Origin of the sequence: Streptomyces sp. NPDC088923 (assembly GCF_044749745.1) — a bacterium.
Lineage (GTDB): Bacteria > Actinomycetota > Actinomycetes > Streptomycetales > Streptomycetaceae > Streptomyces.
Genome location: NZ_JBIVIO010000005.1, coordinates 226764 through 339452 on the forward strand (window position 1 = coordinate 226764; position 112689 = coordinate 339452).

Genomic DNA, 112689 nt, shown 5'->3' on the forward strand with positions numbered 1-112689 from the left:
TGAAGTCCGCCGCGCCCGTGAAGTGCCCGCGCGTCCCGCTGTGCCGGTCCTCGGCCGCGCGCGTGACGCGCCAGCGCCCCGCGAGGAAGACGAGCAGATCGGGTACGGGGGCCGTGGGGACGGGCGCGGTGGCGGTGGGATCGGGCGTCTGGGGCCGGGCGTCGGGCATGTCTCCTTCCTACTCCAGCCGTACGAGGCGCGGCCACTCGCCGTGCGTTCCGCACCCCTCACGGGGTATCCGCACCCCATGGACACCGAGAACACGCAGGACCACGTCCTGCTCAGCGCGGACACCAACGGCGACGGCAAGCCCGACGTGTGGATGACGGACACCACGGGCGACGGCAAGGCCGACCTCTACCAGTTCGACACCACCGGCGACGGCACGGTGGACGTCACCGTGGCGGAGGAGGACGGCGCGGCGGAGCGTCGGCGCGTCGTGGAGGGCGACGGCGGGCACCCGGTCCCCGGCACCTGAGGCCGGCGGGGGCGCGGTCAGGCGGCGACAGCGGCGGCGATACGGGCCGCGACCCCGGCGGGCGTGAGGGGCGCCGTGTCGATCACGGTCGCGCGGGCGCGCAGCCACTGCGTCGCCCGCGCGTACGCGTCGAGATGCGCGAGCCGCCACGGCCCCGCCGTCGCGCTCTCCGGCGCCTCGTCGCCCGCGATCCGCGTACGCAGCGTCGCCTCGTCGGCGTCCAGCACGAAGTGCCGTAAGGGAATCCCGGCCGCCCGGAAGCCGGCCTCGATCTCCTCCCAGTACTCCTCGTCCAGCACCGTCTGCGGTACGACGAGCGTCCCGCCCGCGTACCCGAGCACCTGCCGCGCGGTCTCGACGACGAGCGCCCGCCACATGGGCCAGTGCTGGAAGTTCCCGGGCCACTCGTCCCGCAGAATCCCCCGCAGCAGCCCCCCGACCTCCTCGGTGTCGAAGACCCGCGCGTCCGGCAGCAGCGCGGCCAACTCCCGTGCGGTCGTGGTCTTCCCGGCCCCGTACGTCCCACCCAGCCAGACGATCATGCGCGGACCCTACCGTCCCCGGGGCGTGGCGCGGCGAACAGTTCCCCCCGGCTGCCGCGCGCCGCTACCCTGCCCCCATGATCGAGATCCAGCTCGCCCGGCCCGTGGACGGAGACGCGCTCGGCGAGGTGCACGCGGCGGGTTGGGAAGCCGCCTACGCGCCCTTCTTCGCGCCGGAGTTCGCCGCCGCCGGGGTACGCGACCGCCGCACCCGCTGGCACGCCAGGATCACCAACGGTGAGGGCGCGATCCTCCTCGCCCGCGTCGAGGGCCGTCCTCTTGCGCTCTCCTGGGCCGGCCCCTCGCCCGAACGCCCGGGCTGGGCAGAGGTGTTCGGCTTCTACGGGCATCCGGACGGCTGGGGGAGCGGCGTGGCCGGGGCGCTCATGACCCGTACCCTCGACCGCCTCCGCGCCGCCGGGCACACCCGCGTCCACCTCTGGACGATGCGCGAGACGCCGCGCTCGCGCCGTTTCTACGAGAAGAGCGGATACGCCCCGACCGGGGCCGAGCGGCCGCACGACTTCGGCGACGGGCGGCCGCTGGTCCAGGTCGAGTACGCGCGCGAGTGCTGACGGGCGCGCTCAGGCCCCTTCCCCGCGCAGGCTCTCCACGAGGTCGCGCGGCAGGCCGTGCGTGTCGTGCAGGTAGTGCAGGTCGTCCTCGGAGAGCGGGCCCCGGAAGCGCGGGGCGGCGAGGACACGGCGGCCCCGGTCGAGCAGCGAGCGGAAGCGGGTCTCCTCGTCGCCGAGGGTCCCGAGCACCCTCCGTACCGTCTCGGGGTCCTCGCCGCCCTGCCCGAAGTGGCCGAGCGTCCCCGTCACCAACTCGCGGGGCAACTCTTCGAAGCCGGAGGAGGGATCGGACCGCCACAGGGTCGTCAGGGCCCGTCGCACGAGGCGCCGCAGTACGTACCCGCGTCCCGTGGCGGCGGGCCGTACGCCGTCGCCGATGACGACGACGGCCGAGCGCACGTGGTCGCTCACGAGCCGCAGCGAGGTCTCGTCGAGCTCCCACAGCGGCGGGAGCAGCCGCCGCCACGGCTCGAAGACGTCACCGTGGAAGACGGAGCGTTCCCCCTGGAGCAGCGAGGCGAGCCGTTCGAGCCCGAGTCCGGTGTCGACGTTGCGCTGGGGGAGCGGGACGAGGGAGCCGTCGGGGAGGCGGCGGTGGCGCATCATGACGTGGTTCCACACCTCGACCCAGCGCTCGTCACCCGTCGGCGTGGACCGGGGCGGCCCGTCCCCGGTCCACAGGAAGATCTCCGAGTCCGGACCGCAGGGGCCGGTCGGCCCGTTCGACCACCAGTTGTCCTCCCCGGTCCGCTCGACGGGCACGCCGAGCCGCTCCCACACCTCCAGCGAGGCGAGGTCGGGGCCCACCCGCTCGTCGCCGCCGAAGACGGTGGTGTGCAGGAGCCGCGGATCGATCCCGAGCCCGTTCGTGAGGAGTTCGTACCCCCACTCCAGGCTGCGCGGCCCCTCGTAGTCGCCGAGCGACCACGTGCCGAGCATCTCGAAGACGGTGAGGTGGGTCGGGTCCCCGACTTCCTCCAGGTCCGTCGTGCGCAGGCACCGCTGCACGTTCACGAGCCGCCGCCCGAGCGGGTGCGGACGGCCTTCGAGGTGCGGGGTGAGCGGGTGCATCCCCGAGGTGGTGAAGAGCACGGAGTCGTCACCGGGCGGTGGCAGCAGCGTCGAGCCGGTGATCCGGGCGTGGCCGCGCTCCTCGTAGAACTCGGTGAAGCGGCGGCTGATCTCTTCGGTGGTGAGCTTCGTCATGGCGATGTCCTTCGCGGTACGGGTGCCGGAACCGCGGACCACCGGAGACACGCGTGTCGCGCGAGCGCGAAGAACCACCGGGGACCGTGTTCCGGTCGCCGGTGGAGAAGAGGGGGAGTACGTCAGGCGGCGGCGACCGGGGAGCGGGGCGCTCGCGCGGTCGCGGTGGTGCATCGGCCGGTGACGTTCATGGGGGCAAGGATAACGCGGGGACGGGCGTAGTGGCGGGTGGTTTTCGCCGGGGCACGGAGCCGGGCGCGCTCGCGGCCGCTCGTCCGGCGTCAGGAAGGTTAGGCTCACCTAAGCTTGTGCGGCCGGAGGGGGGCGGGGTGGCGTCCCCTTGCGTCGCCCATGCGTCCTTTTATTGCATAGTTCTGCGGGCGAATGTATAGTCATGCTCTCAGGTAGGAGGTCCTCATGACGGTACGCGCGGCAGTCGCCGGAGCCAGTGGATACGCGGGCGGAGAGGTGCTGCGGCTGCTTCTCGCCCACCCCGGGGTGGAGATCGGCGCGGTCACGGCGAACTCCAACGCGGGGCAGCGACTCGGCGCGCTCCAGCCGCACCTCGCGCCCCTCGCCGACCGCGTGCTCGAAGCGACGAGCGCCGAGAGCCTCGCCGGGCACGACGTCGTCTTCCTCGGCCTCCCGCACGGCCAGTCCGCCGCCGTCGCGGAGCAACTCGGCGACGACGTCCTCGTCATCGACATGGGCGCCGACTTCCGGCTCAAGGACGCCGCCGACTGGGAGACCTTCTACGGCACCCCCCACGCCGGCACCTGGCCCTACGGCCTCCCCGAGCTGCCCGGCGCCCGCGCCGCGCTCGCGGGCACGCGCCGCATCGCCGTCCCCGGCTGCTACCCGACCGCCGTCTCGCTCGCCCTCGTCCCCGCCTACGCGGCCGGGATCGTCGAGGACGACGCCGTGATCGTCGCCGCCTCGGGCACCTCCGGCGCGGGCAAGGCGGCCAAGCCGCACCTGCTCGGCAGCGAGGTCATGGGCGCGATGTCCCCGTACGGCGTCGGCGGCGGCCACCGGCACACCCCCGAGATGATCCAGAACCTCAGCGCCGCCGCGGGCCACCGCGTCACCGTCTCCTTCACCCCCACCCTCGCCCCCATGCCGCGCGGCATCCTCGCCACGTGCAGCGCCAAGGCGAAGCCGGGCGTCGACGCGGCGCGGCTGCGAGAGACGTACGAGAAGGCGTACGCCGACGAGCCGTACGTGCACCTGCTGCCCGAGGGCCAGTGGCCGAACACCGGCGCCGTACTCGGCTCCAACCACGTACAGCTCCAGGTCGCCCACGACCCCGCCGCCGGGCGCGTCCTCGTCCTCGCGGCAATCGACAACCTCGCCAAGGGCACCGCGGGCGGCGCGATCCAGAGCATGAACCTCGCCCTCGGCCTCCCCGAGACCACGGGCCTGCCCGCCGCCGGGATCGCGCCATGAGCCGGACCCGCCCCGCGCACCGGAACCCGCACGACTCCGGCGCCCCCCTGATCACCCTTCTGACGAACCGGCTGCGCGCCGCCCTCCGCACCGCGGCGCGGAACAAGCCCAAGGAGACCTGAGACACCGTGAGCGTCACCGCACCCCAGGGATTCACGGCGGCGGGCATCGCCGCCGGGATCAAGTCGTCGGGACAGCCCGACCTCGCCCTCGTCGTCAACCAGGGGCCGCGCCTCGCCGCCGCCGGAGTCTTCACGTCCAACCGCGTCAAGGCCGCCCCCGTCCTGTGGTCCGAGCAGGTCCTCAAGGGCGGCCAGGTCTCCGCCGTCGTCCTCAACTCCGGCGGCGCCAACGCCTGTACCGGCCCGCGTGGCTTCCAGGACACCCACGCGACAGCCGAGCGCGCAGCCGCGGCCCTCGGCCACCACGCCGGCGAGATCGCCATCGCCTCGACCGGCCTCATCGGCGAACTGCTGCCCATGGACAAGCTGCTCCCCGGCGTCGACACCGCCGTCGCCGCGCTCAGCGAGCACGGCGGCGAGAAGGCCGCCCTCGCCATCAAGACCACCGACACCGTCCACAAGACGGCCGTCGCCCAGCGGGACGGCTGGAGCGTCGGCGGCATGGCCAAGGGCGCGGGCATGCTCGCCCCCGGCCTCGCCACGATGCTCGTCGTCCTCACCACCGACGCCGACCTCGACAGCCCGGCGCTCGACCGCGCCCTGCGCGCCGCGACCCACGTCACCTTCGACCGCGTCGACTCCGACGGCTGCATGTCCACCAACGACACCGTGCTCCTCCTCGCCTCCGGCGCGAGCGGCACGACGCCCGCCGAGGACGAGTTCACCGCGGCGGTACGGGAGGTCTGCGCCGACCTCGCCCGCCAGCTCATCGGCGACGCCGAGGGCGCGAGCAAGGACATCCGCATCGAGGTCGTGAACGCGGCGAACGAGGACGAGGCCGTCACGGTGGGCCGCGTCATCGCCCGCAACAACCTCCTCAAGTGCGCCGTCCACGGCGAGGACCCCAACTGGGGCCGCGTCCTCTCCGCGATCGGCACCACCGACGCCGCCTTCGAGCCCGACCGCCTCAACGTCGCCATCAACGGCGTGTGGGTCTGCAAGAACGGCTCCGTCGGCGAGGACCGCACCCTCGTCGACATGCGCTACCGCGAGGTCGTCATCACCGCCGACCTCGCCGCCGGGGACGCCTCGGCCGAGATCTGGACCAACGACCTCACCGCCGACTACGTCCACGAGAACAGCGCGTACTCCTCATGAGCAGCGACGAGACCAAGCCCGTCACGAGCGACGAGACCAAGCCCGTCACGAGCGACGAGACCAAGGCGGCCGCCGGGGCGACCCGCAAGCACACCGCCCTCCCCAAGGCCCAGATCCTCATCGAGGCCCTGCCCTGGATCACCCGCCACCAGGGCAAGACCGTCGTCATCAAGTTCGGCGGCAACGCCATGGTCGACGAGGAGCTGAAGGCCGCCTTCGCGCAGGACGTCGTCTTCCTGCGGCACGCCGGGCTCCGCCCCGTCGTCGTGCACGGCGGCGGCCCGCAGATCAACGCCCAGCTCGACAAGGAGGGCCTGGTCAGCGAGTTCCGCGCGGGCCTGCGCGTCACGACGCCCGAGGCGATGGACGTCGTCCGGATGGTGCTCGCCGGACAGGTCCAGCGCGAACTGGTCGGCCTGCTCAACCAGCACGGCCCGCTCGCCATCGGCCTCACCGGCGAGGACGCGCACACCATCACCGCGACCAAGCACCTCCCGCGCATCGAGGGCGAGCTGGTCGACATCGGGCGCGTCGGCGAGATCACCGCGATCGACACGGGCGCCATCGAGACGCTGCTCGACGACGGCCGTATCCCCGTCGTCTCCTCGATCGCCCGCAGCGCCGACGACGACCACGTCTACAACGTCAACGCCGACACCGCCGCCGCCGCGCTCGCCGCGGCGCTCGGTGCCGAGACCCTCATGGTCCTCACCGACGTCGAGGGCCTGTACGAGGACTGGCCGCACAGCGACGAGGTCATCAGCCGCCTCACCGCGAACCAGCTGGAGAAGCTGCTGCCCGAGCTGGCGAGCGGCATGGTCCCGAAGATGGAGGGCTGCCTGCACGCCGTCCGCAACGGCGTCCGCACCGCCCGGGTCATCGACGGGCGCGTCCAGCACTCCATCCTCCTGGAGATCTTCACCGACGAGGGCATCGGCACGATGGTCGTGGACGACGACCCGCGGGCCACCGCCCCGGCCGCCGCCGAGCCCGCCACGGAAAGGCAGACCCCGTGACCGCCACCGAGCAGCCGCACCCCCTGACCGGGCGCTGGCAGCACACCCTGATGAACAACTACGGCACCCCGCGCCTGGAACTCGCGCGCGGCGAGGGCGCCACCGTGTACGACACCGAGGGCCGCGCCTACCTCGACCTCGTCGGCGGCATCGCCGTCAACGCGCTCGGGCACGCCCACCCCGCGATCGTCGAGGCCGTCAGCAAGCAGATCGCCTCGCTCGGCCACATCTCCAACTTCTTCATGGCCGAGCCGACCGTCGCCCTCGCCGAGCGCCTCGTGGGATACGCGGGCCGCCCCGCACGCGTCCTGTTCTGCAACTCCGGCGCCGAGGCCAACGAGGCCGCCTTCAAGATCGGCCGCCTCACCGGGCGCCGCCACATGGTCTCCACCACGGGCGGCTTCCACGGCCGCACCATGGGCGCCCTCTCGCTCACCGGCCAGCCCGGCAAGCAGGACGGCTTCGCGCCGCTCCCCGGCGACGTCACCTTCGTCCCGTACGGAGACGCCGAGGCCCTGCGCGCGGCCGTCACCGAGGAGACCGCCCTCGTCATCATCGAGCCCCTCCAGGGCGAGAACGGCGTCGTCGTCCCGCCCGCCGGCTACCTGCGCGCCGCCCGCGAGATCACCCGCGCCACCGGCACCCTCCTCGTCCTCGACGAGGTGCAGACCGGCATCGGGCGTACGGGCCACTGGTACGCGTACCAGGCCGAGGAAGGCATCGACCCCGACGTCGTCACCCTCGCCAAGGCACTCGGCGGCGGCCTCCCGCTCGGCGCGGTCCTCGCCTTCGGCGAGACGGGCGAGCTCCTCACGCCGGGCCGCCACGGCTCGACCTTCGCGGGCAACCCCGTGGCCTGCGCCGCCGGGCTCGCCGTACTCGACACCATCGAGAACGAGCACCTCCTCGACCGCGCCAAGCGCACCGGGGAGCGGCTGCGCGAGGGAATCGAGCAACTCGGGCATCCCCTCGTCGCCCACGTCCGCGGCGCCGGGCTGCTGCTGGGTATCGTGCTCACCGAGCCGCGCGCCCCCCAGGTGCAGCAGGCCGCCCAGGACGCCGGACTCCTTGTCAACGCCCCGGCCCCCGACGTCGTACGGCTCATGCCGCCGCTGAACCTCGGCGAGGCCGAGGCGGACGCCTTCCTGGCCGCGCTCCCTGGGGTGCTGGACGCGGCGGCGGGAGAAGGGACGCACGCGGGCCGATGAGAGTGGGACGACGACGATGAGTCAGGCGAGTCAGGCGCAGGACAACGAGCAGGCCGGGCCCGCGGTGCCGCAGACGCGCACCGCGCGGCACCGCAGGATCGTGGACATCCTCAACCGGCAACCGGTGCGCTCCCAGAGCATGCTGGCGAAACTGCTCGCCGACGACGGACTCACCGTCACCCAGGCCACCCTCTCCAGGGACCTGGACGAACTCAACGCGGTGAAGATCCGCAACAACGACGGCGACCTCATCTACGCGGTGCCGAGCGAGGGCGGATTCCGCACCCCGCGCGCCCCGCTCGGCGAGTCCGCCAAGGAGGAGCGGATGCGCAGGCTCTCCTCCGAGCTCCTCATCTCCGCCGAAGCCAGCGCCAACCTCGTCGTCCTGCGCACCCCGCCGGGCGCGGCCCAGTTCCTCGCCTCCGCGATCGACCAGGCCGAACTCCACGACATCCTCGGCACGATCGCGGGCGACGACACACTGCTCCTGATCAGCCGCGACCCGGCGGGCGGCCAGCAACTCGCCGACCACCTGCTGCGGCTGGCGGCACGGGTGGGGTGAGCGGGCGCCCGGTTTCCGGCTTCCGGATTTCCGGCCACATGATCATGAAATCCGCCCCGGTGGGCACACGATCGTCACAACGGACGCGTGACGAGGGGCGGGTTTCATGGCATACGGCGGACAGCAGGCGCGGGTACGCACCCGCGCGACCCTCCTGACCCTGGGCCTGGCCGCCGCCCTCCTCGGTGCGGTGGCCCTCCTCTTCCTCCGCCTCGCCCACTGGGCCGGCGGGCACCCCCTGCCCGCCGTCCTCCTCACCGTCCTCTCCCTCCCCCTGCTCTACGCACTGGTACGAGGCATGCCCCGCGCCCGCGAACTGCGCCGCGCGGCCCGCGCCGGCATGGCGGAGGCCGACGCGGAGTCGGCGGCGGCCGAGCCCACGGTGGTCCTCCCCACGACCGCCGCCCCGCAGGACGGCCTCACCCTCCCCATCGACCCGTACGCCTTCGAAGAGGCGGTGGCGGACCTGTGCCGCCGCGACGGCTGCCAGGACGTCGAGGTGGTGGGCGGCGCCGGCGACCTCGGCGCCGACGTCCTGGCCACGGCCCCCGACGGCCGCCGCGTCGTCATCCAGTGCAAGCGCTACGCCCCCACCCACAAGACCGGCTCCCAGGACCTCCAACGCTTCGGCGGCACCTGCTGGACGGTCCACGGCGCTCAACTCGCGGTGCTGGTCACGACAAGCACCTTCACCGACCCGGCGAAGGACTACGCCGACTTCTGCGGCATCCGCCTGGTCGACGGGGCGGAACTGAAGGCGTGGACAGCGGGCGAGTCCCCGGCGCCGTGGGGGCCGACGCGGGTGGGGTGAGCCGAGGCGGCGCTCACCGCGGAGGCGCGAGGAGGGCGAAGTGGAGTTCCGCGAGCGCGGGCGCGGTCCCGGGCAGCACGTCGGGAAGCAGGCGGAGTGCCGTGTCCGCGGGGCCTTCCTCCAGGAGCCCCCGCAGCAGTTGTACCGCGCCCTCCGGATCGGCCACATGCCCCAGCCCGCACACCAGGCCGACCAACCGCCCCGTCTCCTCCGGCCTCTGCTCGGCGTGGCCTCTCTGCGGTGTCACCAGCACCGGCAGCGGCATCGGGGCCCCGACGAGCGCGCGAGCGGCGGCGGCGAGGGCTTCGGCACTCCGCTCCGGCCGAGTACGGCGTCCCCGCCGCTCCTCCAGTACGGCCGCGACGACGGCCGCGACGGGCTTCCCCTCCGCCACCGCGAGCAGAGCGCGCGAGACCGGACCGACACCGAGATCGGCAGCGGGGAGGGCGCGCCCCGCGCCCGGCACGAGGTCCCGGTCCAGGCGCGCGAGCAGCGCCCGTACGGTCGCGCTCCCCGGGTCACGAGCGACCCCCGGCCGCAGCGCGCCCTTAGCCCGCAGGGCCTTCCGCAACTCCGGACCGGGGGAGCGGGGATTGGGCAGCAGGAGAAGCAACTCGGCGAGATCCGGCAGCGGGTGCAGTTGCTTGAGTACGGTCGCCACGTGGTCTTCCACGAACTCGGCCGCGGCTTCGGGCCGCGTGAGCGCGAGTCCTTCGGCGCGCAGGAGAACGCCGCGCTGCCGGATGAGGTACTGCTCGGACGGCTGCTTCCCGGCCTGATCGCAGCCGGCGCTCTCGGCCGCTCGCGCTTCCTCGTCGAGCCCCGCGCAGGCGAGGGCCCGCACCACGTCGAGCGTGGTCGCGGCGTCCGCCGCGCCGCCCGCTTCCGCGGCGCGCCCCGCTGCCTGCCGCGCCAGTGCGGCGGCCGACTCCCGGTCCCCGGCCCGCGCGTGCGCCACCGAAGCGGCGGCGAGCAGCGGCACACGTGACAGGGCCGAGGCCGGGAGTACGGCCAGGCGAGCGGCCAATGCGCCTTGCCCTTCCCGTACGAGTGCCGAGGCCAGCCCGGGCATTCGCTCGTACACGGCGGTCAACCGCTCCGCGCGGAGCGCGTCCGGGGGCAGTGCCTTTTCCAGGAGGGCGCGCGCGTGCTCGACGAGCCCGGCGGAGAGGGCCTCGTGGACGTCGTTGAACGCCCCTGCTACACCGTCGTCTTCGGCGGGTTCGCGTTCACCGAGCGGGCGGGGACGGGGCGTCGGCAGCGGGACGCGCTTTTGCGTCACCCCCGGGGCGTAGTCGCGTCGGGTCTTCCTGTCGCGCTTCTCGGCGGCCAGCCGCCGCGTCGTGATCGCTGCTCCCGCTTCGGTTCGTACCGCCTCCGGAGCACTGATGGCCTCCGGCCCGAGGACGCTCTCGTCGAGGGGGAAGGGGCGAAGGATCTCCTCCGCGTCCGCGAGTGGGCGATCGGGATGGACCGCTTCCAACGCTTCGAAATGACGCGCGATGGTTTCTCCTACCTCCAAGCGCAGGTATCCCTGATCGGCGTCGTTCAAGGAGCCCGGGTCGCGTAGCGCGCTCATCAGCAACTCATTTGCCGTGTCCAGGAATTCGCGCGCTTTCCCCGCCTTCATTCCGGGGCCACCGCTGAGCACCCGCGCCCCGAGGCTCAGCAGGTCGACCGTGGGAAGGGTGTCGGCGAGCCCCGCTGTGCGCAGGTCCAGCTGCTCCCGGCACAGCTCGATGATGTGCCCGCGGAACTCCGGCGCTCGCCGTTGTCTTGCCCCGATGTTGCCTCCGTTCGACTCCGCCTGTGCAAGCGCGGCCCACAGGCCCACTGCCGTGCACCGCTCCTCGTGGTTCCCACAGGCCAAGCGGGCGGCTTGCTGATGGACCGCGTCCACTCCCACGTCCCCGAACGCGTCGGCAGCGGCGTGCTCCCGCGCTTTGGCGCCCACCGCGTCGCTGAAGAGGATCTGGGCGAGCAGCCGGCGGGCGGATGGCGACGGGGCCTCCAGGGCGGAGGCGGCCAGGAACTCCAGTGCCCGTGCGGTCAGGGCCTCGGCCCGCTCGTCACCGCTCGCGTCGAGGGAGCCGTCGCTCAGTGCCTGGGCGGTGCGTGCGCATGCCTCGGCAGCCAGGTCCTCACCGCCGGACTTCCCGCGGCGGGCGAGTTCCGTGGCCACGACGAGGCACAGCGCCGCTCCGTCCACGAGATCTCCGGTCGCCCGCGCCCACTGCGTGGCGCGCTCTGTCTCGCCGACGGCCACGAGCGCGCGCAGCAGCTCCGGTGAGGCGCCGTCACCGAGGCGGCCGCGCAGGAGGGCGTACGAGGCGGTGGCGAGCCCCAGGGTCTCCACGCTCGCCCCGGCCTCGTGCGGCGGAAGGGCGTCGAGATGGGTGAGCGCGGTGGCGGCGCCTCGGCGTACCACGAGTGCTGCCTGGCGCCAGGGGTCGAGCGTGAGCCGGACGGCTTCGGCGGGGGTTTCGGTGAGCCGGGCGGCGGACTCCAGGAGGAAGCCGGGCGTTTCCGCCGGCCAGAGCTGCCTCCGCCAGCGGTCCACCGAGGAGGCGAGAGCCCTGCGCACGAAGGCGGCGCCGGCCCCGCCCGCCGCCTCCCGTACGCGTGTCGGCAGCTGAGGGTGCGCCAGCACGTACCCGTTGCGCCGGTGCTCGTCGAGCATGAGGAAGTGTCCCTCGGGACCGTTCACGACGCGCTCGATCTCCTCGCCGGGCAGGCCCGTCAGTGCGGCGAGTTCGGGAGCGGAAAGGGGCACGTCGACGATGGCGAGGACGTCGGAGACCAGCCGGGCGCTCGAATCGGGGCGAAGGCGCGCCATCGCGGCCAGGGCGGGAGCGGACTCGGCTTCGTAGCCGGGGCGGGGCGGCATGGTCCACCAGCTCGCGGGGTCGCGCAGCGGGTGGGTGGCCGGTACGCCCGCGGGGAGCGGGGTACGGAGTCCGGCGACCACCACGTACAGGCCGGCGGGGAGGCGCCGGGGCAGCAACTCGGCGATGCTGGGGCGGCGGCCGGCGGAGTGCGCCCAGGCGGAGTTCAGGTCGAGGTCGTCGATGACGAGGAGGAGGGCCCGCCCCTGCTTCTTGCTCTCCTTGACCGCTTCGTGCAGCGCAGGAAGGAAGCTGGGGGCGTCGGTCGGACGGAGGCGCGTGTCATCAAGGGGAAGCTGACGCCCCACGATGTTGACGAAGCTGCCCGTGTCCGGCGAACTTCCCGCGTACGACGGGAAGAAGCACACCACGTCCATCCCCCGCGGGACGGCGCGTACGAGAGCGGTGAGCAGGCTCGTCTTCCCGCTGCCGAGACCACCCCGCACGTACGCGTATCCGGAGTTCCGCCCACTGAACAGGGCGAGCAGCCGGTTCCGCAGCGCCCGGTGCCCGGGGGCGTCGGTCAGCGCCTCCGGTACGTCGGCGGTCGAGGGCGCGTGATCAAGGAGGCGCGGCCGGTCGGTGCCCTTTCCGCCCTTGGCCGCGGCCGCCTCCTCGCGCGCCTCGACCAGGGTGGTTCGCAGTTCCTCCTCGGTGGTGATCCCGGTTCCGGCCAACTCCAGCAGAACAGCGAGGACACGACGGGTTTCGGCGTTGTCCTCGGGTACGAAGGTGCCGGCGAACCACCTGTCGAGCCTGGACGCGAGTGACTTCGCCTTGCGGCGGGTGTCGTCGGGGGAGCCGGAGCCGCCATCCTGTTCCGCACGGGAGACCGCCTCCGCCGCGAGGCGGCGTGTGCTGCGTCCCGAGGCCGTCCGCAGCGCCGTCAGCGTGCTCGCCAACTGCTCGCGCTTCTCCCGGTTCTGCTGCGGCAACACGGTCTCCTTCCGGCCCCGAGAGGCGCGCGCCGAAATTTCTCGAATTTCTTTGGGGGCGCCCTGACCTGCGAAGAAATGGTTCCGAGCCGTTTCCGGCAGCTCATGCGGCACGCCTCCGAGCCGCTTGGCTCGTCCCCATCCGGCGACGGTCGCCGGGAAGATCCCAAGGAGGCTCCCCATGTCGGCTCTGCCCGTAATCATGGAAGTCGCTACGAATCCCGCCCTCGCCACCGCCCTGGTGGTCAGTGCCTACGCGCGCGTCATCCTGCCCTGCACGGTTGCGGCCGTCGCCGTCATCGCGGCGACCACGCGGAACGAGGGCTGCCGGCGGGCGGCGCTGCGGGCGCTGACGGTTCTGGTGGGACGGAGGGGGCGGTCTTAGCTTCGAGTGGGGAGCAGATGGGACGGCCCCTGCCAAGTTCGCCGAATTCGGCAGGGGCCGTCCCATCCGTGGCGCCAAGCCAAGGAAGGAGGTAACGGTGCGCGTCGCGGTGATGATGGTCGAATCCATGGCCATCGAAGCGTTGCGCGCGCTCGTGGCGGCAGTTGTCCCTGGCAATTCGTAATGGCCAGGGACAACCCTTGGTGGGCCGCGTCGTCCCCCGCCCTCTGACCAGGGCGGGGGGCGACGTGTTTCTTGAGCCCTCCGGGCCGCAGTGCGGCACGCCCAAGGTATCCAGAGGGCTGACTACATGGCGCCGTGATTGGCGCGATCTGTACGTAGTCGGCAGGCTGGAATCCAGCCCCGCCCGAGCGGGGATGGCCCGTCGACTGGGGCGGTCGCGCCTAGTGGATGATCCCCGCCTCAGCGGGGACAACCCGCCCTTGCCCGGGCGGAGTCGAGAGTGCCGCGCGCTGCCGTTGGTGCGGCAGCGCAGCTTGCTCATCGCTGGGCGTATCGACTTATAGTGTTCCTGCCGCCACACCAAGTAGCGAGAGCGGTAGTGCTGTTGCCCCCACAGCGAACGGGTTCCGTCTTTGTCCGATGAGTTGCCCCTGCCCGCTCGCCCCACGCGTTGGGACCCGCGCGAGCAACCGTGCGTGCAGGTCGTCACTCCAGAGGGCGATCACGAACACCGCTCCCTGTGCGCTCTGTTCGAAGATGCCGAGGACCTGAGCGCCTTGGAAGGGGCCACCCCCGGTGAGACCGTCGCGGTGATCGAGTACCTGCTCGCGATCTGCTTCGCCGCAGCGGTGTTCCCCCGGAACGACACCGAGTGGCGGGAGTGGGTGCGCGGGAAGCGGGATCTCTCCCCGGCCGCCAAGTGGTTGCGCAAGCGGCCCGACGCGGAGTGGAACCTGTTCGACCCGCGAAAGCCTCTCGGCCAGGCGGATTTCTTGCGCAAGGACCTGGACCGCTGCGGAGTGGGGCCGGCCCAGCTCGTCATGGAACACGCTGGCGATTACGCCCAGTTGATGGACCACCGTCATCTGGAGAACGAGGAACCGCTGCCCGCCGCCGAGGCGTTCCGCGCCCTGCTGACGCAGCACCAGTTCGGCCTACCGGGACGCGCCCGCATCTCTGACAACAAGCACGGTCCCGCGCTCACCAACCTCATCGGCGGCCGTCTCCAAAGCCGCGTGCGGGTCGTCGCGCTCGGCGAATCGGTCGCCGAGACCTTACGGCTCAACCTCTACCCCGTACGCGGCTCCGGCGGCAGGCTCAACACCACGTGGGGTCCGAAGACCGGGCGGCGGGAGTTCACGCGGAGACCCGGCGGGCGTACGCCGAACGGGCCCGCCGACGTGCACAGTTACCTCGGCCGCAGCGTACTGCTGCGCCCCGCATGGGGGCCGGACGGCGAGATCGTGGTGGACCGCGTGATCATCGGGTCCGGTGAACTGCTCACCCTCGATCCGGACCTCCACTTCGAGGACGCCGTTCCCTACGTGAAGGCGAACGGCGCGCTCACGTGGCTCGCCGCCTCACCCGCCCGGGCCGTCTGGCGCGACGCGCACGCCCTGTACGGCGCCGTGTGCACCGCTCAATCCGGCTTCTGGTACCGCTTGGGCAAACTCCCGTACGAGCGCCTTGGATTCGAGGTCCCGTACCAGTTGTGGGCGGTCGGTATGGTGGCGAAGAAGTCGCTCCCTCTCGCCTGGTCGGACGGCTGCTACCCCTACGCGCCTGGGATGGAACAGCAGCTCTACGATGCCTCCCGGCGCGGCTCGGACATCGCGGAATATCTCGCCCGCGTGCTCGGACTGGCCGCCTGGGTGGCCTTCGACACCGTCTACCCCAGGCCGAACCCGAACGACAAGGACAGGCTCCTCGCCCGCTTCGACGCGCGCACGGAACTCTGGCAATTCGCCGAGGACCTTTTCAACGACCTGCTTCAGGAGACCGCCGCCTACGGCTCGAATCCTGAGTGCCTTCTCCTCGGTTACGCCGCTGAAATGCGCCAGACCGCCCATGTATTGCTCGACAGGAAATTCGATTCCCTTCCCGCACGGGACCTCGTGACGGAGGCGAAGATCAAGGCATTGGATCTGTTCCTGCGAAGGATGAACCACGAAGATGCCCCGGTAGAGCTTCGAGGAGAAGGGGTGCGTGGAGATGCCGGAGCGTACTGAAGCGCTCGGGGAACAAGAAGCTGCCGGCTACGGGCCCGCCGAACTCCCCCACGACAGCCCCGCCCTCCTCGCCTGGCTCACACAACTCGTACGGAGCCACGAGAACGGGACCCTCGCCGAGTTGCGGCGGGCCGGGGAGCCCTCCAACGCGCAGATCCGGGCCGGGTGGTTCGGAGGCGACAAGCACCGCGAACTCTTCGAGCGGGTCGCGTTCCTCTTCGCCGTGTACCACCAGGGCCGGTCCGTCCCCTCCTACGGATTCGACAGCCTCGGGGGAGCCGCGCGACGGATCGGCGGCGGCAAGGAGTGGGGCCCGGCCAACCCCGGCGCCGTACGGCTCGTATCGCGAGTGGTGTCCAGCCGGCGAGTGCCCTGGCGGCACTTGCAGCACGTGGTGACGCGCCTGCGGTCACTCGACAAGGCCCCGCCACGGTGGGACGAGCTCATCGAGGACCTGGTGAAGTGGGAGGACCGCGGTGCGCGGGTCGCCTACAACTGGTCCGTTGATTTCTACGCGCCCGATCAACGACGCGGAAAGTGACACGTACGTGGACTCTTCTTCTTCACGGAAGTCCGTGCAGCAATTCCTCTCGCTGCACCTGCTGGAAACCCTCGTCGCCGTTCTGCCCGTCCGGGACGAGAACGGAATGCCGAAATCCCTGGTGTACGGGGGTGTCGAAAGGCACATGATCACCAGTCAGGCCAGGCGGCGGGCCGAACGCATCCATGCCCGCAACCGCGCCAATCACGGCCAAGGTGCCCTCGCCGGACAGGCGACCGGGGTGCGGACGCGGGAGTGGGCGCTGCTCGCCGGGCGGCAGCTGGAGCAGGCGCACGGCTGGGACGGTGAGGAAGCAGTACAGCTCACGCGCTCCGTACTCGAAGCCGTCGGGCTCAAGTTCGGGACCCCGGACAAGCCGACCGTGGCCAACCGGACGAAGGTGCTCGTCTTCGCCCACGCGGACACGGGCGAACGGATCGCCGCGCACATCGAGGAGAACGCGGAGGCACTTCGGGAATGGGGCAGGGCCTACGCCGACGCGCAGGCCGCCGCCGCGAAGAAGAAGAGCGCGCGCGGAAAGAAGCCCGCCGAGGACGCCGAGACCCCGGCCGCCGAAAAACTCCCCGCGCTCCCCACGGCCACCAAGAACGCTGTTCTCGCCGCGCTAGCGCCCCGCGACGCGGTCGACATCGCGCTCTACGGGCGCTTCCTCGCCGAGATCGCGGATTCCCCGAACGTAGATGGTGCGGTGCAGAGCGCTCACGCGTTCACCGTCCATGAATCAGAACAAACAGACGATTTCTACGCCGCCGCGGACGACGCGAAACTCGACCGAAAGCGCAACGCCGTCAGTTTCCTCGACTCGGCCGACGACGCCGGAGCCGGGATGACCGGTTATCAGTCACTCATTTCCGGCACCTTCTACCGGCACGCCGTCCTCGACCGCGTCCAATTGCGCCGTAATCTGCGCGGCGCCGGGATGCCCGCCGACCAGGTCGAATCGACCGCGCGCGCGGCCGAACTCGAATTCGTCAACGCCTTCGTCGAGGCGTTCCCCGAGGCCAAGAAGAATTCGACCGCGTCCACGGGCTCTCTGCCCGCCCTCGTCCTCGCCTTCGAGGGCGAACGGCCGTACAACTACGCCGCCGCCTTCCAGAGCGCGATCGACGAGGGACCCGGCGGGGACGGCCCGGCGGGCCCCGCCGCCGTCGAGCGACTGCTGCGGCACCACGTTTTCGTGAGCGAGCGTCGCCCCGACCTCCGTGCCGCTCGTGTCCTCACCTTCGACCCACTCATCGACCAACTGGTCAGGAATACCGCCGTCGAGGGCCTGACGGAGGCGCGGACCATTCCGGAGCTGACCCCCGAGACCGTGGACGAAGCCGTCTCCGCGAGCCTTCCGGGGCCCGCGAAACCGGCCGAGAGCGCCGTCCGGTGACCCACGTCCTCTTCGTACGGCTCGCGGCACCGCTTCAGTCCTGGGGCTCCGGCAGCCGCTTCGGTACGCGCGACACCCACGCCCGGCCGACCAAGTCCGGGGTGCTCGGACTGTGCGCCGCCGCGCTCGGCATCGCGCACGAAGAGCCGCTGGGAGAGCTCGCCGGGGTGCGCTTCGGGGTGCGTGCCGATCACCCGGGGGTGCCGAAGCGCGACTACCACACGGCCGGCGGCGGGAAATTCCCGCTGCGCCCCCGCGACCTGGTCACCGATCACCGCCGGGCGAAGGCCGCCGAGGCCCTGCCCTCCCTGGAGCCGGCGCCCGAGGGACTCTTCGGGCACCACGAGGTCGACCACTGGTACGGGGCGCCCAAGAAGATCGCCGCGGACCCGGTCTCCGGCACCCTGATCTCGGAGGAACAGCGGCGGCACACGCTGCTCACCGAGCGCTGGTACCTCGCCGACGCCACGTTCCTCGCGGGTCTGGAGAGCCCGGACAGGGCACTGCTCGACCGGATCGCCCATGCCCTCGAACACCCGCGGCGACTCCTGTGGCTGGGGCGCAAGTCGTGCCCTCCCTCCGGACAATTGGCGCTGGGCGTCGTGGCGGGCACCCTCGAACACCTCTTCGCGAGCAGCCCCCTCCTCCCTGGTCCCCCTGCCCGTCCCACCGGCGCCGCCGGGGGGAGCCCCGCCCCGTACCGCCTCGCCTGGACCGAGTCGCGCGTCCCCGTCGCCGGTGCCACGCACCTGCGCGACCAGCCCCTGCACTTCAGTGCCGACGGTCCCGATCACGGCCTGCGCTGGGAAGTCCGGCACCGTATCCGTCTCGACCGCCTGCACGGCGAATGGGAGGACCTCATCCCGTGACGACGACATCCGCTCCCGTCGCCCGGTTCGTGGCGACGCACAGCCTGCTCACCCTCGATGCCCGTCATCCCTTCACCGCCAAGTCGCTCGCCGACGCGCAGGACATGCACCGCACGGTGATGGGCGGCTTCCCCGGCTGGGTCGACGACGGCAGCCGGGACGCGCGCGCCCAGATGAACGTCCTCTCCACCTGGAGCCTCAACCTCAAGGAGGCCCGACTCCACCTCGTCGTGCAGTCCGGCGTGCCCGCCGACTGGGACCGCATCCCGCGTGCCGCGCTCGCCGAGCGGCCCGAGGTCCACACGGTCGACGCGCGCTACCGGGCGGGGGACGAACTCGTCTTCCGTACGGTCGTCAACGCCGTACGCAACCGCAAGTCGTCCACCGACGCGCCGACAGCGCGCGGCAGGCGCGTCTCCCACACGACTCCCGAACACGCCCGCGACTGGTTCGCCCGCAGGCTCCAGCCGGCCGGGGAACCGGCCGTCGCGCCCGACGGGGTGGTACGGATCGGCGCGGACGCGGAACCCGGGCGGCTCACGGTACGGCTGCTGCCCAAGGCCACGAGCAACTCCGCGCACCGGGGGCTGAAGCTGGGCAGGACCGAGGTCAAGGGCCGGTTGACCGTCACCGACCCGGTCGCCTTCGTCGCCGCGCTGACCAGGGGGATCGGCCACGGACGGGCGTACAGCTGCGGGTTGTTGCTGGTGCGGTGAGGGGACTCAGGGAGTCGGCTCCGGCGCGGTCGTTCCCGTGCGCGGGCGCTCGGCGCGGCGCGAGCGGTGGGCCATGACGGCCGCGACGAGCGCGCCCGAGATGTTGTGCCACACCGAGAAGACGGCGGCGGGCAGGGCGGCGAGCGGGCTGAAGTGGGCCGTCGCGAGGGAGGCGGCGAGACCGGAGTTCTGCATGCCGACCTCGAAGGCCATGGCGCGGCTCGCGGGCGGGCCGAGGCGGGTGAGCTTGCCCGCTCCGTAACCGAGCGCGAGACCAAGGCCGTTGTGGAGGACGACGGCGAGCAGTACGGCCGCCGCCGCGGACTTGATGCTGTCGGCGCTCGCCGCGACGACGGCCGCGACGATCGCCGCGATCGCGACCGAGGAGAGCCACGGCATGACGCCGAGGACACGCGTCACGAGCCGCCCGGCGACGAACCGTACGAGCAGCCCGCCGAGTACGGGGAGCAGCACCGTCTTCAGGATGTCGCCCACCATGGCCCCCGCGTCCACGGGCAGGTACGTGCCGGCGAGGAGGAGCGTCAGCGGCGGCGTGATGAGCGGAGCGAGCACGGTCGACACGGTCGCGACCGAGACGGAGAGCGCGACGTCGCCGCGCGCGAGGAAGGTCACCACGTTCGAGGCGGTCCCGCTCGGCGCACAGCCGACGAGGATCACTCCGGCCGCCAACTGCGGCGACAGGCCCAGGAGATGGGCCACGAGCCAGCCGAGCCCCGGCATGATCACGTAGTGCGCCACGAGCCCGATGAGCACCGCCCAGGGGCGCCGCGCGACGCCCTTGAAGTCGAGCGGCGTCATCGTCAGGCCCATGCAGAACATGACGACGCCGAGCAGGTACGGCACGTTCGCCGACCACCCGTCGAAGGTGCCCGGCGCGAGCAGCCCGGCCGCGCCCGCGAGCAGGACGAGCGCGGGGAAGACGGTGACGGCGAGCTTGGCGGCGCGGTCGGCGGCGGGGGAGGGGGCCGGGGAGGAGGCCGGGGGGCGTCCGGGTGTCTGGGACTGCGCGGGAACCGGGGTCTTCGAGGACCGCGAGGGCTCCGTGGGCTGTGAAGGCTCCACGGGCTGCGAGGGCTCCGTGGGCTCCGCGGAGGACGGCTGAGCGGGGGACGGCATTTGCCAATGCAACCGCTCCGTCTCACGGACGCGCAAGCGCGTCTCATGATGCGGTCACGACAAACTCGGGTTCCCCCGGTGTTCACTCAGTACCGCGTCACCGCCGTCGCCCCGCCCTCCGTCCCCACCGCGAGCTTCGCCCCCGGCCGTACCCATCGCAGCAGCGTGCGCATCGTCGCCGCCGGGACCGAGACGCAACCCGCTGTCGCGCCCTTGCCGTTGACGTGGAGGAAGATGCCGGCGCCTCGGCCGCGCACGGGGTGGCGGTAGTTGAAGTCGGTGACGAGGGCGTGCGCGTACTGGGCCGGGTAGTCGGCCAGGCGCTCGGACTCCTCGGCGCGGCAGTCGGCCGCGCGGGGTTCGCTCCAGCGGTTGTACGCGTGCGAGGCGTTGTCCTCGCACCACCACGAGTGCGGCGTCACGGGACGGTACGGCAGGTGGGTGCCCTTGGGGGCGGCGTCGTTGCCGAAGGCGAAGGGGAGGCCGAAGAGACCGGTCGGGGTCGTGTTCGTGCCCTGCTCGCGGCGCGTGCCCTCGACGAGCCCTCCCGCGCCGAACCGGGCGGCCGCCCGGCCGCGCGCCCGCCACTCACCATCCGCTCGCCGCTCCCACCACGTCAGCGTGCCGTGCGTGGACCGGGTGCCGGGAGCGGTCGCGATGAGGAGTTGACGCGCGCCGCCCGTGTCGGCGAGGAGGGCGGGGAGCGGGGGTGCCGTGGCACGGGGTGCGGCGGCGGCGGAACCCGCCGATGGGCCGAGGAGCGAGACGGACAGCAGGGCGAGCGCGAGTGCGGTGCGGCGGCGGGGCGTTGATCTCATGCCGCGAACGTAGGTGGCGTGTGCGACCGCGGCAGCGTGGTGGGGGCCGTAAGGGTGGCGCGCTTCCGGGTCCGTACCGTCCCCGGCACCAGCACCTTTCCCTGTCAACAGAGCGCCGCGATTCCTGGAATGAATCTTCGTAAGTTTGTTTGACGCGTTCGTGTGGGCACCCTTACTCTCCCCTTACGTGATCAGCACAAGTGCGGCACGCGTCACGCGTCCGCACCTGTGTCGGGGGTTCCGTTTTTCTCGTCGCGGGCGTGTGCCGTCGCGCGTGTCCACCGTGTGGCCGTGCCGAACCACTCCGCCGCGTCCAACGCTTCTCCGTCATCGCCCGCCGTCCGGCCCGTCCCCGGCCCGGTGGCACCCGGCGACCGCTGACGCGCCCGCTCACCATTCACCGCGCGTGTGTCAGCCACGCGCTCGCACAAGGGGCCCACATACCCCGGGGGGTTTCACCACCATGCACTACTACCTCGACGCCTTCAAGAAGTACGCCCAGTTCAGCGGGCGTGCGCGCCGTGCCGAGTACTGGATGTTCCAGCTGTTCAACATCATCGCGATGCTGATCCTGTTCGTTCTCGCGGTAGCCGTCACCAAGGTCTTCTTCGTTCTGTACGGCCTGTACGCGCTCGCTCTCATCGTCCCGTCGCTCGCGCTCACGTGGCGCCGGCTGCACGACACCGGGCGTTCCGGCGGCTGGTTCTTCATCAGCTTCGTGCCGTTCATCGGCGGCATCTGGCTGTTCGTCCTGACCCTCCTGGAGGGCGACCGCCAGGGCAACATGTACGGCCCCAACCCCAAGGCCCCCGCGGGCGTCCCCCAGTACTGAGCCACGCGCACACGCGCACGCGCACCGGGTCCGGCCTCTCCATGGGGGCCGGGCCCGTTCCCGTATCACGGCGCGGGAGGGGGAGCGGGTGCGGGCGGCAGCGGGAGCGGCAGGCCCGGCAGTCCGTCGATGCTCTTCGCGATGTGGTCCTTCTTCGAGAAATACGCGTCGAGCGAGGCGTCGTCCTCGCGGGCGAAGCGCCGGGCGTGCAGGTCGCGTTCCTCCTCGTACGCCATGAAGGGCACCGCGTAGCCGCACGTGTCCCTGATCAGTTCGGCACGCACGACGATCACGGCGCGCAGGCCGTGCCGGCTCGGGTCCACGGCGTCGAAGCGCTCCACGAGCCCGGAAAAGCGCGGGTCGTCGCGGAAGACCGCCTCGCCCTGCCCGTGCACCCGGACGATGTTCGGCGGGCCCTGGAAGGCGCACCACATGAGGGTGATGCGCCCGTTCTCGCGCAGGTGGGCGATCGTCTCCGCGTTGCTGCCCGCGAAGTCGAGGTACGCGACGGTGTGCGCGTCGAGCACGGCGAACGAGCCGCGCACACCCTTGGGGGAGAGATTGATCGTGCCCTGCTCGGAGAGAGGTGCCGTCGCCGTGAAGAAGACGGGCTGTTCCTCGATGAAGGTACGCAGACGGCCGTCGATGCGTTCGTAGGTCTTTCCCATGGTCCGATTCTTCATCCCGTGCCCGCCCGACGGCAGGGGTTTTCATCGCGCGGGAGGGCGGGAGGTGCTCCAGCATGGTGTGCGGGAGCGAAGGGAGCGCGGCATGGTGCGCAAGACGGCGACCGAGGTGCGGGTACGGCGCGCCTACGACCCTCCGGAGGCGGCGGACGGGCACCGCGTCCTCGTGGACCGGCTGTGGCCGCGCGGGCTCTCCAAGGAGCGCGCGCACTTCGACGAGTGGCTGAAGTCCGTCGCGCCGAGCGCCGAACTGCGCAAGTGGTACGGGCACGACCCCGCCAGGTTCGAGGAGTTCACCGACCGCTACCGGGCCGAGCTCGCCGGGCCTGACCGCGAGGAAGCCCTCGCCCGGCTGCGTACCCTCGCGGCGAAGGGCCCGCTGACGCTCCTGACCGCGACGAAGGACCTCGATCACGCGCACACCCGCGTACTCGCGGGCGAACTCCGGACCGACGGGCACGGGAGCGCGGGCTGATTGACGAATCATGCATGAGTCTGCATACTCATGCAGACGAAGTCCGATCATGCCGCGCGAGGAGCACAGCAGTGAGCAGCAACAACGGTGACGTCCGTCTCTGGGGCGGCCGCTTCGCCGACGGCCCCGCCGAGGCCCTGGCGAAACTCTCCGCCTCCGTGCACTTCGACTGGCGCCTCGCCCCCTACGACATCGCGGGATCGCGCGCCCACGCCCGGGTGCTGCGCGCCGCCGGTCTGCTCACCGAGGACGAGCTGACCCGTATGCACGAGGGGCTGGACAAGCTCGCCGCCGACGTGGCCGACGGCAGCTTCACCGGGACGGTCGCCGACGAGGACGTGCACACCGCGCTCGAGCGCGGCCTGCTGGAGCGCGTCGGCCCCGACCTCGGGGGCAAGCTCCGCGCCGGACGCTCGCGCAACGACCAGATCGCCACGCTCTTCCGCATGTACCTGCGCGATCACGCGCGGATCATCGGCGGCCTGATCGCCGAGTTGCAGGACGCCCTGGTCGCCCTCGCCGAGGCGCACCCGGACGTCGCCATGCCGGGCCGTACCCACCTCCAGCACGCGCAGCCTGTCCTCTTCGCGCACCACGTCCTCGCCCACGTCCAGCCCCTGTCGCGGGACGCGGAGCGGCTGCGGCAGTGGGACGAGCGCACCGCCGTCTCGCCGTACGGCTCCGGCGCGCTCGCGGGCTCCTCGCTGGGCCTCGACCCGGAGGCCGTCGCGGCCGACCTGGGCTTCGAGCGCGGCTCGGTCGCCAACTCGATCGACGGCACCGCCTCCCGGGACTTCGTCGCCGAGTTCGCCTTCGTGACCGCGATGATCGGCGTCAACCTGTCGCGCGTCGCCGAGGAGATCATCCTGTGGAACACGAAGGAGTTCTCCTTCGTGACCCTCCACGACGCCTTCTCGACCGGCTCGTCGATCATGCCGCAGAAGAAGAACCCGGACATCGCGGAGCTGGCGCGCGGCAAGTCGGGGCGCCTCATCGGCAACCTCACGGGCCTCCTCGCCACGCTCAAGGCCCTCCCGCTCGCGTACAACCGCGACCTCCAGGAGGACAAGGAGCCGGTCTTCGACTCCTGCGACCAGCTGGAGGTCCTCCTCCCCGCCTTCACCGGCATGATCGCGACGCTCACGGTGCACCGCGAGCGCCTGGAGGAGCTGGCCCCGGCCGGTTTCTCGCTCGCGACCGACATCGCCGAGTGGCTCGTCAAGCGCGGGGTGCCCTTCCGCGTCGCGCACGAGGTCGCGGGCGCGTGCGTCAAGGAATGCGAGGCGCACGGCATCGAGCTGGACCAGCTCAGCGACGAGCAGTTCGCGAAGATCTCCCCGCACCTGACCCCCGAGGTCCGCGAGGTCCTCAACGTCCCCGGCGCCCTCGCGGCCCGCGACGGACGCGGCGGCACGGCCCCCTCCGCTGTCGCGATCCAGCTCGCCGAGGTCAAGGAAGACCTGGCCGCGCAGCACGCCTGGGCACAGGCCAAGCAGCCGCTGGTCTGAGGCGGGGCGGCCATGCCCTGAGACCGGGCGGCCGTGCTCGGAGGCCGGATAGCCGTGCTCTGTGGCCGGGCAGCCGTGCTCGGAGGCCGCCGGGCCCTGGGGGGCGACCGCGCCCGTACGCACCGGACCGGCCGGGTCGGTGCGCGACGGGCCCTCGCGCGGCGTTACGTTGACGGGGGCGCCCCCCCGGGCACACCGCCCGGAGCGGCGCCCCGTCGCCGTACCCCCGCGAAGGAGCCCCCCATGCCGTTCGCCCGCCTCGCCGCCGCACCCACCCCCGTGTCCCGGATCGGACTCGGCCTCGCCGCTGTCGGCCGGCCCGGCTATCTCAACCTCGGCCGGGACCGCGACCTGCCGCCGGGCCGGAGCGTCGAGGACCTGCGCGCCCGCGCGCACGACCTGCTCGACGCCGCGTACGAGCAGGGCGTGCGGTACGTGGACACCGCCCGTTCCTACGGGCGCGCCGAGGAGTTCCTCGCGGGGTGGCTCGCCGCGCATCCCCAGGCCACCGACCTCGTCGTCGGCAGCAAGTGGGGCTACACGTACACGGCGGGCTGGCGCGCCCGCGCCGCCTCGCACGAGGTCAAGGACCACGGGCCGGCGACGTACGAGCGGCAGGTCGCGGAGACCAGGGACCTGCTCGGCGACCGTCTCGACCTCTACCAGATCCACTCCCTCACCCCCGAGAGCCCCGCGCTCACCGACCGCGCCCTGCACGAGCGTCTCGCCGCCCTCGGCGCGGAAGGCGTCACGATCGGCTGCTCGGTGAGCGGTCCGGAGCAGAGCACGGCGATTCACGAGGCACTCGCCGTCGAGGTCGCCGGGCAGCCCCTCTTCGGCACGATCCAGGCCACCTACAACGTCTACGAGCACAGCGCCGGGCCGGCGCTGGAGGCCGCGCACCGTGCCGGGCGTTCCGTGCTGGTCAAGGAGGCGCTCGCCAACGGGCGGCTGGCGGGCGAGGCGGCCCCGCCCGCCGTGCGCGGTATCGCCGAGGAACTGTCCACGACCCCGGACGCCGTCGCCCTCGCCTTCGTCCTGCGCGCCCCCTGGGTCGAGGTCGCGCTCTCCGGCGCGGCGACCGTCGGTCAGCTCGACACCAACCTGCGCGCGCTCTCGCTCCCGCTCGACGAGGAGCGACTCGAACGCCTTGACGCGCTGGGGCAGGACGCGGAGGAGTACTGGCGGACGCGGGCGGGGATGCCGTGGGAGTGAGGGCGCACCGGGGGGATCGCCGGGACGGGACCACCAGGGAGCGCGGGGGCCGGGTCACAGGCTCTGTGCCCACTCCTCCAGGGCGAGGAAGTCCTCGGCGGTGAGTCCGCGCGCCGGGTCGATGCGCAGGAGCGCGGTCGGGGCCGGGTAGTGGGCGGCGACCCACGCGCGGTCGCGGGGGCCGAGTTCGTCGTCGACCCAGGCGAACGGGCGGCCCCCGGCACGGGCCAGTACCTCGCGCAGCTTCCAGAAGGTACCGTCCGGGCCCGCCGTCCGCGCCGGCCAGTGCACGTACGGGAGCGCGGGCAGGCCCAGCTCCGGCGCGACGTACGTGTTCGCCTCGGCCTCCCACGTCGAGGCCCACACCAGCTCGTACCGCCCGGCGAGGGCGCGCAGCCGTTCCCCGTGCGCAGGGTTGAGGCGCAGTTCCAGGGGCTCGGTCCAGGCCCAGCCCGCCGGGCGGACCTTGCGGCTGCGGTAGCCGGGCAGGCGCCGGCGGCCCGCCGCGAAGGGGTTGAGGGGGCCGTCGACGTCGAGGAAGAGGAACGGTTTCATGCGGGCGTCCCGGGGATCGGTGGGGTCCATTGTGACCGGAACGGGCGACCGCCCCCGCATCCGCATCCCGGATAATCGTCCGCATCGCGAGACGTCACCGGTTCGGGTGAGACGTATCCGATCCTTATGAGACGTTCATGTCTCATTTTGCTAGGGTCGACCGCATGACTGTCGACCGCGATCAGGTGCTGCGCTCCGCCGCCACGCTCCTCGTGCGCCGCTCCGGCTCCACGATGGACGAGGTGGCGCGCGCCGCCGGGGTCAGCCGGGCCACGCTCCACCGGCTCTTCGCCGGGCGCGAAGCCCTCGTACGGGCCCTGGAGGAGCTGGGCATCCGCGAGTGCGAGGCCGCCGTGGCCGCCGCGCGGACCGACGAGGGACCCGCCGTGGACGCGCTGCGCAGACTCGTCGCCGGTCTCCAGGGGCCCGCCCCGCTGCTCTCCTTCCTCATCACCGAGGCACAGCTCTTCGAGGGCGAGGAGATCGACGAGGGCTGGGCCCGGCTCGACGGCCGGTTCACGGCGCTGTTCGAACGAGGCCAGCGCACCGGCGAGTTCCGTATCGACCTCAGCCCGACCTGGCTCACCGAGGCGCTCTACGCGCTCATAGGGTCCTGCGGCTGGTGCGTCGTCGACGGCCGCGTCGCCGCCCAGGACTTCCCGCGCAATGTGTCCGAGCTGCTGCTCGGCGGGGTACTGAGGAGGACCCCGTGACCATGACCACGTCCCCCGCCCCCGCGCAGCGCCCCCTCGCGCGCTGGCTCGCCCTCGGCGTCCTCGTCCTCGCGGTGCTCCTCATCGCGGTCGACGCGACCGTGCTCGGCCTCGCCACGCCGTACATCAGCGAGGACCTGCGCCCCTCGGGCACGCAACTCCTGTGGATCGGCGACGTCTACTCCTTCGTCATCGCCGGGCTGCTCGTCTCGATGGGCGGGCTCGGCGACCGCATCGGCCGCAAACGCCTGCTGCTCCTCGGCGCGATCGCCTTCGGCGGCGTCTCGGTCCTCAACGCCTACGCGGGCTCGCCCGAGATCCTCATCCTCGCGCGCGCCCTGCTCGGCGTCGCGGGGGCGACCCTCATGCCGTCCACGCTCGCGCTGATCCGCAACATCTTCCCCGACCCGCGCGAGCGCAGCTTCGCGATCGGCGCCTGGGGCGCGGCCTCGTCGGCCGGGATGGCGCTCGGCCCGATCGTCGGCGGCTTCCTCCTCGAACACTTCTGGTGGGGCTCCGTCTTCCTCATCAACCTGCCCGTCATGGCGCTCCTCGTGCTCGTCGGCGCCAAGCTCCTGCCCGAGTCGAAGGACCCCGCCCCCGGCCCCTGGGACCTGCCCAGCGTGGCGCTCTCGCTGGCCGGGATGTTCGGTCTCGTGTACGCGGTGAAGGAACTGGCGGCGGGCGAGGTCACCGGGCTCACACTCGGCGCGGGACTGGGCGGGGTGCTGCTGCTCGTGTGGTTCGTGCGGCGTCAGCTCACGCTGCCCAAGCCACTCCTGAACATGCGCCTGTTCCGCAACCGGGGCTTCAGCGCCGCCGTCGTCGCCGACCTGCTCACCGTGCTCGGCCTCTCCGGGCTCGTCTTCTTCCTCTCGCAGTTCCTGCAACTCGTCCAGGGCCGGACCCCGTTGGCCGCCGGGCTCGCCGAACTGCCCTCCGCGATCGGCGCGGTGGGCGCCGGGCTCGTCGCCGGGCTCGTCGCGCGCCGCTTCTCGGTGCGGGGCGTCGTCTCGGGCGGGCTCGCGGCGATCGGTGTCGCGCTCGCCGCCGTGGTGTTCATCGGTGAGCACACGGGCTATCCGCTGCTCGGCGGCGTGCTCCTCGTCGTCGGCCTCGGCGCCGGTTTCTCCTTCACCGTCACGGCCGACGTCATCCTCTCGGCCGTGCCCAAGGAGAAGGCCGGCTCCGCCTCGGCCGTCTCGGAGACCGCGTACGAACTGGGCACGGCCCTCGGCATCGCCCTGCTCGGCTCCGTGGTCAACGGCGTCTACCGGGACTTCGCCACCCCAGCCGGCGTCCCGGGGCGCGTCTCCGAAGCGGCCCACGAATCACTCGGCGGAGCGGCCGAAGCGGCCCACCGGCTCCCCGCGCCCCTCGCCGCGCGCATGTTCGACGCGGCGAGCGACTCCTTCGTGACGGGACTGCACTACGCGGCGGTCGGCGGCGCGGTCGTCCTGCTCGGCACGGCCGTCGCGGCCTGGTTCCTGCTCAAGGGCCAACGGCTCGACGTGACGGATGAGGAGGGCGAGGGGGAGATACGGGAGGGCGCGGCGTCGGCGGGCGCGGCACGCTAGGGAGCCGACCCGCACACCGGGGGAGCCGATCCGCACACCGGGGAGCCGACCCGCCGGAGAACGCGGTGCCGCGCGCTTGAAGCGGCGGGCGCGGGGCACCCGCTCCCCCAACGGCACTTCGAAGGAGGCCCCGTGCGACCGACCGCCGGACTCGCCCTCGGGGCCTCGGGACCGCACCCGCCGGCCTGGGGTCTCATCCCCCTGGCAGTGCTGTTCCTCGCGCTCGCTGTATACGGGGTGACGCGCGGCAGGCGGCGTTGACGCCGCTGCCGCCACGACGCTTCCGCGGTGCGGGCCTGTCTCAGGCCGCCTTCGCCTTGGTCGCGTACATGTCCACGTACTCCTGGCCCGAGAGCCGCATGACCTCGGTCATGACCGAGTCCGTCACCGCGCGGAGCACGTAGCGGTCGCGGTCCATGCCCTCGTACCGCGAGAACTCCATGGGCTCGCCGAAGCGGACCGTCACCTTGCCGGGGCGGGGCAGGCCCTTGCCGCCCGGCTGGAGCTTGTCGGTGCCGATCATCGCGAAGGGGACGACGGGCGCGCCCGTCATGAGGGTCAGCCGCGCGATGCCGGTACGGCCCCGGTACAGGCGGCCGTCGGGGGAGCGGGTGCCCTCCGGGTAGATGCCGAAGATCCGGCCCTCCTCCAGGATGCGGCGCCCCGTCATGAGCGCGGCGACCCCGCCGTTGGCCCCGTCCCGGTCCACCGGGATCATCCCGACGCCCGTGAAGAACCAGGCCATGGCCCGGCCCTTGATGCCCTTGCCCGTGACGTACTCGTCCTTGCCGATGAACATCACCTGCCGGTCGCAGACGACCGGAAGGATCAGCGAGTCGATGAAGGTCAGGTGGTTCCCGGCCAGGATCACCGGACCCTCGCCCGGGATGCGCTCCACGCCTTCCAGCTGCGGCCGGAACCACAGGCGCATGACAGGACCCAGGACGGCCTTCAGGAACGCGAAGCGGGACAACTGACCCTCCGGAGCAGTCAGGGACGACAGCGGACCTGCGGGGCCCGCAGGTGAGGACGATACTCGCGCGTCGCGAGGCGGCGCACACCGGGGTTCACCGTAGCGATACGCGGAGTTGATCCGCCCGCGAGCCGAAGCCTGCCCCGGGAGGCCGGTTTTCACCCGCTGTTCGGCACGGGTTCTCCCCTCGCGCGAGGCCCCGCGCCTAGCATCGGCACCGCTTCACCGGGCGCCCCGCCCGTCACGGGACGGACCCCTCGTGACGGCGGGCCCCCGTACCCGTACCCGCACGGCCACAAGCTCAGGAGGACCCCCATGACGGACCAGGCAGCCAAGCAGCCCGCTCCCCGCACGGGCACCGCCCGCCGCGCCCTGCTCGGCGCCGCCGCCCTGGGCGCGGGCGCCGCCGTCGTGGGACTGCCGGGCGCCGCGGCCGCGAGCGAGGGAAGGGGGCACGGCGGCGGTGCGCTGCGCGATCTGCCCGAGGTGACGGTCATCGGCCACCGCGGCACCTCCGGCTACCGCCCCGAGCACACCTTCGGCTCCTACCAGCTCGCCCTCGACATGGGCGTCCACATCATCGAGCAGGACCTCGTCCCCACGAAGGACGGCCACCTCGTCTGCCGGCACGAGAACGACATCACGCAGACCACCGACGTCGCCCAGCACCCCGAGTTCGCCGCGCGCAGGACGACGAAGACCGTCGACGGCGCGAAGCTCACCGGCTGGTTCACCGAGGACTTCACGCTCGCCGAGCTGAAGACCCTCCGCGCCGTCGAGCGCATCCCCGCCAACCGCCAGCACAACACCCTCTACAACGGCCGCTGGGAGGTGCCGACCTTCGAGGAGGTCCTGGAGTGGGCCGAGCGCGAGGGCCGGGCGCGCGGCCGGAAGATCTGGCTGTACGTCGAGACGAAGCACCCCACCTACTTCCGCGGCATCGGGCTCGGCCTCGAAGAGCGCCTCGCGCGCCTGCTGCGCCGGTACGGGCGCGACAGCCGCGACTCCTCCGCGCTCATCCTCCAGTCCTTCGAGCCGACGAGCATCCAGCGCCTCAAGAAGCTCGTGCGCACGCCGGGCATCGTGCTGCTCTCGACGGCGGGCACCAAGCCGTACGACTTCGAGGCCACGGGCGACCCGCGCACCACCGACGACCTCGTCACCCCCGCGGGCCTGAAGTGGATCGCGTCCTTCGCCGACGGCATCGGCCCCGACCTGAGTCTGGTCATCCCGCGCAAGGCCGACGGCACCCTCGGCACGCCCACGAGCCTCGTGCGCGACGCCCACGCGAAGGGCCTGCGGCTGCACCCGTACACCGTCCGCAACGAGAACGCCTTCCTGCCGGTGGACTACCGCGTCGGCAGCGACCCGAACGCGTACGGGGACGCCTTCCGGCTCTTCGAGACGTACTTCGCGACCGGTATCGACGGACTCTTCTCGGACAACGGCGACACCGCGCTCCTCGCGCGCGAGAGCTACCTGGCGAAGAAGAACCGCCACTGACCGAGGGCCGTCAGCACGCGAGCGCGGCGGCATACCTCCGGGTGAGCCGCCGCCGCTCGCGGAACCTTCCGCGCGCGCACGCTGTCCCGCCAGGCATGACGACCACCCCGCTCTCCTACGACCACTGGCACCCCCTCGTACGCACCGCCGCCCGCGCCGAGGCGCTCGCGTACCAGCTCGACCCGGCCGACCTCGAACAGTCCCTGTGGGTCCGGCTCCTGGAGCGGCTGCGCGGCGCGCCGCCGCCCGCCGACCCGGCCGCCTGGCTGCGCACGGCGGTACGGGCCGAGGCGCGAGCGGTACGGCAGGAGGCCGGCTCCGTACGGGAGCACCCGCGCGCCCCCGAGCCCGCCGACCCGCGCCCCGGGCCCGAGCAGCAGCACATCGAGGCCGAACTCCTCCACTCCGTGCGCGAGGCGGCGGGCCGCCTCCCGGGCCGCTGCCGCGGCCTCGTCCGCGCGCTGCTCTCGCCCCGCGATCTCACCTACCGGGAGATCGCCGCGGAGTTGGGAATCTCACAGGGGAGCCTCGGTCCGAGGCGCTCACACTGCCTGAACTGCTTGGGAAGACTGCTCGGACCGGCCGGCGCACAGGACCGTTCCGGTCCTCGGAGCCGTCCCCAAGGTTTCGCACGGGGGGCGGGATGGGGAATCCTGCGGGAGACACAGCGGTGAACAGGTGAGCGGGAGGCGTGCACACATGGGCGCGAGCGTGACCATCTCTGCGGCGACCGAAGAGGACGCCGAGCAGATCCTGAAGCTCCAGTACCTCTGCTTCCAGAGCGAGGCGGAGCGGTACGGGGACTGGGGCATCGAGCCCCTGACCCAGAGCCTGGAGAGCCTGCGGGACGAACTGCGCTCCGGGCACGTGCTCGTCGCGCGCCTCGGCGACGAGGTCGTGGGCTCGGTACGGGGCGCGGTCGACGAGGGCGGGATCGCCCACATCGGCAAGCTCGTCGTGCACCCCCGGATGCAGCGGCACGGGCTCGGCGGCCGGCTTTTGGTCGCCGTGGAGAACGCGCTGCGCGCCGAGGGCCGCGCCCGCCGCTTCCAGCTCTTCACGGGGCACCGCAGCAACGTGCGCCTGTACCGCAAGTACGGGTACGCGCCCATCGGTACCGAGCAGGTCAGCGAGCGCCTCAGCATGGTGACGCTCACCAAGGAGACGGTCGCGGGCCGGCACCCGGCCGGAGTGTGAGGGACGGGGCGGGCCGCGCGTCGCGACCCGCCCCGGGTGATCACCCCGCCGCGCCGATCAGCGCGCCATCAGCGCGAACACGCCCCAACCCAGGTACCTGCGCTGGTACCGCGCGTGCCGCACCGGCGCCGTGTCCAGTTCGGCGCGCATCTCGGGCGCCATCGGGTCCTCCGGATGGGCGTCGAGCCAGCGCCGCGTCGTGAGCCATTGCGCGCCGACGTACCGGTCCCAGCCCGCGCGCTCGGCGAGGACCATCTCGACGACGTCGTACCCGAGCGCCCCGAAGGACTCCAGGAGGCCGTCGAGCGGCAGGTACGTGTCCCGCGCGGGCGCGCCGCAGGCCCGAGCCGTCTCCTCGTCGGGCGGCAGCTCCGCCCAGTAGGGCTCTCCGACGAGAAGGAGACCGCCCGGCCTGAGCGAGCGGCGGAGCAGGTCGAGCGTGCCGGGCACGCCGTCACCGATCCAGGTGGCGCCGAGACAGGCCGCGACGTCGACCGGCTCCTCGGCCACGAAGCCGGAGGCGTCGGCGTGCACGAAGCGCACGTCGTCGGCGACGCCGAGTTCGGCCGCGCGGGCGTGCGCGGCGGCGAGGAAGACGGTGGAGATGTCCACGCCCGTGCCGCCGATGCCGTGCGCGCGCGACCAGGTGCAGAGCATCTCGCCCGAACCGCAGGCGAGATCGAGCACCCGCATGCCGGGCCGCAGCCCGATCGCCCGGCCGAGCAGCGCGAGCTGGTCCCCGGTGAACGGGTTGTGGACGCGGTGTCCGCTCTCGCGGATGGTGAAACTACGGGGGAGATCCAGGGAATCCACGGGTGAAGGTCCTCAAGGGAGACGTGACAGGGATACGGGTCGCCTCGTGCGACCGGTCGTCCGTGCGCAGCCGTGCGGCGGCGCTCTCCCGCGGCGTCATCAACTCACCCTTGTACCTGGCCGTAGTGGTGGAACACGCGGAGCCTAGGCGGCGGTGCGCACGCCGGGCCAGCGAATAAACCGGAGGGCCGGTCCGGAGAGCGAACCGGCGGGCCGCTCGGAGCGCGAACCGACGCCCCCGCGCCCCCGTTCAGGCCGCCTTCGCCGTCGTCCTGGCGTCCAGCGCCTCCACGCGCGAGCGCCGCAGCCACAGGAGGGCGCTGACGGGCAGGATCACCGGGATGAAGAGGTAGCCCATGCCGTAGTCCGACCACACCGTCGAGTCCGGGAACGAGTCGCTGTCGAGGAGCGTCCACGTGCCCACGACGAGCACGCCGAGCAGCTCGATCGCGCAGCAGATCCGCGCCGCCGTGCGCGCGCCCTCGCCACCGCGTACGAGACTCCACGTGATGAAGCAGTACACGACCCCCGCGACGGCGGAGAGCACGTAGGCGAGCGGCGCCCGGTCGAACTCGGTGCTCAGCTGGTAGACGGAGCGGGAGAGCGCGCCGACCACCATGACTCCGTAGACCCACAGGAGCAGGATGCCCGGACCGCTGATGAGCCTGGTCCGCCCCGCCGTCCCCGGCTCCCGTGTCGTTTCGCGCTCCATCGCTCAGCCACCCCAGATGTCGTAGAGCCGGACTTCGAGAACCGCGAGGACGACGCCGCCGGCCAGCACCGTCATCGAGCCCCACTTGCTGCGCTCGGTGAGCGACATGAACCCGGCCAGCGGGACGCACAGCGCGGCACCCACGAGATAGGCCACGAAGATCACCGTGCCCTGGTCCGGGCTCTCGCCGCGCGCGAGCTGGACGATGCCGATGACGAGCTGCGCGAGCGCGAGCAGCGAGACGACCGCCATCCCGATGAAGTGCCAGTCCTTCGTCGACTGGTCCTTGGCGAAGGCGCACCCGCACCAGGCGGCGAGCGCGAGCGCGGCGACGGCGGTCGCGATCGTCAGGGCATCAAACATGCGGCAGACCCTATTACGGTCCCCATTCCGCCCGAAAAGCGGCCCGCCCCCACCCCGCGTCCCCACCCGCTCCCGCCCCGCGCGCCGACCCACTCCCGCCCCGCGCGCCGACCCGTCCCCGTCCCGCGCCGTCCCGCCCGCGCGATTAGGCTCGCCACCATGAAGCTCCAGGCCCGCGCGCTCCTCTTCGACAACGACGGCACCCTCATGTCCTCGCTCCGCTCCGTGCGCCGCTGCTGGACCCGCTGGGCCGTCGAGTACGGGGTCACCGAGGCCGACTTCGCGCGGATCGAGCTGCACGGGCGCCCCTCCGCCGAGATCGTCGCGGACCTGCTGCCCCCGGAGAAGGTGGCGGAGGCGGCCCGGCGGATCGAGGACCTGGAGGTGGCCGACGCCGAGGGCACCGAGGCACTGCCCGGCACCGTCGCCCTGCTCGCCGGGCTCCCCGCCGAGCGCTGGGCTGTCGTCACCTCGGCGACCCGCAGGCTCGCGCGCGCCCGCCTCTCGGGCCTCGGCCTGCACCCCCGTACCCTCGTCGCCGCCGACGACATCACACGGGGCAAGCCGGACCCCGAGCCCTACCTGCTCGGCGCCGCGAAGCTCGGCTTCCCGCCCGGGGACTGCGTCGTCTTCGAGGACGCCCCCGTGGGTCTGCGCTCCGCGCAGGCGGCCGGGATGCGGACCGTGGCATTGACCACAACGTACCCCCGCGCGGAGCTGACCGCCGATGCCCTCGTACCCGACCTCTCGGCGGTGTCCGTGCAGGTCAGCGGCGATTTCCTGGAGATCGTGACCGAGGACTGAGCCGCGCGGCACCGTCCGGGTGCCGAGCGGCGGGAGTCCGTGATGCGGACGAGCGGACGGTCACCCTCCGCTTGTCTGGTTAACTGACGTCATGACCACGACGAGCGCACGCATCCCAGCGACCGAGGCGAACCTGACGCCCGGTGCTCGCCGTATGTGTCGAATGTGTGCCTTCTGAGGGTCCCCGCCTCGCGCCCCGAAGCGAGACCGGCAGCGCCGCGAGGCCGCACCCCCTGACCGGGTGCGCGCCGCGCCTGCCCCGGACCTGCACCCCGCCGCCCCACGGCCCCGGCCTGCCCGGACCCGGAAGCGGCGGCAGGTCCCGCCCCCTCAGCCCGTGCCCCGCGCACGGCACTTTCCCGTGCCGGTGAACGCCGCCGCGCACTCGACATCCCAGGGACACCCCCGTGATCACCACCCAGGACCTCACCAAGGTCTACCGGTCGGGCGGCCGCGACCTCACCGCGCTCGACGGCGTCGACCTGCACGTACGCGAGGGGGAGGTCTTCGGCGTCATCGGCCAGAGCGGCGCCGGGAAGTCCTCCCTCATCCGCTGCGTCAACATGCTGGAGCGCCCCACGTCGGGCACCGTCCTCGTCGACGGCCAGGACCTCACCGCGCTCCAGGGCCGCGGCAGCCGCGCGAGCCGCGAACTGCGCGCCGCGCGCAGCCGCGTCGGCATGGTCTTCCAGCACTTCAACCTGCTCTCCTCGCGCACGGTGCGCGACAACGTCGAGCTGCCGCTCGAAATCCTCGGACACAGCCGCCGCGCGCGGGCCACGAAGGCGGGGGAACTGCTCGAACTCGTCGGCCTCGGCGACAAGGCGGGCGCCTACCCCGCGCAGCTCTCCGGCGGCCAGAAGCAGCGCGTCGGCATCGCCCGCGCCCTGGCCGGAGACCCGAAGGTCCTCCTCTCCGACGAGGCCACCAGCGCCCTCGACCCCGAGACGACCCGCTCGGTCCTGGAACTCCTGCGCTCCCTCAATCGCGAACTCGGCCTCACCGTTCTCCTCATCACGCACGAGATGGACGTCGTCAAGACCGTGTGCGACTCGGCAGCGCTCATGGAGAAGGGCCGCATCACCGAGTCGGGGACGCTCGACGAACTCCTCGCGACGCCGCGCTCCGCGCTCGCCGCCGCGCTCTTCCCGGTGAGCGGCGAGCCCAGCGGCCCCGCGCGCACCGTCGTGGACGTCACCTTCCACGGCGACTCGGCGAGCCGCCCGGTGATCTCCCAGCTCTCCCGTACGTACAACATCGACATCTCGATCCTCGGCGCCGCGATGGACACCGTCGCGGGCCGCCAGGTCGGCCGGATGCGCATCGAACTGCCCGGACGGTACGAGGAGAACGTCGTGCCCATCGGCTTCCTGCGTGAACAGGGGCTCCAGGTCGAGCCCGTGCGCCCGGACGCCCCGTCCTTCGACGCCACGACCGCGAAGACCGCCACGACCGCGACGATCGCCACCACCGAGACTCAGGAGGCGGGCCGATGACCTGGTCCGAGATGCGACCGCTGCTCAGCCAGGCGAGCTGGGACACCCTCTACATGGTCGGCTGGTCGACGCTCATCGCCGTCGCCCTCGGCCTGCCCATCGGCGTCCTGCTCGTGCTCACCGCGCGCGGTGGGCTGCTCCAGAACGCCGTGCTCTCGAAGGTGCTCGGGCAGCTCGTCAACATCGCCCGCTCGATGCCGTTCATCATCCTCATGGTCGCCCTCATGGGCTTCACACGCTGGCTCACCGGCACCACGATCGGCCGCGAGGCCGCGATCGTGCCGCTCGCGTTCGGCGCCATCCCCTTCTACGCACGCCTCGTCGAGACGGCGGTGCGCGAGGTCGACCACGGGCTCGTCGAGGCCGTGCAGTCGATGGGCGGCACGACCTGGGCCGTCGTCCGCAAGGTCCTCGTCCCCGAGTCGCTGCCCTCGCTCGTCTCCAGCGCCACCACCACGATCGTCACGCTCATCGGCTACTCCGCGATGGCGGGCACCGTCGGCGCCGGCGGCCTCGGGGACATCGCGATCCGCGAGGGCTTCCAGCGTTTCGAGACCGGGCTGATGTGGGTGACCGTCGCGATCCTCGCCGTCGTCATCTCCGTCATCCAGTTCCTCGGCGACTACGCGGCCCGCGCGCTCCACGACCGGGGCGGTCGCGGCGGCCCCGTCCCCGCGCTCCGCCTCCTGCGGCCCCGCACCGCCGCGAAAGCGGCCGAGGTACGCGACACCGCCGACGCCGCCTGAGCCCACCTCGGCCCACGGGGCCGCCCGAGCGCCCCGGCCCACGGACCACCACCGCACCACCTCCCCGCACCCGCCGGGAGCAGCACCACCGAGAAAGGCACTTTTCGTGCGTAACCACACCCGTCACACCGCCCGCCGTATCACCCGTATCGCCACCGCCGTCGCCGTCGCGGGGGCCCTCGGTCTAGGGCTCGCCGCCTGCGGCTCCGACGACTCCGGCAGCGGCGGCTCGGGCGACAGCGACAAGGCGCTCCTCGTCGCCGCGAGCCCCACCCCGCACGCGGACATCCTCAAGTACGTCCAGGACCACCTGGCCGCGAAGGAGGGGCTCAAGCTCAAGGTCAAGGAGGTCACCGACTACGTGACCCCGAACACCGCGACGCAGGACGGCTCCGTCGACGCCAACTTCTTCCAGCACAAGCCGTACCTGGACGACTTCAACAAGAAGAACGGCACCGACCTCGTCCCCGTGACCGCCGTGCACCTGGAGCCGCTCGGCGCCTACTCGCACAAGGTCAAGAGCCTCGACGAGCTGAAGAAGGGCGCGACCGTCGCGGTCCCCAACGACGCGACCAACGAGGCCCGCGCCCTCAAGCTCCTCGAAAGCAACGGGCTCATCACGCTCAAGTCCGGCGCCGGAGACGACGCGACGCCCGCGGACATCGCGAAGAACCCGAAGGACATCTCCTTCAAGGAGCTGGAGGCCGCGCAGGTCCCACGCTCCCTCGACGACGTCGACGCCGCCGTCGTCAACGGCAACTACGCGGTCGAGACCGGCCTCAAGCCCGCGAAGGACGCCCTCGTGCTGGAGAAGGCCAAGGACAACCCGTACGCGAACATCCTCGTCGTCAAGGACGGCAAGGAGAGCGACCCGCGCGTGAAGAAGCTCGCCAAGCTCCTCCACTCGCCCGAGGTCAAGAAGTTCATCGAGGACACGTACGAGGGCTCGGTCCTCCCGGCCTTCTGAGCCGGCCTCCGAGTCCACCGACCCCTCGCCCCGCGCGGGGCCCCGGCCGCCCGAGCACGCCTCGGGCGCGCCGGGACCTCCGCGTGCCCCGGTGGTGCGCCCCCCGGGTCCCATGCTGCATGCTGGACCATCCGGCACAGCGGCCCCAGGACCGCCGAGGACACCGACCAGGCCCGACCATCACGGAGCGGCGCATGACTTCCCTCTTCCCCGATGTCTCCCTCAGCACCGAGCGGCTGGTCCTGCGCCCCTTCGAAGCCGATGACGCCGCCGCCCTGGCCGACATGATGAACGACGAGCCCGTCGCCGCCTGGACTACGTACCCACAGCCCTTCACGCGCGCCCACGCCCGCGACTGGATCGCCCACCGGGCGCCCGGAGAACGGCTGGGCGGTGAGGGACTCGTCCTCGCCGTCACCGAGTTCCTCACCCAGCGCCTCGTCGGCGCGATCCGGCTCAGCCGCACCGACTGGGACCTGCGCGCCACCGAACTCTCCTGCGTCACCGCCTCCTGGGCGCGCGGCGAGGGGTACGCGGCCGAGGCCGCCCTCGCGGTCGCGCAGTGGCTCTTCACGGACCGGCGCTTCGCCCGCGTCGAACTGCGCACCGCCGCCGACAACACGGCCGCGCAGCAGGTCGCGCAGCGCATCGGCTGCATCAGCGAGGGCGTACTGCGCGGCGCCTGGATAGCCAGGCACCGCGACCAGAGCGGCGTCCTGCGCCGCAGCCGCACGGACCTCATCGTCTGGAGCCTGCTCCCCGAGGACCTCGACGACGACGTCGAGGCCCCCGCCGTGCACGAGGAGACCCGCACCGGGCACGGTCCGGTCCGCGCCTACGCCGACTGGAACTGACGGCGGCGCGAGGGGGATACGGGCCGACGGGTCCACGCCGCCCCGGCCCGGGCACCCGGAACCGCCCCTGCCCGGACAGGCGTGCGAACGGTACGCTCACCCCTGCCCGTACGCCCCGCACGCTCACGGGCCCCGCCCCCGCGCACACCACAGGAGACTCACGAAGATGGCCGACCGGGTCACGGTGATCGGCTGGGACGGTTCGCCGCTGACCGAGGCGGCCCGCTCCGCGCTCGGCGCCGCGACGCTCGTGGCCGGGGCCGCCCACCACCTCGCGCTCCCCGAAGTACCGCGGGACGCCGAGCGCATCCGGCTCGGCAGCGTGCACCTCGCGGCCCGCCGCATCGCCCTGCACCGGGGCAGCGCCGTCGTACTCGCCGACGGCGACCCCGGTTTCTTCGGCGTCGTCCGCGCGCTGCGCGCCGGTGAACACGGCCTGGAGCTGGAGGTCGTGCCCGCCGTCTCCGCCGTCGCCTCCGCCTTCGCGCGCGCCGGGATGCCCTGGGAGGACGCCGAGATCGTCGTCGCCCACCCGCGCACCCTGCGCCGCGCCGTCAACGTCTGCCGCGCCCACCCCAAGGTCGCGGTCCTCACCTCGCCGGGTGCGGGACCCGCCGAACTCGGCCTGCTCCTCGAAGGCGTGCACCGCACCTTCGTGATCTGCGAGGAACTCGGCACCGCGCGCGAACGCATCACCGTCGTCACCTCCGACCGCGCCGCCGACCACGCCTGGCGCGACCCCAACGTCGTCATCGTCATCGGCGGCAACGCGACGGCGGGCGGGACCGACAACGGCTGGATCGCGGGGCGCGACCCCGGCGGACCCGTACGCGGCTGGGCGCTCCCGGCGCGCGAGTACGGGGCGGGGGCGCCCCTGGAGGGCGAGGCCCGCGAACTGCGCGCCGCCCAGCTCGCCCGCCTCGGTCCCCGTACCGGCGACCTCGTGTGGGACATCGGCTCGGGGACCGGCGCCTTCGCCGCCGAGGCCGCCCGCTTCGGAGCCGCGGTGCTCGCCGTCGACACCGACCCGGACGCCTGCGCCCGCACCACCGCCTCGGCCCGCCGCTTCGGCGTGCGGGTGCAGGTCGTCCACGGCAGCGCCCCGCACATACTCGAAGACCTTCCCGAACCCGATGTCGTACGGGTCGGGGGCGGCGGCGCGCCGGTCGTCTCGGCCGTCGCGGACCGCCGTCCGGCCGCGATCGTCACCCACGCGGGGACCCGCGACGAGGCCGAACTCCTCGGCCGCACCCTGGCCGAGCACGGCTACGCGGTCGAGTGCGCGCTGCTCCAGTCCGTCGCCCTCGATGTGGGGGAGTGGACCGAAACCGAACGTACCGTCGTGTTTCTCCTTTCCGCCCATCGTCCTGATCGCGCCCCGTGAACCAGTGGCCACAGCTAGCGGGGTAGGCTGGCCGATCGTCGTACAGCTTTGCGAGCTGCCCCCGGCACCGCGAACCGGCCCGTAAACCCCAGGTCCGCCCCGTGATCCGGGGTTCCGAGGGACGGGCGCGCGCCGACGTGGCGCAGTCCACAGCCGACTGTGGCGGAAAGTGGCCGTCATAAGTGCGCCGGGACCGGGAGAATGCCCCGGGACGGCAGGGTTCTGCCCGCATCGTGCCGCAGGGCGCGTGCGCTCGTTGCTCCCCGTGGGAGGCCGAACGGCCTGCCGGTGGGCAACGGAAGGACCCGGCCGCAGTCGGCAGCTCCCGGAGGGCACGGGAAGCCGGTACGACCGGATACAAGCGAAACAGCTGACACGTGGGCGAGGGGTACGCATGACGGACACCGGCAAGGGCCCGGCCGAGGGGCAGCCGCAGGCTGCGGCACAGCCGGGCCCGTACCCGTACCAGGGGTACGCCGCAGCTCCGGCCGAGGACGACGACCTCCTCTTCATGCCGGGCGCGCAGGGCGCCTGGACCGAGGCGCAGCCCGTGCTCGCCCAGCCGGTGCAGGCGGCCTACCAGGGCGCGGCCACCGAGCAGAGCCCGCAGGGGAGTTACGGGGCCGGGCTGCCGGGCGCCGAGGCCCCCGTACCGCAGGCCGTCCCCGTGACCCCGCTGCCGCAGCCCGCGCCGGTGCCGCCCGTACCGGTCGCCGCGCCCGTCGCCCCGCTGGAGCAGCCGGATCAGGAAGCCGTCGCGGTGACGCCGGAACAGGACGGACAGGCGTACGCCGAGGCCTTCGCCGCGCCGGAGACGTCCGCCGCGCCCGCGGCCGGGCCGCAGGCCGCCGGGACCCCGGCCGCCGAGGCCGCCGACGAGAGCCGGTCCGGCGAAGGCCCGGCCGACGGAGCCCAGGTGGCGGAGGGCCAGGAGACCCCGGCCGTCGACGCCTCCGCGCAGCCGCACGTGCCGGAGCCGCACGAGACCGACGGCCGTGACAGCGGCGCCGTCGACCTCTCGGCCGTCCGCGCCACCGCGGCGGCACCCGCCCGCGCCCAGACCCCGCAGCGGCGCCCGCTGCACATGGGCCCCGCGCTGCCCGACCCGCGCAACAGCCCGGTCCGCACGCTGGCCGACCGGGGCCCCGCCGCCCCGCGGCCGGAGTACGCGACGACGCACAGCGGTACGGGATGGACGACCGTCCCGGCGCAGCCCCCCGCCCCGGCGCCGGTCGCACAGGACGTGACGGAACGGCAGCCGGCCGCCGAGGCCGCGCCCGCCGCGGAGACGGACGAGGCCGTAGGGGCCGCCCCCGCCGTGGAGCCGCGGGCGGCGTCCGCGGACGCACCGGAGGCGGCGCCCGTGGCCGAGGCGGAGCACGTCGCGGAGCCGGAGGAGGCTGTCGCCGGGCCGGAGGCCGCCGCGCCGCTGGAGGCTGAGTCGGAACCGGCGCGGGAGAACGGGACCGAAGCGGCCGCCGCGCCGAAGACAGCCGCCGTGGCCGGGTCGGCCGCCGTGGCCGGGGACGCCGTCGCGGCCCAGGAGGCCGGTGTGGCCGAGCCCGTCGCGGTGCCGGAGCCGTCCGCTGTGGCCGATCCCGCTGCCGAGCCGACGACCGAGGCGGCCCCCGCTGCCGAGCCCGTCGCGCCGGAGACCGCTTCGCAGGCCGAAGCCGTCGAGACCGTCGCCGTGCCCGCGGAGCCCGAGCCGGTCGTGGCGATCCCCGCCCAGCAGGCGGGGCCCCTCGCCCCGGCCGAGTCCCCGACTCCGGCCGAGTCGTCCGAGGCGCCCGCGTCGTCCGCGGCGGCCGCCCCCGTCGAGGCGGCCGCCCCCGTCGAACAGCCCGCAGCCGAACAGCCCGCCCCGGTCGAGCCGCCCCTCGCCGAGGAGCCCCCCGCCGCTCCGGCGGAGCCCGCCGCGCTTCCCGAGCCTCCCTCGGCAGAGCCTCCCGCCGCCCACGTCATGACCCCGCCCGCCCCGCTGCCCCACCTCCCCGGCACCCCCGTCGGAGCCGCCCACTGGCCCAGCCCCGCGGGAGTCGTCGGCGAGCAGGACCCGGCGGACGTGCCCGAGGTCGCCCAGGACGAGCAGAGCCCGGCCGAAGCGACCACGACCCCCGAGGCCACGACCCCCGAGGCCACGACCCCCGAGGCCACGACCCCCGAGGCCACGACCCCCGAGGCCACGACCCCCGAGGCCGGAACGAGCGAGGCCACCGCGCCGGAGCCCGCGCCCACCGAGGCCACCGCGCCCGAGCCCGCGACGCCCGAGCCCGCACCCACCGGTGCCGCCCCCGCCCCCCCGCCCCCCTCCGAGGCCGCCGCGAGCGCGGCCGCCCCCGCCCCCGTACCCCCGCAGGCCCCCGCCGGGCCCCCCGCGCCCGGGTACGACGAGGCCGAGCGCGAGGCCGTGCTGCGCGTCATGCGCGAGCGGCGCGACATCCGCAACGGCTTCCGCTCCGACCCGATCCCGCACGAGGTGCTCCTCCGCGTCCTGGAGGCCGCGCACACCGCGCCGAGCGTCGGGCACTCGCAGCCCTGGGACTTCGTCGTCATCCGCTCCGAGGAGACCCGGCGCGCGATGCACGAGCTGGCCGAGAAGCAGCGCGACGCGTACGCCGCCTCGCTGCCCAAGGGCCGCGCGAAGCAGTTCCGCGAGCTGAAGATCGAGGCGATCCTCGACACACCGGTCAACATCGTCGTCACCGCCGACCCGACGCGCGGCGGCAGGCACACCCTCGGCCGCCACACACAGCCGCAGATGGCCCCGTACTCCTCCGCGCTCGCCGTCGAGAACCTGTGGCTCGCCGCGCGCGCCGAGGGACTCGGCGTCGGCTGGGTCAGCTTCTTCGACGAGCGCGAGATGGTGCGCGCGCTCGGCCTGCCCGAGCACCTGGAGGTCGTGGCGTACCTGTGCGTCGGGTACGTGGACGAGTTCCCCGACGAGCCCGAGCTGATGCAGGCCGGGTGGTCCAAGCGGCGCCCCCTCTCCTGGGTCGTGCACGAGGAGACGTACGGCCGCCGCGTGCTGCCGGGCGCCGAACCGGCCGACCTGCTCACCGAGACGGTGCGGCGCATCCGCCCGCTGGACGCGAAGGCGCTCGGCGAGGCGTGGGAACGGCAGAAGCGGATGACGAAGCCGCCGGGGGCGCTCGGCATGCTGGAGATCATCTCCGCGCAGCTCAGCGGCCTCTCGCGGGTCTCGCCGCCGCCCATCCCCGAACCGGCCGCCGTCGCGATCTTCGCGGGCGACCACGGCGTGCACGCCCAGGGCGTCACCGCGTGGCCGCAGGAGGTGACCGCGCAGATGGTCGCCAACTTCCTCGGCGGCGGCGCGGTCTGCAACGCCTTCGCGAAGCAGGTCGGCGCCGAGGTGTGCGTCGTGGACGTCGGCGTCGCGGCCGAACTGCCGCCCACGCCGGGGCTGCTGCCGCGCAAGGTACGCGCGGGCACGGCGGACATGACGGCGGGCCCCGCGCTCAGCCGCGAGGACGTCACCGCCGCGATCGAGGTCGGCATCGAGACCGCGCGCGACCTCGTCGCGGCCGGCAACAAGGCCCTCCTGACCGGCGAGATGGGCATCGCCAACACGACCGCGTCGGCCGCGCTCATCTCCGTCTTCACCGACACCGACCCGGCCGAGGTCACCGGGCGCGGCACCGGCATCAACGACGAGATGCACGCCCACAAGGTCGACGTCATCCGCCGCGCACTCGACCTGCACCGCCCCGACCCCGCCGACCCCATCGGCGTCCTCGCGGCGGTCGGCGGGCTCGAACACGCGGCGATGGCGGGGCTCCTGCTCGGCGGCGCCTCGCTGCGCACCCCGGTCATCCTCGACGGCGTGAGCGCGGGAGCGGCGGCCCTCGTCGCCCGCGCGATCGCCCCCGAGGTCCTGGCCGCGTGCATCGCGGGCCACCGCAGCGCCGAGCCGGGTCACGTCGCGGCCCTGGGCAGCCTCGGCCTGCGCCCCCTCGTCGACCTCGACCTGCGCCTCGGCGAAGGCACCGGGGCCCTCCTCGCCCTCCCCCTCGTCCAGAGCGCCGCCCGCGCCATGCACGAGGTGGCCACCTTCGACTCGGCGGGAGTCACGGAGAAGTAGCGCCCCGGGGGCGGTGCGCGGCTCCCCGCCCACCGCCCACCGCCCCCGCGGCGCCCTTCCCACCGCCCCCACGGGACGCTCCACGGCGCCCCCGTAAGCTGGCCCCGCGGAGCAACGTCGCACCGCCCCCCTCCCCGCGCCCCAAGGAGCCGCTCCGCCATGCCCTCCGCCGCCACCCACCCCGCCTATCCCGCGGGACTGCGCCTCGCGGGCCGCAAGGTCGTCGTCCTCGGCGGCGGCCAGGTGGCCCAGCGCAGGCTCCCCGCCCTCCTCACCGCGGGCGCCGACATCCTCCTCGTCTCGCCCGCTGCGACCGCGTCCGTCGAGGCGATGGCCACGGCGGGGGAGATCCGCTGGGAGCGCCGCCCCTACCGCGCGGGCGACCTCGAAGGCGCCTGGTACGCGATCGTCGCGACCGACGACGCGGAGACCAACGCCGCCGCCTCCGCCGAGGCCGAGGAACGCCGCGTGTGGTGCGTACGCAGCGACGACGCCGACGCCGCGAGCGCCTGGACACCGGCGACCGGGCACAGCGCCGGTGTCACCGTCGCCGTCCTCAGCACCGAGCCCGCCGAGCGCGACCCGCGCCGTACCGCCGCCGTGCGCGACTCCCTCCTGCGCGCGCTCGACGAGGGCCGCGTCGCCGTGCCGAGGCAGGCGAGCGGCGAGACGCCGAAGGTGGCCCTCGTCGGCGGCGGCCCGGGGGACCCCGACCTCATCACCGTGCGAGGCCGCCGCCTCCTCGCCGAGGCCGACGTCGTCATCGCCGACCGGCTGGGCCCCCGCGACCTCCTCGCCGAACTCCCTCCGCACGTCGAGGTCGTCGACGCCGCGAAGATCCCGTACGGGCGCGCGATGGCGCAGGAGGCGATCAACGAGGCGCTCATCACGCACGCCAGGGCGGGGAAGTCCGTCGTACGGCTCAAGGGCGGCGACCCCTTCGTCTTCGGGCGCGGCATGGAGGAGGCCCAGGCCCTCGCCGCCGCCGGTATCCCCTGCACCGTCGTCCCCGGCATCTCCAGCTCGGTCAGCGTGCCCGCCGCCGCCGGCATCCCCGTCACGCACCGCGGCGTCGCCCACGAGTTCACGGTGGTCAGCGGTCACGTCGCGCCCGACGACCCGCGCTCCCTCGTCGACTGGCAGGCGCTCGCCCGGCTGCGCGGCACGCTCGTGATCCTCATGGGGGTCGACAAACTCGGCGCGATAGCCGAGGCGCTCGTCCGCCACGGCCGCGACCCCGAGACGCCCGTCGCACTGATCCAGGAGGGCACCACGGCGGCTCAGCGACGCGTCGACGCGCGCCTCGCGACCGCGGCCGACACCGCCCGCGCGCACGACGTGCGCCCCCCGGCCGTCATCGTCGTCGGCGCCGTCGCGGCCCTCGACGCCTGACCGTCCCTCGTACGTACGACCCAAGGCGGCACCCCGTGGCAGTACCCGAACGCGTCGACGACCCGGCGGACCCCCGGCTCGGCGACTACACCTCGCTCACCGACGTCCAGTTGCGCCGCCGCCGTGAACCGGAGGAAGGGCTCTTCATCGCGGAGGGCGAGAAGGTCGTGCGCCGCGCGCTGAACGCCGGGCACGGCATGCGCTCGATGCTGCTCACGGAGAAGTGGCTGCCCTCCCTGGCCGACGTGATCGAGGCGAGCGAGGCACCCGTCTACGTCGTGAGCCCCGAGACGGCCGAGCGGGTCACCGGCTACCACGTCCACCGCGGCGCCCTCGCCTCCCTGCACCGCACCCCGCTGCCCGCGCCCGCCGACGTCCTCGCGGGCGCGCGCCGCGTCGCCGTCTTCGAGGACCTCGTCGACCACGCGAACCTCGGCGCCGCCTTCCGCAACGCCGCGGCCCTCGGCGTGGACGCCGCGCTCCTCACCCCGCGCTGCGCCGACCCCCTCTACCGCCGTGCCGTCAAGGTCTCGATGGGCGCCGTCTTCTCGCTCCCGTACGCGCGCCTGGAGAACTGGCCCGCCGACGCGGACACCATCAAGCGGGCGGGCTTCACCCTCGCCGCCTTCTGCCTCTCGGACCGCTCCCTGACCCTCGACGAGCTCGTCGCCCGCGCGGACCCCCGCCTCGCCCTCCTCTTCGGCAGCGAGGGCCCCGGCCTTACCCCGGCGGCGCTCACCGCTGCCGACGTGCACGTCCGCATCCCGATGGGGGCGGGCATCGACTCCCTCAACGTCGCGGCCGCGACAGCGGTGGTCTTCTACGCGACGCGAGCACCCGCGTAAGCCCCTCCGGCAGGCAGAACCCCAGCCCCTCCGGGGGTACCTCCCGGCCGAAGGCCAGGGGAGTTCGGGGAACGGGGTACGGGGCGGCGCCCCGCGCATCACCCCCGAGGGGGCACCCTCAGACCAGCCCCTGCACGAGCATGATCCCGAGCGCCACGATCAGCGTGACGACGAAGAAGACCACGAGCCGCTGGCGGAGCAGCCGCGGATTGGCGGGACGCCGCCCCGCCCCCGTCCGGGCACCGGGCCGGCCCGTACCCCCCGTCCGGGCGCCGCCGGGCCGCCGTTGCCGTTCCCCCGTGGCACGCGGCGGACGACCCGCGACGGGGCCGCGCTCGGCGGCGGAGGAAGGCCGCGTCTCGGGCCCCTCGCCCTGCGGGACCGGGCGCCGCGCGCCCCGCCCCGCCCCCGTTCCCCCGGTCTGCGCGCGCCCGTCCCGTACGGGAGCGGGACGCTCACTGCGCGAGGGAGCCTGCGCGCCAGCCGCCGCCTCCGGCCGCCGACGGCCACGCGGCGCCGGGGTCACCGGGCGCTGCTGCGTCGCCTGCTCGGCGTACTGCTCGGCGAGCCGACCGGTGGGCCGCTCGATCACCTCGCGCTGCCCCGCGCCCCGCGTGCTGCCCGGGTGCTGTGTCTCGCGCGCGGCGATCTCCTTGAGCCGCAGCGAGAGCTGGAGCGTGCTCGGCCGCTCCTCGGGGTCCTTCGCGAGGCAGGCCCGCACGAGGGGCGCGAGCGCGTCGGGGACGCCGCGCAGGTGGGCCTCCTCGTGCACGACGCGGTAGAGCATGACCTCCGAGCTGCCGTGCCCGAAGGGGGAGTCCCCGGTCGCCGCGTACGAGAGCGTCGCACCGAGCGCGAAGACGTCCGTCGCGGGCGTGACGGCCGCGCCGCGCACCTGCTCGGGCGCCAGGAAACCGGGCGAGCCCACCGCCGTGCCGACGTGCGTGAGGGTGCTCGCCCCGGTCGCCCAGGCGATCCCGAAGTCGATGATGCGCGGGCCCTTGGGGGAGAGCAGGATGTTCGACGGCTTGAGGTCCCGGTGCACGACGCCCGCCTCGTGCACCGCGACGAGCCCCTCCGAGAGCGCGGCGCCCACGGACGCCACCTCGGCGGCCGTCAGCGGGCCCTCCTCGGCCACCTTGTCGTGCAAGGAGGGGCCCGGTACGTACTGCGTGGCGAACCAGGGCCGCTCGGCCTCCAGGTCCGCCGCCACGAGCCGTGCCGTACATCCTCCGCGAATACGCCGGGCCGCCGAGACCTCACGGGCGAAACGCGAGCGGAACTCCTGGTCCTCCGCCAGATCCGGGCGGATGACCTTCAGCGCGACGCGCTGGCCCTTGCGATCGGAGCCCAGGTAGACGACGCCCATCCCGCCCGCGCCGAGTCGCCGGTGAAGCCTGAACGAGCCGACGACACGCGGGTCCTCGCGCCGGAGCCGCATCATCGTCATGTCCATCCCCGCTGCCCGGTACTGCTGACGCGCCACAGCTTACGTTTCCACGCGCCGGTGCGCGCTGAGGCCGCGCCCTCCGTGACCGAACGATTGTCTTCGCGGGACGGGACGGTGAAGGACGCTCACCATGACGCCCCTTCACCCGCTCGGCCGCGTCCCCGTTTTCGCCCAATTGCCGCAGGCTGCGGGCCTTTTCACCGCTGACGGAGCGGGCCGCCCGGCACCGTGAAACCGCCGCCCCACCGGCCTGCGCGAGCGCCCGCCGCCCCGCCCGCCCCGCCGGAACCACCCCTTCCGTCCGTGACCCACATCACGGTCCTCAGGGGAGTCCCCCAGAGGATCTCCACCCAGGGGAGTAGGGGACCGCTCCGCCGTCCTCCTGGGGGAGGCCAGGTATTCGGTACGAGGGCATGACGACCCCCTCTATCCGGGCGGGCGAGGATGGAGGCACAGCGACGGGAGCGCCACTCACCCCCCGAGGTCACGCCCCCGTCGCTCCCTCGACCGACACCTTCGGCAGGAGAAGGACCGATGGCCACGACCGTGCCTGAAGCACCCCGTGCACGTACGCGCCCCGCGCGCCGCCACCCCCTGGTGGCCGCCGCCATCGTCCTTCCCCTGGCAGCCCTGCTCGTGGTCGCCTTCGGCGGCTGGGAAGCAGTGGTCCTCCAGGCGTCGTCCGTGGGCATGATGCCGTGACGCGCGGTTAGCGTCATGGGCCCGGAAGAGCGGTCCGGGCGGGGACATCAATGCCCGTGAAACCCCGTGGGGACGGGGGTGCGGCGGACGGCAACAGATGCCCGCGCGGCTGGGGAGCCGCGCGGGCATCATTCTTTTCGGGCCGGGCCGGACCCGCTCCGCCCGCCCCGGGTCGGGCCGGGCGGCCCCCGGCTGCCCGCCCGCGCGGAATCGACGGACATTCCCTAGGCTCGCAAACGTGCACCCGATCACCACCCGGCCGTCCCCGTGACCGCCCCCCGGCCCCCCGCCCAGCCGGCCCCGCACGGCAGGACCGACGGCGGGGAGGCGGAAGTCCCCGGACCGCCGAACGGCACCCGCCCGGCGGGCGAGACCGGCACGGCGGACGGCGCGCGGGCGCCCGGGGGAGTCGCCGAGGGGGCGAGGACACCCCGCCCGGACCCCACGCGAGACGGCGGCCCGGGGGAGTCGCGTACGGGCACCGACGGGGAGCACTCCGGTACGGGGACGAGCCAGGGCGGCGAGGAAGCGGGGACGGCGGTCCAGCGAGCGGAAGAGGCGGCGCGACGGACACCCACCGGCGCGGGCTCGCCCGAGCCCGGTCTCCTGGCGGGTCCGCCCGAAACCGACGCGGCCTCGCCCGAGCCCGGTCCCCTCGGGGGTCCGCCCGAGTCCGGTCCCGCGCGGCCGCGCGGGAGTGGCCTGTCCGGTGTCTCGGCGGCCCGGCAGGGGGGCGAGCCGTGCGGCGGCCCCGGCGTGGGTCCGCGTGGCGAGAGCCCCGGGCCCGTACCCGGCGGGCAGCCCGACGCCCCGGCCCGCGTGGCCGGGACCCGGGCCCCCGCTGCCCCCGCCGCGGGAGACGGCGCCGCGGGTACGGGGGAGGGCGCTGGGGCGCGGGACGGCACTCGCCGTGCCGGCGGCCTGTTCGCCGGAGCCGGCCGCTCGCCCGGCGACGGTGACCCACCCGTCTCCGCGCGTCACGCGGGCGAGCCGGTGGCAACGGGCGCGCCCGGGACCGAGCACGCCGGGGTCGTCGCGGCGCGACAGCACGAGGACACCGCGTTTCCCGCGCCTCCGGGACCCGGGGTGCCGCCCGTGCCCCGTACCGCCGAGGACCTCGTCACCGCGCTGCGCGGACACGCCCGCGCCGCCGCGCACCGCCTGGAACGTCCCTGCTCCTGCCTCCGGAGCGCGGGCGCGGGCATCCCTCGTTCCCCCGACGTCGCCGAGCCGGTACTCGCCGACCGCCCCGACGGCACCGTCGTACGGCACGGGGACGTCGTCGCGAAGGCGCACGCCCCCGGCACCCCGCCCGGCGACCTCGCCGCGCGCGTCGCGGTCGCCGCCCACCCCGCGCTCGCCGGAATCCTGCTGCCCCCGCTCGGCCCCCTCGCCCACGGCCTGCGCCTGATCAGCTGCTGGCCGCACGGCTCCCCCGTGGACCCGCACGCCCCCGAACTGGCCCCCTGGGAAGAGGCCGCCGTCCTCCTCGCCCGCCTGCACACCGTCGACCCGCTCGCCCTGCCCGGACCGCTGCCCCCCATGCGCGGCCCGGTGAAGGCGGCCCGCGCCGTCGCGCGGATGCGCGAGGCCGCCCCGCCGCGCGGCGGCGGCCTCGTCCTGCGCGCCTGGGCGACGCTGCCCGCCTGGGCGCGCGGCGAGGCGCCGGGCCCCGCCCTCGCGCTGTGCCACGGAGACCTGCACCTGGGACAGCTCGTGCGCCACCCGGCCTCGCGCGGCCCGTGGCGGCTCATCGACATCGACGACCTGGGACTCGGCGACCCCGCCTGGGACCTCGCCAGGCCCGCCGCCTGGCACGGCTGCGGACTGCTCTCGGCCGCCGACTGGTCCACCTTCCTCGGCGCCTACCGCGCCGCCGGCGGCAGCGCCGTGCCGGGCGAGGGCGACCCGTGGACCCGGCTCGACGTCCCGGCCCGGGCGCTCACCGTGCAGACCGCCGCGCTCGCCCTCGCCAAAGCGACCGAGGCGGGCCGTCCGCTGGACGACGCGGAGACCGCCGTCCTGGACGCCTGCGCCCGGATCGCCGGGCTGCCGCCCGCCTGACCCGGGGGGAACTCCTGACCCCGCCCGCGCGTCCTGACAGGATGAACGAGGACGGTCCGGTACCCCGGGAAGCCGTCGCGTCAGGCGAGGAGTTGGAGCCAGGATGCATTGTCCGAAGTGCGGTGCCCCCATGCACACGTACAACCGCAGCGGAGTCCAGATCGAGCAGTGCAGCGGCTGCCGCGGGATATTCCTGGACTACGGCGAGCTGGAGTCGCTGACCCGCATGGAATCGCAGTGGTCGCAGCCGGCCCCGCCGCCCCAGCAGTACCCCTCGGCCCCCGCCGCGCCCTGGGGCGCCCAGCACCACGGCGGCCACCACGGTCACCACGGCGGTCACCGCGGCTTCGGGCGGATGCTCTTCTCGTCCTGAGCGGACGCGGGGCCGGCGCCGGGCGCGGGCCTGAGCGGCGGGCGGGGACGGCCTCGTACGAGGGGCCGCCCCCGTACCGGCCGGTGCCTCGCGCACGAAGAAGCCCCCGGCCACAAGGGCCGGGGGCTTCGGGGTGTGGACGATACTGGGATTGAACCAGTGACCTCTTCCGTGTCAGGGAAGCGCTCTCCCGCTGAGCTAATCGTCCTCGGGACCACTCCACGACCCGAAGGCCGCAAGTGGTGAACTCACGTGCGCGATACTGGGATTGAACCAGTGACCTCTTCCGTGTCAGGGAAGCGCTCTCCCGCTGAGCTAATCGCGCGGGATGAGATCCGCGGCCCGGGGGCCCGGTCTCGGTGGACGATACTGGGATTGAACCAGTGACCTCTTCCGTGTCAGGGAAGCGCTCTCCCGCTGAGCTAATCGTCCTTGGAGGTGGAGACGGGATTTGAACCCGTGTAGACGGCTTTGCAGGCCGTTGCCTCGCCTCTCGGCCACTCCACCCCGTAATGAAGAACTCGGGAAAGTCCTTCATCATCGAGCGGACGACCAGGTTCGAACTGGCGACCTCAACCTTGGCAAGGTTGCGCTCTACCAACTGAGCTACGTCCGCTTGTCGGTGTCCGGGGCGCTTGGCGCGTCCCGGCGACGAGTGGAACTCTAGCGGATTCCCGGGCCAGTACAAAAACGCGTTTGCGCAGCGTGCGCGTGCGCGGCCACGGGGAGCGAGCGGACGGCCACGGCGCACGCCCCGCACGGAGCCCGCTCCCCGGCGGCTGCCTACACTCCCCGCGTGCACCCCCCGACTCCCCTCGCCCGCTTCGGCGACCTGCTCGCCACCGGCCTGCGGGACGTCACGGACGACCCGGCCGCGCTGGACAGCTCCGGCTTCTGGGCCGTCGCCGCCGACTTCGACGGCGCCCTCGTCTGCGCCCGCTTCGACGACGTACGCCGCGCCCCCGCCCCGCCCGTGCGCCCCGGCGCCTGGCACGGTCCGCGCGCGGACGCCTGGACCTCCTCGCTCGACCACGCCGCGTACACGGCGGGGGTACGGGAGATACGCGCCCGCATCGCGCGCGGCGAGGTCTACCAGGCGAACCTCTGCCGCGTCCTGAGCGCCCCGCTGCCCGATCCGGGCGCCGCCGACCCCGACGCGCTCGGCGCGCTCCTCGCCCGCGACAACCCCGCCCCGTACGCCTCCGTCGTCCGCCTGCCCGCGCACGGCGTCGAGATCGCGAGCGCGTCACCGGAACTCTTCCTGCGCCGCGCGGGCCGCACCGTCGAGTCCGGCCCCATCAAGGGCACCGGCCGGACCCCGGACGATCTCCTGGAGAAGGACCACGCCGAGAACGTGATGATCGTGGACCTCGTCCGCAACGACCTCGGCCGCGCCTGCGCGACGGGCAGCGTCACCGTCCCCGAACTGTGCGCCGTGGAGCGCCATCCTGGACTCGCGCACCTCGTCTCGACGGTACGGGGCGAACTCGCGCCCGGCGTCGGCTGGCCCAGCCTGCTCGCGGCGAGCTTCCCGCCCGGCTCCGTCACGGGCGCGCCGAAGGCGAGCGCCCTGCGTCTCATCGCCGCACTGGAGACCGCGCCCCGCGGCCCCTACTGCGGCGGCATCGGCTGGGTCGACGCCGATCGCGGTACGGGGCAACTCGCCGTGGGCATCCGTACCTTCTGGATCGAGCGCGGGAAGCGGGGCGCGGCCGTCGTGCGCTTCGGCACCGGGGCGGGGATCACGTGGGGCTCCGACCCGGAGCGCGAGTGGCGCGAGACCGAGCTCAAGGCCGACCGGCTGCTCGCGATAGCGTCGGGTTCCGAGGACGCACCCGTACCGGAGCGCCCGCCCGCGCCGGGCGCGGCCCGCCCCGTACCCGACAGGACCCGCCCCGTGGAACCCGCCGAAAGCGAAGGAAGCCTGCGATGACTGTGCGCACCATCTGGATCAACGGTGGACTGCGTGACGCCGAGGACGCGCGCGTCTCCGCGCTCGATCACGGGATCACCGTGGGGGACGGCGTCTTCGAGACCGTCAAGGCCGTCGACGGAGCCCCGTTCGCGCTCAGCCGCCACCTGGACCGGCTCGCCCGGTCCGCCACCGGGCTCGGCCTTCCCGAGCCCGACCTCGACGAGGTGCGGCGGGCCTGCGCGGACGTGCTCGCCGCCGAGCCGGTCGCGCTCGGGCGGCTGCGCATCACGTACACGGGCGGTGTCTCGCCGCTCAGCTCCGACCGGGGCACGGAGCGGCCGACCCTCATCGTCGCCGTCGGTGCCATCGCGCCCAGGCCCGACACCACCGCCGCCGTCACGGTGCCGTGGGTGCGCAACGAGCGGGGCGCGCTGAGCGGGCTCAAGACGACCTCGTACGGCGAGAACGTCCTCGCCCTCGCGCGGGCGCACGAACAGGGCGCCTCCGAGGCGCTGTTCGCCAACACGGTCGGACAGCTCTGCGAGGGCACGGGCTCCAACGTCTTCGTCGTGCTCGACGGGACGCTCTGCACCCCGCCCCTCGCCTCCGGTTGCCTCGCGGGCATCACGCGCGCCCTCGTCGCCGAGTGGACGGGCGCGGAGGAGCGGGACCTCCCCTTCGACGTCCTGGAACGGGCCGACGAGGTCTTCCTCACCTCCACGACACGCGACGTCCAGGCCGTGCACCGCGTCGACGGCCGCACGCTGGAGCAGGCCCCCGGTCCCGTCACGGCCAAGGCGATGCGCGTCTTCGCCGAGCGCGCGGCCGCCGACCAGGACCCCGCCTGAGCAGCCCCCTGAGCACCCTGGTGGGGCGGCCGGGCGCCGGGGTAGAAAGGCCGTGATGACCACGACCCTGCGGCCGACCGAGCCGCTCCAGCACGACCCCGGCGGGGCCCGTCACCGTGCGTACGAGATCCGTGTCAACAGCCGTCCCGTGGGCGGGCTCGTTCTCAGCGCACGCCCCGAGCTCGGGCTCGGGTCCATAGTCGGCCTGCGCGTCGCCGAGCCCGACCGGGGCAGGGGGCGCGCGGCCGTCGCCGTGCTCGCCGCCGAGGAGGTCCTGCGGAACTGGGGCTGCCGACGCGTCGAGGGCGTGGTGCCCGCCGGTTCCGAGGCCGGGCTGCGGCTCGCTGCCTCGCTCGGGTACGCGGAGGACGCGCGCGTGCTGCGCAAGGTCCTCGCGGGGCGGGCGCCGGGACTGCCCGCCGGCTCCGTCGCGCGGCGGATGACCGAGGCGGAGTTCGGCGCGTGGCGGGAGCACGAGGAGAGCTCGCACGCCGGAGTGTTGCGCGAGTACCTCGGGCTGAGCGAGGAACAGGCCGGGGCGCGCTCCGCGCACGACCTCGCCCTCGCCTTCCCCGAAGGCCCGCGCAGCCACGGACAACGGCTGTGGGTCCTGGAGCACGACGGGGCCGCGGTCGGCACGCTGTGGGTCACCGACCGTGAGACGGACGTCTACGTGATGAGCGTCGAGGTGGCCGCGGAGCACCGGGGCCGGGGGCACGGGCGCTCGCTGCTGCGGTGGACCGAGGCCGACGGGCTCGCGGAGGGCCACCGCGCGGCCGAACTCAACGTCCACACGAGCAACACCCCGGCCCTGCGGCTCTACGAGTCGCTCGGCTACCGGCCCTTCCAGCACCACTTCGTGAAGCCGCTGGTCTGAGCCTGCGGACGGGTGGGCCGAGGGGGGCGAGGAGGACCCGAGGGCCGGAAGCCGAGCGGGGCTCCGGTTTCCGCGCGGGGGCCGGGCGGGGGCGCCGCGCGGAGACCGGTCTCGCGCGCTCAGGCCGCGAGCAGTCCGTCCGCGATCTCCTCGATCCGCTCCCGCAGCCCCTCCTGCGAGGCGCTGCCGTCGAGCAGCGTGCCGCCGATCTCGTACGTGGGCGTGCCCTTGACGCCCAGGGCCTTGCCCTCGGCCTGGTCGGCGTCCACGGTCAGGATGTGCCGCCCGTCGATCAGCGCGGTGTCGAACTCCTCGGCGTCCAGGCCCAGTTCACCGGCGATCTCGACGAGGAACGGTTCGCCCGCGGCGGCGAAGTCCTCGACACGGCGCAGCACGGTGGCGACGTACGACCAGCCCTGCCCCTGCGTGAACGCCTCCTCGGCGGCCTGGGCCCCGGCGAAGGCGTGCTTGTGCTTCTCCAGCGGGAAGTGGCGCAGCCGGATCTCCAGACGGTCGCCGTACCGCGCGCGCAGGGCGTCCAGGTCGTCGAGCGCGGAGCGGCAGTCGGGGCACTGGAGCTCGCACCAGACGTCGAGGACGACGGGGGAGGAGGCGGCGGGAGGCGGCGTGGGTTCGTTCATCGGACCAGTTTCCCACCGGCGCGAGCCGCGTGCGCTCACCCCCGGGGCCGCGGGCCTGACGCCGCGGTTCCCGGGCGCGACCCTGAGAAAACCCTGATCCTTTCCGCGCCGCGACCCTGAGAAGTCCCCCAATTCGGCCCGGGGTGGGGCTGTCCCCATGTCGTCGGCCTCCGCGACGGTGCACGATGGAGGGGAGAGAGGACCGGTGAGGCGCGCGGGCGCGGAGCCGGTGGACGCCGTACAAAGATGCCTGGAGGGGCCCGGATGCTCGCCGAGACGATTTGTTCCGCCGTATCGGTGGCCGGCCTGGGTATCGCCGCCGTCACCGCCTATCGCAAGCGCTTCCTGAGCGCGGCGCGCGTCGCCGCGTACTCGCTCGTGCCCATCGGCCTGGTCATGACCGGTGTCGTGAAGTGGCTCGCGCACACCGCGTTCAGCCCCACCGCCTGGGCCGGTTTCGTCGTGCTCGGCGCTGCCTGGCTGCTCTTCCTCGCGACGCGCTCGGTGGAGCGGCGCAAGTACGGGACCCGCAAGGAACGCCGCGCCGCGGCCCGCGCGGCCCGCGAGCACGAGGCCACGGCCCCCGCAGCCTCGGGCCCCGCCCTCCCCGGGCGCGCTCCCGCCCGACCAGCCTCCGGCGGCGCGGGGCAGTCGACGGGCTCCTCGCGCGGCGCCAAGCCGGACGAGGACTTCAGCGACATCGAGGCGATCCTGAAGAAGCACGGGATCTGAGCCGGCGCGGGACCCGCGCGCCCGTCCCGAGAGTTGAGACACGGCCGTTCGAATGGCCGGGGGAACGCGGCAGCTCCGGGTGTTCTGTCACTCTGAGTCAATAGAACTCGTACGCGTGAACCGGTGAATTCCGCGGCGTGAGGGGTATTTCGGGCCGCGGAGCGAGGGCGGGTGGGCCATGATCGCTGCGTCATGCCCGAGACCTCCCTGGACGAGGGGCAGGCGGCCGCGGTCCCCGTTCCGCCCCTGCCCGTCCCGTCGCACCGCGCAGAGTGCCCCGGCGTCGCCGTTCCCGCTCCCCGCCCACCGGCCACCACCGGGACACCCGCTCCCGCCCGGCCGGCTCCTGCGGCGCCCGGAGGCGCCCCGGCCCCCGAAGAGCGGCCCGAGGCCGTCACACAGGGGCACCGGACACCCACCGGCAAGGAGGTGGGGTGCCTCTTCGCCCTCTCCCAGCCCCCGCTGATGATCTTCCTGACGGTGGTGGGCCTGCTCCTGCTGATGGGCGCGGTGCACGACCTCTACCTGAGCTGAGGCCGCACAGCACGGCGGGGACGGGCGCGTGGAGCGCGCCGGAGCGCGAGCACGCCGTCCGGGTCCCCTCGCCGCCGTGTCCCCTCCCGGTCCGGCCGGCCCCGCCCGGCCGGGTCCCCTCCCCGATCGGGGTCAGTGCGGGGCGCCCTCGTTCACGGTCGCTTCCCTGCGTCGGGCGCGGTAGGCGGCGACGTGGAGGCGGTTGCCGCAGGTGCGGCTGTCGCAGTAGCGGCGGGAGCGATTGCGGGAGAGGTCGACGAAGGCGCGTCCGCAGTCCGGGGCCTCGCAGCGGCGCAGCCGCTCGCGTTCGTCCGCGACGACGAAGAAGGCGAGCGCCATGCCGCAGTCGGCGGCGAGGTGGTCGGCGAGTGAGGCGCCCGGCGCGAAGTAGTGCACGTGCCAGTCGTAGCCGTCGTGGTCGGTGAGCCGGGGTGTGGTCCCCGCGGTCGCCACCAGCTCGTTGATGATCTTTACCGCGGTCGCGCTGTCCGGCGCGGCGAAGACCTCCGCGAAGCAGGCCCGCACGCCGTGCAGCGCCTGAAGGTCGGAGGTGTCCAGCACCCCGGTGTCGCTGAGGTGGTGTGTCCGTACGAAGTCCTCCAGCTCGGCCACCGAGGCGAGCGTCTCGGCCCGCCCCTCGGCCGGGGCGCTGTTGACCAGGTCGACCACCGCCTCCAGCGCGCACCGCGTGTCGTGGGTGATCAGCACCGTGGACCCCCTGCCCCCGAGGCGGGCCCCCTGCCCGCCGGTGACGGCCGATGCTAGCCCCGGCCGCGTCCGGACACGACACGGCCGCCGTCCCGGTCGTACCGGAACGGCGGCCGTGCCGTACTCCTCCCACGGCGGGCCATGGGCGGGGCGGGACCCGTACCGCCGCCCCGAGTCGGGCGGTGCGGGTCGTCGAGTGTGCCTCCTGACGTCCGGCTTCCGGCGGCAGCCGTCTCCGGTCGGCTCAGCTCTCGGCCAGGATGTGCGAGAGCTCCGTGTCCAGGTCGAAGTGGCGGTGTTCCGTGCCGGGCGGCACCGCGGCGTCGGTCCGCTTGAGGAAGGACTCCAGGGCCCGCGCGGGGGCCTCCAGCAGCGCCTCGCCCTCCGGCGAGCTGAGAGCGATACAGACGACGCCCTGACCGTGGCTGCGGGACGGCCAGACGCGGACATCGCCGGTACCCGTGGGCCGGTGCAGGCCCTCGGCGAGGAGATCGCGGGCGAAGACCCACTCGACGGTCTCCTCGGCTCCGGTGTGGAAGGTGGCGTGCACGGCGTAGGGATCGGCCGTGTCATACCGCAGCCCTGCCGGGACCGGCAGGGACGACTCGCTCGACACAACGAGGCGCAGGTGCAGCTCGCAGCTCACCGTGGTGTTCATAAGCGCCAGGGCCTTTCGCTCAGTGTGCGCTCGGGGATTCGCACGTCGGCGAAATCGACATGCCTCCTACGGTGCCGTTGTAAACCCCTCTGGGCGGTTTCTTGTGCTTTGCGTCACTCGTACGGGTGAGTCCTTTTTGTCGCCTTACCTCCATTCCGGTCGACGCGCCACTCGGGTAGAGTCCGGGGCCACCGCGAGGGCGGCCCGAAGGGCGGGGACGGGGTTCATGAGCGAGACGAGGAACGTGCCTGACGTGCAGGAGCAGACGCCCGAGCCGGAGAGCTCGACGCCGGAGAAGCCCGAGAAGGGTCTCGGCTCACGAGCCCCGCGCTTCGTCCGGGAGCGCCGCACGCTGCACCTCAGCTGGCAGGTCGGCGTCTTCGTCGTCGGGCTCGCGGTCGTCGTCGCCGGTGTCCTCATGCTCGTCCTGCCCGGACCCGGCTGGGTGGTGATCTTCGGCGGCATGGCGATCTGGGCCACCGAGTTCGTCTGGGCCCAGCTCGTGCTCCGCTGGACCAAGCGGAAGGTCACCGAGGCCGCGCACAAGGCCCTCGACCCCAAGGTCCGCCGCCGCAACATCGTCCTCACCGGCGTCGGCCTGGTGATCATCGCGGCGCTCGTCCTCGTGTACGTGGTCCGCTTCGGCCTGGAACTGCCCTGGAACATAGACGAGTGACCGCCCGGCGGCCCCCTGTGACGCGCACGCGCTGAGCACCCCCTGACATGGGGTAATGTTCTCTCTGCGTCCGGGCGATTAGCTCAGTGGAAGAGCGCTTCGTTCACACCGAAGAGGTCACTGGTTCGAACCCAGTATCGCCCACCCCGGGACCGGCCCGGAGGCTCTCAAGCCTCCGGGCCGTCGTCGTGTCCGGGCCCAGGCCGTGCCCGCGCCGTGCTCCCGTCCCCCGGCCGCGCCCCGCGCGTCCGCGGGCGCGGAACACCCGGAACACGCGGCGGGCTCGCCGAGGCGTTTCGCGGCGCTCGCGAGGGCAGACTCACGCCATGCGCCCGTACCGCTACCGCTTCCACAGCCGCTGGCTGCTCCCCGCCGAGCCGCGGCGCGTGTACGCGGTCCTCGCGCGGCCCGAGGAGTACCCGCGCTGGTGGCCGCAGGTCCGCGCCGCGCGCACCGCCCCCGACGGTCGCGGCGGCTCGGCGCGCATCCGCTCCGTGCTCCCGTACGACCTGCGCGTCACGATCCGTGAACTGCCCGGCCCGTCCGAGGCGCCGGGGGAGGACGGCGTGGGGGTGCTGCGGGCGGCGGTCGACGGGGACATCCGCGGCGAGCTGGGATGGCGGCTGAGCCCCTGGGGCGCGGGCACGCTCGCCGAGTTCGATCAGCGGGTCGAGGTCGTGACACCGCTGCTGCGGCTCCTGTCGTTGCCGGGCCGGCCGCTGCTGCGGCTCAACCACCGGCTCATGATGCGCGCGGGGCAGCGCGCGCTGCGTGCCCTGCTCACCAGGGCGGACGACGGTGTCCGGGGGCCCGGGGAAGCGGTTTGAACGAAGGGCGCCGGGGCCTGTATGGTTCCTTGCGTCCCGGGCGATTAGCTCAGTGGAAGAGCGCTTCGTTCACACCGAAGAGGTCACTGGTTCGAACCCAGTATCGCCCACCGGGTCAGCCGGTCCGTCGAGTTGACGGACCGGCTGCTTTCGTTTCCGGCCGCTACGCGGCGCCCGTCAGCGCGGGGCCGAGCGGCCAGCCCTCCTCCGGCCCCGGGGTGCGCGTGGCCTGGAGACCGAACCAGGGCGCGGCGGGCCCGCGCGTGCTCCACGTGGCCTGGAGGGCGTGGAGTTCGGCCGCGTTGAGACGGCCGAGGCGGGCCGCGAACCGGCGCCCCAGGGCCCGTACGACACGCAGTGCGGCCAGCGCGCGCGCCGCCGCGTCGCGCGGATCGCCGCCCGGCACCCGGTAGACCGAGCACAGGCTCTCCAGCCCGCGACCGCCCTTGCGGAAACGATCCAGCTGCGTGTCGAGCAACGCCGGGTCCAGGACCCGCAACGGCTTGGGGCCGAGCCGGTCCGTCAGCGAGGTGGCCCGGTGGCGGCGCAGTTCGCGGTCGAGCAGGGCGAGCGTGGCGGGGGCGTCGAGGACGACGAGGGGACGGCCCGTGAGCGCGTGCTCGTGCAGGGAGCGGGCCAGCTCGTCCATCACGGGGGCCGGCCAACGGCCGTTGCGGCGGATGTGGTCCTCGCTCAGCCCGAGAGCCGTCCGCGCGGAGCGCGGCACCGGGACGCCGGGGCAGACGAGCCAGCGGTCGAACCGGGGCGGGGCGTCCGCGTGGTCCTGCACGACGACCGCCGCCGAGAGGATGCGGTCCCTCGCGGTGCGGGAGCCTGTGGGGGTCGCGGTGTAGGCGGCGAGTGGTCCCTCGTACCAGCTCATGCGTGTCAACCTCTCCTGGGGGGTGGGTGGTTCGCCCCTGGTGCCGAGGGGTGAATACCCTTTCCTCCCGGGGGGCAGTCCGGGGTGGGGCGATGGGCGGGAGCGTGGGCCTTGCGCGTGTGCGCCCCTTTGCGGGGCTCCGCCCCACACCCCGCTCCTCAATCGCCGGAGGGGCTGGAAGGTGAAGCGCCGGAGGGGCTGGAAGGCGAGGTGCCGGGGCGGCTGGAAGGCGAGGCGCCGGAGGGGCCCGGGGGATGAAGCGGCGGAGGGGCTGGAACAGGGGGCCCGGTAGCATGGGAGACACGCGTGCCGCGTGTCTCGGCGCGTTGTCCACTTCCAGTCAGGAGAGACCGGTGTCAGACGTCCGTGTGATCATCCAGCGCGATTCCGAGCGGGACGAGCGTGTGGTGACGACGGGGACGACGGCCGCCGACCTCTTCCCCGGGGAGCGCACCGTCGTCGCCGCCCGCGTGGACGGCGAGCTGAGGGACCTCGCGTACGTGCTGGGCGAGGGCGAGACCGTCGAGCCCGTCGAGATCTCCTCCGAGGACGGTCTCAACATCCTGCGGCACTCGACCGCCCACGTCATGGCGCAGGCCGTGCAGGAGATCTTCCCCGAGGCCAAGCTCGGCATCGGCCCGCCGGTCAAGGACGGCTTCTACTACGACTTCGACGTCGAGAAGCCCTTCACGCCGGAGGACCTCAAGGCCGTCGAGAAGAAGATGCAGGAGATCCAGAAGCGCGGCCAGCGCTTCTCGCGCCGCGTCGTGAGCGAGGACGACGCCCGCGAGGAACTCGCCGACGAGCCGTACAAGCTGGAGCTGATCGGCCTCAAGGGCGGCTCGACGAGCGAGGACGGCTCCGCCGTCGAGGTCGGCGGCAACGAGCTGACGATCTACGACAACCTCGACGCGAAGACCGGCGAGCTGTGCTGGAAGGACCTCTGCCGGGGCCCGCACCTGCCCACGACCCGCCTCATCCCCGCCTTCAAGCTCATGCGCAACGCCGCCGCGTACTGGCGCGGCAGCGAGAAGAACCCGATGCTCCAGCGCATCTACGGGACCGCCTGGCCCTCCAAGGACGAGCTGAAGGCGCACCTCGACTTCCTCGCCGAGGCCGAGAAGCGCGACCACCGCAAGCTCGGCAACGAGCTGGACCTCTTCTCCTTCCCCGAGGAGGTCGGCCCCGGGCTCGCCGTCTTCCACCCCAAGGGCGGCATCATCCGCCGGGCGATGGAGGACTACTCGCGCCGCCGGCACGAGGAAGAGGGCTACGAGTTCGTCTACAGCCCGCACACCACCAAGGGCGCCCTCTTCCAGAAGAGCGGCCACCTCGACTGGTACGCGGACGGCATGTACCCGCCCATGCAGCTCGACGAGGGCGTGGACTACTACCTCAAGCCGATGAACTGCCCGATGCACAACCTGATCTTCGACGCGCGCGGACGCTCCTACCGTGAACTGCCGCTGCGCCTCTTCGAGTTCGGGACCGTGTACCGGTACGAGAAGTCCGGCGTCGTCCACGGGCTGACCCGCTCGCGCGGCTTCACGCAGGACGACGCGCACATCTACTGCACCAGGGAGCAGATGGCGGAGGAGCTGGACAAGACCCTCACCTTCGTCCTCAACCTGCTCCGCGACTACGGCCTCGACGACTTCTACCTGGAGCTGTCCACCAAGGACGAGGAGAAGTTCGTCGGCTCCGACGAGGCGTGGGAGGAGGCGACCGCGACCCTCCAGCAGGTCGCCGAGAAGCAGGGCCTGCCGCTCGTGCCCGACCCGGGCGGGGCCGCGTTCTACGGGCCGAAGATCTCCGTGCAGGCGCGCGACGCGATCGGCCGCACCTGGCAGATGTCGACCGTCCAGCTCGACTTCAACCTTCCCGAGCGCTTCGACCTCTCCTACACCGCCGCCGACGGCTCGCGCCAGCGGCCCGTCATGATCCACCGCGCGCTCTTCGGCTCCATCGAGCGCTTCTTCGCGGTGCTCCTGGAGCACTACGCGGGCGCAATGCCGCCCTGGCTCGCCCCCGTGCAGGCGGTCGGCATCCCGGTCGGCGACGCGCACGTCCCGTACCTCAAGGAGTTCGCCGCCGAGGCGCGCCGCAAGGGCCTGCGCGTGGACGTGGACGCCTCCTCGGACCGGATGCAGAAGAAGATCCGCAACCACCAGAAGCAGAAGACGCCGTTCATGGTCATCGTCGGCGACGACGACATGAACGCGGGCACGGTCTCCTTCCGCCACCGCGACGGCTCGCAGGAGAACGGCATCCCGAAGGACGAGGCGATCGCCAAGCTCCTCGACGTCGTCGAGCGGCGCGTCCAGGTCTGAGCAGGTCCGGAGTGAGACGGCCGGTCCCCGGTGGGGGCCGGCCGTTCCGCGTGCTCAGCCGTTCCCGTCCCGCTCCTCCCGCGGCTCGCTGTCGAAGACGCGCAGGAGGTACGTGGAGAAGGCGCCCGTCACCGCGCCCAGCAGCGCGATCCCGCAGGCCATGAGGGCCACCGCCACGACCCGCCCCCACACCGTGACGGGCACCGCGTCCCCGTAGCCGACCGTGGCCAGTGTCGAGCACGTCCACCACACCGCCGTCCCGAAGTCGCGGATCGAGGCCCCGGGCGCGTCCCGCTCCAGCCAGTACACGGTGAGAGCCGCCGAGAAGCCCGTCATGAGCACGGCGATCCCGGTGTACGTGATGACGCGGGCCGGTACCGAGAGCGCGGGGCGGCGCCATCTGCGCCGTACCGCCTCGTAGACCGGTACGAACTGCAGCGGGCGCAGCAGCGGGAGCACCGCGACCACGAGCGCGAGCGGGTGGTGGCGCGGGAAGGCGCGTCCGAGGCGTGAGCGGCGCCAGCGCACCGCGAGATCGAGCAGGGCGACGGCCCAGGCGAGGGCCATCGCGCCGTGGCAGACGTCCTTTCCCCAGGCGGGCAGGTCCTCGACGAGCACGCGCACCGCGTACGCCGCGAGGAAGAGGAGGGCGGCGAGGCTGAGAGGTGCCTCGCGGTGCGGGGCGGGGTCCGGGGAGGGCACCGGCACAGCTTCGCGCGGGGGCGAGGGTGCGGGGGACGGCCGACACGCCCCGCGCGGGTGACGCAATATGCTGCTTCGTATGACGAGTGAGCCGGAGCAGCAGATCGGAGTGGGGACGCCCGACGCGTTCCAGCGGCTGTGGACCCCGCACCGGATGGCGTACATCCAGGGCGAGGGGAAACCGAGCGGCCCGGCGGCCGGCGACGGCTGCCCCTTCTGCGAGATCCCCGGCAAGTCCGACGAGGACGGGCTCGTCGTCGCGCGCGGGGAGCACGTCTACACGGTGCTCAACCTCTACCCCTACAACGGCGGGCACGTCATGGCCGTCCCCTACCGGCACGTCGCCGACTACACGGCGCTGACGCGGGCGGAGACGGACGAACTCGCCGTGCACACGAAGCAGGCGATGGAGACACTGCGGGTCGCCTCCGGGGCGCACGGCTTCAACATCGGGATCAACCAGGGCACCGTGGCGGGCGCGGGCATCGCGGCGCACCTGCACCAGCACATCGTGCCGCGCTGGGGCGGGGACACGAACTTCATGCCCGTCGTGGGGCAGACGAAGGTGCTGCCGCAACTCCTGGGCGAGACCCGGCGGATGCTCGCGGAGGCGTGGCCGGGGCGGACCCGGCCGTAGGGGGCGGGCGGTACGGGTACGGGGATGCCCCGCACCCGTACCGCCCGTACCGCGTACCCGTACGCCTGCCCCGTACCTCCTCAGGCGTCGTACACGTCCGCCTTGCGCGGTGCCGCCTCCTGGACGCCTCCGCTCAGGACGCCGGAGCGGGCCCCGAACTTCGTCGTGTCCACGCCGTGCTCGTCGAGCACCCGCAGCGCCGCCTGGTGCACGACGCGCAGTACCGGGGTCGCTGTGCGCAGCGCGTCGTCCGCCATGAAGCGGTGCCGCCAGGGCTGCGCGGCCCAGGCGTGCCGCAGCCCGAAGGGCTCGGGCAGCGAGAGCTTGCCGCCGAGGAAGTCGAGCACCGGCGGGTACCACGTGAGCGGGGCGCGGGCGGCGAGCCGGACGACCTCGCTCGCGTCGACGAGCGGGAGCATGTGGTCCTTCGTCTCCCAGAACCGCACCGCCTTCGGCTTGGTGATCTTCTTCGGCGAGGGCTTGCCCATGAAGAGCGAGTGGACGGGGCCGAGCGCGTGTCCGGTGACCTCGATGCGGAGCGTCTCGTGGAGCACGGTCACGGTGGTCATCATGGTGATGACGAGCTGGCCGTCCCAGAGCGTGAACTGCGTGCCGAGGTAGTGCCGGTCCCCGGCGTCGAACTGCTGCTCGTTGCAGATCCGCTGCACCTCGTGGTCGCGGATCTGGAAGTCGTCGACGTGGGTGCCCTCCGGGCGCGCGACGGAGTCCGCGTTCTCGCCGATCGGGGTGACGATCCAGTGCCGTACGTCCGGCTCGGGGAAGCCGCCGGTGTGCAGCGGGCCGCGCGCGAGGAGCTTGAGCTGGTCGTGGATCGCGCGGACCACGTCGTAACTGCGGAACGGGTGGATCTCGCTGCCGGGCTCGCGCGGGACGAGCTCCTCGGCGAGCTGCCAACTGCCCCAGCGGGTGCCGAGGCCCAGGATGCCCTTGGGACCGGCGTAGAAGACCGAGTTGGAGCGCTGCTCGGCGGAGAGCTTCGCGAGCGACTGGCGCAGCACCTCGGCGGCCTTCTGGTTCGGGTCGCGCGGCACCGCCTCGGGGATCTTCGCGCCGATGCCGCCGCCCGAGAGCAGTCCCTCCCAGCGCTCCCGCAGATCGCGCGCCGTCGCCTCGCAGGCCCGCTTGGCGAACCACCAGCCGACCGGTGGCGCGACGACGCAGGCCCGCAGGTACCAGGCCCAGAAGCCGCCGAAGGGCATCTTGAGGAGGAAGAGCACGCCGAGCACGCCCAGCGCGATGAGCAGCGGGGTAACGAGGAGTCCGGCGCGCTTGTTCGCCGAGTCGGCCACGCTGCGGCGCAGCACGAAGACGCCCAGGTAGAGAAGGAGACCCGGCAGGAACAGCACCCCGAACAGGACCATGATCGCGGTCAGCCGGGTGTCCCTGGCCCGCCGGATGCTGTTCGCCGCGAGGCAGTGCTCGACGACGACCTGCGGCTCCATCCCGAAGGACTGGATGAGCGGTTTGCGCCCGCCGCCGAGCAGCCGGTTCTGCACCGCGTGCGCGAACGCCTCGCCGAGATCGGGCCGCAGCAGCTTGACCCTCGGCGCGGAGACGGCGCATTTGTGCCACTCGGTGTTGGCGGCGAGTATCGCGTCCACCGGGCCGTCGCGGTACGCGGCGGAGGCGAGCGCGCCGGTCGGGGCGGTCTGGCCCGCGCCGCCCGCGAGCGGTACCTGCGCCCCCGGACTGAAGTCGAAGCTGCTCATCCTGCCCCCATCACTCCGGCGCCGTGCCGGACCGTCTCGTCGGGGCCTTCCCGACTCCCGCCGCCCGCACACCTGTTGATCAGTTCATCAGCGTATCCGGCCGTACGGGGGACGTCACCGATTCCGTGAAGCGGGAGGCGGCGCCGGGGGGCGCACGGGGGCTTGTCGGGTCGCGCCGGTAGGACCGTCGGTTCTTCGTACGGTGGAGGGAGAGGTGGCGGACGGCGGCCGGGTCCGCGCCCACGGCACGGGACGGGCGTGACTACGATGGGGCAGCCGGTGGCCGTGGTGGCCGCAGGGCACCCGAACCCTCTGGAAAGGCCATGCTGAACAAGTACGCGCGTGCGTTCTTCACGCGTGTCCTCACGCCGTTCGCCGCGTTCCTGCTCCGGCGGGGGGTGAGCCCGGACACCGTGACCCTCATCGGCACGGCGGGCGTCGTCGCGGGGGCCCTCGTGTTCTTCCCGCGCGGTGAGTTCTTCTGGGGCACCATCGTCATCACGCTGTTCGTCTTCTCGGACCTCGTGGACGGCAACATGGCCCGTCAGGCGAAGATCTCCAGCCGCTGGGGCGCGTTCCTCGACTCGACGCTCGACCGCGTCGCCGATGCCGCGATCTTCGGCGGCTTCGCGCTCTGGTACGCGGGCAAGGGCGACAACGACATGCTCGCCGCGGTCGCCATCTTCTGCCTCGCGAGCGGCCAGGTCGTCTCGTACACGAAGGCGCGCGGCGAGGCGATCGGCCTCCCCGTCGCCGTCAACGGGCTCGTCGAGCGCGCCGAGCGCCTCGTCATCACCCTCGTCCTCGCCGGTCTCGCGGGCTTCCGCGTCACCTTCGGCGTCCCGCACATCGACATCCTGCTGCCCATCGCGCTGTGGGTGGTCGCCGCCGGGTCCCTCGTCACCATCGTCCAGCGGGTCGTCACCGTGCGCCGCGAGTCGGCCGAGGCCGACGAAGCCGCCCGGCACCTCCAGGAGAGTGAGGCCACCTCGTGAGCCGACTGCCGAGCGGACTCGCCCGCCGCCTGCCGGACAAGGACGACGTCGCCGACCGGCTCTACGGCCTGGGCTGGACGACGGTACGCACCCTCCCCGAACCCGCCGCCGTCGCGCTCGGCCGCTCGATCGCGGACCAGACCTGGAAGAAGCACGGCAAGGCCGTGCGCCAGCTGGAGGCGAACCTGCGCCGGGTGGTGCCGGACGCGAGCCCCGAGCGGATCTCCCGGCTCTCGCGCGCCGGGATGCGCTCGTACCTGCGGTACTGGATGGAGTCCTTCCGGCTGCCCGCCTGGAGCGAGGAACGGGTCAGGCTCGGGTTCGCGCCCGACGGCCTCGACCACCTCGACGTGCCCCTCGCCGAGGGACGCGGCGTGATACTGGCCCTCCCGCACCTCGCCAACTGGGACCTCGCGGGGGCCTGGGTCACCACCGAGCTGGGCATCCCGTTCACCACGGTCGCCGAGCGGCTCAAGCCCGAGTCCCTCTACGACCGCTTCGTCGCCTACCGCGAGGGCCTTGGCATGGAGGTCCTGCCGCACACCGGCGGCGCGGCCTTCGGGACCCTCGCGCGGCGGCTGCGCTCGGGGGGCATGGTGTGCCTCGTCGCCGACCGCGACCTGTCCGCCTCCGGGGTCCCCGTCGACTTCCTCGGCGAGCCGACCCGGATGCCCGCCGGGCCCGCGATGCTCGCTCAGCACACCGGGGCGGCGCTCCTGCCCGTCACCCTCTGGTACGACGAATCGCCGGTCATGCGCGGGCGCGTGCACCCCGAGATCACGCCACCCGAGGCCGGCTCGCGGGCCGAGAAGACGGCGGTCATGACGCAGGCGCTCGCCGACGTCTTCGCGGGCGGCGTCGCCGCGCATCCGCAGGACTGGCACATGCTCCAGAAGTTCTGGCTCGCCGACCTCGACCCGGCGAAGGACCCGGCCCGCGCGGGCACGGGGGCCGCGGCGCCCGAGGCCCCCCGTACCGCCGACGAAGGCCCGCCCGCCGAGGTGGGGCCGTGAGGATCGGCATCGTCTGCCCGTACTCCTGGGACGTGCCCGGCGGCGTCCAGTTCCACATCAGGGACCTCGCCGAGCACCTCATCGGACTCGGCCACGAGGTCTCCGTGCTCGCGCCCGCCGACGAGGAGACCCCGCTCCCGCCCTACGTCGTCTCGGCGGGCCGCGCCGTGCCCGTCCCGTACAACGGCTCGGTCGCCCGGCTCAACTTCGGCATCCTCTCGGCGGCGCGGGTCCGCCGCTGGATTCAGAACGGCCACTTCGACGTCATCCACATCCACGAGCCCTCCTCGCCCTCGCTCGGGCTGCTCACCTGCTGGGCCGCGCGCGGCCCCATGGTCGCGACCTTCCACACGTCGAACCCGCGCTCGCGCGCGATGACGGCCGCGTACGGCATCCTCCAGGCCGCGCTGGAGAAGATCAGCGCGCGCATCGCCGTGAGCGAGTACGCGCGGCGCACCCTCGTGGAACACCTCGGCGGCGACGCGGTCGTCATCCCCAACGGCGTCGACGTCTCCTTCTTCGCCGAGGCGGAGCCGAAGCCCGAGTGGCAGGGCGGCACGATCGGGTTCATAGGGCGTATCGACGAACCCCGCAAGGGCCTGCCCGTCCTCATGCGCGCCCTGCCCCGCATCGTCGAAGCGCGCCCGGACACCCGGCTGCTCGTCGCCGGGCGCGGGGACGCCGAGGAAGCTCTCGAACCCCTGCCGCGCGCGTACCGCGACCGCGTCGAGTTCCTCGGCATGGTGAGCGACGAGGACAAGGCGCGCTTCCTGAGCAGCGTCGATCTGTACGTGGCACCCAACACCGGCGGCGAGAGCTTCGGGATCATCCTCGTCGAGGCGATGTCGGCGGGCGCCCCCGTCCTCGCGAGCGACATCGACGCCTTCGCGCAGGTCCTCGACCAGGGCGCGGCGGGCGAGCTGTTCGCGAACGAGGACGCCGAAGCGCTCGCCGAAGCGGCGATCCGCCTGCTCGGCGATCCGGAGCGGCGCGCGGCGCTGCGCGAGGCGGCGACCGCGCACGTACGGCGCTTCGACTGGTCCACGGTGGGCGCGGACATCCTCGCGGTCTACGAGACGGTCACGGACGGCGCGGCCTCGGTCGCGCCGGAGGAACAGCGGGGCCTGCGGCGGCGGTTCGGGCTGGCGCGGGAGTAGCGGGGCCGGGGGAGCGGTGCCCGCGTGCGCGTGCCGTACGGGCCGGAGGCCGCTCCCCGAACGCGCCCCTGCCCCCGGCCGCCTCCCCTTAGGCTGGTGCGGTGATCACAAGTTTCGTGTGGGCCGGTATCGCGCTGCTGCTCATCGCCGTCTACCTGAGCTGGACCGCGGGGCGGCTCGACCGGCTGCACGCGCGCATCGACGCGACCCGGGCCGGGCTCGACGCGCAGTTGCTGCGGCGCGTCTCCGTCGCCCAGGAACTCGCCACCTCCGGGCTGCTCGACCCCGCCGCCTCCCTCGTGCTCTACGAGGCCGCCTTCGCCGCGCGTCAGGCCGAGGAGGAGCAACGGGAGGTCGCCGAGAGCGAGTTGAGCCAGGCGTTGCGGGCCGTGCTCGGGGACGCCGAGGACATCGCCGCGGTGCGCGAGGCGCCCGGGGGCGAGGCGGCGCTCCGCGAACTCGCGGAGGCGGTACGCAGGGTGCCGATGGCGCGACGCTTCCACAACGACGCCGTACGGGCCGCGCGCTCCCTGCGGCGGCACCGGACCGTGCGGTGGTTCCGGCTCGCGGGGCACGCCCCGTTCCCGATGGCCTTCGAGATGGACGACGAGCCGCCGGGGCCGCTGGCGGAGCGCGTCTCGGCGTAGCGGGCTCGCGCCGGGCGCGGGAGGGCCACGACCTCGGGATTGGCTCTTGTCGGCGGACGGTCGCCGGGAGTTTGCTTCTGGTGTCTCCCACCAGCGGTTCTTCCTGTGAGGTTCGTCGTGCCCGAAACTACTGAGACCAGCCCCGTGACCGGTACCGCGCGCGTCAAGCGCGGGATGGCGGAACAGCTCAAGGGCGGCGTCATCATGGACGTCGTCACGCCTGAGCAGGCGAAGATCGCCGAGGAGGCCGGGGCCGTCGCCGTCATGGCGCTGGAGCGGGTCCCCGCCGACATCCGCAAGGACGGCGGCGTCGCCCGGATGTCCGACCCGGACATGATCGAGGGCATCATCGAGGCGGTCTCGATCCCCGTCATGGCCAAGTCCCGCATCGGCCACTTCGTCGAGGCGCAGGTCCTCCAGGCGCTCGGCGTCGACTACATCGACGAGTCCGAGGTGCTCACCCCGGCCGACGAGGTCAACCACAGCGACAAGTTCGCCTTCACGACCCCCTTCGTGTGCGGTGCCACCAACCTCGGCGAGGCCCTGCGCCGCATCGCCGAGGGCGCCGCGATGATCCGCTCCAAGGGCGAGGCGGGCACCGGGAACGTCGTCGAGGCCGTGCGCCACCTGCGGCAGATCAAGGGCGAGATCGCGAAGCTGCGCGGCTGCGACAACAACGAGCTGTACGCGGCGGCGAAGGAGCTGCGCGCCCCGTACGAACTCGTCAAGGAGGTCGCGGAACTCGGCAAGCTGCCCGTCGTGCTCTTCTCCGCGGGCGGCGTCGCGACCCCCGCCGACGCCGCGCTCATGCGCCAGCTCGGCGCCGAGGGCGTCTTCGTCGGCTCCGGCATCTTCAAGTCGGGCGACCCCGCCAAGCGCGCCGCCGCGATCGTCCGCGCCACGACGTTCTACGACGACCCCAAGGTCATCGCGGACGCCTCGCGCGACCTCGGCGAGGCCATGGTCGGCATCAACTGCGACACGCTCCCCGAGACCGAGCGGTACGCCAACCGTGGCTGGTGAGGCGCTGACCGGCGGGGCCGCGGCCGCCGGGCCGTTGATCGGGGTCCTCGCCCTCCAGGGTGACGTACGGGAGCACACGGCCGCGCTCACCGCCGCGGGCGCGCGGCCCGTCCCCGTACGCACCCCGGAGGAACTCGCCGCCGTGGACGGACTCGTCCTGCCCGGCGGCGAGTCCACGACGATCTCCAAGCTCGCGCGCCTCTTCGGGGTCCTGGAACCGCTGCGCGCGGCCGTCGCCGGCGGGCTGCCCGTCTACGGGACCTGCGCCGGCATGATCCTGCTCGCCGACAAGATCCTCGACCCGCGCGCGGGCCAGGAGACGATCGGCGGCATCGACATGATCGTGCGCCGCAACGCCTTCGGCAGGCAGAACGAGTCCTTCGAGGCGCCCGTGCCCGTGGCCGGCGTCCAAGGGCCGCCCGTCGAGGGGGTCTTCATCCGGGCGCCGTGGGCCGAGTCGACGGGCGCGGGGGTCGAGGTGCTCGCCACCTACGAGGGAAGGCCCGTCGCCGTACGCCAGGGCAGCGCCCTCGCCACCGCGTTCCACCCCGAGCTGACCGGGGACCACCGGGTGCACGCGCTTTTCACCGCGATGGTGCGGGCGAGGAGCGGTGGCGGGTCCCGGTAGGATCTCTGGGGTTCGTAGGTAGATGGGTAACGCGAAGGAGACAGGCAGATGTCCGGCCACTCTAAATGGGCGACGACGAAGCACAAGAAGGCCGTGATCGACGCCAAGCGCGGCAAGCTCTTCGCGAAGCTCATCAAGAACATCGAGGTCGCGGCGCGCATGGGCGGCGCCGACATCGAGGGCAACCCGACGCTCTTCGACGCCGTGCAGAAGGCGAAGAAGCAGTCGGTCCCCAATAAGAACATCGACTCGGCGCTCAAGCGCGGCGCCGGTCTCGAAGCCGGTGGCGCCGACTACGAGACGATCATGTACGAGGGCTACGGCCCCAACGGTGTCGCGGTCCTCATCGAGTGCCTCACCGACAACCGCAACCGCGCCGCCTCCGACGTGCGCGTCGCGATGACCCGCAACGGCGGCTCGATGGCCGACCCGGGCTCCGTCTCCTACCTCTTCAACCGCAAGGGCGTCGTCATCGTCCCCAAGGGCGAACTGGGCGAGGACGACGTGCTCGGCGCGGTCCTCGACGCGGGCGCCGAAGAGGTCAACGACCTCGGCGACAGCTTCGAGGTGCTGAGCGAGGCCACCGACCTGGTCGCGGTGCGCACCGCGCTCCAGGAGGCCGGCATCGACTACGACTCCGCCGATGCCAACTTCGTCCCGACCATGCAGGTGGAGCTGGACGAGGACGGCGCCCGCAAGATCTTCAAGCTCATCGACGCGCTGGAGGACAGCGACGACGTGCAGAACGTCTTCGCCAACTTCGACGTCTCCGACGAGGTCATGGAGAAGGTCGACGCCTGAGCGGCGCACGAGGTGCGCACGGCGCGGGCCGGGGGCGACACGCCCCGGGCCCGCGTCTTGTCGTTGCGGGCGGCTAGTGTCGGTGGCGGCCAGTAGCGTGCGCCGCACGTGACACGGGCCGTGCGGAGCGGTGAGCGAGGGGGTGGTGCGGTGCGCGTGCTGGGGGTGGACCCGGGGCTGACCCGCTGCGGGGTCGGCGTCGTCGAGGGGGTGCCGGGACGGGCGCTGACGATGGTCGGCGTCGGTGTCGTACGCACGCCCCCCGACGCGGAGCTGGCGCGGCGGCTGCTCGCCGTCGAGGCCGGGATCGAGGAGTGGCTCGATGCGCACCGGCCCGAGTACGTGGCGATCGAGCGGGTCTTCAGCCAGCACAACGTGCGCACCGTGATGGGCACCGCGCAGGCCAGCGCCGTCGCGATGCTGTGCGCCGCGCGGCGCGGGCTGCCCGTCGCGCTGCACACGCCGAGCGAGGTCAAGGCCGCCGTCACGGGCAACGGGCGCGCGGACAAGACGCAGGTCGGCGCGATGGTGACACGCCTTCTGCGGCTCGCCGAGCCGCCGAAGCCCGCCGACGCGGCCGATGCCCTCGCCCTCGCCATCTGCCACATCTGGCGGGCCCCCACCAAGAACAGGCTCCAGGAGGCGCACGAACGGGCCCGCTCCGCCGCCCGCACCGCGCCCCCCGTACGAAAGGTCGTGCGATGAACAACCCAGCTCCCAGCGGCGCGTGGCGCGCCGCGCGTGGCGAGGCCGACCGGTGATCGCCTTCGTCAGCGGGCCCGTCGCCGCCCTCGGCCCAACCAGCGCCGTCGTCGAGGTCGGCGGGATCGGGATGGCCGTGCAGTGCACCCCGCACACGCTCTCGACGCTGCGGATCGGCGAGCAGGCCCGGATCGCCACCTCGCTCGTCGTGCGCGAGGACTCCCTCACGCTCTACGGCTTCGCCGACGACGACGAGCGGCAGACCTTCGAGCTGCTCCAGACCGCCAGCGGCGTGGGTCCCCGGCTCGCGCAGGCGATGCTCGCGACGCTCTCGCCCGACGCGCTGCGCCTCGCCGTCTCCACCGCCGACGAGAAGGCCCTCACCGCCGTGCCGGGCATCGGCAAGAAGGGCGCCCAGAAACTCATCCTCGAACTGAAGGACCGCCTCGGACAGCCGCTCGGCACCGGCACCCTCGGCGCCCAGCGCCGCGCCGCGGCAGGTCCGCCCCCCTGGACCGAACAGCTGCACACCGCGCTCGTCGGCCTCGGCTACCAGCCGCGCGAGGCCGAGGAGGCCGTCGAAGCGGTCACCCCGCAGGCCGAGGCACAGGAGGGCGTCCCGGAGATCGGCCCGCTCCTGCGCGCGGCCCTGCAAACGCTCAACCGCACCAAGTGACGCCCCGCTGAAGCACGCGGAAACGCCGTGCGCCCACGCGCCGGCCGACGCGCGTGACGCCCCGACCGAAGCGCACCCCGCGCGTACCGAAGCGCACCCCGCGCGTACCGAAGCGCACCCCGCGCGTACCGAAGCGCACCCCGCGCGTACCGACGAGAGAAACAGAGGCCACCGTGAACTGGGACGACGAGACACCGGACAGCGCCGTCGGCGCCGACCCCCGGCTCGTCGACGCCGGGGCCGACACCGAGGACAACGCCGTCGAGGCGGCCCTGCGCCCCAAGGACCTGGACGAGTTCATCGGCCAGGAGAAGGTGCGCGAGCAGCTCGACCTCGTCCTCAAGGCCGCCCGCGCGCGCGGTGCCACCGCCGACCACGTCCTGCTCAGCGGTGCCCCCGGGCTCGGCAAGACGACTCTCTCCATGATCATCGCCGCCGAGATGGCCGCCCCCATCCGCATCACCTCGGGCCCCGCGATCCAGCACGCGGGCGACCTCGCCGCGATCCTCTCCTCGCTCCAGGAGGGCGAGGTCCTCTTCCTCGACGAGATCCACCGCATGTCCCGGCCCGCCGAGGAGATGCTCTACATGGCGATGGAGGACTTCCGCGTCGACGTCATCGTCGGCAAGGGGCCGGGCGCCACCGCCATCCCGCTGGAACTCCCGCCCTTCACCCTCGTCGGCGCCACGACCAGGGCCGGGCTCCTGCCCCCGCCGCTGCGCGACCGCTTCGGCTTCACCGCGCACATGGAGTTCTACGCGCCCACCGAGCTGGAACGTGTGATCCATCGCTCGGCGCGGCTCCTCGACGTCGCGATCGACCCGGCGGGCGCCGCCGAGATCGCCGGCCGCTCGCGCGGCACGCCCCGTATCGCCAACCGCCTCCTGCGCCGCGTACGCGACTACGCGCAGGTCAAGGCGGACGGGCACATCACCGAGGACATCGCCTCGGCGGCTCTCGGCGTGTACGAGGTCGACGCGCGCGGACTCGACCGCCTCGACCGCGCCGTGCTCGAAGCGCTGCTCAAGCTCTTCTCCGGCGGGCCTGTGGGCCTTTCCACTCTCTCTGTCGCCGTGGGCGAGGAACGTGAGACGGTGGAGGAAGTGGCGGAGCCCTTCCTGGTGCGCGAGGGCCTCCTCGCCCGCACTCCGCGCGGCCGGGTCGCCACCCCGGCGGCGTGGGCCCACCTCGGGCTCGCTCCGCCCCAGGGCGCACCAGGACAAGCCGGTCTCTTCCCGGCGTGAGCCGCGCGAGTGGGCGCCCCGGGCCGCAGGAGATAGCGGCCCGAGCCGCACGAGTGTGGCCACACAAGGAACTGCGGTGCGATGCTGAACGTTGTTCCCTCGGCGGAGACTCGCCTAGACTCCGCCGATGCCGTCCCTTGTGGCCGGCGTGCCCTCCGATCCCGACAGGCCGCAGCATCGCGCGGTCGTGCTAAGGAATCTCCACCGTGTCTCTCGTCTCCCTCCTCCCCTTCATCCTGATCATCGGGGCGATGTTCCTGATGACCCGCTCCGCGAAGAAGAAGCAGCAGGCCGCTACGAACATGCGCAGCGAGATGCAGCCCGGCTCCGGCGTGCGCACGATCGGCGGCATGTACGCGCTCGTCAAGGAGGTCGGTGAGGACACCGTGCTCCTGGAGGTCGCCCCCGGCGTCCACGCCCGCTACGCCAAGAACGCCATCGGCGCGGTCGTCGGCGACGAGGAGTGGGAGCGCGTCGTGAACGACGGCGAGGACCTCGACGCCGTCGTCCCCGACGACGCGTCCTCCCTCACCGAGGGCGAGGCGGCCGAGCACGAGGACGAGGACGCGCGCATCGACCTGTCCAAGGACTCCGCCCCCGCCGAGGCGCTCGCCGACAAGGCCGAGGACACCGCCCCCAAGAAGGCCGACAGCGAGGCCGAGGGCAAGTAGGCACGGACCGAGGCACGCGCCAGGCGAGCGGCCCGGCGCGGCCCCGGGGCATGCCGTGGCACACGGGCCTACGCGGACGGTGGCACCCGGACGCCCACGACCATGACAACCTTGCCCGGTCGGGGGCGGACGGACGCGGATTCCCCACATCACTTCAGGGCCGCCACAGCCGGTGGTTCACACCGTGCGGAGCGGTTGGACAGGGAGAAACGAGAAGGTGGCAGCACCTAACAAGAGCAGAGGGCGCAGCAGCAGCCAGTCCAAGCCTGGCCGCGCACTCGCTCTGATCCTGGTCGCCCTCGTGGCGCTCACGGGCGGGATGTTCCTCTCCGGGCACACGACGCCCCGCCTCGGCATCGACCTCGCGGGCGGCACGAGCATCACGCTCAAGGCCCAGAACGAGCCGGGGCAGAAGAACGCGGTCAACAAGACCAACATGGACACGGCGGTCGACATCATCAACCGCCGTGTCAACGGGCTCGGTGTCTCCGAGGCCGAGGTCCAGACCCAGGGCAACGACCACATCGTGGTCAACATCCCGCGCGGCACCAACGAGAAGCAGGCGAGGGAGCAGGTCGGCACGACCGCCCAGCTCTACTTCCGCCCGGTCCTCCAGGTCGCCGCGGGCACCCCCGCCGCCGACCCCTCGGCGAGCGCGAGCCCCTCCGCCTCGTCGAGCCCCTCGGGCAAGACCAGCCCCTCGCCGAAGTCGAGCGCGGGCGCGGACGGCTCCACCGCCTCGCCGGGCGCGGGTTCCAGTGCCTCCGCCGGTTCGGGTGACGCCTCCCCGCAGGGCCGCGCCGTCCCGCAGGCGCTCAAGGCGGACTCCACGCCCTCCGCGAGCGCCAAGAGCGACACGAAGGACGACGCCAAGGCGAGCCCCTCGCCCAGCGCCTCCGCCGCGCCCGACGACAAGACGACCGCCCTCTTCGGCTCCCTGGACTGCTCCAACAAGGCCCAGCGCGTCAAGGCCACCACGGGCGTCAAGCCGACCGCGTCGATGGTCGCCTGCGGCAACGAGGGCGGTCAGTGGGCCAAGTACCTCCTCGGCCCGGCCGAGGTCGAGGGCAAGAACGTGTCCAAGGCCGACGCCGTGCTCGACACGCAGCGCAACCAGTGGATCGTGCAGATGAAGTTCAACGGGGAGGGCAAGAAGAAGTTCTCCTCGATCACGGGCAAGCTCGCGCAGCAGCAGTCCCCGATGAACCAGTTCGCCATCGTCCTCGACGGCGACGTCGTCTCCGCGCCCAGCGTCAGCGAGCGCCTCGGCGGCAGCGCCGAGATCTCCGGCAGCTTCAGCCAGGAATCGGCGAAGGACCTCGCCAACGTCCTCTCCTACGGCGCCCTCCCGCTCACCTTCCACGAGGAGACCGTCACCACGGTGACCGCCGCCCTCGGCGGTGAGCAGCTGGACGCCGGGCTCATCGCCGGCGCCGTCGGCCTCGCGCTCGTCATCATCTACCTGGTGGTCTACTACCGGGGCCTCGCGCTCATCGCGGTCGCCTCCCTCGTGGTCTCCGGCATCCTGGCCTACACGATCATGACGCTGCTCGGCCCGGGCATCGGCTTCGCGCTCAACCTCCCGGCCGTCTGCGGAGCGATCGTCGCGATCGGTATCACCGCGGACTCCTTCATCGTCTTCTTCGAGAGAGTCCGGGACGAGGTGCGCGAGGGCCGCAGCCTGCGCCCCGCCGTGGAGCGCGGCTGGCCGCGCGCCCGGCGCACCATCCTCGTCTCCGACTTCGTCTCCTTCCTCGCCTCGGCCGTGCTCTTCGTGGTCACGGTCGGCAAGGTCCAGGGCTTCGCCTTCACGCTGGGGCTCACCACGGTCCTCGACGTCGTGGTCGTCTTCCTCTTCACGAAGCCGCTCCTGACGCTCCTGGCCCGCCGGAAGTTCTTCAGCCAGGGCCATCCCTGGTCCGGGTTCGACCCCAAGCGGCTCGGCGCCAAGCCGCCGCTGCGCCGCACCCGCACCCCTCGCGTCCACGCCGATCACCCCAAGGAGGCGTGACATGTCGCGACTCGGTACTCTCGGCGCCCGGCTCGTCCGCGGTGAAATCGGGTACGACTTCATCGGCAAGCGCAAGATCTGGTACGGCATCTCCATCCTCATCACGATCACCGCGATCGTGGGGCTCTCCGTGCGCGGTCTGCATCTGGGCATCGAGTTCGAGGGCGGCGCCGTCTTCACGACGCCGAAGACCAGCGCCTCGGTGAGCGTCGCCGAGCAGTCCGCCGAGGACTCCTCCGGACACGACGCGATCGTGCAGGAGCTGGGCAACGGCGGGATGCGCGTCCAGATCAGCGACATCGACACGAGCAAGTCCGACGAGATCAGGACCCAGCTCGCCAAGGACCTCGACGTCAAGGCCGCGGACATCAACGCCGACCTCGTCGGCCCCTCCTGGGGCGAGCAGGTCGCCAACAAGGCGTGGACGGGTCTCGGCATCTTCATGGTGCTCGTGGTCATCTACCTGGCGATCGCCTTCGAGTGGCGCATGGCCGTCGCGGCCCTCGTCGCCCTGATCCACGACATCACCATCACGGTCGGGGTGTACGCCCTCGTCGGCTTCGAGGTCACCCCGGGCACCGTGATCGGTCTGCTCACGATCCTCGGATACTCGCTCTACGACACCGTGGTGGTCTTCGACAGCCTCAAGGAACAGTCGAAGGGCATCACGAAGCAGACGAGGAACACCTACGCGGAAGTCGCCAACCAGAGCATCAACGGCACCCTGGTCCGCTCGATCAACACCACGGTCGTCGCGCTCCTCCCGGTCGCCGGGCTGCTCTTCATCGGGGGCGGCTTCCTCGGCGCCGGCATGCTCAACGACATCTCCCTGTCGCTGTTCGTGGGCCTCGCGGCCGGCGCCTACTCCTCGATCTTCATCGCGACCCCGCTGGTCTCCGACCTCAAGAGCCACGAGCCGCAGATGAAGGCCCTCGCCAAGCGGGTGCTCGCCAAGCGCGCCGCCGCCGAGCGGGGCGAAGCCCCCGGCGACGGCCCGCGCGAGGGGGACGGACCGCAGGGGGCCACCGCGGCCGCCGGCCCGGTCGTCGCCCCCGCCCGGGGCAGCGCCCCCGCCCGAGGCCGTGACGGCCGGGGCGGACGTACGACCGGAAAGCGCCGATGACCGACATCAGCGAGCTGTTGCTCAGCCGTATCAGAGACGTCCCGGATTACCCGGAGCCGGGTGTGGTGTTCAAGGACATCACCCCGCTCCTGGCCGATCCGGCCGCCTTCGCCGCCCTCGCCGAGACCCTCGCCGAGCTGTGCCGGAAGCACGGCGCGACGAAGGTCGTCGGCCTCGAGGCCCGGGGATTCATCCTCGGTGCCCCCGCCGCCGTCCGCGCCGGACTCGGCTTCGTGCCGGTCCGCAAGGCCGGCAAGCTCCCGGGGGCCACGCTCTCGCAGCGGTACGAGCTGGAGTACGGCAGCGCCGAGATCGAGGTGCACGCCGAGGACCTCGGCCCCGGCGACCGGGTCATGGTCATCGACGACGTCCTCGCCACCGGCGGCACCGCCGAGGCCTCCCTCGGCCTCATTCGCCGGGCCGGCGCGCAGGTCGCCGGGGTCGCCGTGCTCATGGAGCTCGGCTTCCTCGACGGGCGCGCGCGGCTCGCCCCCGTACTCGACGGGGCACCCCTGGAGGCACTGCTCCAGGTCTGAGCGGGACGCAGCGACACACGAAGGGGCCGGTCCGCCGCGGCGGACCGGCCCCTTCGCCGCACCGCTTGACCACGGCTTCCCGGCGATCGACCATGGAGCTGTGGCGAAAGTGAAATAAAGCCCCTGAAGGGGATGTTTCCCCCGTAAGCGGTGCAGTGGCCCTGTACCGCCCGCTGAGCCGCCCGCACGCGCGGCAGCGCGCCCGGCTCTCGCTACGATGGCAGCCTCCGGACCACGTCCGGGACGCACGCACACGCGCTCGCGCCCACGGGCAGGTCGCCAGGGGCCTACAGGAGGAGCGCTCTTGCCAGACGAGGCCCAGTCACTCACCACCGGCGCCCAGGACCCCGAGGCCGCGCCGAAGCCCGCCCCGCCCGCCAAGAAGCCGGGGCCGGGCAGCGCCGCCCAGGGCGCCTCCGGGCGCCCCTCGGGCGCACAGCCGCGTCCCGCGCCGCCCGCGGCGCACCGCGGCGGCTCCTCCAACCGCGTCCGCGCCCGCCTCGCGCGCCTCGGCGTGCAGCGCTCCAACCCCTACAACCCCGTCCTGGAGCCGCTGCTGCGTACCGTGCGCGGCAACGACCCGAAGATCGAGACGGCGACCCTGCGCCAGATCGAGCACGCCTACCAGGTCGCCGAGCGCTGGCACCGCGGACAGAAGCGCAAGAGCGGCGACCCGTACATCACGCACCCGCTCGCCGTCACCACGATCCTCGCCGAACTCGGCATGGACCCCGCGACGCTCATGGCCGGACTGCTCCACGACACCGTCGAGGACACCGAGTACGGACTCGACACGCTCCGTGAGGACTTCGGTGACACCGTCGCGCTCCTCGTCGACGGCGTCACCAAGCTCGACAAGGTCAAGTTCGGCGAGGCCGCGCAGGCCGAGACGGTCCGCAAGATGGTCGTCGCGATGGCCAAGGACCCCCGCGTCCTCGTCATCAAGCTCGCGGACCGCCTGCACAACATGCGCACGATGCGTTACCTCAAGCGCGAGAAGCAGGAGAAGAAGGCCCGCGAGACCCTGGAGATCTACGCCCCGCTCGCCCACCGGCTGGGCATGAACACCATCAAGTGGGAGCTGGAGGACCTCGCCTTCGCGATCCTCTACCCGAAGATGTACGACGAGATCGTCCGCCTCGTCGCCGAGCGCGCCCCCAAGCGGGACGAGTACCTCGCGGTCGTCACCGACGAGGTGCAGTCCGACCTGCGCGCCGCCCGCATTAAGGCGACCGTCACGGGCCGCCCGAAGCACTACTACAGCGTCTATCAGAAGATGATCGTACGAGGCCGCGACTTCGCGGAGATCTACGACCTCGTCGGCATCCGCGTCCTCGTGGACACCGTCCGCGACTGCTACGCGGCACTCGGCACCGTGCACGCGCGATGGAACCCGGTCCCCGGCCGGTTCAAGGACTACATCGCGATGCCCAAGTTCAACATGTACCAGTCGCTGCACACGACGGTCATCGGACCGGGCGGCAAGCCCGTCGAGCTCCAGATCCGCACCTTCGACATGCACCGCCGCGCCGAGTACGGCATCGCCGCACACTGGAAGTACAAGCAGGAGGCCGTCGCAGGCGCCTCCAAGGTGCGCACCGACGCGCCGAAGAAGTCCGGCAAGGACGACGGCGCGATCAACGACATGGCGTGGCTGCGCCAGTTGCTCGACTGGCAGAAGGAGACCGAGGACCCCGGCGAGTTCCTGGAATCGCTGCGCTTCGACCTCTCGCGCAACGAGGTCTTCGTCTTCACGCCCAAGGGCGACGTCATCGCGCTGCCCGCCGGGGCGACGCCCGTCGACTTCGCGTACGCCGTGCACACCGAGGTCGGCAACCGCACGATCGGCGCCCGCGTCAACGGCCGCCTCGTCCCCCTGGAGTCGACGCTCGACAACGGCGACGTCGTCGAGGTCTTCACCTCCAAGGCGGCGGGCGCGGGCCCCTCGCGCGACTGGCTCGGCTTCGTCAAATCGCCCCGCGCGCGCAACAAGATCCGCGGCCACTTCTCCAAGGAGCGGCGTGAGGAGGCGATCGAGCAGGGCAAGGACGCCATCGTCCGCGCGATGCGCAAGCAGAACCTGCCGATCCACCGCGTCCTGACGAGCGACAGCCTCGTCACGCTCGCGCACGAGATGCGGTACGCGGACATCTCCTCGCTCTACGCGGCGATCGGCGAGGGCCACGTGCCCGCGCAGACCGTGCTCCAGAAGCTCGTCCAGTCCTACGGCGGCGAGGAGGAGACCAAGGACGACCTCGCCGAGTCCCAGCCGCCCTCGCGCGCCCGGCGCAAGCGGCGCGCCAAGTCCGACCCCGGCGTCATCGTCAAGGGCGTCGAGGACGTGTGGGTGAAGCTCGCGCGCTGCTGCACGCCCGTCCCCGGTGACCCGATCGTGGGCTTCGTGACGCGCGGCAACGGCGTCTCGGTGCACCGCAAGGACTGCGTCAACGTGGACTCGCTCTCCAAGCAGCCGGAGCGGATGCTCGACGTCGAGTGGGCGCCGACGCAGTCCTCCGTCTTCCTCGTCGCCATCCAGGTCGAGGCCCTGGACCGCTCGCGGCTGCTCTCGGACGTCACCCGGGTCCTCTCCGACCAGCACGTCAACATCCTGTCGGCGGCGGTGCAGACCTCGCGGGACCGCGTCGCGACCTCGCGCTTCACCTTCGAGATGGGGGACCCGAAGCACCTCGGGCACGTGCTCAAGGCGGTGCGGGGCGTGGAGGGCGTCTACGACGTGTACCGCGTGACCTCGGCCCGCAGGCCGTAGCGGGCGTACGAGGAGGGGCCCACCGGAACATCCCGGTGGGCCCCTCCTCGTACCGTACGGAGCGGCTCAGCCCCCGAACTCCTCCAGGCCCTTCAGCGCCTGGTCGAGCAGAGCCTGGCGGCCCTCCAGCTCAGCGCCCAGCTTCGCGGCCTTCGCCGAGTTGCCCGCCGACTCAGCCTGCGCGATCTGCGCGCGCAGCTTGTCGACGGCGCCCTGGAGCTGACCGGTGAGACCGGCGGCACGGGCGCGGGCCTCGGGGTTGGTACGACGCCACTCGGCCTCCTCGGCCTCCTGGATCGCCCGCTCCACGGCGTGCAGCCGGCCCTCGACCTTCGGCCGCGCGTCGCGCGGCACGTGGCCGATGGCCTCCCAACGCTCGTTGATGCCCCGGAACGCGGCCCGGACCGCCTTCAGGTCCTTGACCGGCAGCAGCTTCTCGGCCTCGTCGGCGAGCGCCTCCTTGAGCTTGAGGTTCTCGCCCTGCTCCACGTCACGCTCGGCGAAGAGCTCGTTGCGCGCCGAGAAGAAGACGTCCTGCGCGGCCCGGAACCGGGTCCACAGCTCGTCCTCCGCCTCGCGCTGCGCGCGTCCGGCCGCCTTCCAGCGCGTCATCAGGTCCCGGTACCGCGCCGCCGTCGGGCCCCACTCGGTCGACCCCGAGAGCGACTCCGCCTCGGCGACCAGGCCCTCCTTCACCTTGCGGGCGTCCTCGCGCTGCGCGTCGAGCGCCGCGAAGTGCGCCTTGCGCCGCTTGGAGAAGGCCGAGCGGGCGTGCGAGAAGCGGTGCCACAGCTCGTCGTCGGACTTGCGGTCCAGGCGCGGCAGCCCCTTCCAGATGTCCACGAGAGCCCGAAGGCGCTCCCCGGCGACCCGCCACTGCTCGCTCCCGGCGAGCTGCTCGGCCTCGGCGACCAGCTCCTCCTTGGCCTTCCGGCTCTCCTCGCTCTGCTTGGCGCGCTCGGCCTTCCGCACCTCCTGGCGCTCCTGGACCGTCGACAGGAGCTTTTCGAGCCGCTTGTCGAGCGCTTCGAGGTCACCCACCGCGTTCGCGCCGCGCACCTGATCGCGCAGATGCTCCACGGCGGCCTGGGCGTCCTTCGCCGAGAGATCCGTCGTCCGCACACGGCGCTCCAACAGCCCGATCTCGACGACGAGTCCCTCGTACTTGCGCTCGAAGTACGCGAGGGCCTCGGCGGGCGAACCGGCCTGCCAGGAACCGACCTCCCGCTCACCCTCGGCGGTCCGCACGTACACGGTCCCGGTCTCGTCGACTCGGCCCCACGGGTCGCTGCTCACAGCGCCTCCATCCACATGATGCCGGGCCCCTGGTGGGGGGCCCTCGGCATCGTCCACATTTTCGTCACGGCCAACATAGGCGACCTGTGGGGCGGCTGTCCGCATTCTTGAGCGGCGGACTTGCCCGTCCGCGCGGTAAAGCCACCCCCGGTGATCAGGACTTGCGCACGGTGGCCTTGTCGATCACCACGGTCGCGTTCGGCGCCCCGTCGCCCTGCCCGGTGTTCTCGCCCGCGTTCGCGATCTTCTTGAGCACCTTCATGCCGTCCGCCGAGATGGTGCCGAAAGGCGTGTAGTCGGGCGGGAGCTGGCTGTCCTGGTAGACGAGGAAGAACTGGCTGCCGCCGGTGTGCCGCCCCTCCTTCGTCTGCGCGTTGTACTGGTTGGCCATCGCGACCGTGCCCGCCGGGTACACGTTGCCCTTGAGCTTCTTGTCCTTCAGGTTCTCGTCCGGGAGCGTGTAGCCGGGCCCGCCGGTGCCGTTGCCCGAGGGGTCGCCGCACTGGAGGACGTAGATCCCCGCCGTCGTCAGCCGGTGGCACTTCGTGTGGTCGAAGTACCCCTTGCCCGCGAGGTAGTCGAAGGAGTTCACGGTGTGCGGGGCGTTCTTCGCGTCCAGCGCGATCCCGATGTCGCCGCACGTCGTCGCGAGCTTCATCGTGTAGTCGGCCGACTTGTCGATGCTGAGCGCCGGCTCCTTCTTGTACGACAGCTTCTTGACCGAACCGGCCGCGGGCTTGTCGCAGGGGTCGGGCGCCTTGCTCGCGCTCGCGCTCGGCGTCGCGGCGGCCTCGGCCTTCTTGCCGTCGTCCGGCTTGTCCTTGTCGAAGGCTCCGGCGGCCCAGGCGCCGCCGCCCGCCGCGAGCACCACCACGACGGCGGAGGCGATGACCGCGTTGCGCCGGCGCGCCCGCTGCCGTGCCGTCTGCCGCCGCTCCTGCTGGCGCAGGAACTTCTCCCGGGCGAGCTGGCGCCGCCGCTGATCGTTGCTGACCACCGGGTGTCTCCTCGTCGTCTACTCGTCCGCAACCCTGTTCGGACGGGGGGCCGTGTGTGCCCCGTACCGTATACGGGTTGGCTGTGGAATCGGCACCGCCGGTAGTCTCGAACCCGGCCGCGCGCCCGACGCGACCCCGCCCACCCGTGGACACAAAGGACGAACGTGCTCATTGCCGGTTTCGCCGCCGGGGCCTGGGGGACCAACTGCTACGTGGTCGCCCCCGCCGCCGGTGAGGAATGCGTGATCATCGACCCGGGCCACCAGGCCACCGCGGGGGTCGAGGAGACGCTCGCGAAGCATCGGCTCAGGCCCGTCGCCGTCGTCCTCACCCACGGCCACATCGACCACGTCGCCTCGGTCGTCCCGGTCTGCGGGGCGCACGACGTCCCCGCCTGGGTCCACCCGGCGGACCGCTTCATGATGAGCGACCCCGAGGCCGGTATCGGCCGCTCCATCGGGATGCCGCTCCTGGGGGAGCTGACGGTCGGCGAGCCCTCCGACGTCGAGGAGCTGAGCGACGGGGCCCGCCTGAGCCTCGCCGGGCTCGACTTCTCCGTCGCGCACGCGCCCGGGCATACCAAGGGGTCGGTGACGTTCAGGACCCCCGAGGGCGCGGACCTGCCGTCCGTGCTCTTCTCCGGGGACCTGCTCTTCGCCGGCTCCATCGGACGCACCGACCTGCCCGGCGGCGACCCGGACGAGATCCTCGACTCGCTGGCCCGGGTGTGCCTGCCGCTCGACGACTCGACCGTGGTCCTGTCCGGACACGGTCCCCAGACGACCATCGGCCGCGAACGCGTCACCAACCCGTATCTGCGGCAGGTGGCGGCCGGCCAGGAGAACGCCGCGACGGCGTTCCCCCGACGAGGAATGTGACAGCGAACAACCGTGAACACCTTCAAGGCACCCAAGGGCACCTACGACCTCCTGCCCCCCGACTCGGGCCGTTTCCTCGCCGTCCGCGAGGCCATCGCGGCCCCGCTGCGGGACGCGGGCTACGGCTACATCGAGACGCCCGGTTTCGAGGACGTACGGCTCTTCGCGCGCGGTGTCGGTGAGTCCACCGACATCGTGAGCAAGGAGATGTACGTCTTCACGACCAAGGGCGGCGACGAGCTCGCGCTGCGCCCCGAGGGCACGGCGGCCGTGCTGCGCGCGGTCCTGGAGTCGAACCTCCACAAGAGCGGGAACCTGCCCGTCAAGGTCTGGTACTCGGGCTCGCAGTACCGCTACGAGCGCCCGCAGAAGGGCCGTTACCGCCACTTCTCGCAGGTCGGCGCGGAGGCGATCGGCGCCGAGGACCCGCTGCTGGACGCCGAGCTGATCATCCTGGCCGACCAGGCGTACCGCTCGCTGGGCCTCACCCGGCACCGCATCCTGCTCAACTCGCTCGGCGACACCACCTGCCGCCCCGTCTACCGCGCGGCGCTCCAGGACTTCCTGCGCGCCCTCGACCTCGACGAGGAGACCCGCCGCCGCGTCGAGATCAACCCGCTGCGCGTCCTCGACGACAAGCGCGCCGAGGTCCAGGACCAGCTCACCGGGGCCCCCCTCCTCGCCGACCACCTGTGCGAGGCGTGCAAGGCGTACCACGAGGAGGTCCGCGCGCTCCTGGACGGCGCGGGCGTCGCCTACGAGGACGACCCGAAGCTCGTGCGGGGCCTCGACTACTACACCCGCACGACCTTCGAGTTCGTCCACGACGGCCTCGGCTCGCAGTCCGCGGTCGGCGGCGGCGGACGCTACGACGGGCTCTCGGAGATGCTCGGCGGGCCCGCGCTGCCCTCGGTCGGCTGGGCGCTCGGCGTCGACCGCACGGTCCTCGCGCTGGAGGCCGAGGGCGTCGTGCTCGACCTCCCGCCCGTCACGAGTGTGTACGCGATCCCGCTGGGTGAGACCGCCCGCCGCGCGCTCTTCGAGAAGGTCACCGAACTGCGCCGGGCCGGCATCGCGACGGACCTCTCCTTCGGCGGTCGCGGTCTCAAGGGCGCGATGAAGAGCGCGAACCGCTCGGGCGCCCGCCTCGCCCTCATCGCGGGGGAGCGCGACCTCGTCGACGGCAGCGTCCAGCTCAAGGACCTGGAGTCCGGGGAGCAGCACGCGGTGCCGCTCGCGCAGGCGGTCGCGGAGATCCAGCGACTGCTGGGCTGAGCGAGAGGCGACGGTACGGGGCCGCGCACCTTCGGTGCGTATCCGCCCCGTACCGCGCGCATCCGTCAACCGTCCGCCTCTGAAACCACTCGCCGGAGTGGATTGCCTCACGTGCGGCGGGGGTGAACTCGGGCTTTTCGGCGGGGCGGTGGCGTTTCCGGTACCCCTTTGGGCCCTCCCGTTCTCAGGTGGGTGGGGCACAATGCAGAGGCCCCAGCAACCGAGCGACGGAAACGGCGTGATGAGCGACACGATGGAAGTCAGCGACGAGCTCGGCCACGAGCACGACCCCCGGCACCCCGAGGGCCCGGTCTCCCGGCTCGGCGCCTCGCGTGCCTTCGCCGTGATGCTGGTGCTCACGGGCGCGGCGGGCCTGCTCGCCGCCTGGGTCATCACGCTCGACAAGTTCAAGCTCCTGGAGGACCCGAGCTTCACCCCCGGGTGCAGCCTCAACCCGGTCGTCTCCTGCGGCAGCGTCATGAAGAGCGAGCAGGCCGCGGCCTTCGGCTTCCCGAACCCGATGCTCGGGCTCGCCACGTACTCCGTGGTGATCTGCGTCGGCATGACCCTGCTCGCCGGGGCCCGGATGCCGCGCTGGTACTGGCTCACCTTCAACTTCGGCACGCTCTTCGGCGTCGGCTTCGTCACCTGGCTCCAGTACCAGTCGCTGTACAACATCAACGCCCTGTGCCTGTGGTGCTGCCTCGCCTGGGTCGCGACGATCATCATGTTCTGGTACGTCACCGCGCACAACGTCCGCAACGGCTACCTCCCGGCCCCCCGCTGGGCGCGCGGCTTCTTCGGCGAGTTCCCCTGGGTGCTGCCGGTCCTGCACCTCGGGATTATCGGCCTCCTCATCCTGCTGCGCTGGTGGGACTTCTGGACCAGCTGAGCCCGTCCGTACGGCCTGGTGAGGGCGGTACCGAGAGCGCGCGAGGCGTTGTCGGTGCCGTCCTTTAGGCTTTCGGCGTGGAACCCGACTTGTTCACCGCCGCCGCCGAAGAGCGCCAGGAGAAGGACCCGAGCAACAGCCCCCTCGCCGTCCGGATGCGCCCGCGCACCCTCGACGAGGTGGTCGGCCAGCAGCACCTGCTCGGGGCGGGCTCCCCGCTGCGGCGGCTCGTGGGCGAGCCGAACGGCGGCCCGGCCGGCGCCTCCTCGGTGATCCTGTGGGGACCACCGGGGACGGGAAAGACGACGCTCGCGTACGTCGTGAGCAAGGCGACCGACGCCCGCTTCGTCGAACTGTCCGCGATCACCGCCGGGGTCAAGGAGGTCCGCACCGTCATCGACGGCGCCCGCAGGGCGAGCGGCGGCTACGGCAAGGACACGGTCCTCTTCCTCGACGAGATCCACCGCTTCAGCAAGGCCCAGCAGGACTCCCTGCTGCCCGCCGTCGAGAACCGCTGGGTCACCCTCATCGCGGCGACGACGGAGAACCCGTACTTTTCCGTGATCTCCCCGCTCCTGTCCCGCTCCCTGCTCCTGACCCTCGAACCGCTCACGGACGAGGACATCCGCGCCCTGCTGCACCGCGCGCTCACCGACGAGCGGGGCCTCAAGGGGGCCCTCACGCTCCCCGACGACGCCGAGGAGCACCTGCTGCGGGTCGCCGGAGGGGACGCGCGCCGCGCGCTGACCGCGCTGGAGGCGGGCGCGGGGGCCGCGCTCGCCAAGAAGGAGCCCGCGATCACCCTCCAGACCCTGGAGGAGACGGTCAACAAGGCGGCGCTGAAGTACGACCGCGACGGCGACCAGCACTACGACGTCGCGAGCGCCCTCATCAAGTCGATCCGCGGCTCGGACGTGGACGCGGCGCTGCACTACCTGGCGCGCATGATCGAGGCCGGCGAGGACCCGCGCTTCATCGCGCGGCGCCTCATGATCTCCGCGAGCGAGGACATCGGCCTCGCCGACCCCACCGCGCTTCCCACCGCCGTCGCCGCCGCGCAGGCCGTCGCCATGATCGGCTTTCCCGAGGCCGCGCTCACCCTGAGCCACGCGACCATCGCGCTCGCGCTCGCGCCGAAGTCCAACGCGGCGACGCTCGCGATCGGCGCCGCGCTCGAAGACGTCCGCAAGGGCCTCGCGGGCCCCGTCCCGCCACACCTGCGCGACGGCCACTACAAGGGCGCCCAGAAGCTCGGCCACGCGCAGGGCTACGTGTACCCGCACGACGTCCCCGGCGCGATCGCCGCGCAGCAGTACGCCCCGGACGCCCTCAAGGACCGGCAGTACTACACGCCGACGCGGTACGGGACCGAGGCGCGGTACGCCGATGTCGTGGAGATGGTGCGCGAGCGCCTGCGCGGGACGAGGGAGTAGCGGCGGTGGTCCGTTTCGAGCTCACGACCCGGATCGCGGCACCGCCCGAAACCGTTTTCGACGTGTCGCTCGACGTCGACCTGCACCAGGCGTCCATGGCCGGATCGGGTGAACGGGCCGTCGCGGGGGTGACGTCCGGGCGGATGGGCCCGGGGGACACCGTGACCTGGCGGGCCCGGCACTACGGCGTGCGCTGGCGGATGACCTCGCGGATCAGCGTGTACGAGCGGCCCGGGTACTTCGTGGACGAGCAGGCGCGCGGCCCCTTCGCGCGCTGGCACCACGCGCACCACTTCGCGCCGGACGGCGCGGGCGGCACCGTCATGCGGGATGTCATCGACTTCGCCGCGCCCCTCGGACCGCTCGGCCGGATCGCCGAACGGCTCGCGCTCGGGCGGTACACGCCGCGGCTGATCCGGGCGCGCAACGCGTACGTGCGCGAGGCGGCGGAGCGCGCGGCGGCCTGAGTCGTGCTCGCCCACCCGGTGGTCGGCCCGCCCCCCCGGACGGTTGCCCCTCCCCTGAGGCCGTGCTCCGTCCGTACGGGCTCCCGGGGGTGTGACTCAGTCGCGGGGCCTTTCGGAGCCGTCCGCGGCGGCGAAGTCGTCCGCCGCGTCGAAGAGCGCGGCCATGGCGCGTCGCAGTCCGTGCACGTCCCGGACCGGCTCGGGGAAGTCGAAGCGCGCGTCGAAGCAGCGCACGCCGGTGAAGCGGACGCGCAGCCCGTAGCGGTCGAGTGCGAGGGGCACCACCGCGGGGCAGTCGGCCGCGGCCCGCTCGCCGAGCAGGCCGCGCAGCTGCCGCACCTGCGGCGCGTGCGCGGCGTGCAGGTGCTGGAGGAGCTCGGCCTCGTACTCACGCAGCGGGTCGGGCGTGGCGGCGGCGAAGTCCTCGATGTCGACGCGGGCGACGCCCCACAGGTCGTCGACGCGGATCTCGTACGGCTCCAGGCGCAGCGTGGCCCAGGCAGGGCTCCCGGGCCCGGCCGGCCCCGCGACCGCGTGGGCCTCGGGCGAGTCGTCGGGCAGCCGGGTGAGCCAGCCGGAGACCCAGGCGCGGCCCCGTACCCGGTGGGGGACCGAGACGGGGGCGACGTCGGTCAGCTCCAGGACGACGGGCAGCTCGTCCCCGCGGGCGCGCGAGGCGGCCCGTACGACGGGGGCGGTGGCGGAGTAGACGAGGTGGAGGTCGCCCTCGGGCGTCACGGTGCGCAGTTCGGGCACGAGCGGGAGCGAGCCGGCCCTCTCGGGGCCCGGCAGGAGCAGCACCGCGGAGCATGTACCCTGTACGAGAGTTCGTGTGCGCTCGGCTGCTGACGGCATCCGGGTGGATTCAAGCCCCCTTTCCCCTTGGGAGTCCCCCTCAGGACTTCCGTCGTGGGCGTCCTGGCCGCCGTGGCTGTCAGGGCGGGGACGCGGCTGACCACGATCTGATCGGACCTCCGTCGATGCGTCGCCTTTTCGAGCGCGACGGGCGTTCGTGATGCGCGTGGTGTTCCCAGGGCGAGACATGCGATCTCCTTGAGTAAGGTGAGCCTAACCTAACCTATTTCGGAGGTCTGGAGAACGTGCCTAACCAGTCGCGTCCCAAGGTCAAGAAGTCCCGTGCGCTCGGCATCGCGCTGACGCCGAAGGCCGTCAAGTACTTCGAGGCCCGTCCCTACCCGCCGGGTGAGCACGGCCGTGGCCGCAAGCAGAACAGCGACTACAAGGTCCGTCTGCTGGAGAAGCAGCGTCTGCGCGCGCAGTACGACATCTCCGAGCGCCAGATGGCCCGCGCCTACGACCGCGCCCGCAAGGCCGAGGGCAAGACCGGCGAGGCCCTGGTCATCGAGCTGGAGCGTCGCCTCGACGCCCTGGTCCTGCGTTCGGGCATCGCCCGCACCATCTACCAGGCCCGCCAGATGGTCGTCCACGGCCACATCGAGGTCAACGGCACGAAGGTCGACAAGCCCTCCTTCCGTGTCCGTCCCGACGATGTCGTGATGGTCCGCGAGCGCAGCCGCTCGAAGCACCCGTTCCAGGTCGCCCGCGAGGGTGGCTACGACACGGACGGCGAGACCCCGCGCTACCTCCAGGTCAACCTGAAGGCCCTCGCCTTCCGCCTGGACCGCGACCCGAACCGCAAGGAAATCCCGGTCATCTGCGACGAGCAGCTCGTCGTCGAGTACTACGCCCGCTGACGACCCCCCGAGGTCGCCGCGCACCGCGCAGCACTCCGGCCCGCCTCCCCGCCGTGTCCGCACGGCCGGGGGAGCGGGCCGCTCGCGTTCGCGCGACTCCCGTGCGAGCGGTTGCGCGAAGGTGCCGCCGGGGTCGCGCGGACGGGAGCAACCCCGCGTCGCGATAGGCTCGGTGCCACGACCGTGCGCGCGCGAGAACGCGTCGCACGAACGAGCGGAAGGAGCGGTGCGCAGTGTCCGGAGGAGAGGTGGCAGGGCTCCTGGTGGCCGTGTTCTGGGCGATTCTCGTCTCCTTCCTCGCGGTCGCGCTCGCGCGGCTCGCGCAGACGCTCAGGGCCACGACGAAGATGGTCGCCGAAGTCACCGAGCAGGCCGTCCCCTTGCTCACGGACGCCTCCGCGACGGTGCGCTCCGCGCAGACCCAGCTCGACCGGGTCGACGCGATCGCCTCGGACGTCCAGGAAGTCACCTCGAACGCCTCCGCGCTCTCCACCACGGTCGCCTCGACCTTCGGCGGCCCCCTCGTCAAGGTCGCGGCCTTCGGCTACGGAGTGCGCCGCGCCCTCGGCCGCCGCGCCGAACCACCACCGCCGCGCACCGTCGTCGGCCGCACCGTCAAGGGCAAGCGCCGCTCCCGGCGCAAGGGCGACTGACGCCCGCCCGCCCCGTACCACCACCGGAAGGACCGCAGCCGCGATGTTCCGCCGTACGTTCTGGTTCACCGCCGGAGCGGCCGCGGGGGTCTGGGCCACCTCCAAGGCGCACGCCAAGCTCCGCAAACTGGCCCCCGAGTCCCTCGTGGCCCAGGCCGCGGACCGCGCCGTCCAAGCGGGCGGCAGACTCCGCGCCTTCGCCGCCGACGTGCGCGACGGCATGGCCGTGCGCGAGGCCGAACTCGACGAGGCGCTCGGCCTCGCGAGCGAGCCGCCCGCCCTTCCCGCCCCGCGCCGCCCCGCACTTGAGGCAGGGCGCGGTGCCGGCGCGCCCCGCGTCATCGAGGGCCGCGCCGAGCCCGCGGACCCCGGGCGCCCCGGGGACCCCAAGCACCCGCTGCACCCCAACACCCCGAACAACCGGAATGAGGACCACTGATGGAGTCGGCTGAAATCCGCCGCCGCTGGCTGCGCTTCTTCGAGGAGCGCGGGCACAAGGTCGTGCCGTCGGCGTCGCTGATCGCGGACGACCCGACGCTGCTGCTCGTCCCCGCGGGCATGGTCCCCTTCAAGCCGTACTTCCTCGGCGAGGTCAAGCCGCCCGCACCGCGCGCCACGAGTGTGCAGAAGTGCGTGCGCACGCCGGACATCGAGGAGGTCGGCAAGACCACCCGGCACGGGACCTTCTTCCAGATGTGCGGGAACTTCTCCTTCGGCGACTACTTCAAGGAAGGGGCCATCACGTACGCGTGGGAGCTGCTGACCTCCTCCGTCGCCGACGGCGGCTTCGGCCTGGAGGCCGAGCGGCTGTGGATCACCGTCTACCAGGACGACGACGAGGCCGAGCAGATCTGGCGCGACGTCGTCGGCGTCCCCGCCGAGCGCATCCAGCGCCTCGGCAAGGCCGACAACTTCTGGTCGATGGGCGTCCCGGGCCCCTGCGGCCCCTGCTCCGAGATCAACTACGACCGCGGCCCCGAGTTCGGCGTCGAGGGCGGCCCGGCCGTCAACGACGAGCGGTACGTGGAGATCTGGAACCTCGTCTTCATGCAGTTCGAGCGCGGGGCCGGGCGCGGCAAGGACGACTTCGACATCCTGGGCGACCTCCCGAGCCAGAACATCGACACAGGGCTCGGCCTGGAACGCCTCGCGATGATCCTCCAGGGCGTCCACAACATGTACGAGACGGACACCCTGCGCGTCGTCATCGACAAGGCCACCGAGCTGACCGGAGTCGCCTACGGCGCGGCCGGCCCGAGCGACGTCTCGCTGCGCGTCGTCTCCGACCACATGCGCACCTCCGTCATGCTCATCGGCGACGGCGTCACCCCCGGCAACGAGGGCCGCGGCTACGTGCTGCGCCGCATCATGCGCCGCGCCATCCGCAACATGCGCCTGCTCGGCGCCACCGAGCCCGTCGTCCAGGAGCTCGTGGACGTCGTGATCAACACGATGGGCGAGCAGTACCCCGAGCTGGTCACCGACCGCAAGCGCATCGAGACCGTCGCGCTCGCCGAGGAGGCCGCCTTCCTCAAGACCCTCAAGGCCGGCACGAACATCCTCGACACGGCCGTCACGGAGACCCGCGCGACCGGCTCGACCGTGCTCCCGGGCGACAAGGCGTTCCTCCTCCACGACACGTGGGGCTTCCCGATCGACCTCACCCTGGAGATGGCCGCCGAACAGGGCCTCTCGGTGGACGAGGACGGCTTCCGGCGGCTCATGAAGGAGCAGCGCGAGCGCGCCAAGGCCGACTCGCAGGCGAAGAAGACCGGCCACGCCGACCTGCACGCCTACCGCGAGATCGCCGACGCCTCGGGCGCCACCGACTTCACCGGTTACGTCCAGCTGGAGGGCGAGGCCCGCATCGTCGGCCTGCTCGTCGACGGCGTCCCCTCGCCCGCGGCGAGCGAGGGCGACGAGGTCGAGGTCGTACTCGACCGCACCCCCTTCTACGCCGAGGGCGGCGGCCAGATCGGCGACACCGGGCGCATCCGGCTCGACAACGGCGCGATCGTCGAGATCCGCGACGTGCAGAAGCCCGTCCCCGGGGTGCACGTCCACAAGGGCCGCGTCCAGGTCGGCGAGGTCACCGTGGACGCCCCCGTGTGGGCCGCGATCGACCAGGGCCGCCGCCGCGCCATCGCGCGCGCCCACTCCGCGACCCACCTGACCCACCAGGCGCTGCGCGACGCGCTCGGCCCGACCGCCGCGCAGGCCGGTTCCGAGAACCAGCCGGGCCGCTTCCGCTTCGACTTCGGCTCCCCGGCGGCCGTCCCGACCGCCGTCATGACGGATGTCGAGCAGCGCATCAACGAGGTCCTCTCGCACGAGATGGACGTCCAGGCCGAGGTCATGTCCCTCGACGAGGCGAAGAAGCAGGGCGCCATCGCCGAGTTCGGCGAGAAGTACGGCGAGCGGGTCCGCGTCGTGACGATCGGCGACTTCTCCAAGGAACTGTGCGGCGGCACGCACGTGCACAACACCGCCCAGCTCGGCCTCGTGAAGCTGCTCGGCGAGTCCTCCATCGGCTCGGGCGTGCGCCGTATCGAGGCGCTCGTCGGCGTGGACGCGTACAACTTCCTCGCCCGGGAGCACACGGTCGTCTCGCAGCTCCAGGAGCTGGTCAAGGGCCGTCCCGAGGAGCTGCCCGAGAAGATCGCGGGCATGCTCGGCAAGCTCAAGGACGCCGAGAAGGAGATCGAGAGGTTCCGCGCCGAGAAGGTGCTCCAGGCCGCCGCCGGGCTCGCCGCGGGCGCCAAGGACGTGCACGGAACCGCACTCGTGACCGGGCAGGTCCCGGACGGTACGACCGCCGACGACCTGCGCAGGCTCGTCCTCGACGTGCGCGGCCGCATCCCGGGCGACCGCCCGGCGGTCGTCGCGCTCTTCGCCGTCACGGGCGGGCGCCCGGTCACGGTCGTCGCGACCAACGAGGCGGCGCGCGAGCGCGGCTTCAAGGCCGGTGACCTGGTCCGTACCGCCGCCAAGACACTCGGCGGCGGGGGCGGCGGCAAGCCGGACGTGGCGCAGGGCGGCGGGCAGAACCCCGAGGCCGTGGCCGAGGCGGTGGCCGCCGTCGAGCGGCTCGTCACCGAGACGGCCTGACCACGATGCGACGAGGACGCCGCCTCGCCATCGATGTCGGGGACGCCCGGATCGGGGTCGCCTCCTGCGACCCCGACGGGATTCTCGCCACCCCCGTCGAGACCGTCCCCGGCCGGGACGTGCCCGCCGCGCAGCGCAGGATCAAGGCGCTGGTGGCGGAGTACGAGCCGATCGAGCTGGTCGTCGGGCTGCCGCGCTCGCTGCGCGGCGGCGAGGGGCCGGCCGCCAAGAAGGTACGTGCCTTCGCGGGCGGTCTGGCCCTGCTGGTCGCGCCCGTTCCGGTGAGATTGGTCGATGAGCGGATGACCACGGTGACGGCCGGTCAGGGCCTGCGGGCCTCGGGCGTCAACACCAAAAAGGGCAGGTCCGTCATTGATCAGGCAGCCGCGGTCATCATCCTTCAGACCGCGCTCGAATCCGAACAGCGCACGGGGCTGCCCCCGGGCGAAGACGTCGTGGCCTCGGGCTGATGGCGGTACGGTAACGTTCCCGCGGTGCGCTCGCATTCGAACAGCGGACGCACAGCGGGGACGGAGACCGTGAAGACGCCACCGGGCGACCGCCGGGACTCCGTTCCGCGGCCGCCCGGTTCCGTGTCTCGGGACCCTGGACGCGGCGTCACTGTCGGACAGGCCCTAGGGGACCGATGACTGAGTATGGGCGTGGCCAGGGCCAGGAGCCCTGGCACCCGGAGGACCCCTTGTACGGGGACCAGGGCTGGGGGCAGCAGGAGCAGGCCCCCTACGGCCCCGAGGGGCAGCAGTACCCCCCGCAGCAGCCCACTCCGCCCCAGCCTCAGCAGCAGTACGACGCCTGGGGCCGGCCGATCCCGCAGGCACCCCAGCAGGGCTACGGGCAGCAGTATCCGCAGCAGGGGTACGGACAGCAAGACCCCCAGGGGCAGCAGCAGCCCCAGCAGGGATACGAGCAGCAGGCGTACGGGCAGCAGCCGGGCTACGAGCAGCAGTACGGCCAGCAGCCCGGCTACCCGGGCCAGCCGCAGCAGCCCCTCCAGCCCCAGGGGTACGAGCAGCAGGACTACCCGCAGCAGCAGGGACCGCAGTCCTACGGCAACGGCTGGGACACCGGGCAGCAGCAGGTGCCCTACGGGGCCGATCCCCATGACCCCTACGGGGCGGTGCAGCAGCCCGGGTACCCCCAGACCCAGGACCCCTACGCGACTCCCGAGGCGTACCCGCCGCCGCGACCGCCGGGCGACCGCGGGCCCCAGGTCCCGCAGGTCCCGCAGACCCAGGACCAGGCACCCGCCCCCGCTCCCGCTCCCGAACGGGGGGAGTGGGACCCCGACCCGGACGAGCCCGAGCACCCCTTCTTCGCGAGCGACGGCGACGCGGGCCGCGCCACCGGGCGCCGAACCAAGGGCCGTGACGACGGCCGGGACGACCTCGCCGACGACGAGGACGACGAGGACGGCGAAGGGAGCGGACGCGCGGGACGGCGCGGCGGCGAGGCCCCGAAGAAACGCCGGGGCGGCTGTGCCTGCCTCGTGGTCGCCGTCGTCCTGCTCGGCGGAGGTGGTGGGGCCGCCTACTACGGCTACGGGCTCTACCAGGACCGCTTCGGACCGCCGCCGGACTACGCGGGCGAGGGCAGCGGCACCGTCGTGGTCGAGATCCCCGACGGGTCCAGCGGCATCGCGATGGGCAACCTGCTCAAGGACAAGGGCGTCGTGAAGAGTGTCGAGGCGTTCACGGCGGCGCAGAAGGCGAACGGCAAGGGCACCACGCTCCAGTCCGGCTTCTACACCCTCCACAAGGGCATGTCCGGCAGCAGCGCCGTGGAACTCATGCTGGACCCCAAGAGCCGCAAGACCCTCATCGTTCCCGAGGGTTACCGCAATGCCTGGATCTACGCGCAGATCGACGGCCGCCTCGGCCTCAAGAAGGGCACCACGGCCGAGGTCGCGAAGAACGACGCGAAAAAGCTCGGGCTGCCGAAGTGGGCCGATGACGACAAGGACATAAAGGACCCGCTGGAGGGCTTCCTCTATCCCTCGTCGTATTCCGTCAGCAAGGGCCAGAAGCCTGCCGACGTGCTCAAGAAAATGGTCGCCCAGGCGAATAAGCAGTACGAGAAGATCGACGTCGTCGGGCAGGCCAAGAAGCTCGAACTCGACAGTCCGCTCGACCTGGTCACCGTCGCGAGCATGGTGAACGCGGAGGGCAAGACGCACGACGACTTCCGCAAGATGGCGGAGGTCATCTACAACAGGCTCAAGCCGGGCAACACCGAGACGAACGGCAAGATCCAGTTCGATTCGACATACAACTACCTCACCGGGCGCAGTGAGATCAAGATCTCCACGAGGGAGATCAACAGCGATCCCGACCCGTACAACACCTATTACCACAAGGGATTGCCGCCCGGGCCGATCGGAAATCCCGGCGAAGAGGCGTTCGCCGCTGCCCTCAACCCGACGGACGACGGCTGGATGTATTTCGTCGCCGTGGACGGCAAGGAGGACACGCAGTTCGCGAAGACGCTGACGGAGTTCAAGAAGCTGGAGGCCGAGTTCAATGCGTCCGACGCCGGGCGATGACCCCGCGGGGGAAGCGCGCCGCGCCGCCGTGCTCGGCTCGCCCGTCGCGCACTCCCTCTCCCCGCAACTCCACCTCGCCGCCTACCGCGCGCTCGGCCTGAGCGGCTGGACGTACGAGCGGATCGAGACCGACGAGGCGGCCCTGCCCGGCTTCGTCGAGCGGCTCGGGCCCGAGTGGGCCGGGCTCTCGCTGACCATGCCGCTCAAGCGGGCCGTGCTGCCGCTCCTCGACCGGATCAGCGACACCGCGGCCTCGGTCGACGCCGTCAACACCGTCGTCTTCGAGGCCGACGGCAGCCGCAGCGGTGACAACACCGACATCCCGGGACTGCTCGCCGCGCTCGCCGAGCGCGGCCTGACGCGGGTCGACGGCGCCGCGATCCTCGGGGCGGGTGCCACCGCCTCCTCGGCGCTCGCCGCGCTCTCGCGCGTGTGTGACGGCGAGGTCGTCGCGTACGTGCGCAGCGCGGCACGCGCGGCCGAGATGCGCGGCTGGGGGGAGAGGCTCGGCATCGACGTCCGTACGGCGTCCTGGGACGAGGCGGCCAAGGGCCTGCACGCGCCGCTCGTCATCGCGACGACCCCCGCGGGCAGCACGGACGGACTCGCCGGCGCGGTGCCCGAGGCGCCGGGGACGCTCTTCGACGTGCTGTACGAACCGTGGCCGACGCCGCTCGCGGCGCGCTGGGCGGCCCGCGGCGGCCAGGTGCTCGGCGGGCTCGACCTCCTCGTCCACCAAGCCGTCCTCCAGGTGGAGCAGATGACGGGGTGCCGTCCGGCGCCGCTCGCGGCGATGCGGGCGGCGGGGGAGGCGGCGCTCGCGGCCCGGTGAGGCGATCACCGTCCTCGGACGGGGCGGTCGCCATCGCGGTGAGCGCCCCGCTCCCCACCACGCCCCGGTCCGCTCCGTGGACCCGCTCCGATCCGTGCCCCGCTTCGTGGGAGGATCGGAGGCGGCCGGCCTGGGCCGCGCACCCGGTCGCGCCGCAGTTCCACGCGCGAGCAGGAGGAGCACCGTTGAGCAGGCTGCGTTGGCTGACCGCGGGAGAGTCGCACGGCCCCGCACTCGTGGCGACGCTGGAGGGGCTTCCCGCCGGTGTCCCCGTCACCACTGAGCTGGTCGCCGACCACCTCGCCAGGCGGCGCCTCGGCTACGGCCGCGGGGCACGGATGAAGTTCGAGCGCGACGAGGTGACCTTCCTCGGCGGCGTCCGGCACGGGCTGACCCTCGGCTCGCCCGTCGCCGTCATGGTCGGCAACACCGAGTGGCCCAAGTGGGAACAGGTCATGGCCGCCGACCCGGTCGACCCCGGCGTCCTCGCCGAATCGGCCCGCAACGCGCCCCTCACCCGCCCCCGCCCCGGCCACGCCGACCTCGCCGGGATGCAGAAGTACGGCTTCGACGAGGCCCGCCCGATCCTGGAGCGCGCCTCCGCCCGCGAGACCGCCGCGCGCGTCGCGCTCGGCGCCGTCGCCCGCTCGTACCTCAAGGAGACGGCGGGCATCGAGATCGTCAGCCACGTCGTCGAGATCGCCGCCGCGAAGGCCCCCTACGGCCTCGTACCGACCCCCGCCGACGTCGAGCGGCTCGACGCCGACCCGGTCCGCTGCCTCGACGCCGACGCGAGCAAGGCGATGGTCGCGGAGATCGACCAGGCCCACAAGGACGGCGACACGCTCGGCGGCGTCGTCGAGGTCCTCGCCTACGACGTGCCCGTGGGGCTCGGCTCGCACGTGCACTGGGACCGCAGGCTCGACGCGCGGCTCGCCGGGGCGCTCATGGGCATCCAGGCGATCAAGGGCGTCGAGGTCGGTGACGGCTTCGGACTCGCCCGCGTGCCCGGCTCGCAGGCGCACGACGAGATCGTCAGCACCGACGAGGGCATCCGCCGCGTCACCGGCCGCTCGGGCGGCACCGAGGGCGGCCTCACGACCGGTGAACTCCTGCGCGTACGGGCCGCGATGAAGCCCATCGCGACCGTGCCGCGCGCGCTCGCGACCGTCGACGTCGCGACCGGCGAGGCGACCAAGGCGCACCACCAGCGCTCCGACGTGTGCGCCGTGCCCGCCGCGGGGATCGTCGCAGAGGCGATGGTCGCGCTCGTCCTCGCGGACGCGGTGGCCGAGAAGTTCGGCGGCGACAGCGTCCCCGAGACCCGCCGCAACGTCCGCGCGTACCTCGACAACCTCCCGATCCGGTGAGCGGGATGAGTGGCGTGAGCGGTCCCCGGCTCGTCCTCGTCGGCCCGATGGGCGTCGGCAAGTCCACGATCGGGCACCTCGTGGCCGAGCGGCTCGGGCTCGCGTACCGCGACACGGACGACGACATCGTGACCGCCGAGGGCCGCGAGATCTCCGACATCTTCCTGGACGACGGCGAGGAGCACTTCCGCGCGCTCGAACGCCGGGCGGTACGCACCGCGCTCGCCGGGCACGAGGGCGTCCTCGCGCTCGGCGGCGGAGCGGTCCTCGACGCGAGCACGCGCGAACTGCTGCGCGGGCACCCCGTCGTCTTCCTCACGATGGACATCGACGAGGCCGTGCGCCGCACCGGGCTCGCCACCGCGCGCCCGCTGCTCGCCGTCAACCCGCGCCGCACGTGGCGCGAGCTGATGGAGGCCCGCCGTCCCCTGTACACCGAGGTCGCCCGCGCCACCGTGGCCACCGACGACCGCACCCCCGAAGAGGTCGCGGCCGCGGTCCTCGACGTCATGGAGCTGAAGGAAGCGTGAGCGAGAACAGCACGGCCGCCCCGACCCGTATCGCCATCGGCGGCACCGAGGGCAGCGCCCCGTACGAGGTCCTCGTCGGCCACCACCTGCTCGGCGAACTCCCCGGGCTCATCGGCGAGAAGGCCCAGCGCGTCGCCGTGATCCACCCCGAGGCGCTCGCCGAGACGGGCGAGGCGCTGCGCGCCGACCTCGCGGAGCAGGGCTACGAGGCGATCGCGATCCAGGTGCCGAACGCCGAGGAGGCGAAGACCGCCGAGGTCGCCGCCTACTGCTGGACGGCGCTCGGGCAGTCCGGGTTCACGCGAACCGACGTCGTCGTGGGCGTCGGCGGCGGCGCGACGACCGACCTCGCGGGCTTCGTCGCGGCGACGTGGCTGCGCGGCGTGCGCTGGATCGCGGTGCCGACGACGGTGCTCGGCATGGTCGACGCCGCTGTGGGCGGCAAGACCGGCATCAACACCGCCGAGGGCAAGAACCTCGTCGGCTCCTTCCACCCGCCCGCCGGGGTCCTGTGCGACCTCGCCGCGCTCGCCTCGCTGCCCGTGCACGACTTCGTGAGCGGACTCGCGGAGGTCATCAAGGCGGGATTCATCGCGGACCCGGTCATCCTCGATCTCATCGAGTCCGACCCGGTCGCCGCGCGCACTCCCGAGGGCCCGCACACGGCCGAGCTGATCGTGCGCTCGATCCGGGTGAAGGCCGAGGTCGTCTCGGGCGACCTCAAGGAGGCCGGGCGCCGCGAGATCCTCAACTACGGGCACACGCTGGGCCACGCGATCGAGAAGAACGAGCGCTACTCGTGGCGCCACGGCGCGGCCGTCGCGGTCGGGATGCACTTCGCCGCCGAACTCGGCCGCCTCGCGGGCCGTCTCGACGACGCCACCGCCGACCGCCACCGCGCGGTGCTCGAAGCGGTGGGCCTCCCGCTGGGCTACCGCGGCGACCAGTGGCCGCGCCTCCTGGAGAACATGAAGCTCGACAAGAAGTCGCGCGGCAACCTCCTGCGCTTCATCGTCCTCGACGGCCTGGCCAAGCCGGTCGTCCTGGAGGGCCCCGACCCGGCGGTGCTCCTGGCGGCGTACGGGGAGATCGCGAAGGACTGACGCGGGGCGGGGACACGGGCCGGAGGCCGTCCTACGGGGTGCACGAGGACGTCTTCCGGCCCGTCACGCTTTCTCGCGCGCGGCCGGGGAACGGTACCGTGCACCGGGCATCGCGTGCGGTTCTCCCGCGCGGGACGCCCGCAAGCAGCCGGTACGAGACGGAGTTGGCACGGGATGCGGCATTCCGCGGGAGCGACCCCGCCTCACGATTCCTGGACCCCGCACGGGCACGGCCCCGAGGGCCCGGCTCACGCGACCGCCCCGCACGGCGGCCCCTCGCACGTCGCCCCTTCGCACGGGGACCCCGCGCCGGGCGGCCCGCACCACGGCGACCCGCACCACGGCGGTCCGCCGACCCTGCCGCTGCGGCCGACCCCGGCCACGGGACCCGTGCCGGGGGTCGACGGCCCCGCGGCGCCGCCCGGCCTCGTACCGCCGTTCCCCGGCCCCGTACCGCTCCCGGACGGCTCGGGCCACGTACCGCCGCCGCACCCGGGTGGACGGACGCTGCCCCCCGACACCACCGGGCATGTCGCGCTCCCGCCCGACGCGCCCGTGGCCGCGCCGAGCGTCGCGCCCGGGCCGCAGGCCGGGACGGGCTCGACGATCCTCGCCGTGCTGCTCATCGGACCCGCCGGGGCCGGCAAGACGACCGTCGCGCGGTACTGGGCGGCGCGGCGGCCCGTGCCGACGGCGCACATCAGCCTCGACGACGTGCGCGAGTGGGTGCACGCGGGCTTCGCGGACCCGCAGGCCGGGTGGAACGACAATTCCGAGGTGCAGTACCGGCTCGCGCGCCGCACGTGCGGCTTCGCGGCGCGCAATTTCCTCGCCAACGGCATCTCCTGCGTCATCGACGACGCCGTCTTCCCCGACCGGCCCGTCGTCGGGCTCGGCGGCTGGAAGCGGCACGTGGGCCCCGGCCTGCTGCCCGTCGTGCTGCTGCCCGGGCTGGACGTCGTCCTGGAGCGCAACGCCGCGCGCACGGGCAACCGCAGGCTCAGCGACGAGGAGGTCGCGAGCATCCACGGCCGCATGGCCGGCTGGTACGGCTCGGGGCTGCCCATCATCGACAACTCCCACCTCGACGTACCGGCCACGGCGCAGCGGCTCGACGAAGTCCTCGCCCGGGCGATAGCCAGCCCGCCGCCGTGGTGACGCCGCCGCGGTGAGCACCCGCGCAGCCCTGCCGGGCACCCCCGCCGCACCCCCGCCGGGCATTCTTCCCGCCCTCCCGGGCACCCCCGCCGTCCCGCCCGGCGCACGCCGTCCGGGAGCCCGCTACCCGGTCGGACGCACAACTCCGGCGGCCCGTGCCACGCACCCTTAGGCTCGGGCCATGGCTGAGGCGCACGCGGCACGCAGGGACCGGCTGAGGCAGTTGTGCGCGGGAGCGGGCCAGACGGCCGCCCTCGTCTCCCGCCCCGCCAACGTCCGCTATCTCGGCGGCGCGGCCCCCGAGGGTTCCGTCCTGCTGCTCGGCGCCGAACGCGGCGGCCCCGACATCCTCTTCGCCGCGAGCCCGCCCGGCGGCCTCGCCGACGAATCCCTGCGCGTCCACGTCCTCGCCTGCCCCGCCTCGGACCCCGCCGTCGCCGCCGCCGAGACCGCCGCGGCCGACGGCGCCGAGATCCTCGCCGTCGAGGAGCACCACCTCACCGTCACCCGCCACCGCACCCTCGCCGACACGGCACCGCGCCTGCGCCTCGGCGACCTCGGGCGCGGCGTCGAGCAACTGCGGCTCGTCAAGGACGAGGAGGAGATCGGGGCGCTGCGGATCGCCGCCGAGATCGCCGATCAGGCCCTCGGCGAACTCCTGGAGTCGATCCTCGTCGGGCGCACCGAGCGCCACCTCGCCCTGGAACTGGAACGCCGCCTCGTCGACCACGGCGCGGACGGCGCCGCCTTCGCCACCTCCGTGGCCACCGGGCCGCACGCCGGGCTCGCCGGGCACCGGCCCACCGACCGCCGCGTCGAGGAGGGCGACTTCCTCTCCGTGTGCCTGGGCGCCACCTATCGCGGATACCGCAGCGAGATCGGGCGGACGTTCGTCATCGGGACGGCGCCCGAGGAGTGGCAGATCGAGCTGTACGACGCGGTCTTCGCCGCCCAGCGGGCCGGTCGCGAGGCCCTGTTGCCCGGCGCGGCCTGCCGCGACGTGGACCGCGCGGTGCGCCAGGCGCTGGAGTCGGCGGGGCACGGCGCGGACCTGCCCGCGCTCACCGGACACGGGGTGGGGCTGGAAAACGACGAGGACCCGCAGCTCGCCCCGTCCGCCATGGGTAAACTGGACGCTTGTGTGCCGGTCACCGTCGAACCGGGGGTCCACCTCCCGGGCAGGGGCGGGGTCCGGATCGATGACACACTCGTCGTGCGCCCCGAGGCGGACGGCGGGCCCGAGCTACTCACCATCACGACCAAGGAGCTGCTCGCGCTCTAGGGCAGACGGCCCTCGGGCCGGGGCGGCGCCGCGGTCGTCCACCAGCTCTTCCCGAGGTCCGAAGGACCTGGGGGAGAGGACCCATCGTCCAGGAGATTCCGCAACCGTGGCTTCCACGAACGACCTCAAGAACGGCCTGGTGCTCAAGCTCGACAACGACCAGCTCTGGTCCGTCGTCGAGTTCCAGCACGTCAAGCCCGGCAAGGGCCCCGCCTTCGTGCGCACCAAGCTGAAGAACGTGCTCTCCGGCAAGGTCGTCGACAAGACCTTCAACGCCGGCGTCAAGGTCGAGACGGCCAACGTCGACAAGCGCGGGATGCAGTTCTCGTACAAGGACGGCGAGTACTTCGTGTTCATGGACATGGACACGTTCGACCAGATCCACGTGGACCCGAAGGTCGTCGGCGACGCCGCCAACTACCTCCTGGAGGGCTTCGAGGCCGTCGTCGCGATGTACGAGGGCAACCCGCTCTACATCGAGCTGCCCGCCGCCGTCGAGCTGGTCATCGCCAACACCGAGCCGGGCGTCCAGGGCGACCGCTCCACCGGTGGCACCAAGCCGGCCGAGCTGGAGACCGGGCACACCATCCAGGTCCCGCTCTTCATCACCACCGGCGAGAAGATCAAGGTCGACACCCGTACCGGCGACTACCTCGGCCGAGTGAACGGCTGATTGTGGCTGCTCGCAATACGGCACGCAAGCGCGCCTTCCAGATCCTTTTCGAGGCCGATCAGCGCGGCACCGACGTCCTCACGGTGCTCGCGGACTGGGTGCGTCACTCCCGCAGTGACACCCAGCAGCCGCCGGTCAGCGAGTACACGATGGAGCTCGTCGAGGGGTACGCGGAGCACGCGCGCCGCATCGACGAGGTCATCGCCAAGTACTCGGTGGACTGGCCGCTGGACCGGATGCCGGTCGTCGACCGCAACATCGTGCGGCTCGGCGCCCACGAACTCGTGTGGGTCGACGGGACGCCGGACGCGGTCGTGATGGACGAGGCGGTGGAGCTCGCCAAGGAGTTCTCCACCGACGACTCCCCGGCCTTCGTCAACGGTCTGCTCGGCCGCTTCAAGAACCTCAAGCCCGAACTGCGCGGACCGGCCGACTGACCGCCCGCCGTACGGTCAAGGGCCCGCCCCCGTCTCTCCGGAGCCGGGGGCGGGCCCTTTTCGTACCCGTGGCGCGAGGCCACCATGTGAGGCCCGATCTTGTCGTCCGGGAGCGGGCCCCGCGCCCGCCCGGGACCGGAAGGAGCCGCATGAGCCCGTTCGGACTGCCCCGCCCCGCCGCGCTGCCCGCGCCCGAGGCGGCGATACTCGCCCGCCTCGCCGCCCTGCGCTCGGGCGACGTCCCCGTCAAGGGCGGTCGCACGCTCGCGTACGTGTACGACGCCGCCGACAGCGCGCTCGACGCGCTCGCCGCCGCCGCGCACGGCGCCTTCGCCGGGGTCAACGGGCTCGACATGACCGTCTTCCCCAGCGTCGTCCGCCTGGAGAACGACCTCGTCGCCCGCGCCGCGGCGCTCCTCGGCGGCGCTCCCGGCACGGCGGGCACCTTCACCAGCGGCGGCACCGAGTCCTGCCTCCTCGCCGTGCTCACGGCACGCGAACACGCCCGCGCGGTACGGGGGGTGACGCGCCCTCGGCTCGTACTGCCCGCCACCGCGCACGCCGCCTTCCACAAGGCCGCGCACCTCTTCGGCCTGGAGGTCGTCACCGTCCCCGTCGACCCGGAGACCTTCCGCCCCCACCCCGCCGCCGTGCGCGCGGCCCTCACCGAGGACACCGCGCTCGTCGTCGCCTCCGCGCCCTCGTACGCGCACGGCGTCCTCGACCCCGTCGCCGAGATCGCCGGGGAGGCCGCCGCCCGGGGTGTGCTGTGCCACGTGGACGCGTGCATCGGCGGCTGGTACCTCGGCCACCTGCGGCGCGCGCCCGAGGGCGCGGACCTCGCGCCCTTCGACCTCTCCGTGCCGGGCGTGACCTCGCTCTCGGTCGACCTGCACAAGTACGGCTACACGCCCAAGGGCGCCTCGCTGCTGCTCTTCCGGGACGCCGAGCTGCGCCGCCACGGGTGGTTCGCGCACGCCGACTGGCCCGGCTACCCGGTCGTCAACGCGACGCTCCAGGGCACCAAGTCCGCAGGGCCGCTCGCCGCCGCCTGGGCGGTCACCGAGCGGATCGGCACCGAGGGGTACACGGAGCTGGCCATCCGCGTGCACGAGGCCCGTACGGCCCTCGCGGAGGGCATCGCGCGGGTGCCGGGGCTGCGCGTCCTCGGTGCGCCCGAGGCCTCGCTCCTCGCCGTGGCCGCCGCGCCGGGCGGCCCCGATCCCTTCGTCGTCGCCGACGAGATGCGGACGGCCGGCTGGTACCTCCAGCCGCAGCCCGCGGCGGCGGGCTCGCCCGCCAACGTGCACCTGACCGTCACAGCGGCCGTCGCGGCCCCCGAGACCGTGGAACGGCTCCTGAACGACCTCGCGGAGGCGGTGGTACGCGCCGAGGCGCACGGGCCGGTCATGGTCGACCCGGCGATCGCCGAGGCCGCTGCGGCTCTCGACCCGGACCGTATCGGCCCCGAGGAGATCGCCCTCGCCCTCGACCTCGCGGGCATCGGCGACGGCACCCTGCCCGAGCGGATGGCCCCGGTCCTCGCCGTCCTCCAGGCCCTGCCCCCGCGCCTCTCGGCCCGCCTCCTGCCGGAGGTGATCGGGCGGCTCTACCCGGGGGTGGGGGCGGCCTGAGGGACCCCGGCCCGCGGGCGGCTCCCGACCCCCGGCCCGCGATTACGCCGAAAGGGTGAGCCGGTCAACCGGCTCACCCTTTCACGCGCTCTGTCGAGGCGGGTCTCAGCCCTCCTCGTGCGCCACCGCGCGGCGCGCGTCCGCGTCCAGCACTCCCCAGCTGATGAGCTGCTCGGTCAGGACCGAGGGGGACTGGTCGTAGATCACCGCGAGGGTGCGCAGGTCGTCCTGGCGGATCGAGAGGACCTTGCCGTTGTAGTCCCCGCGCTGGGACTGGATGGTCGCCGCGTACCGCTGGAGCGGGCCCGCCTTCTCCGCGGGGACGGTGGCCAGACGCTCCAGGTCGAGGACGAGCTTGGGCGGCGGCTCGGCCGCACCGCCGGGCGTGGTGCCCGGCAGCAGCTCCTGGACGGGAACCCCGTAGAAGTCGGCCAGCTCGGCGAGACGCTGAACGGTGACCGCGCGGTCGCCCCGCTCGTACGAACCGACCACGACCGCCTTCCAGCGCCCCTGGGACTTCTCCTCGACACCGTGGAGGGAGAGGCCCTGCTGGGTGCGGATGGCCCGGAGCTTGGCCCCGAGCTGTTTGGCGTATTCGCTGGACATATAGCTCCCCGGACACTGTGACAATGTGCGGCCCAGCCGAGAAGGCTGGTGACTCACGGTGAGGTTACGCAGCGTGATTTGCCTGCGTCAAGCGGAACCGGTGGACCTCCCTCCCCCCAGCCTTCGGCCGGGGGGACCCCCACACCCCGTTCCGCGCGTGGTGACAGGCGTCACCGGGCCCGGGGGCAGGGGGGTTCCCGTCCACATTCTTGCCCCTGGTAGCGTGGGTGGCGCAATTCAGACGTCCTTTAAGAACCGTCCCGTGAGGCGGAGAAGGAGGTCCCTCGATGGACAGCCGCACCCCGGACCACCCCCTCGAAGAGGAGCCCGGCGGGCCCAGGCCCGTGCTCGAAGGCCCCGACATCGCCAGGGTGCTCACCCGCATCGCCCACGAGATCGTCGAACGCGCCAAGGGCGCCGACGACGTGGTGCTGCTCGGCATCCCCACCCGCGGGGTGCACCTCGCGGAGCGCCTCGCCGCGAAACTCGCGACGATCACCGGGCGCCCGGTCCCCACCGGTTCGCTCGACATCACGATGTACCGCGACGACCTGCGCCTCAAGCCCGCCCGCGCCCTCGGCCGTACCGAGATCCCCGCCGAAGGGCTCGACGGACGGCTCGTCGTCCTCGTCGACGACGTGCTCTTCTCCGGCCGCACCATCCGCGCCGCGCTCGACGCCCTCGGCGACATCGGCCGCCCCCGCGCCGTCCAGCTCGCCGTCCTCGTCGACCGGGGCCACCGCGAGCTGCCGATCCGCGCCGACTACGTCGGAAAGAACCTCCCCACCTCGCTGCGCGAGACCGTCAAGGTGCAGCTCACCGAGGAGGACGGCCGCGACGCCGTGCTGCTCGGCGGCACCGCCCCGCGCTAGCGCGCACCCGCAGACCCCCGCTCGCCCGAACGGGTGAGACGGCGTGCCCGCACGCCCGCGCGCGGCCGAACGCCGCCCCTCCGCCGTACCCCCAGACCTCACCGAGCCGTACCCCCAGGAGCCCCGGATGATGCGACACCTCATCTCGGCCGCCGACCTCTCCCGCGACGAAGCCGTCCAGATCCTCGACACCGCCGAGGAAATGGCGCGGGTGGCCGACCGGCCCATCAAGAAACTGCCGACCCTGCGCGGCCGCACCGTCGTCAACCTCTTCTTCGAGGACTCCACCCGCACCCGCACCTCCTTCGAGGTCGCCGAGAAGCGCCTCTCCGCGGACGTCATCAACTTCGCCGCCAAGGGCTCCAGCGTCTCCAAGGGCGAATCGCTCAAGGACACGGCGCAGACCCTGGAGGCGATGGGCGTCGACGCCGTCGTCGTCCGGCACAGCGCCTCAGGGGCTCCGCAGCGACTGGCCACGACGGGCTGGATCGACGCCGCCGTCATCAACGCGGGCGACGGCACCCACCAGCACCCCACCCAGGCCCTCCTGGACGCCTTCACGCTCCGCCGCAGGCTCCTCGGCCCCGAGCCGATGGGCGCGGACCTGAAGGGCCGCCGCGTCACCCTCGTCGGCGACATCCTGCACAGCCGCGTCGCCCGCTCCAACGTCGACCTGCTCCACACCCTCGGCGCCCACGTCACCCTCGTCGCCCCGCCGACGCTGCTCCCGGTCGGCGCCGAGACCTGGCCCTGCGAGATCTCGTACGACCTCGACGCGGCCCTGCCCGAGGCGGACGCCGTCATGATGCTGCGCGTCCAGCGCGAGCGGATGAACGCCGCGTACTTCCCGACCGAGCGCGAGTACGCGCGCCGCTACGGGCTCGACGGGCAGCGCATGGCGCGCATGCCGGAGCACGCCGTCGTCATGCACCCCGGGCCGATGGTGCGCGGCATGGAGATCACCGCCGAGGTCGCCGACTCGCCGCGCTGCACCGTGATCGAGCAGGTCGCCAACGGCGTCTCCGTCCGCATGGCCGTCCTCTACCTGCTGCTCGGCGGCCAGGAACCCGCACCCACCCACAGCCGGCCCGCCGCCGCCCAGACCGAGGAGAAGTAAGCCATGACCTCCCAGCGCAAGACCCTGATCCGCGGCGCCCGCGTCCTCGGCGGCGAGCCCGTCGACGTCCTGATCGACGGCGAGACGATCGCCCAGGTCGGTCCCGGCGTCGAGGCGGGCGACGCGACCGTGGTCGAGGCCGCCGACCGCGTCCTCCTCCCCGGCCTCGTGGACCTCCACACCCACCTGCGCGAACCGGGCCGCGAGGACTCCGAGACCGTCCTCACCGGCACCCGCGCCGCCGCCAAGGGCGGCTACACCGCCGTCCACGCCATGGCCAACACCTTCCCCGTCGCCGACACGGCGGGCGTCGTCGAGCAGGTGTGGCGCCTGGGCCGCGAGTCCGGCTACTGCGACGTCCAGCCGGTCGGCGCCGTCACCGTCGGCCTGGAGGGCAGGAAGCTCGCCGAACTCGGCGCGATGCACGACTCCGCCGCCGCCGTGAAGGTCTTCTCGGACGACGGCAAGTGCGTGGACGACGCCGTGATCATGCGGCGCGCGCTGGAGTACGTGAAGGCCTTCGGCGGCGTCGTCGCGCAGCACGCCCAGGAGCCGCGCCTCACCGAGGGCGCCCAGATGAACGAGGGCACCGTCTCCGCCGAACTGGGCCTCGGCGGCTGGCCCGCCGTCGCCGAGGAGTCCGTCATCGCCCGCGACGTCCTCCTCGCCGCCCACGTCGGCTCCCGCCTCCACGTGTGCCACGTCTCCACCGCCGGTTCCGTCGAGATCGTCCGCTGGGCCAAGTCCAAGGGCTGGGACGTCACCGCCGAGGTCACCCCGCACCACCTCCTGCTCACCGACGAACTCGTCCGCGGTTACGACCCCGTCTACAAGGTCAACCCGCCGCTGCGCACCGAGGCCGACGTCCGGGCCCTGCGCGCCGGGCTCGCCGACGGCACCATCGACTGCGTCGCCACCGACCACGCCCCGCACCCGCAGGAGGACAAGGACTGCGAGTGGGCCGCCGCCGCGATGGGCATGGTCGGCCTGGAGACCGCGCTCTCCGTCGTCCAGCACGCGATGGTCGACACCGGGCTCCTCGACTGGGCCGGCGTCGCCGAGCGCATGTCCTTCCGCCCGGCCCGCATCGGCCGCCTCGAAGGACACGGCCGCCCGATCGCCGCCGGTGAGCCCGCGAACCTGACCCTCCTCGACCCCGGCTACCGTGGAACGGTGGACCCCGCCGGGTTCGCCTCCCGCAGTCGGAACACCCCCTACCGGGGCCTGGACCTGCCGGGACGCGTCACCCACACCTTCCTGCGGGGCCGCGCGACCCTCGTCGACGGGACCCTCGCGTGACCTACCTCACCGCCACGGCGGACACCCTGCTCGCCGACGGACAGAAGTCCGCCGACGTGACCGACTGGGCCGGCCGCATCGGCTGGATCGTCGGGCTGCTGCTCTTCATCACCCTCGTGTACTGGCTCATGCGCGAGGGCTGGAAGTGGCGCGGCACCCTCCAGTCCGGGCTGCCCGCGCTCCCCGCGATTCCCGAGGACCCCGCCGAACCGAGCCTCACGCTCACCGGCAGGTACCACGGCTCCACGACCGCCGGGCAGTGGCTCGACCGGATCGTCGCGCACGGCCTCGGCACCCGCAGCCGCGCCGAGCTGAGCCTGCGCCCCGCCGGGCTCACCGTCGAGCGCCCCGGCGCCCCCGACTTCTTCGTCCCCACCGCGGCCCTGCGCGGCGCCCGCCTCGACAAGGGCATCGCCGGGAAGGTCCTCACCGAGAACGGCCTCCTCGTCGTCACCTGGGCCCACGGGGACACCCTCATCGACTCCGGCTTCCGCTCCGAGCGGGCCGCCGAGCACCCCGCGTGGGTCGCCGCCCTCAACGCCGCGAGCGGCACCCCCGCACCGAACCACCCGACCACCACGACGGAAGGCGCCGCACGATGACGACCTCCACTCAGGGGCGCCAGCAGACGCCCGCTGCCGTACTCGTCCTGGAGGACGGCCGTGTCTTTCGCGGCCGCGCCTACGGGGCCGTGGGGGAGACCTTCGGCGAAGCCGTCTTCTCCACCGGCATGACCGGCTACCAGGAGACCCTGACCGACCCCTCCTACCACCGCCAGGTCGTCGTCATGACGGCCCCGCACATCGGCAACACCGGCGTCAACGACGAGGACCCCGAGTCCCGCCGCGTCTGGGTCGCCGGCTACGTCGTCCGCGACCCCGCGCGCCGCCCCTCCAACTGGCGCTCGCGGCGCACCCTGGACGAGGAGCTGGAGCGGCAGGGCGTCGTCGGGATCGCGGGGATCGACACCCGTGCCCTCACCCGCCACCTGCGCGAGCGCGGCGCGATGCGCGTCGGCATCTTCAGCGGCGAGAGCCTCCCGGGCGACGCCGAGGCCCTGGAGCGGGTCCGGCAGGCCCCCGAGATGAAGGGCGCCGACCTCTCCGCCGAGGTCGCGACCGAGCAGGCGTACGTCGTCCCCGCCGTGGGGACCAAGAAGTTCACCGTCGCCGCCATCGACCTCGGCATCAAGGGCATGACCCCGCACCGCATGGCCGAGCGCGGCATCGAGGTGCACGTCCTGCCCGCCACCGCGACCGCCGAGGACATCTACGCGGTGAGCCCCGACGGCGTGTTCTTCTCCAACGGCCCCGGCGACCCCCAGACCGCCGAGCACCCCGTCGCCCTCATGCGCGCGGTCCTGGAGCGCGGCACGCCGCTCTTCGGGATCTGCTTCGGCAACCAGATCCTCGGCCGCGCGCTCGGCTTCGGCACGTACAAGCTCAAGTACGGCCACCGCGGCATCAACCAGCCCGTCCAGGACCGCGCCACCGGCAAGGTCGAGGTCACCGCGCACAACCACGGCTTCGCCGTCGACGCGCCCCTCGACAAGGTCTCCGAGACCCCCTACGGGCGCGTCGAGGTCTCCCACGTGTGCCTCAACGACAACGTCGTCGAAGGGCTCCAGCTCCTCGACCGCCCCGCTTTCAGCGTCCAGTACCACCCCGAAGCAGCCGCGGGTCCGCACGACGCCGCGTACCTCTTCGACCGTTTCACGTCTTTGATGGAGGGCCAGCGTGCCTAAGCGCACCGATATCCAGTCCGTCCTGGTCATCGGCTCCGGCCCGATCGTCATCGGCCAGGCCGCCGAGTTCGACTACTCGGGCACCCAGGCGTGCCGCGTCCTGCGGGCCGAGGGCCTGCGCGTGATCCTCGTCAACTCCAACCCGGCGACGATCATGACCGACCCGGAGATCGCCGACGCCACGTACGTCGAGCCGATCACACCCGAGTACGTCGAGAAGATCATCGCCAAGGAGCGCCCCGACGTCCTCCTGCCGACCCTCGGCGGGCAGACCGCGCTCAACACGGCGATCTCCCTGCACGACGCGGGGACGCTCGAGAAGTACGGCGTCGAGCTGATCGGCGCCAACGTCGAGGCCATCAACAAGGGCGAGGACCGCGAGCTGTTCAAGGGCGTCGTCGAGGAGGTGCGCAAGAAGATCGGCCACGGCGAGTCCGCGCGCTCGGTCATCTGCCACTCCATGGACGACGTCCTCGCCGGCGTCGAGACGCTCGGCGGCTACCCCGTCGTCGTCCGCCCCTCCTTCACGATGGGCGGCGCCGGCTCCGGCTTCGCGCACGACGAGGAGGAACTGCGCCGCATCGCCGGTCAGGGCCTCACCCTCTCGCCGACCACCGAGGTCCTCCTGGAGGAGTCCATCCTCGGCTGGAAGGAGTACGAGCTGGAGCTGATGCGCGACCGCAACGACAACGTCGTGGTCGTCTGCTCCATCGAGAACTTCGACCCCATGGGCGTGCACACCGGCGACTCGATCACCGTCGCC

The 112689-nt window shown here is 72.9% G+C and carries 109 protein-coding genes and 7 tRNA genes (2 of these 116 running past the window's edge); 88 read left to right on the plus strand and 28 right to left on the minus strand.

What is annotated here, in order from left to right:
• Positions 1–169 carry the beginning of a DUF6314 family protein gene (locus ACIP4O_RS21320; protein ID WP_401576535.1) on the minus strand. 335 nt of this gene lie to the left of the window's left edge, so the window shows 169 of its 504 coding nt (coding positions 1–169); its start codon is at positions 167–169; its stop codon lies off the left edge, out of view.
• 78 nt (positions 170–247) lie between these two features.
• Here ACIP4O_RS21320 and ACIP4O_RS21325 point away from each other — a divergent pair, with 78 nt between their 5' ends.
• Positions 248–478, plus strand: coding sequence for a hypothetical protein (locus tag ACIP4O_RS21325; RefSeq protein WP_361327763.1), 231 nt, complete (start codon positions 248–250; stop codon positions 476–478).
• A 17-nt stretch (positions 479–495) separates the two neighbouring features.
• Here ACIP4O_RS21325 and ACIP4O_RS21330 read toward each other — a convergent pair whose 3' ends face one another.
• The gene (locus ACIP4O_RS21330) at positions 496–1020 is read right to left on the minus strand and encodes an AAA family ATPase (protein ID WP_401576538.1); all 525 of its coding nucleotides are present in this window, start codon (positions 1018–1020) and stop codon (positions 496–498) included.
• Positions 1021–1097: 77 nt separating this feature from the next.
• On the opposite strand from ACIP4O_RS21330, the gene ACIP4O_RS21335 reads away from it, so the two are divergent.
• Entirely contained in the window at positions 1098–1595 is a 498-nt protein-coding gene (locus ACIP4O_RS21335) for a GNAT family N-acetyltransferase (RefSeq protein WP_401576540.1), read from the plus strand.
• Positions 1596–1604: 9 nt separating this feature from the next.
• Here ACIP4O_RS21335 and ACIP4O_RS21340 read toward each other — a convergent pair whose 3' ends face one another.
• A complete protein-coding gene (locus ACIP4O_RS21340; RefSeq protein ID WP_401576542.1) occupies positions 1605–2801 on the minus strand; it encodes an alanine--tRNA ligase-related protein in 1197 nt (398 codons plus the stop codon).
• A 417-nt stretch (positions 2802–3218) separates the two neighbouring features.
• Between ACIP4O_RS21340 and argC the strand changes: the two genes are divergently transcribed.
• The 7 genes from argC (at position 3219) to ACIP4O_RS21375 (ending at position 9124) form a co-directional block, all read left to right on the plus strand.
• Positions 3219–4247 (plus strand): N-acetyl-gamma-glutamyl-phosphate reductase, encoded by a 1029-nt coding sequence (gene argC / locus ACIP4O_RS21345; protein WP_401576544.1) that lies wholly within the window; start codon positions 3219–3221, stop codon positions 4245–4247.
• Positions 4244–4369, plus strand: coding sequence for a hypothetical protein (locus ACIP4O_RS21350; RefSeq protein WP_361327778.1), 126 nt, complete (start codon positions 4244–4246; stop codon positions 4367–4369). The genes argC and ACIP4O_RS21350 overlap by 4 nt, the downstream gene beginning before the upstream one ends.
• Positions 4370–4375: 6 nt before the next feature.
• Positions 4376–5527: a bifunctional glutamate N-acetyltransferase/amino-acid acetyltransferase ArgJ gene (gene argJ, locus ACIP4O_RS21355; protein WP_401576546.1), complete on the plus strand. Its 1152-nt coding sequence runs from the start codon at positions 4376–4378 to the stop codon at positions 5525–5527.
• Positions 5524–6543: an acetylglutamate kinase gene (argB, locus tag ACIP4O_RS21360; RefSeq protein WP_401576548.1), complete on the plus strand. Its 1020-nt coding sequence runs from the start codon at positions 5524–5526 to the stop codon at positions 6541–6543. The genes argJ and argB overlap by 4 nt, the downstream gene beginning before the upstream one ends.
• A gap of 50 nt (positions 6544–6593) precedes the next feature.
• Positions 6594–7751: an acetylornithine transaminase gene (locus ACIP4O_RS21365; RefSeq protein WP_401576826.1), complete on the plus strand. Its 1158-nt coding sequence runs from the start codon at positions 6594–6596 to the stop codon at positions 7749–7751.
• A gap of 16 nt (positions 7752–7767) precedes the next feature.
• Positions 7768–8313 carry an arginine repressor gene (locus ACIP4O_RS21370; protein ID WP_164290076.1) on the plus strand — a complete coding sequence of 182 codons (546 nt, stop codon included), beginning with the start codon at positions 7768–7770 and terminating at the stop codon, positions 8311–8313.
• 106 nt (positions 8314–8419) lie between these two features.
• On the plus strand, positions 8420–9124 hold the full coding sequence (locus ACIP4O_RS21375) for a restriction endonuclease (RefSeq protein ID WP_401576551.1): 705 nt from the start codon (positions 8420–8422) through the stop codon (positions 9122–9124).
• Positions 9125–9137: 13 nt separating this feature from the next.
• Here the strand turns inward: ACIP4O_RS21375 and ACIP4O_RS21380 are convergent, their stop codons facing one another.
• A complete protein-coding gene (locus ACIP4O_RS21380; protein ID WP_401576553.1) occupies positions 9138–12944 on the minus strand; it encodes a hypothetical protein in 3807 nt (1268 codons plus the stop codon).
• A gap of 181 nt (positions 12945–13125) precedes the next feature.
• Between ACIP4O_RS21380 and ACIP4O_RS21385 the strand changes: the two genes are divergently transcribed.
• The 6 genes from ACIP4O_RS21385 (at position 13126) to cas6e (ending at position 19046) form a co-directional block, all read left to right on the plus strand.
• Positions 13126–13329 (plus strand): hypothetical protein, encoded by a 204-nt coding sequence (locus tag ACIP4O_RS21385; RefSeq protein WP_401576555.1) that lies wholly within the window; start codon positions 13126–13128, stop codon positions 13327–13329.
• Positions 13330–13988: 659 nt separating this feature from the next.
• Positions 13989–15521, plus strand: coding sequence for a type I-E CRISPR-associated protein Cse1/CasA (locus ACIP4O_RS21390; protein ID WP_401576557.1), 1533 nt, complete (start codon positions 13989–13991; stop codon positions 15519–15521).
• Complete coding sequence (casB, locus tag ACIP4O_RS21395) at positions 15505–16062, plus strand: type I-E CRISPR-associated protein Cse2/CasB (protein ID WP_401576559.1); 558 nt, start codon at positions 15505–15507, stop codon at positions 16060–16062. The genes ACIP4O_RS21390 and casB overlap by 17 nt, the downstream gene beginning before the upstream one ends.
• Positions 16063–16096: 34 nt before the next feature.
• Positions 16097–17461 carry a type I-E CRISPR-associated protein Cas7/Cse4/CasC gene (locus tag ACIP4O_RS21400; RefSeq protein ID WP_401576561.1) on the plus strand — a complete coding sequence of 455 codons (1365 nt, stop codon included), beginning with the start codon at positions 16097–16099 and terminating at the stop codon, positions 17459–17461.
• On the plus strand, positions 17458–18330 hold the full coding sequence (gene cas5e / locus ACIP4O_RS21405) for a type I-E CRISPR-associated protein Cas5/CasD (RefSeq protein WP_401576563.1): 873 nt from the start codon (positions 17458–17460) through the stop codon (positions 18328–18330). Before ACIP4O_RS21400 ends, cas5e begins: the two co-directional genes overlap by 4 nt.
• Positions 18327–19046: a type I-E CRISPR-associated protein Cas6/Cse3/CasE gene (gene cas6e, locus ACIP4O_RS21410; RefSeq protein ID WP_401576565.1), complete on the plus strand. Its 720-nt coding sequence runs from the start codon at positions 18327–18329 to the stop codon at positions 19044–19046. Before cas5e ends, cas6e begins: the two co-directional genes overlap by 4 nt.
• Before the next feature lie 6 nt (positions 19047–19052).
• Here cas6e and ACIP4O_RS21415 read toward each other — a convergent pair whose 3' ends face one another.
• Entirely contained in the window at positions 19053–20129 is a 1077-nt protein-coding gene (locus tag ACIP4O_RS21415; RefSeq protein ID WP_401576567.1) for a bile acid:sodium symporter family protein, read from the minus strand.
• Between the two features lie 140 nt (positions 20130–20269).
• Complete coding sequence (locus ACIP4O_RS21420) at positions 20270–21001, minus strand: L,D-transpeptidase (protein ID WP_401576569.1); 732 nt, start codon at positions 20999–21001, stop codon at positions 20270–20272.
• Positions 21002–21464: 463 nt separating this feature from the next.
• On the opposite strand from ACIP4O_RS21420, the gene ACIP4O_RS21425 reads away from it, so the two are divergent.
• Entirely contained in the window at positions 21465–21833 is a 369-nt protein-coding gene (locus tag ACIP4O_RS21425; protein WP_401576571.1) for a DUF805 domain-containing protein, read from the plus strand.
• Positions 21834–21898: 65 nt separating this feature from the next.
• Here ACIP4O_RS21425 and ACIP4O_RS21430 read toward each other — a convergent pair whose 3' ends face one another.
• Positions 21899–22501 carry a pyridoxamine 5'-phosphate oxidase family protein gene (locus ACIP4O_RS21430; protein ID WP_401576573.1) on the minus strand — a complete coding sequence of 201 codons (603 nt, stop codon included), beginning with the start codon at positions 22499–22501 and terminating at the stop codon, positions 21899–21901.
• 103 nt (positions 22502–22604) lie between these two features.
• Between ACIP4O_RS21430 and ACIP4O_RS21435 the strand changes: the two genes are divergently transcribed.
• The 3 genes from ACIP4O_RS21435 to ACIP4O_RS21445 all read left to right on the plus strand — a co-directional run bounded on the left by ACIP4O_RS21435 (position 22605) and on the right by ACIP4O_RS21445 (position 25717).
• A complete protein-coding gene (locus tag ACIP4O_RS21435) occupies positions 22605–22994 on the plus strand; it encodes a DUF488 domain-containing protein (RefSeq protein WP_401576575.1) in 390 nt (129 codons plus the stop codon).
• Positions 22995–23065: 71 nt separating this feature from the next.
• Positions 23066–24502, plus strand: a complete 1437-nt coding sequence (gene argH / locus ACIP4O_RS21440) for an argininosuccinate lyase (protein WP_401576577.1) — start codon at positions 23066–23068, stop codon at positions 24500–24502.
• Positions 24503–24745: 243 nt separating this feature from the next.
• Complete coding sequence (locus tag ACIP4O_RS21445) at positions 24746–25717, plus strand: aldo/keto reductase (RefSeq protein ID WP_401576579.1); 972 nt, start codon at positions 24746–24748, stop codon at positions 25715–25717.
• 54 nt (positions 25718–25771) lie between these two features.
• Here ACIP4O_RS21445 and ACIP4O_RS21450 read toward each other — a convergent pair whose 3' ends face one another.
• The gene (locus ACIP4O_RS21450) at positions 25772–26272 is read right to left on the minus strand and encodes an HAD domain-containing protein (protein WP_361327842.1); all 501 of its coding nucleotides are present in this window, start codon (positions 26270–26272) and stop codon (positions 25772–25774) included.
• A gap of 164 nt (positions 26273–26436) precedes the next feature.
• Here ACIP4O_RS21450 and ACIP4O_RS21455 point away from each other — a divergent pair, with 164 nt between their 5' ends.
• A complete protein-coding gene (locus ACIP4O_RS21455) occupies positions 26437–26985 on the plus strand; it encodes a TetR/AcrR family transcriptional regulator (RefSeq protein WP_361327845.1) in 549 nt (182 codons plus the stop codon).
• Between the two features lie 2 nt (positions 26986–26987).
• On the plus strand, positions 26988–28562 hold the full coding sequence (locus ACIP4O_RS21460) for an MFS transporter (RefSeq protein ID WP_401576828.1): 1575 nt from the start codon (positions 26988–26990) through the stop codon (positions 28560–28562).
• Between the two features lie 301 nt (positions 28563–28863).
• On the opposite strand, the gene ACIP4O_RS21465 is transcribed toward ACIP4O_RS21460, so the two are convergent.
• Positions 28864–29535 (minus strand): 1-acyl-sn-glycerol-3-phosphate acyltransferase, encoded by a 672-nt coding sequence (locus ACIP4O_RS21465; RefSeq protein WP_007829164.1) that lies wholly within the window; start codon positions 29533–29535, stop codon positions 28864–28866.
• A gap of 315 nt (positions 29536–29850) precedes the next feature.
• Between ACIP4O_RS21465 and ACIP4O_RS21470 the strand changes: the two genes are divergently transcribed.
• The 3 genes from ACIP4O_RS21470 to ACIP4O_RS21480 all read left to right on the plus strand — a co-directional run bounded on the left by ACIP4O_RS21470 (position 29851) and on the right by ACIP4O_RS21480 (position 32235).
• Complete coding sequence (locus tag ACIP4O_RS21470) at positions 29851–31038, plus strand: glycerophosphodiester phosphodiesterase (protein WP_401576582.1); 1188 nt, start codon at positions 29851–29853, stop codon at positions 31036–31038.
• Between the two features lie 95 nt (positions 31039–31133).
• Positions 31134–31712 carry a sigma-70 family RNA polymerase sigma factor gene (locus tag ACIP4O_RS21475; RefSeq protein ID WP_401576584.1) on the plus strand — a complete coding sequence of 193 codons (579 nt, stop codon included), beginning with the start codon at positions 31134–31136 and terminating at the stop codon, positions 31710–31712.
• A 25-nt stretch (positions 31713–31737) separates the two neighbouring features.
• Positions 31738–32235 carry a GNAT family N-acetyltransferase gene (locus tag ACIP4O_RS21480; RefSeq protein WP_361327854.1) on the plus strand — a complete coding sequence of 166 codons (498 nt, stop codon included), beginning with the start codon at positions 31738–31740 and terminating at the stop codon, positions 32233–32235.
• A gap of 57 nt (positions 32236–32292) precedes the next feature.
• Here the strand turns inward: ACIP4O_RS21480 and ACIP4O_RS21485 are convergent, their stop codons facing one another.
• The 3 genes from ACIP4O_RS21485 to ACIP4O_RS21495 form a co-directional block, all read right to left on the minus strand.
• Positions 32293–33039 (minus strand): SAM-dependent methyltransferase, encoded by a 747-nt coding sequence (locus ACIP4O_RS21485; protein ID WP_401576830.1) that lies wholly within the window; start codon positions 33037–33039, stop codon positions 32293–32295.
• Positions 33040–33298: 259 nt separating this feature from the next.
• Positions 33299–33760, minus strand: a complete 462-nt coding sequence (locus ACIP4O_RS21490) for a hypothetical protein (RefSeq protein ID WP_401576587.1) — start codon at positions 33758–33760, stop codon at positions 33299–33301.
• Positions 33761–33763: 3 nt separating this feature from the next.
• Positions 33764–34123 carry a hypothetical protein gene (locus ACIP4O_RS21495; protein WP_401576588.1) on the minus strand — a complete coding sequence of 120 codons (360 nt, stop codon included), beginning with the start codon at positions 34121–34123 and terminating at the stop codon, positions 33764–33766.
• A 159-nt stretch (positions 34124–34282) separates the two neighbouring features.
• Here ACIP4O_RS21495 and ACIP4O_RS21500 point away from each other — a divergent pair, with 159 nt between their 5' ends.
• The 9 genes from ACIP4O_RS21500 (at position 34283) to ACIP4O_RS21540 (ending at position 46713) form a co-directional block, all read left to right on the plus strand.
• A complete protein-coding gene (locus ACIP4O_RS21500) occupies positions 34283–34927 on the plus strand; it encodes an HAD family hydrolase (protein ID WP_361327862.1) in 645 nt (214 codons plus the stop codon).
• 407 nt (positions 34928–35334) lie between these two features.
• Positions 35335–36423, plus strand: coding sequence for a methionine ABC transporter ATP-binding protein (locus ACIP4O_RS21505; protein ID WP_401576591.1), 1089 nt, complete (start codon positions 35335–35337; stop codon positions 36421–36423).
• Positions 36420–37169 (plus strand): methionine ABC transporter permease, encoded by a 750-nt coding sequence (locus ACIP4O_RS21510; protein ID WP_401576593.1) that lies wholly within the window; start codon positions 36420–36422, stop codon positions 37167–37169. Before ACIP4O_RS21505 ends, ACIP4O_RS21510 begins: the two co-directional genes overlap by 4 nt.
• A gap of 106 nt (positions 37170–37275) precedes the next feature.
• Entirely contained in the window at positions 37276–38136 is an 861-nt protein-coding gene (locus ACIP4O_RS21515) for a MetQ/NlpA family ABC transporter substrate-binding protein (RefSeq protein ID WP_401576595.1), read from the plus strand.
• 194 nt (positions 38137–38330) lie between these two features.
• The gene (locus ACIP4O_RS21520) at positions 38331–38990 is read left to right on the plus strand and encodes a GNAT family N-acetyltransferase (protein WP_401576597.1); all 660 of its coding nucleotides are present in this window, start codon (positions 38331–38333) and stop codon (positions 38988–38990) included.
• 166 nt (positions 38991–39156) lie between these two features.
• The gene (cbiE, locus tag ACIP4O_RS21525; RefSeq protein WP_401576599.1) at positions 39157–40374 is read left to right on the plus strand and encodes a precorrin-6y C5,15-methyltransferase (decarboxylating) subunit CbiE; all 1218 of its coding nucleotides are present in this window, start codon (positions 39157–39159) and stop codon (positions 40372–40374) included.
• 394 nt (positions 40375–40768) lie between these two features.
• Positions 40769–44476, plus strand: coding sequence for a nicotinate-nucleotide--dimethylbenzimidazole phosphoribosyltransferase (gene cobT / locus ACIP4O_RS21530; protein WP_401576601.1), 3708 nt, complete (start codon positions 40769–40771; stop codon positions 44474–44476).
• Positions 44477–44635: 159 nt separating this feature from the next.
• Positions 44636–45868, plus strand: a complete 1233-nt coding sequence (gene cobA / locus ACIP4O_RS21535; protein ID WP_401576603.1) for a uroporphyrinogen-III C-methyltransferase — start codon at positions 44636–44638, stop codon at positions 45866–45868.
• Between the two features lie 35 nt (positions 45869–45903).
• Positions 45904–46713: a TrmH family RNA methyltransferase gene (locus tag ACIP4O_RS21540; protein WP_401576605.1), complete on the plus strand. Its 810-nt coding sequence runs from the start codon at positions 45904–45906 to the stop codon at positions 46711–46713.
• Between the two features lie 118 nt (positions 46714–46831).
• Here ACIP4O_RS21540 and ACIP4O_RS21545 read toward each other — a convergent pair whose 3' ends face one another.
• Positions 46832–48169, minus strand: a complete 1338-nt coding sequence (locus ACIP4O_RS21545) for a protein kinase (protein ID WP_401576832.1) — start codon at positions 48167–48169, stop codon at positions 46832–46834.
• Between the two features lie 528 nt (positions 48170–48697).
• Between ACIP4O_RS21545 and ACIP4O_RS21550 the strand changes: the two genes are divergently transcribed.
• From ACIP4O_RS21550 to ACIP4O_RS21560, 3 genes are all read left to right on the plus strand, one after another.
• Positions 48698–48865, plus strand: coding sequence for a hypothetical protein (locus ACIP4O_RS21550; protein WP_199781407.1), 168 nt, complete (start codon positions 48698–48700; stop codon positions 48863–48865).
• 1095 nt (positions 48866–49960) lie between these two features.
• Positions 49961–50929 (plus strand): phosphotransferase family protein, encoded by a 969-nt coding sequence (locus ACIP4O_RS21555; RefSeq protein WP_401576608.1) that lies wholly within the window; start codon positions 49961–49963, stop codon positions 50927–50929.
• Positions 50930–51032: 103 nt separating this feature from the next.
• On the plus strand, positions 51033–51302 hold the full coding sequence (locus ACIP4O_RS21560; protein WP_361327890.1) for a zf-TFIIB domain-containing protein: 270 nt from the start codon (positions 51033–51035) through the stop codon (positions 51300–51302).
• A 136-nt stretch (positions 51303–51438) separates the two neighbouring features.
• On the opposite strand, the gene ACIP4O_RS21565 is transcribed toward ACIP4O_RS21560, so the two are convergent.
• The 5 genes from ACIP4O_RS21565 to ACIP4O_RS21585 all read right to left on the minus strand — a co-directional run bounded on the left by ACIP4O_RS21565 (position 51439) and on the right by ACIP4O_RS21585 (position 51918).
• Positions 51439–51510: transfer RNA gene (locus tag ACIP4O_RS21565), tRNA-Val, on the minus strand.
• A 45-nt stretch (positions 51511–51555) separates the two neighbouring features.
• A tRNA-Val gene (locus ACIP4O_RS21570) sits at positions 51556–51627 on the minus strand.
• 35 nt (positions 51628–51662) lie between these two features.
• Positions 51663–51734, minus strand: a tRNA-Val gene (locus tag ACIP4O_RS21575).
• 1 nt (position 51735) lies between these two features.
• Positions 51736–51809 (minus strand) — tRNA-Cys (locus ACIP4O_RS21580).
• 36 nt (positions 51810–51845) lie between these two features.
• Positions 51846–51918: transfer RNA gene (locus ACIP4O_RS21585), tRNA-Gly, on the minus strand.
• Between the two features lie 180 nt (positions 51919–52098).
• On the opposite strand from ACIP4O_RS21585, the gene ACIP4O_RS21590 reads away from it, so the two are divergent.
• The 3 genes from ACIP4O_RS21590 to ACIP4O_RS21600 are packed head-to-tail and all read left to right on the plus strand — an operon-like array spanning position 52099 to position 54942.
• On the plus strand, positions 52099–53235 hold the full coding sequence (locus ACIP4O_RS21590; RefSeq protein ID WP_401576610.1) for a chorismate-binding protein: 1137 nt from the start codon (positions 52099–52101) through the stop codon (positions 53233–53235).
• Positions 53232–54065, plus strand: coding sequence for an aminotransferase class IV (locus tag ACIP4O_RS21595; protein WP_401576612.1), 834 nt, complete (start codon positions 53232–53234; stop codon positions 54063–54065). Before ACIP4O_RS21590 ends, ACIP4O_RS21595 begins: the two co-directional genes overlap by 4 nt.
• A gap of 55 nt (positions 54066–54120) precedes the next feature.
• Positions 54121–54942, plus strand: a complete 822-nt coding sequence (locus tag ACIP4O_RS21600) for a GNAT family N-acetyltransferase (protein WP_401576614.1) — start codon at positions 54121–54123, stop codon at positions 54940–54942.
• Positions 54943–55061: 119 nt separating this feature from the next.
• Here ACIP4O_RS21600 and ACIP4O_RS21605 read toward each other — a convergent pair whose 3' ends face one another.
• A complete protein-coding gene (locus ACIP4O_RS21605; protein WP_401576616.1) occupies positions 55062–55583 on the minus strand; it encodes a DsbA family protein in 522 nt (173 codons plus the stop codon).
• A gap of 264 nt (positions 55584–55847) precedes the next feature.
• Between ACIP4O_RS21605 and ACIP4O_RS21610 the strand changes: the two genes are divergently transcribed.
• Together ACIP4O_RS21610 and ACIP4O_RS21615 are read left to right on the plus strand one after the other, a co-directional pair.
• Complete coding sequence (locus ACIP4O_RS21610; RefSeq protein WP_401576618.1) at positions 55848–56315, plus strand: hypothetical protein; 468 nt, start codon at positions 55848–55850, stop codon at positions 56313–56315.
• 192 nt (positions 56316–56507) lie between these two features.
• Positions 56508–56849 (plus strand): hypothetical protein, encoded by a 342-nt coding sequence (locus tag ACIP4O_RS21615; RefSeq protein ID WP_401576841.1) that lies wholly within the window; start codon positions 56508–56510, stop codon positions 56847–56849.
• 132 nt (positions 56850–56981) lie between these two features.
• Here ACIP4O_RS21615 and ACIP4O_RS21620 read toward each other — a convergent pair whose 3' ends face one another.
• Together ACIP4O_RS21620 and ACIP4O_RS21625 are read right to left on the minus strand one after the other, a co-directional pair.
• On the minus strand, positions 56982–57557 hold the full coding sequence (locus ACIP4O_RS21620) for a CGNR zinc finger domain-containing protein (RefSeq protein WP_401576620.1): 576 nt from the start codon (positions 57555–57557) through the stop codon (positions 56982–56984).
• A gap of 244 nt (positions 57558–57801) precedes the next feature.
• The gene (locus ACIP4O_RS21625; RefSeq protein ID WP_003959770.1) at positions 57802–58215 is read right to left on the minus strand and encodes an SsgA family sporulation/cell division regulator; all 414 of its coding nucleotides are present in this window, start codon (positions 58213–58215) and stop codon (positions 57802–57804) included.
• Positions 58216–58441: 226 nt separating this feature from the next.
• Between ACIP4O_RS21625 and ACIP4O_RS21630 the strand changes: the two genes are divergently transcribed.
• The 4 genes from ACIP4O_RS21630 (at position 58442) to ACIP4O_RS21645 (ending at position 59828) form a co-directional block, all read left to right on the plus strand.
• The gene (locus ACIP4O_RS21630; RefSeq protein ID WP_401576622.1) at positions 58442–58891 is read left to right on the plus strand and encodes a TIGR02611 family protein; all 450 of its coding nucleotides are present in this window, start codon (positions 58442–58444) and stop codon (positions 58889–58891) included.
• A 72-nt stretch (positions 58892–58963) separates the two neighbouring features.
• Positions 58964–59035, plus strand: a tRNA-Val gene (locus ACIP4O_RS21635).
• Between the two features lie 182 nt (positions 59036–59217).
• The gene (locus tag ACIP4O_RS21640; RefSeq protein WP_401576624.1) at positions 59218–59718 is read left to right on the plus strand and encodes an SRPBCC family protein; all 501 of its coding nucleotides are present in this window, start codon (positions 59218–59220) and stop codon (positions 59716–59718) included.
• 38 nt (positions 59719–59756) lie between these two features.
• Positions 59757–59828 (plus strand) — tRNA-Val (locus ACIP4O_RS21645).
• A gap of 53 nt (positions 59829–59881) precedes the next feature.
• Here ACIP4O_RS21645 and ACIP4O_RS21650 read toward each other — a convergent pair.
• The gene (locus tag ACIP4O_RS21650; RefSeq protein ID WP_401576626.1) at positions 59882–60601 is read right to left on the minus strand and encodes a 3'-5' exonuclease; all 720 of its coding nucleotides are present in this window, start codon (positions 60599–60601) and stop codon (positions 59882–59884) included.
• Between the two features lie 353 nt (positions 60602–60954).
• On the opposite strand from ACIP4O_RS21650, the gene thrS reads away from it, so the two are divergent.
• The gene (gene thrS / locus ACIP4O_RS21655) at positions 60955–62931 is read left to right on the plus strand and encodes a threonine--tRNA ligase (protein ID WP_401576628.1); all 1977 of its coding nucleotides are present in this window, start codon (positions 60955–60957) and stop codon (positions 62929–62931) included.
• 54 nt (positions 62932–62985) lie between these two features.
• Here thrS and ACIP4O_RS21660 read toward each other — a convergent pair whose 3' ends face one another.
• Positions 62986–63633 (minus strand): potassium channel family protein, encoded by a 648-nt coding sequence (locus ACIP4O_RS21660; protein ID WP_401576630.1) that lies wholly within the window; start codon positions 63631–63633, stop codon positions 62986–62988.
• 67 nt (positions 63634–63700) lie between these two features.
• Here ACIP4O_RS21660 and ACIP4O_RS21665 point away from each other — a divergent pair, with 67 nt between their 5' ends.
• Complete coding sequence (locus ACIP4O_RS21665; RefSeq protein WP_361327921.1) at positions 63701–64270, plus strand: HIT domain-containing protein; 570 nt, start codon at positions 63701–63703, stop codon at positions 64268–64270.
• 80 nt (positions 64271–64350) lie between these two features.
• Here ACIP4O_RS21665 and ACIP4O_RS21670 read toward each other — a convergent pair whose 3' ends face one another.
• Positions 64351–66000, minus strand: coding sequence for a hypothetical protein (locus ACIP4O_RS21670; RefSeq protein ID WP_401576633.1), 1650 nt, complete (start codon positions 65998–66000; stop codon positions 64351–64353).
• A gap of 323 nt (positions 66001–66323) precedes the next feature.
• Here ACIP4O_RS21670 and pgsA point away from each other — a divergent pair, with 323 nt between their 5' ends.
• The 15 genes from pgsA (at position 66324) to ACIP4O_RS21745 (ending at position 81994) form a co-directional block, all read left to right on the plus strand.
• Positions 66324–66995, plus strand: a complete 672-nt coding sequence (pgsA, locus tag ACIP4O_RS21675; protein ID WP_164287191.1) for a phosphatidylinositol phosphate synthase — start codon at positions 66324–66326, stop codon at positions 66993–66995.
• Complete coding sequence (locus ACIP4O_RS21680; RefSeq protein ID WP_401576635.1) at positions 66992–68008, plus strand: phosphatidylinositol mannoside acyltransferase; 1017 nt, start codon at positions 66992–66994, stop codon at positions 68006–68008. Before pgsA ends, ACIP4O_RS21680 begins: the two co-directional genes overlap by 4 nt.
• Entirely contained in the window at positions 68005–69165 is a 1161-nt protein-coding gene (locus ACIP4O_RS21685; protein WP_361327926.1) for a glycosyltransferase family 4 protein, read from the plus strand. Before ACIP4O_RS21680 ends, ACIP4O_RS21685 begins: the two co-directional genes overlap by 4 nt.
• Positions 69166–69266: 101 nt before the next feature.
• Positions 69267–69812, plus strand: coding sequence for a hypothetical protein (locus ACIP4O_RS21690; protein ID WP_361327928.1), 546 nt, complete (start codon positions 69267–69269; stop codon positions 69810–69812).
• 117 nt (positions 69813–69929) lie between these two features.
• Entirely contained in the window at positions 69930–70835 is a 906-nt protein-coding gene (gene pdxS / locus ACIP4O_RS21695) for a pyridoxal 5'-phosphate synthase lyase subunit PdxS (protein ID WP_401576638.1), read from the plus strand.
• Positions 70825–71463: a pyridoxal 5'-phosphate synthase glutaminase subunit PdxT gene (gene pdxT / locus ACIP4O_RS21700; protein WP_401576640.1), complete on the plus strand. Its 639-nt coding sequence runs from the start codon at positions 70825–70827 to the stop codon at positions 71461–71463. The genes pdxS and pdxT overlap by 11 nt, the downstream gene beginning before the upstream one ends.
• A gap of 48 nt (positions 71464–71511) precedes the next feature.
• Positions 71512–72264 (plus strand): YebC/PmpR family DNA-binding transcriptional regulator, encoded by a 753-nt coding sequence (locus tag ACIP4O_RS21705; protein ID WP_361327934.1) that lies wholly within the window; start codon positions 71512–71514, stop codon positions 72262–72264.
• 150 nt (positions 72265–72414) lie between these two features.
• On the plus strand, positions 72415–72969 hold the full coding sequence (gene ruvC, locus ACIP4O_RS21710) for a crossover junction endodeoxyribonuclease RuvC (RefSeq protein ID WP_401576642.1): 555 nt from the start codon (positions 72415–72417) through the stop codon (positions 72967–72969).
• Positions 72970–73021: 52 nt separating this feature from the next.
• On the plus strand, positions 73022–73642 hold the full coding sequence (gene ruvA, locus ACIP4O_RS21715) for a Holliday junction branch migration protein RuvA (protein ID WP_007829263.1): 621 nt from the start codon (positions 73022–73024) through the stop codon (positions 73640–73642).
• 173 nt (positions 73643–73815) lie between these two features.
• A complete protein-coding gene (ruvB, locus tag ACIP4O_RS21720; protein ID WP_401576644.1) occupies positions 73816–74886 on the plus strand; it encodes a Holliday junction branch migration DNA helicase RuvB in 1071 nt (356 codons plus the stop codon).
• 206 nt (positions 74887–75092) lie between these two features.
• Complete coding sequence (gene yajC, locus ACIP4O_RS21725) at positions 75093–75557, plus strand: preprotein translocase subunit YajC (protein WP_361327944.1); 465 nt, start codon at positions 75093–75095, stop codon at positions 75555–75557.
• A 217-nt stretch (positions 75558–75774) separates the two neighbouring features.
• Positions 75775–77568, plus strand: a complete 1794-nt coding sequence (secD, locus tag ACIP4O_RS21730; protein ID WP_401576646.1) for a protein translocase subunit SecD — start codon at positions 75775–75777, stop codon at positions 77566–77568.
• A 1-nt stretch (position 77569) separates the two neighbouring features.
• Positions 77570–78691 (plus strand): protein translocase subunit SecF, encoded by a 1122-nt coding sequence (gene secF, locus ACIP4O_RS21735; RefSeq protein WP_401576648.1) that lies wholly within the window; start codon positions 77570–77572, stop codon positions 78689–78691.
• On the plus strand, positions 78688–79227 hold the full coding sequence (locus ACIP4O_RS21740; protein WP_401576650.1) for an adenine phosphoribosyltransferase: 540 nt from the start codon (positions 78688–78690) through the stop codon (positions 79225–79227). The genes secF and ACIP4O_RS21740 overlap by 4 nt, the downstream gene beginning before the upstream one ends.
• A gap of 304 nt (positions 79228–79531) precedes the next feature.
• Positions 79532–81994: a RelA/SpoT family protein gene (locus ACIP4O_RS21745; RefSeq protein ID WP_401576652.1), complete on the plus strand. Its 2463-nt coding sequence runs from the start codon at positions 79532–79534 to the stop codon at positions 81992–81994.
• Positions 81995–82060: 66 nt separating this feature from the next.
• Here ACIP4O_RS21745 and ACIP4O_RS21750 read toward each other — a convergent pair whose 3' ends face one another.
• A complete protein-coding gene (locus tag ACIP4O_RS21750) occupies positions 82061–83290 on the minus strand; it encodes a DUF349 domain-containing protein (protein WP_361327957.1) in 1230 nt (409 codons plus the stop codon).
• A 154-nt stretch (positions 83291–83444) separates the two neighbouring features.
• Complete coding sequence (locus ACIP4O_RS21755) at positions 83445–84287, minus strand: peptidylprolyl isomerase (protein ID WP_401576654.1); 843 nt, start codon at positions 84285–84287, stop codon at positions 83445–83447.
• 165 nt (positions 84288–84452) lie between these two features.
• Here ACIP4O_RS21755 and ACIP4O_RS21760 point away from each other — a divergent pair, with 165 nt between their 5' ends.
• From ACIP4O_RS21760 to ACIP4O_RS21780, 5 genes are all read left to right on the plus strand, one after another.
• The gene (locus ACIP4O_RS21760; protein WP_401576656.1) at positions 84453–85166 is read left to right on the plus strand and encodes an MBL fold metallo-hydrolase; all 714 of its coding nucleotides are present in this window, start codon (positions 84453–84455) and stop codon (positions 85164–85166) included.
• 12 nt (positions 85167–85178) lie between these two features.
• Complete coding sequence (gene hisS / locus ACIP4O_RS21765; RefSeq protein WP_401576658.1) at positions 85179–86441, plus strand: histidine--tRNA ligase; 1263 nt, start codon at positions 85179–85181, stop codon at positions 86439–86441.
• A 253-nt stretch (positions 86442–86694) separates the two neighbouring features.
• Positions 86695–87333, plus strand: coding sequence for a vitamin K epoxide reductase family protein (locus ACIP4O_RS21770; RefSeq protein ID WP_361328169.1), 639 nt, complete (start codon positions 86695–86697; stop codon positions 87331–87333).
• A 77-nt stretch (positions 87334–87410) separates the two neighbouring features.
• The gene (locus ACIP4O_RS21775) at positions 87411–88766 is read left to right on the plus strand and encodes a replication-associated recombination protein A (RefSeq protein ID WP_361327969.1); all 1356 of its coding nucleotides are present in this window, start codon (positions 87411–87413) and stop codon (positions 88764–88766) included.
• Between the two features lie 5 nt (positions 88767–88771).
• Positions 88772–89233: an SRPBCC family protein gene (locus tag ACIP4O_RS21780; RefSeq protein WP_401576660.1), complete on the plus strand. Its 462-nt coding sequence runs from the start codon at positions 88772–88774 to the stop codon at positions 89231–89233.
• Between the two features lie 96 nt (positions 89234–89329).
• Here the strand turns inward: ACIP4O_RS21780 and ACIP4O_RS21785 are convergent, their stop codons facing one another.
• Positions 89330–90088 carry a DUF2470 domain-containing protein gene (locus ACIP4O_RS21785; RefSeq protein ID WP_401576662.1) on the minus strand — a complete coding sequence of 253 codons (759 nt, stop codon included), beginning with the start codon at positions 90086–90088 and terminating at the stop codon, positions 89330–89332.
• A gap of 245 nt (positions 90089–90333) precedes the next feature.
• Between ACIP4O_RS21785 and rpsD the strand changes: the two genes are divergently transcribed.
• From rpsD to ACIP4O_RS21860, 15 genes are all read left to right on the plus strand, one after another.
• Positions 90334–90948: a 30S ribosomal protein S4 gene (rpsD, locus tag ACIP4O_RS21790; protein ID WP_007829289.1), complete on the plus strand. Its 615-nt coding sequence runs from the start codon at positions 90334–90336 to the stop codon at positions 90946–90948.
• Positions 90949–91181: 233 nt separating this feature from the next.
• On the plus strand, positions 91182–91601 hold the full coding sequence (locus ACIP4O_RS21795; RefSeq protein ID WP_361327978.1) for a DUF948 domain-containing protein: 420 nt from the start codon (positions 91182–91184) through the stop codon (positions 91599–91601).
• 43 nt (positions 91602–91644) lie between these two features.
• Positions 91645–92040, plus strand: coding sequence for a hypothetical protein (locus tag ACIP4O_RS21800; protein WP_361327981.1), 396 nt, complete (start codon positions 91645–91647; stop codon positions 92038–92040).
• Positions 92040–94709, plus strand: a complete 2670-nt coding sequence (alaS, locus tag ACIP4O_RS21805) for an alanine--tRNA ligase (protein WP_401576665.1) — start codon at positions 92040–92042, stop codon at positions 94707–94709. Before ACIP4O_RS21800 ends, alaS begins: the two co-directional genes overlap by 1 nt.
• A 5-nt stretch (positions 94710–94714) precedes the next feature.
• The gene (gene ruvX, locus ACIP4O_RS21810) at positions 94715–95179 is read left to right on the plus strand and encodes a Holliday junction resolvase RuvX (RefSeq protein WP_361327986.1); all 465 of its coding nucleotides are present in this window, start codon (positions 94715–94717) and stop codon (positions 95177–95179) included.
• Positions 95180–95355: 176 nt separating this feature from the next.
• Positions 95356–97269, plus strand: coding sequence for an endolytic transglycosylase MltG (gene mltG, locus ACIP4O_RS21815; RefSeq protein WP_401576667.1), 1914 nt, complete (start codon positions 95356–95358; stop codon positions 97267–97269).
• Positions 97247–98101 (plus strand): shikimate dehydrogenase, encoded by an 855-nt coding sequence (locus tag ACIP4O_RS21820; protein ID WP_401576669.1) that lies wholly within the window; start codon positions 97247–97249, stop codon positions 98099–98101. Before mltG ends, ACIP4O_RS21820 begins: the two co-directional genes overlap by 23 nt.
• Before the next feature lie 185 nt (positions 98102–98286).
• Positions 98287–99471 (plus strand): chorismate synthase, encoded by a 1185-nt coding sequence (aroC, locus tag ACIP4O_RS21825; RefSeq protein ID WP_361327995.1) that lies wholly within the window; start codon positions 98287–98289, stop codon positions 99469–99471.
• 14 nt (positions 99472–99485) lie between these two features.
• Complete coding sequence (locus tag ACIP4O_RS21830) at positions 99486–100001, plus strand: shikimate kinase (protein ID WP_401576672.1); 516 nt, start codon at positions 99486–99488, stop codon at positions 99999–100001.
• The gene (gene aroB, locus ACIP4O_RS21835) at positions 99998–101104 is read left to right on the plus strand and encodes a 3-dehydroquinate synthase (RefSeq protein ID WP_361327998.1); all 1107 of its coding nucleotides are present in this window, start codon (positions 99998–100000) and stop codon (positions 101102–101104) included. Before ACIP4O_RS21830 ends, aroB begins: the two co-directional genes overlap by 4 nt.
• Before the next feature lie 174 nt (positions 101105–101278).
• The gene (locus ACIP4O_RS21840; protein WP_401576673.1) at positions 101279–102262 is read left to right on the plus strand and encodes an AAA family ATPase; all 984 of its coding nucleotides are present in this window, start codon (positions 101279–101281) and stop codon (positions 102260–102262) included.
• 181 nt (positions 102263–102443) lie between these two features.
• Positions 102444–103544, plus strand: coding sequence for an aminopeptidase P family protein (locus tag ACIP4O_RS21845; protein WP_401576675.1), 1101 nt, complete (start codon positions 102444–102446; stop codon positions 103542–103544).
• A 106-nt stretch (positions 103545–103650) separates the two neighbouring features.
• The gene (efp, locus tag ACIP4O_RS21850; protein ID WP_007829302.1) at positions 103651–104217 is read left to right on the plus strand and encodes an elongation factor P; all 567 of its coding nucleotides are present in this window, start codon (positions 103651–103653) and stop codon (positions 104215–104217) included.
• Between the two features lie 2 nt (positions 104218–104219).
• Positions 104220–104654 carry a transcription antitermination factor NusB gene (gene nusB / locus ACIP4O_RS21855; RefSeq protein ID WP_164288330.1) on the plus strand — a complete coding sequence of 145 codons (435 nt, stop codon included), beginning with the start codon at positions 104220–104222 and terminating at the stop codon, positions 104652–104654.
• Between the two features lie 149 nt (positions 104655–104803).
• A complete protein-coding gene (locus ACIP4O_RS21860; RefSeq protein WP_401576677.1) occupies positions 104804–106288 on the plus strand; it encodes a pyridoxal phosphate-dependent decarboxylase family protein in 1485 nt (494 codons plus the stop codon).
• 105 nt (positions 106289–106393) lie between these two features.
• Here ACIP4O_RS21860 and bldD read toward each other — a convergent pair whose 3' ends face one another.
• Complete coding sequence (gene bldD / locus ACIP4O_RS21865; RefSeq protein ID WP_007829306.1) at positions 106394–106894, minus strand: transcriptional regulator BldD; 501 nt, start codon at positions 106892–106894, stop codon at positions 106394–106396.
• 287 nt (positions 106895–107181) lie between these two features.
• Here bldD and pyrR point away from each other — a divergent pair, with 287 nt between their 5' ends.
• The 6 genes from pyrR to carB all read left to right on the plus strand — a co-directional run.
• Positions 107182–107766, plus strand: coding sequence for a bifunctional pyr operon transcriptional regulator/uracil phosphoribosyltransferase PyrR (pyrR, locus tag ACIP4O_RS21870; RefSeq protein ID WP_361328011.1), 585 nt, complete (start codon positions 107182–107184; stop codon positions 107764–107766).
• A gap of 127 nt (positions 107767–107893) precedes the next feature.
• Positions 107894–108883 carry an aspartate carbamoyltransferase catalytic subunit gene (locus ACIP4O_RS21875; RefSeq protein WP_401576680.1) on the plus strand — a complete coding sequence of 330 codons (990 nt, stop codon included), beginning with the start codon at positions 107894–107896 and terminating at the stop codon, positions 108881–108883.
• A 3-nt stretch (positions 108884–108886) separates the two neighbouring features.
• Positions 108887–110182: a dihydroorotase gene (locus tag ACIP4O_RS21880; protein ID WP_401576682.1), complete on the plus strand. Its 1296-nt coding sequence runs from the start codon at positions 108887–108889 to the stop codon at positions 110180–110182.
• On the plus strand, positions 110179–110784 hold the full coding sequence (locus tag ACIP4O_RS21885) for a hypothetical protein (protein WP_401576684.1): 606 nt from the start codon (positions 110179–110181) through the stop codon (positions 110782–110784). The genes ACIP4O_RS21880 and ACIP4O_RS21885 overlap by 4 nt, the downstream gene beginning before the upstream one ends.
• Positions 110781–111926, plus strand: a complete 1146-nt coding sequence (gene carA / locus ACIP4O_RS21890; RefSeq protein ID WP_401576686.1) for a glutamine-hydrolyzing carbamoyl-phosphate synthase small subunit — start codon at positions 110781–110783, stop codon at positions 111924–111926. The genes ACIP4O_RS21885 and carA overlap by 4 nt, the downstream gene beginning before the upstream one ends.
• Positions 111919–112689, plus strand: partial view of a carbamoyl-phosphate synthase large subunit gene (gene carB / locus ACIP4O_RS21895; RefSeq protein ID WP_361328026.1) — the start only. Its footprint extends 2544 nt past the window's final position; 771 of the gene's 3315 nt are visible here — the first part of the coding sequence; its start codon is at positions 111919–111921; its stop codon lies off the right edge, out of view. Before carA ends, carB begins: the two co-directional genes overlap by 8 nt.

What these genes read in the sequence shown, in the direction of transcription:
- ACIP4O_RS21665 (WP_361327921.1), top strand. Translation starts at nt 63,701, where the DNA reads ATGCTGCTTCGTATGACGAGTGAGCCGGAGCAGCAGATCGGAGTGGGG.
- ACIP4O_RS21325 (WP_361327763.1), top strand. Translation starts at nt 248, where the DNA reads ATGGACACCGAGAACACGCAGGACCACGTCCTGCTCAGCGCGGACACC.
- ACIP4O_RS21460 (WP_401576828.1), top strand. Translation starts at nt 26,988, where the DNA reads ATGACCACGTCCCCCGCCCCCGCGCAGCGCCCCCTCGCGCGCTGGCTC.
- ACIP4O_RS21430 (WP_401576573.1), bottom strand. Translation starts at nt 22,501, where the DNA reads ATGGGAAAGACCTACGAACGCATCGACGGCCGTCTGCGTACCTTCATC.
- ACIP4O_RS21670 (WP_401576633.1), bottom strand. Translation starts at nt 66,000, where the DNA reads ATGAGCAGCTTCGACTTCAGTCCGGGGGCGCAGGTACCGCTCGCGGGC.
- ACIP4O_RS21840 (WP_401576673.1), top strand. Translation starts at nt 101,279, where the DNA reads ATGCGGCATTCCGCGGGAGCGACCCCGCCTCACGATTCCTGGACCCCG.
- ACIP4O_RS21480 (WP_361327854.1), top strand. Translation starts at nt 31,738, where the DNA reads ATGGGCGCGAGCGTGACCATCTCTGCGGCGACCGAAGAGGACGCCGAG.
- ACIP4O_RS21785 (WP_401576662.1), bottom strand. Translation starts at nt 90,088, where the DNA reads ATGCCGTCAGCAGCCGAGCGCACACGAACTCTCGTACAGGGTACATGC.
- ACIP4O_RS21625 (WP_003959770.1), bottom strand. Translation starts at nt 58,215, where the DNA reads ATGAACACCACGGTGAGCTGCGAGCTGCACCTGCGCCTCGTTGTGTCG.
- alaS (WP_401576665.1), top strand. Translation starts at nt 92,040, where the DNA reads ATGGAGTCGGCTGAAATCCGCCGCCGCTGGCTGCGCTTCTTCGAGGAG.
- ACIP4O_RS21860 (WP_401576677.1), top strand. Translation starts at nt 104,804, where the DNA reads ATGAGCCCGTTCGGACTGCCCCGCCCCGCCGCGCTGCCCGCGCCCGAG.
- ACIP4O_RS21650 (WP_401576626.1), bottom strand. Translation starts at nt 60,601, where the DNA reads ATGAGCTGGTACGAGGGACCACTCGCCGCCTACACCGCGACCCCCACA.
- ACIP4O_RS21450 (WP_361327842.1), bottom strand. Translation starts at nt 26,272, where the DNA reads ATGAAACCGTTCCTCTTCCTCGACGTCGACGGCCCCCTCAACCCCTTC.
- ACIP4O_RS21330 (WP_401576538.1), bottom strand. Translation starts at nt 1,020, where the DNA reads ATGATCGTCTGGCTGGGTGGGACGTACGGGGCCGGGAAGACCACGACC.
- cobA (WP_401576603.1), top strand. Translation starts at nt 44,636, where the DNA reads ATGCCCTCCGCCGCCACCCACCCCGCCTATCCCGCGGGACTGCGCCTC.
- ACIP4O_RS21605 (WP_401576616.1), bottom strand. Translation starts at nt 55,583, where the DNA reads ATGAACGAACCCACGCCGCCTCCCGCCGCCTCCTCCCCCGTCGTCCTC.
- cobT (WP_401576601.1), top strand. Translation starts at nt 40,769, where the DNA reads ATGACGGACACCGGCAAGGGCCCGGCCGAGGGGCAGCCGCAGGCTGCG.
- ACIP4O_RS21500 (WP_361327862.1), top strand. Translation starts at nt 34,283, where the DNA reads ATGAAGCTCCAGGCCCGCGCGCTCCTCTTCGACAACGACGGCACCCTC.
- ACIP4O_RS21545 (WP_401576832.1), bottom strand. Translation starts at nt 48,169, where the DNA reads ATGGACATGACGATGATGCGGCTCCGGCGCGAGGACCCGCGTGTCGTC.
- ACIP4O_RS21365 (WP_401576826.1), top strand. Translation starts at nt 6,594, where the DNA reads ATGAACAACTACGGCACCCCGCGCCTGGAACTCGCGCGCGGCGAGGGC.
- ACIP4O_RS21610 (WP_401576618.1), top strand. Translation starts at nt 55,848, where the DNA reads ATGCTCGCCGAGACGATTTGTTCCGCCGTATCGGTGGCCGGCCTGGGT.
- ACIP4O_RS21420 (WP_401576569.1), bottom strand. Translation starts at nt 21,001, where the DNA reads ATGAGATCAACGCCCCGCCGCCGCACCGCACTCGCGCTCGCCCTGCTG.
- ACIP4O_RS21800 (WP_361327981.1), top strand. Translation starts at nt 91,645, where the DNA reads ATGTTCCGCCGTACGTTCTGGTTCACCGCCGGAGCGGCCGCGGGGGTC.
- ACIP4O_RS21550 (WP_199781407.1), top strand. Translation starts at nt 48,698, where the DNA reads ATGGCCACGACCGTGCCTGAAGCACCCCGTGCACGTACGCGCCCCGCG.
- ACIP4O_RS21630 (WP_401576622.1), top strand. Translation starts at nt 58,442, where the DNA reads ATGAGCGAGACGAGGAACGTGCCTGACGTGCAGGAGCAGACGCCCGAG.
- ACIP4O_RS21875 (WP_401576680.1), top strand. Translation starts at nt 107,894, where the DNA reads ATGATGCGACACCTCATCTCGGCCGCCGACCTCTCCCGCGACGAAGCC.
- ACIP4O_RS21490 (WP_401576587.1), bottom strand. Translation starts at nt 33,760, where the DNA reads ATGGAGCGCGAAACGACACGGGAGCCGGGGACGGCGGGGCGGACCAGG.
- ACIP4O_RS21425 (WP_401576571.1), top strand. Translation starts at nt 21,465, where the DNA reads ATGCACTACTACCTCGACGCCTTCAAGAAGTACGCCCAGTTCAGCGGG.
- argC (WP_401576544.1), top strand. Translation starts at nt 3,219, where the DNA reads ATGACGGTACGCGCGGCAGTCGCCGGAGCCAGTGGATACGCGGGCGGA.
- ACIP4O_RS21340 (WP_401576542.1), bottom strand. Translation starts at nt 2,801, where the DNA reads ATGACGAAGCTCACCACCGAAGAGATCAGCCGCCGCTTCACCGAGTTC.
- ACIP4O_RS21370 (WP_164290076.1), top strand. Translation starts at nt 7,768, where the DNA reads ATGAGTCAGGCGAGTCAGGCGCAGGACAACGAGCAGGCCGGGCCCGCG.
- argB (WP_401576548.1), top strand. Translation starts at nt 5,524, where the DNA reads ATGAGCAGCGACGAGACCAAGCCCGTCACGAGCGACGAGACCAAGCCC.
- ACIP4O_RS21595 (WP_401576612.1), top strand. Translation starts at nt 53,232, where the DNA reads ATGACTGTGCGCACCATCTGGATCAACGGTGGACTGCGTGACGCCGAG.
- pgsA (WP_164287191.1), top strand. Translation starts at nt 66,324, where the DNA reads ATGCTGAACAAGTACGCGCGTGCGTTCTTCACGCGTGTCCTCACGCCG.
- ACIP4O_RS21495 (WP_401576588.1), bottom strand. Translation starts at nt 34,123, where the DNA reads ATGTTTGATGCCCTGACGATCGCGACCGCCGTCGCCGCGCTCGCGCTC.
- ACIP4O_RS21740 (WP_401576650.1), top strand. Translation starts at nt 78,688, where the DNA reads ATGACCGACATCAGCGAGCTGTTGCTCAGCCGTATCAGAGACGTCCCG.
- ACIP4O_RS21510 (WP_401576593.1), top strand. Translation starts at nt 36,420, where the DNA reads ATGACCTGGTCCGAGATGCGACCGCTGCTCAGCCAGGCGAGCTGGGAC.
- ACIP4O_RS21375 (WP_401576551.1), top strand. Translation starts at nt 8,420, where the DNA reads ATGGCATACGGCGGACAGCAGGCGCGGGTACGCACCCGCGCGACCCTC.
- ACIP4O_RS21820 (WP_401576669.1), top strand. Translation starts at nt 97,247, where the DNA reads ATGCGTCCGACGCCGGGCGATGACCCCGCGGGGGAAGCGCGCCGCGCC.
- ACIP4O_RS21640 (WP_401576624.1), top strand. Translation starts at nt 59,218, where the DNA reads ATGCGCCCGTACCGCTACCGCTTCCACAGCCGCTGGCTGCTCCCCGCC.
- ACIP4O_RS21435 (WP_401576575.1), top strand. Translation starts at nt 22,605, where the DNA reads ATGGTGCGCAAGACGGCGACCGAGGTGCGGGTACGGCGCGCCTACGAC.
- carA (WP_401576686.1), top strand. Translation starts at nt 110,781, where the DNA reads ATGACGACCTCCACTCAGGGGCGCCAGCAGACGCCCGCTGCCGTACTC.
- cbiE (WP_401576599.1), top strand. Translation starts at nt 39,157, where the DNA reads ATGGCCGACCGGGTCACGGTGATCGGCTGGGACGGTTCGCCGCTGACC.
- bldD (WP_007829306.1), bottom strand. Translation starts at nt 106,894, where the DNA reads ATGTCCAGCGAATACGCCAAACAGCTCGGGGCCAAGCTCCGGGCCATC.
- ACIP4O_RS21600 (WP_401576614.1), top strand. Translation starts at nt 54,121, where the DNA reads ATGACCACGACCCTGCGGCCGACCGAGCCGCTCCAGCACGACCCCGGC.
- ACIP4O_RS21615 (WP_401576841.1), top strand. Translation starts at nt 56,508, where the DNA reads ATGCCCGAGACCTCCCTGGACGAGGGGCAGGCGGCCGCGGTCCCCGTT.
- pyrR (WP_361328011.1), top strand. Translation starts at nt 107,182, where the DNA reads ATGGACAGCCGCACCCCGGACCACCCCCTCGAAGAGGAGCCCGGCGGG.
- ACIP4O_RS21880 (WP_401576682.1), top strand. Translation starts at nt 108,887, where the DNA reads ATGACCTCCCAGCGCAAGACCCTGATCCGCGGCGCCCGCGTCCTCGGC.
- ruvX (WP_361327986.1), top strand. Translation starts at nt 94,715, where the DNA reads ATGCGACGAGGACGCCGCCTCGCCATCGATGTCGGGGACGCCCGGATC.
- ACIP4O_RS21770 (WP_361328169.1), top strand. Translation starts at nt 86,695, where the DNA reads ATGGAAGTCAGCGACGAGCTCGGCCACGAGCACGACCCCCGGCACCCC.
- secF (WP_401576648.1), top strand. Translation starts at nt 77,570, where the DNA reads ATGTCGCGACTCGGTACTCTCGGCGCCCGGCTCGTCCGCGGTGAAATC.
- ACIP4O_RS21560 (WP_361327890.1), top strand. Translation starts at nt 51,033, where the DNA reads ATGCATTGTCCGAAGTGCGGTGCCCCCATGCACACGTACAACCGCAGC.
- ACIP4O_RS21475 (WP_401576584.1), top strand. Translation starts at nt 31,134, where the DNA reads ATGACGACCACCCCGCTCTCCTACGACCACTGGCACCCCCTCGTACGC.
- ACIP4O_RS21350 (WP_361327778.1), top strand. Translation starts at nt 4,244, where the DNA reads ATGAGCCGGACCCGCCCCGCGCACCGGAACCCGCACGACTCCGGCGCC.
- ACIP4O_RS21705 (WP_361327934.1), top strand. Translation starts at nt 71,512, where the DNA reads ATGTCCGGCCACTCTAAATGGGCGACGACGAAGCACAAGAAGGCCGTG.
- ACIP4O_RS21455 (WP_361327845.1), top strand. Translation starts at nt 26,437, where the DNA reads ATGACTGTCGACCGCGATCAGGTGCTGCGCTCCGCCGCCACGCTCCTC.
- casB (WP_401576559.1), top strand. Translation starts at nt 15,505, where the DNA reads ATGCCGGAGCGTACTGAAGCGCTCGGGGAACAAGAAGCTGCCGGCTAC.
- ACIP4O_RS21445 (WP_401576579.1), top strand. Translation starts at nt 24,746, where the DNA reads ATGCCGTTCGCCCGCCTCGCCGCCGCACCCACCCCCGTGTCCCGGATC.
- mltG (WP_401576667.1), top strand. Translation starts at nt 95,356, where the DNA reads ATGACTGAGTATGGGCGTGGCCAGGGCCAGGAGCCCTGGCACCCGGAG.
- ACIP4O_RS21470 (WP_401576582.1), top strand. Translation starts at nt 29,851, where the DNA reads ATGACGGACCAGGCAGCCAAGCAGCCCGCTCCCCGCACGGGCACCGCC.
- ACIP4O_RS21335 (WP_401576540.1), top strand. Translation starts at nt 1,098, where the DNA reads ATGATCGAGATCCAGCTCGCCCGGCCCGTGGACGGAGACGCGCTCGGC.
- ACIP4O_RS21845 (WP_401576675.1), top strand. Translation starts at nt 102,444, where the DNA reads ATGGCTGAGGCGCACGCGGCACGCAGGGACCGGCTGAGGCAGTTGTGC.
- ACIP4O_RS21385 (WP_401576555.1), top strand. Translation starts at nt 13,126, where the DNA reads ATGTCGGCTCTGCCCGTAATCATGGAAGTCGCTACGAATCCCGCCCTC.
- ACIP4O_RS21520 (WP_401576597.1), top strand. Translation starts at nt 38,331, where the DNA reads ATGACTTCCCTCTTCCCCGATGTCTCCCTCAGCACCGAGCGGCTGGTC.